General features: G+C 61.9%; 108 protein-coding genes (1 of these 108 only partly in view). 49 read left to right on the plus strand and 59 right to left on the minus strand.

Annotated elements, in window-relative coordinates; all coding sequences use genetic code 11:
* Positions 1 to 834: 834 nt before the first annotated feature.
* Positions 835 to 2391 carry a nitric oxide reductase transcriptional regulator NorR gene (gene norR / locus QWI18_RS19665; RefSeq protein WP_369319645.1) on the minus strand — a complete coding sequence of 519 codons (1557 nt, stop codon included), beginning with the start codon at positions 2389 to 2391 and terminating at the stop codon, positions 835 to 837.
* Between the two features lie 373 nt (positions 2392 to 2764).
* Here norR and QWI18_RS19670 point away from each other — a divergent pair, with 373 nt between their 5' ends.
* The 7 genes from QWI18_RS19670 to QWI18_RS19700 all read left to right on the plus strand — a co-directional run bounded on the left by QWI18_RS19670 (position 2765) and on the right by QWI18_RS19700 (position 9800).
* Positions 2765 to 4216: a UbiA family prenyltransferase gene (locus QWI18_RS19670; protein ID WP_369319646.1), complete on the plus strand. Its 1452-nt coding sequence runs from the start codon at positions 2765 to 2767 to the stop codon at positions 4214 to 4216.
* Entirely contained in the window at positions 4213 to 5529 is a 1317-nt protein-coding gene (locus tag QWI18_RS19675) for an FAD-dependent oxidoreductase (RefSeq protein ID WP_369319647.1), read from the plus strand. Before QWI18_RS19670 ends, QWI18_RS19675 begins: the two co-directional genes overlap by 4 nt.
* An 8-nt stretch (positions 5530 to 5537) precedes the next feature.
* A complete protein-coding gene (locus QWI18_RS19680) occupies positions 5538 to 6278 on the plus strand; it encodes an SDR family oxidoreductase (protein ID WP_065988738.1) in 741 nt (246 codons plus the stop codon).
* The gene (locus tag QWI18_RS19685; RefSeq protein WP_369319648.1) at positions 6275 to 7261 is read left to right on the plus strand and encodes a YbhN family protein; all 987 of its coding nucleotides are present in this window, start codon (positions 6275 to 6277) and stop codon (positions 7259 to 7261) included. Before QWI18_RS19680 ends, QWI18_RS19685 begins: the two co-directional genes overlap by 4 nt.
* A gap of 38 nt (positions 7262 to 7299) precedes the next feature.
* The gene (locus QWI18_RS19690; protein ID WP_369319649.1) at positions 7300 to 8784 is read left to right on the plus strand and encodes a DUF2723 domain-containing protein; all 1485 of its coding nucleotides are present in this window, start codon (positions 7300 to 7302) and stop codon (positions 8782 to 8784) included.
* Between the two features lie 78 nt (positions 8785 to 8862).
* A complete protein-coding gene (locus tag QWI18_RS19695; protein ID WP_065988487.1) occupies positions 8863 to 9177 on the plus strand; it encodes a hypothetical protein in 315 nt (104 codons plus the stop codon).
* Between the two features lie 356 nt (positions 9178 to 9533).
* On the plus strand, positions 9534 to 9800 hold the full coding sequence (locus tag QWI18_RS19700) for a hypothetical protein (RefSeq protein WP_065988488.1): 267 nt from the start codon (positions 9534 to 9536) through the stop codon (positions 9798 to 9800).
* 91 nt (positions 9801 to 9891) lie between these two features.
* Here QWI18_RS19700 and QWI18_RS19705 read toward each other — a convergent pair whose 3' ends face one another.
* Positions 9892 to 10653, minus strand: coding sequence for a carbon-nitrogen hydrolase family protein (locus tag QWI18_RS19705; protein ID WP_369319650.1), 762 nt, complete (start codon positions 10651 to 10653; stop codon positions 9892 to 9894).
* A 142-nt stretch (positions 10654 to 10795) separates the two neighbouring features.
* The gene (locus QWI18_RS19710; protein ID WP_369319651.1) at positions 10796 to 12340 is read right to left on the minus strand and encodes an EAL domain-containing protein; all 1545 of its coding nucleotides are present in this window, start codon (positions 12338 to 12340) and stop codon (positions 10796 to 10798) included.
* Between the two features lie 222 nt (positions 12341 to 12562).
* Here QWI18_RS19710 and QWI18_RS19715 point away from each other — a divergent pair, with 222 nt between their 5' ends.
* Positions 12563 to 12955, plus strand: coding sequence for a RidA family protein (locus QWI18_RS19715; protein WP_065988491.1), 393 nt, complete (start codon positions 12563 to 12565; stop codon positions 12953 to 12955).
* Positions 12956 to 13056: 101 nt separating this feature from the next.
* Here QWI18_RS19715 and rlmKL read toward each other — a convergent pair whose 3' ends face one another.
* The gene (gene rlmKL, locus QWI18_RS19720) at positions 13057 to 15327 is read right to left on the minus strand and encodes a bifunctional 23S rRNA (guanine(2069)-N(7))-methyltransferase RlmK/23S rRNA (guanine(2445)-N(2))-methyltransferase RlmL (protein WP_369319652.1); all 2271 of its coding nucleotides are present in this window, start codon (positions 15325 to 15327) and stop codon (positions 13057 to 13059) included.
* 571 nt (positions 15328 to 15898) lie between these two features.
* Here rlmKL and QWI18_RS19725 point away from each other — a divergent pair.
* The gene (locus QWI18_RS19725; protein ID WP_074887169.1) at positions 15899 to 16114 is read left to right on the plus strand and encodes a ribosome modulation factor; all 216 of its coding nucleotides are present in this window, start codon (positions 15899 to 15901) and stop codon (positions 16112 to 16114) included.
* A gap of 140 nt (positions 16115 to 16254) precedes the next feature.
* Here the strand turns inward: QWI18_RS19725 and QWI18_RS19730 are convergent, their stop codons facing one another.
* A complete protein-coding gene (locus QWI18_RS19730; protein WP_296307238.1) occupies positions 16255 to 17277 on the minus strand; it encodes a quinone-dependent dihydroorotate dehydrogenase in 1023 nt (340 codons plus the stop codon).
* Between the two features lie 273 nt (positions 17278 to 17550).
* Here QWI18_RS19730 and QWI18_RS19735 point away from each other — a divergent pair, with 273 nt between their 5' ends.
* The 4 genes from QWI18_RS19735 to QWI18_RS19750 all read left to right on the plus strand — a co-directional run bounded on the left by QWI18_RS19735 (position 17551) and on the right by QWI18_RS19750 (position 22557).
* Positions 17551 to 18759: a CmpA/NrtA family ABC transporter substrate-binding protein gene (locus tag QWI18_RS19735; protein ID WP_369319653.1), complete on the plus strand. Its 1209-nt coding sequence runs from the start codon at positions 17551 to 17553 to the stop codon at positions 18757 to 18759.
* Between the two features lie 12 nt (positions 18760 to 18771).
* A complete protein-coding gene (locus tag QWI18_RS19740; RefSeq protein WP_037011032.1) occupies positions 18772 to 19347 on the plus strand; it encodes an ANTAR domain-containing response regulator in 576 nt (191 codons plus the stop codon).
* A gap of 294 nt (positions 19348 to 19641) precedes the next feature.
* Complete coding sequence (locus QWI18_RS19745) at positions 19642 to 20853, plus strand: nitrate/nitrite transporter (protein ID WP_369319654.1); 1212 nt, start codon at positions 19642 to 19644, stop codon at positions 20851 to 20853.
* Positions 20854 to 20904: 51 nt separating this feature from the next.
* Entirely contained in the window at positions 20905 to 22557 is a 1653-nt protein-coding gene (locus QWI18_RS19750; protein WP_369319701.1) for a protein kinase, read from the plus strand.
* A gap of 159 nt (positions 22558 to 22716) precedes the next feature.
* On the opposite strand, the gene QWI18_RS19755 is transcribed toward QWI18_RS19750, so the two are convergent.
* The 8 genes from QWI18_RS19755 to ppsA all read right to left on the minus strand — a co-directional run bounded on the left by QWI18_RS19755 (position 22717) and on the right by ppsA (position 31020).
* On the minus strand, positions 22717 to 23751 hold the full coding sequence (locus QWI18_RS19755; RefSeq protein ID WP_065988496.1) for an OmpA family protein: 1035 nt from the start codon (positions 23749 to 23751) through the stop codon (positions 22717 to 22719).
* Between the two features lie 107 nt (positions 23752 to 23858).
* A complete protein-coding gene (sigX, locus tag QWI18_RS19760) occupies positions 23859 to 24449 on the minus strand; it encodes an RNA polymerase sigma factor SigX (protein WP_065988497.1) in 591 nt (196 codons plus the stop codon).
* An 89-nt stretch (positions 24450 to 24538) separates the two neighbouring features.
* Positions 24539 to 25363: a mechanosensitive ion channel domain-containing protein gene (locus QWI18_RS19765; protein WP_369319655.1), complete on the minus strand. Its 825-nt coding sequence runs from the start codon at positions 25361 to 25363 to the stop codon at positions 24539 to 24541.
* 2 nt (positions 25364 to 25365) lie between these two features.
* Positions 25366 to 25635, minus strand: coding sequence for a CrfX protein (locus QWI18_RS19770; protein ID WP_065988499.1), 270 nt, complete (start codon positions 25633 to 25635; stop codon positions 25366 to 25368).
* A gap of 76 nt (positions 25636 to 25711) precedes the next feature.
* Entirely contained in the window at positions 25712 to 26707 is a 996-nt protein-coding gene (locus tag QWI18_RS19775) for a zinc transporter ZntB (RefSeq protein ID WP_369319656.1), read from the minus strand.
* Between the two features lie 42 nt (positions 26708 to 26749).
* Entirely contained in the window at positions 26750 to 27238 is a 489-nt protein-coding gene (rraA, locus tag QWI18_RS19780; RefSeq protein ID WP_369319657.1) for a ribonuclease E activity regulator RraA, read from the minus strand.
* A gap of 239 nt (positions 27239 to 27477) precedes the next feature.
* The gene (locus QWI18_RS19785; protein ID WP_369319658.1) at positions 27478 to 28473 is read right to left on the minus strand and encodes an alpha/beta fold hydrolase; all 996 of its coding nucleotides are present in this window, start codon (positions 28471 to 28473) and stop codon (positions 27478 to 27480) included.
* A gap of 171 nt (positions 28474 to 28644) precedes the next feature.
* Entirely contained in the window at positions 28645 to 31020 is a 2376-nt protein-coding gene (ppsA, locus tag QWI18_RS19790; RefSeq protein ID WP_192130237.1) for a phosphoenolpyruvate synthase, read from the minus strand.
* A gap of 150 nt (positions 31021 to 31170) precedes the next feature.
* Between ppsA and QWI18_RS19795 the strand changes: the two genes are divergently transcribed.
* Entirely contained in the window at positions 31171 to 31989 is an 819-nt protein-coding gene (locus QWI18_RS19795) for a pyruvate, water dikinase regulatory protein (RefSeq protein ID WP_074887131.1), read from the plus strand.
* 63 nt (positions 31990 to 32052) lie between these two features.
* Here the strand turns inward: QWI18_RS19795 and prpF are convergent, their stop codons facing one another.
* The 5 genes from prpF to QWI18_RS19820 form a co-directional block, all read right to left on the minus strand.
* Entirely contained in the window at positions 32053 to 33243 is a 1191-nt protein-coding gene (gene prpF, locus QWI18_RS19800) for a 2-methylaconitate cis-trans isomerase PrpF (RefSeq protein WP_369319659.1), read from the minus strand.
* A 51-nt stretch (positions 33244 to 33294) separates the two neighbouring features.
* Positions 33295 to 35889, minus strand: coding sequence for a Fe/S-dependent 2-methylisocitrate dehydratase AcnD (acnD, locus tag QWI18_RS19805; protein WP_369319660.1), 2595 nt, complete (start codon positions 35887 to 35889; stop codon positions 33295 to 33297).
* Positions 35890 to 35951: 62 nt separating this feature from the next.
* Entirely contained in the window at positions 35952 to 37079 is a 1128-nt protein-coding gene (prpC, locus tag QWI18_RS19810; protein WP_369319661.1) for a 2-methylcitrate synthase, read from the minus strand.
* A 54-nt stretch (positions 37080 to 37133) separates the two neighbouring features.
* Positions 37134 to 38024 (minus strand): methylisocitrate lyase, encoded by an 891-nt coding sequence (prpB, locus tag QWI18_RS19815; protein WP_369319662.1) that lies wholly within the window; start codon positions 38022 to 38024, stop codon positions 37134 to 37136.
* Positions 38021 to 38728, minus strand: coding sequence for a GntR family transcriptional regulator (locus tag QWI18_RS19820; RefSeq protein ID WP_369319663.1), 708 nt, complete (start codon positions 38726 to 38728; stop codon positions 38021 to 38023). Before QWI18_RS19820 ends, prpB begins: the two co-directional genes overlap by 4 nt.
* A gap of 293 nt (positions 38729 to 39021) precedes the next feature.
* Between QWI18_RS19820 and QWI18_RS19825 the strand changes: the two genes are divergently transcribed.
* The 9 genes from QWI18_RS19825 (at position 39022) to QWI18_RS19865 (ending at position 49898) form a co-directional block, all read left to right on the plus strand.
* Positions 39022 to 39585 carry an ATP-dependent zinc protease gene (locus QWI18_RS19825; RefSeq protein ID WP_192130509.1) on the plus strand — a complete coding sequence of 188 codons (564 nt, stop codon included), beginning with the start codon at positions 39022 to 39024 and terminating at the stop codon, positions 39583 to 39585.
* 4 nt (positions 39586 to 39589) lie between these two features.
* Entirely contained in the window at positions 39590 to 41140 is a 1551-nt protein-coding gene (locus QWI18_RS19830; RefSeq protein WP_065988742.1) for an inactive transglutaminase family protein, read from the plus strand.
* Positions 41140 to 42108: an alpha-L-glutamate ligase-like protein gene (locus tag QWI18_RS19835; RefSeq protein ID WP_167355790.1), complete on the plus strand. Its 969-nt coding sequence runs from the start codon at positions 41140 to 41142 to the stop codon at positions 42106 to 42108. The genes QWI18_RS19830 and QWI18_RS19835 overlap by 1 nt, the downstream gene beginning before the upstream one ends.
* Positions 42109 to 42540: 432 nt before the next feature.
* Entirely contained in the window at positions 42541 to 43560 is a 1020-nt protein-coding gene (locus QWI18_RS19840) for a FecCD family ABC transporter permease (RefSeq protein ID WP_369319664.1), read from the plus strand.
* Entirely contained in the window at positions 43557 to 44321 is a 765-nt protein-coding gene (locus tag QWI18_RS19845; RefSeq protein ID WP_369319665.1) for an ABC transporter ATP-binding protein, read from the plus strand. The genes QWI18_RS19840 and QWI18_RS19845 overlap by 4 nt, the downstream gene beginning before the upstream one ends.
* A gap of 8 nt (positions 44322 to 44329) precedes the next feature.
* Positions 44330 to 46441: a TonB-dependent receptor gene (locus tag QWI18_RS19850; RefSeq protein WP_369319666.1), complete on the plus strand. Its 2112-nt coding sequence runs from the start codon at positions 44330 to 44332 to the stop codon at positions 46439 to 46441.
* 26 nt (positions 46442 to 46467) lie between these two features.
* Positions 46468 to 47538, plus strand: coding sequence for an ABC transporter substrate-binding protein (locus QWI18_RS19855; RefSeq protein WP_369319667.1), 1071 nt, complete (start codon positions 46468 to 46470; stop codon positions 47536 to 47538).
* A 61-nt stretch (positions 47539 to 47599) separates the two neighbouring features.
* Complete coding sequence (gene pabB / locus QWI18_RS19860; RefSeq protein ID WP_369319668.1) at positions 47600 to 48943, plus strand: aminodeoxychorismate synthase component I; 1344 nt, start codon at positions 47600 to 47602, stop codon at positions 48941 to 48943.
* Positions 48944 to 49163: 220 nt separating this feature from the next.
* A complete protein-coding gene (locus QWI18_RS19865) occupies positions 49164 to 49898 on the plus strand; it encodes a phosphoadenylyl-sulfate reductase (protein WP_192130219.1) in 735 nt (244 codons plus the stop codon).
* Between the two features lie 123 nt (positions 49899 to 50021).
* Here the strand turns inward: QWI18_RS19865 and cysB are convergent, their stop codons facing one another.
* The 5 genes from cysB to QWI18_RS19890 form a co-directional block, all read right to left on the minus strand.
* A complete protein-coding gene (gene cysB / locus QWI18_RS19870) occupies positions 50022 to 50996 on the minus strand; it encodes an HTH-type transcriptional regulator CysB (protein WP_065988516.1) in 975 nt (324 codons plus the stop codon).
* 151 nt (positions 50997 to 51147) lie between these two features.
* Positions 51148 to 51642, minus strand: coding sequence for a universal stress protein (locus QWI18_RS19875; RefSeq protein WP_296313394.1), 495 nt, complete (start codon positions 51640 to 51642; stop codon positions 51148 to 51150).
* A gap of 95 nt (positions 51643 to 51737) precedes the next feature.
* A complete protein-coding gene (locus QWI18_RS19880) occupies positions 51738 to 52658 on the minus strand; it encodes a 5'-nucleotidase (protein ID WP_074892511.1) in 921 nt (306 codons plus the stop codon).
* Between the two features lie 46 nt (positions 52659 to 52704).
* Entirely contained in the window at positions 52705 to 53673 is a 969-nt protein-coding gene (locus tag QWI18_RS19885) for a putative 2-dehydropantoate 2-reductase (RefSeq protein ID WP_369319669.1), read from the minus strand.
* Between the two features lie 12 nt (positions 53674 to 53685).
* Positions 53686 to 54021 (minus strand): thioredoxin family protein, encoded by a 336-nt coding sequence (locus QWI18_RS19890; protein ID WP_244160342.1) that lies wholly within the window; start codon positions 54019 to 54021, stop codon positions 53686 to 53688.
* Positions 54022 to 54324: 303 nt separating this feature from the next.
* Here QWI18_RS19890 and QWI18_RS19895 point away from each other — a divergent pair, with 303 nt between their 5' ends.
* The gene (locus tag QWI18_RS19895) at positions 54325 to 55401 is read left to right on the plus strand and encodes a 3-deoxy-7-phosphoheptulonate synthase (RefSeq protein WP_369319670.1); all 1077 of its coding nucleotides are present in this window, start codon (positions 54325 to 54327) and stop codon (positions 55399 to 55401) included.
* A gap of 65 nt (positions 55402 to 55466) precedes the next feature.
* Here QWI18_RS19895 and QWI18_RS19900 read toward each other — a convergent pair whose 3' ends face one another.
* Positions 55467 to 55748 (minus strand): GNAT family N-acetyltransferase, encoded by a 282-nt coding sequence (locus QWI18_RS19900; protein ID WP_065988521.1) that lies wholly within the window; start codon positions 55746 to 55748, stop codon positions 55467 to 55469.
* Between the two features lie 645 nt (positions 55749 to 56393).
* Here QWI18_RS19900 and QWI18_RS19905 point away from each other — a divergent pair.
* Positions 56394 to 56645 carry an Lpp/OprI family alanine-zipper lipoprotein gene (locus QWI18_RS19905; RefSeq protein ID WP_065988522.1) on the plus strand — a complete coding sequence of 84 codons (252 nt, stop codon included), beginning with the start codon at positions 56394 to 56396 and terminating at the stop codon, positions 56643 to 56645.
* Between the two features lie 77 nt (positions 56646 to 56722).
* On the opposite strand, the gene QWI18_RS19910 is transcribed toward QWI18_RS19905, so the two are convergent.
* The 4 genes from QWI18_RS19910 to QWI18_RS19925 form a co-directional block, all read right to left on the minus strand.
* The gene (locus QWI18_RS19910) at positions 56723 to 57691 is read right to left on the minus strand and encodes a L,D-transpeptidase family protein (protein WP_369319671.1); all 969 of its coding nucleotides are present in this window, start codon (positions 57689 to 57691) and stop codon (positions 56723 to 56725) included.
* Between the two features lie 83 nt (positions 57692 to 57774).
* Complete coding sequence (locus QWI18_RS19915; RefSeq protein ID WP_065988524.1) at positions 57775 to 58071, minus strand: hypothetical protein; 297 nt, start codon at positions 58069 to 58071, stop codon at positions 57775 to 57777.
* A 71-nt stretch (positions 58072 to 58142) separates the two neighbouring features.
* Positions 58143 to 58607 (minus strand): thiol-disulfide oxidoreductase DCC family protein, encoded by a 465-nt coding sequence (locus QWI18_RS19920; protein WP_192130215.1) that lies wholly within the window; start codon positions 58605 to 58607, stop codon positions 58143 to 58145.
* Positions 58608 to 58726: 119 nt separating this feature from the next.
* Entirely contained in the window at positions 58727 to 59332 is a 606-nt protein-coding gene (locus QWI18_RS19925; RefSeq protein ID WP_192130214.1) for an arylesterase, read from the minus strand.
* Between the two features lie 10 nt (positions 59333 to 59342).
* Here QWI18_RS19925 and QWI18_RS19930 point away from each other — a divergent pair, with 10 nt between their 5' ends.
* Together QWI18_RS19930 and QWI18_RS19935 are read left to right on the plus strand one after the other, a co-directional pair.
* Positions 59343 to 60026: an ABC transporter ATP-binding protein gene (locus QWI18_RS19930; RefSeq protein WP_065988527.1), complete on the plus strand. Its 684-nt coding sequence runs from the start codon at positions 59343 to 59345 to the stop codon at positions 60024 to 60026.
* Positions 60026 to 62539 carry an ABC transporter permease gene (locus QWI18_RS19935; RefSeq protein ID WP_192130213.1) on the plus strand — a complete coding sequence of 838 codons (2514 nt, stop codon included), beginning with the start codon at positions 60026 to 60028 and terminating at the stop codon, positions 62537 to 62539. Before QWI18_RS19930 ends, QWI18_RS19935 begins: the two co-directional genes overlap by 1 nt.
* 78 nt (positions 62540 to 62617) lie before the next feature.
* On the opposite strand, the gene greB is transcribed toward QWI18_RS19935, so the two are convergent.
* The gene (greB, locus tag QWI18_RS19940; protein ID WP_065988745.1) at positions 62618 to 63091 is read right to left on the minus strand and encodes a transcription elongation factor GreB; all 474 of its coding nucleotides are present in this window, start codon (positions 63089 to 63091) and stop codon (positions 62618 to 62620) included.
* A 126-nt stretch (positions 63092 to 63217) separates the two neighbouring features.
* Positions 63218 to 64201, minus strand: coding sequence for a GlxA family transcriptional regulator (locus QWI18_RS19945; RefSeq protein ID WP_244656883.1), 984 nt, complete (start codon positions 64199 to 64201; stop codon positions 63218 to 63220).
* A 253-nt stretch (positions 64202 to 64454) separates the two neighbouring features.
* On the opposite strand from QWI18_RS19945, the gene QWI18_RS19950 reads away from it, so the two are divergent.
* The 5 genes from QWI18_RS19950 (at position 64455) to QWI18_RS19970 (ending at position 69038) form a co-directional block, all read left to right on the plus strand.
* A complete protein-coding gene (locus QWI18_RS19950; protein ID WP_192130211.1) occupies positions 64455 to 65633 on the plus strand; it encodes a GGDEF domain-containing protein in 1179 nt (392 codons plus the stop codon).
* 24 nt (positions 65634 to 65657) lie between these two features.
* Positions 65658 to 66176: a GNAT family N-acetyltransferase gene (locus QWI18_RS19955; RefSeq protein ID WP_192130210.1), complete on the plus strand. Its 519-nt coding sequence runs from the start codon at positions 65658 to 65660 to the stop codon at positions 66174 to 66176.
* A 498-nt stretch (positions 66177 to 66674) separates the two neighbouring features.
* Positions 66675 to 67028 (plus strand): hypothetical protein, encoded by a 354-nt coding sequence (locus QWI18_RS19960; protein WP_369319672.1) that lies wholly within the window; start codon positions 66675 to 66677, stop codon positions 67026 to 67028.
* 342 nt (positions 67029 to 67370) lie between these two features.
* Positions 67371 to 67853 carry a DUF2938 family protein gene (locus tag QWI18_RS19965; RefSeq protein ID WP_369319673.1) on the plus strand — a complete coding sequence of 161 codons (483 nt, stop codon included), beginning with the start codon at positions 67371 to 67373 and terminating at the stop codon, positions 67851 to 67853.
* Between the two features lie 123 nt (positions 67854 to 67976).
* Positions 67977 to 69038: an SDR family oxidoreductase gene (locus QWI18_RS19970; protein ID WP_065988533.1), complete on the plus strand. Its 1062-nt coding sequence runs from the start codon at positions 67977 to 67979 to the stop codon at positions 69036 to 69038.
* A 94-nt stretch (positions 69039 to 69132) separates the two neighbouring features.
* On the opposite strand, the gene QWI18_RS19975 is transcribed toward QWI18_RS19970, so the two are convergent.
* Genes QWI18_RS19975 through QWI18_RS19985 form a run of 3 tightly spaced genes read right to left on the minus strand, consistent with a single transcriptional unit; the run spans position 69133 to position 72002 of the window.
* Positions 69133 to 69342 carry a DUF2945 domain-containing protein gene (locus tag QWI18_RS19975; protein ID WP_296314297.1) on the minus strand — a complete coding sequence of 70 codons (210 nt, stop codon included), beginning with the start codon at positions 69340 to 69342 and terminating at the stop codon, positions 69133 to 69135.
* A gap of 25 nt (positions 69343 to 69367) precedes the next feature.
* Positions 69368 to 71209: a glycoside hydrolase family 15 protein gene (locus tag QWI18_RS19980; RefSeq protein WP_192130205.1), complete on the minus strand. Its 1842-nt coding sequence runs from the start codon at positions 71207 to 71209 to the stop codon at positions 69368 to 69370.
* Complete coding sequence (locus QWI18_RS19985; protein ID WP_065988535.1) at positions 71202 to 72002, minus strand: glucose 1-dehydrogenase; 801 nt, start codon at positions 72000 to 72002, stop codon at positions 71202 to 71204. The genes QWI18_RS19980 and QWI18_RS19985 overlap by 8 nt, the downstream gene beginning before the upstream one ends.
* 458 nt (positions 72003 to 72460) lie before the next feature.
* Here QWI18_RS19985 and QWI18_RS19990 point away from each other — a divergent pair, with 458 nt between their 5' ends.
* Positions 72461 to 73384, plus strand: a complete 924-nt coding sequence (locus QWI18_RS19990; protein ID WP_065988536.1) for a LysR family transcriptional regulator — start codon at positions 72461 to 72463, stop codon at positions 73382 to 73384.
* 67 nt (positions 73385 to 73451) lie between these two features.
* Here the strand turns inward: QWI18_RS19990 and pstB are convergent, their stop codons facing one another.
* From pstB to cydP, 13 genes are all read right to left on the minus strand, one after another.
* Positions 73452 to 74231, minus strand: coding sequence for a phosphate ABC transporter ATP-binding protein PstB (pstB, locus tag QWI18_RS19995; protein ID WP_065988537.1), 780 nt, complete (start codon positions 74229 to 74231; stop codon positions 73452 to 73454).
* Positions 74231 to 75109 carry a phosphate ABC transporter permease PstA gene (pstA, locus tag QWI18_RS20000; RefSeq protein WP_065988538.1) on the minus strand — a complete coding sequence of 293 codons (879 nt, stop codon included), beginning with the start codon at positions 75107 to 75109 and terminating at the stop codon, positions 74231 to 74233. Before pstA ends, pstB begins: the two co-directional genes overlap by 1 nt.
* Positions 75106 to 76101 (minus strand): phosphate ABC transporter permease subunit PstC, encoded by a 996-nt coding sequence (gene pstC, locus QWI18_RS20005; protein WP_065988539.1) that lies wholly within the window; start codon positions 76099 to 76101, stop codon positions 75106 to 75108. The genes pstA and pstC overlap by 4 nt, the downstream gene beginning before the upstream one ends.
* Before the next feature lie 70 nt (positions 76102 to 76171).
* Entirely contained in the window at positions 76172 to 77191 is a 1020-nt protein-coding gene (gene pstS, locus QWI18_RS20010; RefSeq protein ID WP_192130204.1) for a phosphate ABC transporter substrate-binding protein PstS, read from the minus strand.
* A 412-nt stretch (positions 77192 to 77603) separates the two neighbouring features.
* Positions 77604 to 78494 (minus strand): class A beta-lactamase, encoded by an 891-nt coding sequence (bla, locus tag QWI18_RS20015; RefSeq protein ID WP_369319674.1) that lies wholly within the window; start codon positions 78492 to 78494, stop codon positions 77604 to 77606.
* 177 nt (positions 78495 to 78671) lie between these two features.
* Positions 78672 to 78875, minus strand: coding sequence for a hypothetical protein (locus QWI18_RS20020; RefSeq protein ID WP_192130202.1), 204 nt, complete (start codon positions 78873 to 78875; stop codon positions 78672 to 78674).
* A 29-nt stretch (positions 78876 to 78904) separates the two neighbouring features.
* Positions 78905 to 80962: a pyridoxamine 5'-phosphate oxidase family protein gene (locus tag QWI18_RS20025; RefSeq protein ID WP_192130201.1), complete on the minus strand. Its 2058-nt coding sequence runs from the start codon at positions 80960 to 80962 to the stop codon at positions 78905 to 78907.
* 28 nt (positions 80963 to 80990) lie between these two features.
* On the minus strand, positions 80991 to 81614 hold the full coding sequence (locus tag QWI18_RS20030) for a glutathione S-transferase family protein (protein ID WP_192130200.1): 624 nt from the start codon (positions 81612 to 81614) through the stop codon (positions 80991 to 80993).
* A gap of 304 nt (positions 81615 to 81918) precedes the next feature.
* Entirely contained in the window at positions 81919 to 82221 is a 303-nt protein-coding gene (locus QWI18_RS20035) for a cyd operon YbgE family protein (RefSeq protein ID WP_296308818.1), read from the minus strand.
* Positions 82211 to 82327 (minus strand): cytochrome bd-I oxidase subunit CydX, encoded by a 117-nt coding sequence (gene cydX, locus QWI18_RS20040; RefSeq protein ID WP_296308816.1) that lies wholly within the window; start codon positions 82325 to 82327, stop codon positions 82211 to 82213. The genes QWI18_RS20035 and cydX overlap by 11 nt, the downstream gene beginning before the upstream one ends.
* Positions 82328 to 82352: 25 nt before the next feature.
* Complete coding sequence (gene cydB, locus QWI18_RS20045; protein ID WP_369319675.1) at positions 82353 to 83495, minus strand: cytochrome d ubiquinol oxidase subunit II; 1143 nt, start codon at positions 83493 to 83495, stop codon at positions 82353 to 82355.
* A 10-nt stretch (positions 83496 to 83505) separates the two neighbouring features.
* Positions 83506 to 85098: a cytochrome ubiquinol oxidase subunit I gene (locus QWI18_RS20050; RefSeq protein ID WP_369319676.1), complete on the minus strand. Its 1593-nt coding sequence runs from the start codon at positions 85096 to 85098 to the stop codon at positions 83506 to 83508.
* The gene (gene cydP / locus QWI18_RS20055) at positions 85095 to 85292 is read right to left on the minus strand and encodes a cytochrome oxidase putative small subunit CydP (protein ID WP_065988549.1); all 198 of its coding nucleotides are present in this window, start codon (positions 85290 to 85292) and stop codon (positions 85095 to 85097) included. Before cydP ends, QWI18_RS20050 begins: the two co-directional genes overlap by 4 nt.
* Before the next feature lie 809 nt (positions 85293 to 86101).
* On the opposite strand from cydP, the gene QWI18_RS20060 reads away from it, so the two are divergent.
* From QWI18_RS20060 to QWI18_RS20080, 5 genes are all read left to right on the plus strand, one after another.
* Positions 86102 to 86899 carry a substrate-binding periplasmic protein gene (locus tag QWI18_RS20060; protein ID WP_369319677.1) on the plus strand — a complete coding sequence of 266 codons (798 nt, stop codon included), beginning with the start codon at positions 86102 to 86104 and terminating at the stop codon, positions 86897 to 86899.
* A gap of 2 nt (positions 86900 to 86901) precedes the next feature.
* Positions 86902 to 88260 carry a diguanylate cyclase gene (locus QWI18_RS20065; protein ID WP_369319678.1) on the plus strand — a complete coding sequence of 453 codons (1359 nt, stop codon included), beginning with the start codon at positions 86902 to 86904 and terminating at the stop codon, positions 88258 to 88260.
* A gap of 15 nt (positions 88261 to 88275) precedes the next feature.
* Complete coding sequence (locus QWI18_RS20070) at positions 88276 to 89016, plus strand: substrate-binding periplasmic protein (RefSeq protein WP_369319679.1); 741 nt, start codon at positions 88276 to 88278, stop codon at positions 89014 to 89016.
* Positions 89017 to 89257: 241 nt separating this feature from the next.
* Positions 89258 to 90886, plus strand: a complete 1629-nt coding sequence (locus QWI18_RS20075) for a phosphoethanolamine transferase (protein WP_192130504.1) — start codon at positions 89258 to 89260, stop codon at positions 90884 to 90886.
* Between the two features lie 6 nt (positions 90887 to 90892).
* Positions 90893 to 91726: an AraC family ligand binding domain-containing protein gene (locus tag QWI18_RS20080; RefSeq protein ID WP_369319680.1), complete on the plus strand. Its 834-nt coding sequence runs from the start codon at positions 90893 to 90895 to the stop codon at positions 91724 to 91726.
* A gap of 28 nt (positions 91727 to 91754) precedes the next feature.
* Here QWI18_RS20080 and QWI18_RS20085 read toward each other — a convergent pair whose 3' ends face one another.
* From QWI18_RS20085 to QWI18_RS20095, 3 genes are all read right to left on the minus strand, one after another.
* On the minus strand, positions 91755 to 92342 hold the full coding sequence (locus tag QWI18_RS20085) for a LysE family translocator (RefSeq protein ID WP_192130195.1): 588 nt from the start codon (positions 92340 to 92342) through the stop codon (positions 91755 to 91757).
* Between the two features lie 98 nt (positions 92343 to 92440).
* Positions 92441 to 93910 (minus strand): MFS transporter, encoded by a 1470-nt coding sequence (locus QWI18_RS20090; RefSeq protein ID WP_369319681.1) that lies wholly within the window; start codon positions 93908 to 93910, stop codon positions 92441 to 92443.
* Between the two features lie 469 nt (positions 93911 to 94379).
* Positions 94380 to 94679: a helix-turn-helix transcriptional regulator gene (locus QWI18_RS20095; RefSeq protein ID WP_065988555.1), complete on the minus strand. Its 300-nt coding sequence runs from the start codon at positions 94677 to 94679 to the stop codon at positions 94380 to 94382.
* Positions 94680 to 94895: 216 nt separating this feature from the next.
* Here QWI18_RS20095 and QWI18_RS20100 point away from each other — a divergent pair, with 216 nt between their 5' ends.
* Complete coding sequence (locus QWI18_RS20100) at positions 94896 to 96377, plus strand: nucleobase:cation symporter-2 family protein (protein WP_296306938.1); 1482 nt, start codon at positions 94896 to 94898, stop codon at positions 96375 to 96377.
* A gap of 42 nt (positions 96378 to 96419) precedes the next feature.
* Positions 96420 to 96902 carry an LEA type 2 family protein gene (locus QWI18_RS20105; protein WP_369319682.1) on the plus strand — a complete coding sequence of 161 codons (483 nt, stop codon included), beginning with the start codon at positions 96420 to 96422 and terminating at the stop codon, positions 96900 to 96902.
* Between the two features lie 156 nt (positions 96903 to 97058).
* Here QWI18_RS20105 and QWI18_RS20110 read toward each other — a convergent pair whose 3' ends face one another.
* On the minus strand, positions 97059 to 97316 hold the full coding sequence (locus QWI18_RS20110; protein WP_065988751.1) for a hypothetical protein: 258 nt from the start codon (positions 97314 to 97316) through the stop codon (positions 97059 to 97061).
* A 201-nt stretch (positions 97317 to 97517) separates the two neighbouring features.
* Here QWI18_RS20110 and QWI18_RS20115 point away from each other — a divergent pair, with 201 nt between their 5' ends.
* Positions 97518 to 97838 (plus strand): YqjD family protein, encoded by a 321-nt coding sequence (locus QWI18_RS20115; protein WP_369319683.1) that lies wholly within the window; start codon positions 97518 to 97520, stop codon positions 97836 to 97838.
* 73 nt (positions 97839 to 97911) lie between these two features.
* On the opposite strand, the gene QWI18_RS20120 is transcribed toward QWI18_RS20115, so the two are convergent.
* Positions 97912 to 98265: an SPOR domain-containing protein gene (locus QWI18_RS20120; protein WP_065988558.1), complete on the minus strand. Its 354-nt coding sequence runs from the start codon at positions 98263 to 98265 to the stop codon at positions 97912 to 97914.
* A gap of 404 nt (positions 98266 to 98669) precedes the next feature.
* Between QWI18_RS20120 and QWI18_RS20125 the strand changes: the two genes are divergently transcribed.
* From QWI18_RS20125 to QWI18_RS20145, 5 genes are all read left to right on the plus strand, one after another.
* Positions 98670 to 99296 carry a paraquat-inducible protein A gene (locus tag QWI18_RS20125; RefSeq protein WP_192130503.1) on the plus strand — a complete coding sequence of 209 codons (627 nt, stop codon included), beginning with the start codon at positions 98670 to 98672 and terminating at the stop codon, positions 99294 to 99296.
* Positions 99293 to 99910: a paraquat-inducible protein A gene (locus QWI18_RS20130; RefSeq protein WP_065988559.1), complete on the plus strand. Its 618-nt coding sequence runs from the start codon at positions 99293 to 99295 to the stop codon at positions 99908 to 99910. The genes QWI18_RS20125 and QWI18_RS20130 overlap by 4 nt, the downstream gene beginning before the upstream one ends.
* A complete protein-coding gene (locus QWI18_RS20135) occupies positions 99900 to 101576 on the plus strand; it encodes an intermembrane transport protein PqiB (protein WP_369319684.1) in 1677 nt (558 codons plus the stop codon). Before QWI18_RS20130 ends, QWI18_RS20135 begins: the two co-directional genes overlap by 11 nt.
* Positions 101573 to 102196: a membrane integrity-associated transporter subunit PqiC gene (locus QWI18_RS20140; RefSeq protein WP_369319685.1), complete on the plus strand. Its 624-nt coding sequence runs from the start codon at positions 101573 to 101575 to the stop codon at positions 102194 to 102196. The genes QWI18_RS20135 and QWI18_RS20140 overlap by 4 nt, the downstream gene beginning before the upstream one ends.
* 320 nt (positions 102197 to 102516) lie before the next feature.
* Positions 102517 to 102987 (plus strand): helix-turn-helix domain-containing protein, encoded by a 471-nt coding sequence (locus QWI18_RS20145; protein ID WP_369319686.1) that lies wholly within the window; start codon positions 102517 to 102519, stop codon positions 102985 to 102987.
* 72 nt (positions 102988 to 103059) lie between these two features.
* Here QWI18_RS20145 and araH read toward each other — a convergent pair whose 3' ends face one another.
* From araH to QWI18_RS20170, 5 genes are all read right to left on the minus strand, one after another.
* Positions 103060 to 104025 carry an L-arabinose ABC transporter permease AraH gene (gene araH, locus QWI18_RS20150; RefSeq protein WP_065988753.1) on the minus strand — a complete coding sequence of 322 codons (966 nt, stop codon included), beginning with the start codon at positions 104023 to 104025 and terminating at the stop codon, positions 103060 to 103062.
* 45 nt (positions 104026 to 104070) lie between these two features.
* Positions 104071 to 105600 carry an L-arabinose ABC transporter ATP-binding protein AraG gene (gene araG / locus QWI18_RS20155; RefSeq protein ID WP_369319687.1) on the minus strand — a complete coding sequence of 510 codons (1530 nt, stop codon included), beginning with the start codon at positions 105598 to 105600 and terminating at the stop codon, positions 104071 to 104073.
* 93 nt (positions 105601 to 105693) lie between these two features.
* Positions 105694 to 106704: a substrate-binding domain-containing protein gene (locus QWI18_RS20160; protein ID WP_369319688.1), complete on the minus strand. Its 1011-nt coding sequence runs from the start codon at positions 106702 to 106704 to the stop codon at positions 105694 to 105696.
* A gap of 164 nt (positions 106705 to 106868) precedes the next feature.
* Entirely contained in the window at positions 106869 to 107747 is an 879-nt protein-coding gene (locus QWI18_RS20165; RefSeq protein WP_369319689.1) for an SMP-30/gluconolactonase/LRE family protein, read from the minus strand.
* Between the two features lie 76 nt (positions 107748 to 107823).
* Positions 107824 to 108534 (minus strand): FadR/GntR family transcriptional regulator, encoded by a 711-nt coding sequence (locus QWI18_RS20170; protein ID WP_192130186.1) that lies wholly within the window; start codon positions 108532 to 108534, stop codon positions 107824 to 107826.
* A 359-nt stretch (positions 108535 to 108893) separates the two neighbouring features.
* Between QWI18_RS20170 and QWI18_RS20175 the strand changes: the two genes are divergently transcribed.
* Together QWI18_RS20175 and QWI18_RS20180 are read left to right on the plus strand one after the other, a co-directional pair.
* Entirely contained in the window at positions 108894 to 110036 is a 1143-nt protein-coding gene (locus tag QWI18_RS20175) for an aldose epimerase family protein (RefSeq protein ID WP_369319690.1), read from the plus strand.
* Positions 110037 to 110296: 260 nt separating this feature from the next.
* Positions 110297 to 110521, plus strand: coding sequence for a DUF6555 family protein (locus QWI18_RS20180; protein ID WP_037011182.1), 225 nt, complete (start codon positions 110297 to 110299; stop codon positions 110519 to 110521).
* A 390-nt stretch (positions 110522 to 110911) separates the two neighbouring features.
* On the opposite strand, the gene QWI18_RS20185 is transcribed toward QWI18_RS20180, so the two are convergent.
* The 3 genes from QWI18_RS20185 to QWI18_RS20195 form a co-directional block, all read right to left on the minus strand.
* Positions 110912 to 111652, minus strand: coding sequence for an S-methyl-5'-thioinosine phosphorylase (locus tag QWI18_RS20185; RefSeq protein WP_369319691.1), 741 nt, complete (start codon positions 111650 to 111652; stop codon positions 110912 to 110914).
* A gap of 10 nt (positions 111653 to 111662) precedes the next feature.
* Positions 111663 to 112664: a beta-N-acetylhexosaminidase gene (nagZ, locus tag QWI18_RS20190; protein WP_369319702.1), complete on the minus strand. Its 1002-nt coding sequence runs from the start codon at positions 112662 to 112664 to the stop codon at positions 111663 to 111665.
* Between the two features lie 105 nt (positions 112665 to 112769).
* Positions 112770 to 113480 (minus strand): TetR family transcriptional regulator, encoded by a 711-nt coding sequence (locus QWI18_RS20195; RefSeq protein ID WP_369319692.1) that lies wholly within the window; start codon positions 113478 to 113480, stop codon positions 112770 to 112772.
* A 228-nt stretch (positions 113481 to 113708) separates the two neighbouring features.
* On the opposite strand from QWI18_RS20195, the gene lexA reads away from it, so the two are divergent.
* Positions 113709 to 113847, plus strand: the 5' portion of a protein-coding gene (gene lexA / locus QWI18_RS20200) for a transcriptional repressor LexA (RefSeq protein WP_065988571.1). It continues 470 nt past the right edge of the window; the window shows 139 of its 609 coding nt (coding positions 1–139); its start codon is at positions 113709 to 113711; its stop codon lies off the right edge, out of view.

The raw sequence follows: 113847 nt of genomic DNA on the forward strand, positions 1-113847 counted from the left end.
GGCGGGGGGCAGCTCTCGCCGCATCCATGCGGCTCGGCCCACTCCGCGAGACCTGCGTTCAGCCTGCACCCAAGTCGCGATTGGCGGTGACCGGACTTTTTGCGTATGAAGATCAAAAGCAGATCACAAGCAGATCAAAGGCTTCCCGGCTGAAGCCGGTCCTACTAACAGCGCGCGGTGTGTCAGCCGATCGTTCCCCCGCTCCGCGTGGGAATGCATCCCGTGACGCTCTGCGTCACTTGCCCGGCCTAAATGTGCGTCGTCTGCGGGACGCAGAGCGTCCGGGGCGGCGTTACCACGCGGAGCGTGGGAACGATCAGAAATAGAACGCATTTTTTCTGTAGGAGCCGGCTTGCTGGCGAGCGCGGTGGGTCAGGTATGAAGACATCGACTGACAGAATACATTCGCCAGCAAGCCGGCTCCTACAGTGTGAGCTGGGTACAGTCAGTGGGACCGGCTTTAGCCGGGAAGCTTTTGATCTGCCTCTGCCTCTGCCTTTGATCTTGATCTTGATCTTGATCTTCAAACACAAGAAGTTCAGTCACCGCCAATCGCGACTTGGGTGCAGGCTGAACGCAGGTCTCGTGGAGTGGGCCGAGCCGCATGGATGCGGCGAGAGCGCCGTCAGGACATGGATGTCCGTTCGGCGCGGGCCCACGGAGCGGGACCGGAGTGAGGGAACCCTGACGAAGGAAGGGCCCAACCAGGAGCAAGCACCCTTGGCTGCTCTTTAAAACCGAGAGGGGGGTGCTTTTCCAAGTAACTCGCCGAAGGCGAAACAGTCTGCCCCCAGGCAGACGCTCTTGACCTGAAGTATCTTGATCTGAAAAAACCTACCGAATCCCCAATCGCCTGGCCAGCCGACTCAAATTCGCCCGATCAACGTCCAGCTCCCGCGCCACATCCGCCCATTTGCCCTGATGCCGCTCCAGCGCCTCGCCGATCAACCGCTTCTGAAACCCGTCCACCGCCCCCTTCAACCCCTCCCCCGGCCGAATCACCGCCGTGCCGACGGATACGTCCAACGAAGCAGGCGCAACCACCCGCACCTCCTCAAGCCCCAACACATCCGCCTCGATCGTCAAAATCCGCGGCCGCTCACTCTGCACCGACAGCGCCTTGAGCACCGCGCGGCTGATCAGATGCTCCAGCTCCCGCACGTTCCCCGGCCATGCATACGCCAACAGCGCCGCCTGCGCTTCCGGGCTCATGCGCAGACTGCGCAGCCCCATCCGCGCCCGGTTCTCCTCGAGGAAATACCCCGCCAGCAACAACACATCGCGCCCCCGTTCGCGCAACGGCGGCACCACCAACGGGTAAACGCTCAGGCGGTGATAGAGATCCGCACGGAAGCGCCCGGCGCGCACTTCTTCTGCCAGATCACGGTTGGTCGCGGCGATGATGCGCACGTCCACGCGATGCTCCTGATCGGACCCGACGCGCTGCAACTGGCCGCTCTGCAACACCCGCAGCAACTTCGACTGCACCGGCAGCGGCAGCTCGCCGACCTCGTCGAGGAACAACGAACCGCCATGGGCCAGCTCGAACTTGCCGCTGCGTCCGCTGACCGCTCCGGAGAACGCGCCTTTCACATGGCCGAACAGCTCGCTCTCCACCAACAGTTCGGGCAGCGCGGCGCAGTTAAGGCTGATCAGTGGCCTCGCCGCCCGCGGCGACTGAAGGTGAATGGCCTCCGCGACCAACTCCTTGCCGACGCCGGTTTCGCCCGTGATCAACACCGTCAGCGGGCTGTTGCCCACCAATTGGATTTCCTGCTGCAAACGCTTGTGCACCGGGCTCTGCCCGATCAGCTCCCGAGGCCCGCGTCCGCCTGCGGCACGTTTGTACACCTCGGCCAACCGGCGCTGATCCTCAAAGCCACGGGCCAGTTGGCTGATCCGTTCGCTGGCCATCACCGTTGCCGCCGCCAGGCTGGCAAACGCCTGGAGATTGCCCAGATCGGCCTGGCCAAAGCGTGCAGGATCCAGGGAATCCAGGGTCATCACCCCCCACAGCGTGTTCTGCACGTACAGTGGACAACCGAGGCAATCGTGCACTTCCAGGTCGCCGTGCACGCCTTCAACCAGCCCGTCGTAAGGGTCCGGCAGATCGCAGTCGGTGGAGAAGCGGGTCGGTTCGCGGTTTTGCAGAATGATGTCCAGCCGCGGGTGCTCCCCCAGTCGGAACCGTCGCCCCAGGGTGTCCGGACTCAGTCCCTCGACCGACAAAGGCACCAGCGCCTCATCCTCCAGCTTGAGCAACGCCACGGCGTCACACGGGAACAGCTGGCGCAGTGACCGCAGCAGGCGTCGGTAGCGCTCATCGTCCGGCAGGTCCCGGGACAGGTCGGCGACCAGCGGAGTGAGCGCCAGCAGCAAAGGATGGGTCATGAGAACTCCCGGCAACGGCATGGGAAGGGGGCAGTGGCGAGTCATTATGACTGCGATGCCAGTCGAAACGACAGCGCCGTCGCCAACGCAGCTCCCGCCGGTCTGCAGGAAGCACGCTACACACACATAGCCGTGAATCGCCGTATTAAACACGGCACTAAACCGTCATTGCCGAGAAGTCATTAGTTGGTCGCCAATTCTCCGGCAGCGCTTGTGTAATAAATGAAAAACTGCCGCGCTCACTTTTATCAAAAACTCGCTACTTAATTCTGACGCCACCTCGCCGACGTCACGCGCGGGCCCCTTTAATTTAAATGAAGTTGTGAACATCCGATTTTGTTTATAGTCAGCCGACCCCACAGGAGCACTCACTATGGCCAGAATTCAGGGACGAGTTCTTGAAACTTACCCTCCCTTGGTAGTTGATCTCGACGGCACGTTATTGCGCTCGGATTTGCTCATGGAGACGGCCATGGCGTTCATTCGCGGCCAGCCGCTGAAAACCCTGAAAATGCTGGGCTGGCTGTTCAAAGGCAAAGCCGCGCTGAAAGAAGGCCTGGCGCTGAGCACCGAAATAGACGTCTCCGTGCTGCCTTACGATCCGCAGATCATCGAAATGATCCAGCGCGAACGAGACACCGGCCGCATGGTGGTACTGGCCACGGCGAGTCATGTAAGCCTCGCCGAGCGAATCGCCGAACACTTGCAGTTATTCGATCTGGTGCTGGCGTCCAATACCCACCGCAACTTGTCCGGCCACAACAAACGTGACCTGTTAGTTGCGCACTTCGGCGAGGGCGGATTCGATTACATCGGCAACTCGAAAGATGACTTGCCCATATGGGATGTGTCCCGTCAGGCCTATGTTGTCAATCCCGACAGAGGCGTGGAAGCCCAAGTAAAAGCACAAGTCAGCGTCGAGCCGACTATCCGCAGCAACTCGCCGGGCCTGCGGGACTGGCGCAAGGCCCTGCGCTTGCACCAGTGGTTGAAAAACGCGCTGATCTTCGTGCCGCTATTGGCGTCCCATCGCCTGGCGCAGTTCGAGTTGATGCGCGACGGCGTCATCGCGTTCCTTTGTTTCGGCCTGTGCGCTTCCAGCGTCTACATCCTCAATGACCTGCTGGACCTGTGCGACGACCGCCATCACAAAAGCAAATGCAACCGACCGTTCGCCAGTGGCCGCCTGTCGATCAAGACCGGGCTGGTGATGGTGCCGGCGCTGCTGGCGATGGCCTTCGGCGCCGCGATGCTGCTGTTGCCGTGGCAGTTTTCAGCGGTGATGGCCGCCTACTACTGCCTGACCCTGACCTACTCGCTGAGACTCAAACGCCTGATGGCCTGGGACGTGATCGCCCTGGCGATGCTCTACACCGCGCGAATTATCGCCGGCGTCGCGGCGTTCAGCCTCACTCTGACGTTCTGGATCCTCGCGTTCTCGATGTTCATTTTCCTCAGCCTGGCCATGGTCAAGCGTTACGCCGAGCTGCGCGATGCCCGCGCCCGGGAGATCAACACGTTGGCGAGGGGTCGCGGTTACCACCCCGGCGACCTGGACATGATCGCCTCACTGGGAGCGTCGTCGGGTTACCTCGCGGTGATGGTCCTGGCGCTGTACATCCAGGACGCGAAAACCACTGAGCTGTACGTCACCCCGCACATCATCTGGCTGGCCTGCCCGCTGCTGCTGTTCTGGGTGACGCGGGTGTGGATGCTGACCCATCGCGGGCAGATGAACGAAGACCCGGTGGTGTTCGCCATCCGCGACCGCACCAGTCAGCTGATCGGCGCGGCGTTTCTGATGATGTTCTGGATCGCCGCATGAGCACGCCGTTGTATTCCTGGGGACGTTTCCCCCGTCGTCCGCAACGCGGTCATGGCTGTGTGTGGCTCGACGAATTGCCTGCGCAGATGGACCGCGTGATCGGCGCCCACCGCAGCAGCCTGCCCTACGGCAACGGCCGCAGTTACGGCGACAGTTGCCTGGCGGCCAGCGATGAGGTGCTGCACATGCGCTCGCTGGACCGGCTGATCGAAGCCGATTGGAGCACCGGCGTGATCAAGGCCGAGGCTGGCATCACCCTGGCCGAAGTGCTGGCCGTGGCCATCCCCCAAGGCTGGTTTTTGCCAGTGACGCCCGGGACTCAGTTCGCCACCCTCGGCGGCGCCATCGCCAATGACGTTCACGGCAAAAACCATCATGTGCGCGGCACCTTTGGCCGCCACCTGCTGAGCTTCGGCCTGTTGCGCCACGGCGAGCCGGAGGTGATCTGCTCGCCTGAAGATCATCCAGCCCTGTTCGCCGCGAGCATCGGCGGGCTCGGCCTGACCGGGGTCATTCACTGGGCGCAGATCCAGTTGATGCCGATCCGCGCCAGCCAGATCGACACCACCACGGTGCGCTTCGCCAATCTGGCCGAGTTTTTTGCGCTGTCGGCCGAGCTGGACGCGCGTCATGAGTACAGCGTTGCCTGGGTCGACTGCCTGGCCAAGGGCGCCGAGACCGGACGCGGGGTGTTCATCGTCGGCGATCACGCGCAGTACGGCTCCCTCGACGTCGGTCAGCGCAAAAAGCTCAGCGTGCCGCTGACGCCGCCGGTGTCGCTGATCAACAAAGTGTCCCTAAGCGCCTTCAACACCCTGTACTGGCGTCTGCACCCCAGCCAGCGCAAGCAGGGTCGCAGCGCCTACGAACCGTTCTTCTACCCCCTCGACCGGATCCTGCACTGGAACCGGATTTATGGCCGCCGGGGGTTTCAGCAATACCAGTGCGTCGTGCCTGCGGCGAATGCCGAAGCGGCCATGGGCGAACTGCTGCGCACCATTGCCGACGCCGGCCAGGGGTCGTTCCTTGCCGTGCTCAAGCGCTGTGGCGATATAGCCTCGCCGGGGCTGCTGTCGTTCCCCCTGGAAGGCACCTCCCTGGCGCTGGATTTTGCCCAGAGCGAGGCGCTGGAGAACGTGTTGTTCCCGCGTCTGGACGACATTGTTCGCGCCGCTGGCGGGCGCTTGTACCCGGCCAAGGACGCCCACATGAGCGGTGCCGATTTCCGGCGGGCCTACCCCGCCTGGGAGCAGTTGGAAGCGCTGCGCGATCCCTCTTTGATGTCCCGTTTCTGGAGCCGTGTGATCCTATGAAAACTGCAGTGAAGAAAGTCCTGATCATCGGCGCCACCTCCGCCATCGCCAGCGCGTGCGCACGGTTGTGGGCCACGGAAGGCAGCGATTTTTTCCTGGTGGCGCGCAACGTCGAGAAGCTGCAGCAGACCGCCGCCGACCTCAAGGCGCGCGGAGCGACCCACGTCACGCTGCACGAGATGGACGCCAACGACATCGAGGCGCATCCGCTGATGATGGGCCGCTGTCTGACTGCGCTGGGACAGATCGACATCGCCCTGATCGCCCACGGCACGCTGCCCGATCAGAAGGCCTGTGAGCGCGACGTGCACCTGGCGCTAAAGGAATTCGCCAACAACTGCACCTCGGTGATCGCCCTGCTCACGGTGCTGGCGATGCAGTTCGAAACCCAGCGCTGCGGCAGTCTGGCGATCATTTCTTCGGTAGCGGCTGACCGGGGTCGCCCTTCCAATTACCTCTACGGCAGCGCCAAGGCGGCGGTGTCGACCTACTGCGAAGGCTTGCAGGCGCGGCTGTTCAAAGTCGGCGTGCACGTCACCACCATCAAACCGGGCTTTGTCGACACGCCGATGACCCAGGGGCTGTCGTTGCCGGCGGCCCTGCTGGCACAACCGGCGCAGGTCGCCCAGCGCATCGTCAAAGGCATCGCCAACAAGGTGCCGACGCTCTACGCACCGGGTTTCTGGGCGCTGATCATGCTGGTCATTCGTTCGATCCCGCAGCCGGTGTTCAAGAGGCTGAACCTGTGAGCGAAGCGGTGCCCGAGACTTCGCACCTGTCCGGCTGGCGCTACCGCGCGGTGGTGCTGTCGGTGGTCGGCTCGGCGTTGGGCTATCTCGGTTTTTCGCTGTGGGGCGGCTGGCAGGCAGTGGGCGCTGCGGTGAGCGAGGTCGGGCTGGTGGGCATTGTCATCGCGCTGCTCATGTCATCGGTCAACTACGGCCTGCGCTTTGTGCGTTGGCAGACCTACCTGAAAGTGCTCGGCCATCCCATGCCGTGGCGGCCGAGCCTGAACATTTATCTGGCCGGCTTTGCCCTGACCACCACGCCGGGCAAGGCCGGAGAAGCGTTGCGCGGCGTGCTGCTGAAACGCTGGGGCGTGCCCTACCCGCAGAGTTTCGCGGCGTTTTTCAGCGAGCGGCTGTCGGACCTGTTCGCGGTGGTCTTGCTGACCCTGTTCGGCCTGTCGCTGTACCCCCAGGCGTGGCCGATGATCGTGGTCGGCGTGGCGCTGGTGGCGGTCGGGCTGGTGGTGCTGTCGCAACGTCGCCTGCTTGAGCGGATCACCGACATGGTGCCTGTGGGTGGCGGCAAGGTGCTCGGGCTGCTGCGTCATCTGCTGCAAGTGCTGGTGCATGCGCAGCAATGCCATCGCCTGCGCCTGATGCTCGGGCTGACCGCATTGAGCGTGGTCGCCTGGAGCGCCGAAGCCCTGGCGTTCGACTGGATTCTGAAATGGATGGGCGCGGATATCCCGGTGACGTTCGCGGTGTTTGTCTACGCCCTGGCAATGCTGGCCGGCGCAGTGAGTTTCATGCCTGGTGGACTGGGCGGCGCGGAGGCGGTGATGGTTGGCCTGCTGGTCTGGAAAGGCATGGACAGCGCCGACGCCGTGGCCGCCACCGTGCTGATTCGTCTGGCCACGCTGTGGTTCGCCGTGGCCATCGGCGCGGTGATGCTGATCAGGCTCAAAAGCGAGGCTGCAACGCCTCAGGCTCAACCGGTTCAATAACGCTTTTCGACGGGATTAAAGGGACAGGAGTGCAAGTCATGGTGGCAGCAGTACGTTATCGAGCGTTATTCGGCATTCCCCTGTTGCTGGCGGTGGCCGCCGTGGTCTGGAGCTTTCTGGCCTCCAGCGGCCCGATTCAATGGATGGACAACGGCATCTTCATCGCCGACGCCTCGGAGGGTCGCTATTTCAGCGACACCCTCGGCCCGCTGGATCACCCGTTGTACCTGTTCGTGACCACGGCGCTGTTCGCTCACTTCGGCCCGCTGGTGCTGAGTTTCATGAACTCGATGCTGTTGATCCCGCTGGGCTGGGCGATCTTTCGTCTGGCCAGAGGCGTCGGCGCGACGTCGCAGCAGGCCTTGCTGGCGATTGCCGCGGCGGTGTTGTGCCATTGCGTGTTCTGGGTCTCGACCAAAGCCGAGGTTTATCTGCTGCACACGCTGCTGGTAACCCTGGCCTACATGGTGCATTTTCGCGATAAATCGCGCTTGGGCCTGCTCACCGCGCTGTTCGTCATCGGCATCCTCACCGGCCTCGCCGCCGCCATTCACCAACTGACGTTCATCGTGCTGTTCCCGCTCTACGTGCAGCTGGTCTGGCAGCACAGGGCGCGGGTGCTGTTGACGATCCCGGGGTTTGTGCTGGGCTTTGCGGTGGCGATCCCCGGTATTTTGCAGGAGCTGCAAAACGGCTTGAGCCTGATCGACATCGGCCACCGTTACCTGATTGGGATCCCCGACAAAACCACGGAACAGAGCTGGCAGGGTTCGCTGTTTCGCTTCGACGACATGTGGCACGAGAAGAATTCGGTGGTGCTGCTGATGCTGTCCCTGTTCGGCCCGCAACTGGTGGCGCTGGTGCTGTTCCCGAAAAGCCGGCGGCTGCGGCTGCTGTGGTGCGCGGCGGTGCTGAACTTCCTCTTCGCAGTGTCATACAACGTCACCGACCGCTTCACGTTTTTTCTGCCGGGCGCGGTGCTGTTGAGCATCATCGGCGTGATCCATGTGCAGGCGTGGCTGGCGCGGCACAATGCCGCCGTTGTCGCCTATGCCCTGCCCCTCAGCGGCCCGGTGACCCTGCTGGCGGTGTACGCGATTTACGCCAGCGGTGTCGTTGCGCTGCCCACCCACAAGGAAGCGCTGCCCTTCCGTGACGATATCCATTACTTCATGGCGCCATACCTGCGCGATCGTTCGGCGGAGGCGTTCGTGCACAGTTACGAACAATCAGCTCCCCTAGGCGCGCTGATTGTTGCGGACTGGACGCCCAACGGCGCATTGCGTTCGGCGCAAGCCAGCGGCCTGCTCAAAGGACGAACCGTGGCGCTATGCGAAGGCGCACAAAACATCGAGTCGTACTTGAATGGCCCGGGTGCCTTCCTGGCGCGGACCAGTTACTGCTCGAGCATCTCGGATCGCTTTGATCTGCAGACGTTGGCGGTGGGGTACGAATTGCGCGCGAAAAAAGCGGACGGGCAAAGCAGCCCAAACGTGCTCGTGAATCCACTGAGAGGCGGATGACCGTCCGTCGGATCGAATGCACCTCTTGCGTTGGCGGGTTGACCAATAGGTATCCATGACAACAAAGGGATTCACATCATGATCAAGACTAAATTGACTGCCCTGACACTCGCTGGCCTGATGGCTGTTGCTACTGGCTCCGCGTTCGCTGGTTCCACCGGCCCAACCGATCCGATCGACAAGAACGGTCCGAAGCCAAGCACTTCTACCAGCGGTCAAAACAACGACGGCAGCTCCCCGGGCACGTCGACCCCTGGCACCAAAGGCATGGGCAGCACCAACGGCACCAACCGTGGTGACGCTGACGGCGGCGGCATGACCAATGGCAGCGGCATGGGCGGCAGCGGCGGCGGTACCGGTGGTGGCGCGAGCGGTTCCAGCGGCAGCAAGTAAATCGCTGTGCTGACCGTGTGCCTCTGAGCGAGCTTAGCGCCGAGGCAGCACTGAATACGATGAAGGGCCGAATAAGATTCGGCCCTTTTTTCGTTTCTCGTTCCCGGAAAAGGCCGACCTCCTCACGCCACTGCCCAAATGTCATCAAGGGTGGACCACCCGGCCTCTTCCCGGCTGAAGCCGGTCCTACGATGGAATTGCGGCATTGCGCAGGACTGCTTTAGCCGGGAAAGCGTCTGACTTTTCATTGCAAAACCCGGGGAGAAACACGGGCCTAAATTTTCCGCCGTCGCTGTCGATACGCTATTTGTAGAGCCCCAATAGCGGGTTGGACCCGATCAGTGAAAGGCAAAAGCATGTACACAAACATTTTTCTGCTGGTAGAGCATGGCCGCGATCAAGGTGAAGTATCTGTTTTGGGCTGGTTCGATGACGAACGCGCCGCGCAGGACACCGCCGAGGCCATGGAGTGGAAAGCGTATCGCGACGAAGCCAAACGTCATCATCAATGGTCGAGCCAGCCGTTGCTGCCGCCGGACCAGACGGCCCATCGACGGTTCTGGGTCAAAGGCATCTCCAAATTCAGCCACACCCCGGCGCCCCGTTCGTGGGCGGTGCATTGATCCCTGTTGAGCAGAAACTCAGCGCAGCGGGCACCGCCGAGGTGCCCTGCTACTTGTAATTGCCCGACGCTGGCTCGTCAGCAGAACTGATTCAAGACAGAGTCGGTCGCTCGACAACCTCGCCCTCCCACACGCCTTCATGCCGACGGGCAATCACCAGGCAGTCGCCCGTACCCGTCGCGCTTACCACCCGCTCACCTCCGGGTGACCAAAATGCGCTGCGTCCCGCGCAGGCCCAGCCTCCCGACGGCCCGCCATGGTTGGCCATCAACACGCCCATCGAATGCGCACAGGCATAGCTCTGCAGCAATTCAGCGTCTCGCGCATAGCCTTCTTCGCTGATCAAGACGCTGCTGGCGTACAGACTGGCGCCAACTTGCGCCGCTGCCTGGGCGTGGCCGGCGTGGGTAAAATCCGCACAGACCGACAGCGCAATGCGCTCGGCGCCGATATCCACCAGCGCACCGCCCTCCCCGCCACTGAAAACCGCCTCTTCTCCCGGATGAAGATGCTGCTTGGTGTAGACCGACTGCGATCCATCGGCGGCCATCACCAGTGCGCCAATCAGGATGATTTCGCTGCCGGGTTGACGCAGTGGCAGCCCCACCACGGTGGTCATCCCTGACTGCGACGCGAGCTCACGCAGCGGTTGCAAACACTCGGCGTCAGGTGTCTGAGCGAGTTCGCGCGCGAGGAACGGCTCGTAGCCGGTCAAGGACAACTCGGGGAACAGCAGAAACTGAACGCCATGTTCGACCGCGCGGCGCATGGTGTGAAGATGCCGGTCGATGTTGATGTTGATGTCACCGGCGACCGAGCAGTATTGAGCAGCACATATCACGAGGTTTGTCATAGGAACTCGTTTTTTTCAGACAGCGAGGCAGTGACGAATGCTTCGATCAACTGACGTTGCGGCGGCGGCAAGTGGTCAGGCACGCGCAGTGTATTCTTCACGCTGCCCAGCTCCTCGACCCGTCTGACATCGCGGAGACTCCCTAGCGGTTTTTCTGGGTATTAACAAAGTTTAGAAAATCCTGAGAGGGCAATGCTTTCGAATATAACCAGCCCTGGGCGTAATCCACCTTATACAGTCGCAGGTAATCTGCCTGATGGGGGCTCTCGATGCCCTCGGCAACAATTTCCAGACCCAGCGTTTTAGCCATGGCAATAATATGCGTCACCACCGAACTGGACGCTGAAGATTTATCGATGGCGTCCACGAAGGATTTATCAATCTTGAGCACATTGACAGGAAGGCGCTCAAGATATTGCAAACTGGAGTAGCCCGTACCAAAGTCATCGATTGCAATCTTGAAGCCCAGCGCCCGCGCTTTTTTTAGTGTCGTAACGGCCGATTCAACATCGATGAAGCCTCGCTCAGTGGCCTCTATCCATATTTGACTGTTGTTAATCATCGAGCCTTTCAACGCTTGATGAAGCGTGTCAAGAAAACGCCCGGATTTTAGATCATCTGCACAGATGTTGATGGCCACATGAAGACGGCGGTTATCTCGTAGAAGGTGCGCCATGTCTCTGACGACGCCCTGGATGACCTGGTCAGTGATGGGCAAAATCAGCCCTGTTTCTTCAGCCAGCGGAATGAACTGATCAGGGGCCACAACCGTGCCGTCTGGTCTCAGCCACCGAACCAACGCCTCGGCCCCAGTACATTCCTCAGTTTCAAGATCAATGATCGGTTGATAGTGAACAGTGAACTCCCGCTGGGCGATTGCGATCTGCATCTCGGCCATCGGCGAGAGTCTGACTCGCATGATCCGGATGACTGACAATACGACAATCAAGCCGATCCCCAGGCCTATGGGCAGCATCCAGGCCAACTCGCTATAAAAGCTGGTGTCGACGCTTTTTATCGGCTCAGCCACGAGGGAGGACCAGTCGGCTTGAGTGGAAACAGCATAGAGATAGTCTTTACTCTTGCGATCTCGGTTTGATAAGAGTTGGGAAATCGTCTTCTCATCCGCTCCCTGGGAAATATTCACCAATTGGCCTTGGTAGAAAACACCGAGTTGCATTCGATCATCCAGAATGATGTCGCTGAGCCTTCCTGCATTTATAAGGACGCGGTAGGCGCCACGATGCATGATCGTGATCGGCTGGATCCCCTGGTCACTCGGGATCAGGCGAACATTGATTTTATAGCCTCTCGCATCGGTATAAGTCGACGTCGTCGATTCAGACAGTATCGACGTGCCCCCCCATGATGTGCAGGCAAGCGACCCTCGCTCGAGATAATCAATTTCTTCGACCGCACGGGTGTTCACGGTCGCTTTTCGCATTAACGAAATATGCTCTGGAGAACACGGCACCCCAGCCCAGTTCTCCATCTGCGCTATAACATTGAGCCCTTGTTGCAATGACAAGCTAATGTTTTTAAGCGCTCGCTCGGAGTAAGTCGCCAAATGAGTCCTTTCTTTGGCCAGCGCCCTTTCCCAGGAAATGTAAGCCATCGTGATCATAGGAAGAACTGCCCCTATCAGCCCTGACAGGGTGGCTATGATGATGACTCTGGATTTACGCATTCCCTTGCCTCAAAAAATGGACTCATCCTGTACTGATGCTCATTACCTCTCGTTCAGAGTGTGATTTATCCGGAACGACCGAGCAAGAAGGCGCGGAACGTTTTCACCCCTAAGACATTCTGTACACCCCATCGCCGCTCGAAAACCCAAAGGCCACTCACTGGACGGACGTCCGGCACCTGAGATAGCGTGCGGCTCCGACCGACTTCCAGGCAGCCTCCCATGACCGACCGTCAACTCATCGTCCCGGATGAAATGCGCCTGCTCGCCGAACGCGCAGGCTATGCCCCTGCCGTCAAGGTCGGCAAAACCCTCTACTGTGCCGGCCAGGTCGGTCGAACCCATGAGCTGGCCGTGATCGAAGACCCGGAGCAGCAATTCCTGGCAGCGTGGGAAAACCTGCGGCGTGTATTGGCCGCTGGGGGATGCACCTTCGAGGACGTCGTCGATCTGACCACCTACCACATCGATCTGCACCGCCATATGCCCGTATTCAGGGCGGTCAAGGACAGCGTCTTCCCTCGGGGCACCTGTGCATGGACATGCCTGGGCGTCAGCGACCTCGCAAAGCCTGGCCTGCTGGTGGAAATCAAATGCGTCGCGGTGCAGCGCTGATCATGAAGGGGGTGCCTTGCGCGGGACACGCAAGGCGAAAGGACTCGTATAACGCAGGCTGACCCGCCGGGTATTCCGACACGTCAGCCTGGCGATTTGCCTCAACGCGCGGTGATTTTCCAGGCGCGGTGGATTTTGCCGTTGCGTGCAAAGTCCGGGTCGACCGTGTGCTGGGTGATTTCTTCCACCGCATAACGCTCCACCAGCGTCTCTTCGAGCTGGAATTTGCGGAAGTTGTTGGAGAAATACAGCACGCCGCCCGGCGCCAGGCGCGCCATCGCCAGGTCGATCAGTTGCACCTGATCGCGCTGCACGTCGAACACGCCTTCCATGCGCTTGGAGTTGGAGAAGGTCGGCGGGTCGATGAAGATCAGGTCGTACTCATCGCGACTGGCCTCCAGCCACCCCATCACGTCGCCCTGCTCCAGACGGTTCTTGTCCGAGAAACCGTTCAGCGACAGGTTGCGACGCGCCCAGTCCAGATAGGTTTTCGACAGGTCGACGCTGGTGGTGCTGCGCGCCCCGCCCTTGGCCGCGTGCACGCTGGCGGTCGCGGTGTAGCAGTACAGGTTGAGGAAACGCTTGCCCGCCGCTTCGCGCTGAATGCGCATGCGCATCGGCCGGTGATCGAGGAACAGGCCGGTGTCCAGGTAATCGGTGAGGTTGACCAGGAGCTTCACGCCGCCTTCGTTGACCTCATTGAATTTGCCCTGGGCGCTCTGGCGTTCGTACTGCTTGGTGCCACTCTGCCGTTCGCGGCGCTTGACTACCACGCGGCTCTTGTCGATGCCGAGCGCCTGGGGAATGGCCGCCAGGGCGTCGAACATGCGGATCGAAGCCTTTTCCGGGTCGATGGACTTCGGCGCGACGTATTCCTGAACGTGGACCCAGTCGTGGTACAGGTCGATGGCCATGGCGTACTCGGGCATGTCTGCATCGTAGACGCGGTAGCAATCGACGCCTTCGCGCTTGACCCACTTGCTCAGCGCCTTGACGTTCTTCTGCAAGCGATTGGCGAACATCTGCCCGCCCTCGCTCAGGCGCGGTTGCTCGATGACCGGCGCAGGGGCCGGCGTCGGCTTGATCGGGTTGCCATTCTTGTTGTACTGGCGCTCTTGGGGTTCGTCCGGCGCCTGATCGTAAGCGGCTTGCTCACGCTCGGCCTGACGCTGCTCCGGGGTGCGACGCTCGCCGGTGACGAACTGATCCGGCAGCACTTTGATCAACAACAGCTTGCACGGCAGTGCGCCGTTCCAGAACGCGTATTGCTTGTGGCTGCGAATGCCCATGCGCTTGCCCAGATCGGGCGCGCCGGTGAACACCGCCGCTTCCCAGTTCAGGCAGGCCTGACGCAGACGCTCGCCGAGGTTCTGATAGAGGTACAACAGGCTCGCCTCGTCGCCAAGACGCTCGCCGTACGGCGGGTTGCAGATCACCAGACCGGTCTGGTTCTGGTCGGGACGCGGCTCAAACGTCGCCACTTCGCCCTGGTAGATCTTGATCCACTCGCTCAGGCCGGCGCGCTCGACGTTGTTGCGGCCTGGCTGAATCAGGCGCGGATCGGCTTCGTAGCCACGGATCCACAGCGGCGGCTTGGCCAGGCCCGCTTGCGCACGTGCCTGCGCTTCGTCATGCAGCTTGCGCCAGATCGCCGGCACGTGACCCAGCCACGCCGAGAAACCCCAGCGCTCGCGCTTGAGGTTGGGCGCGATGTCGGCGGCAATCATCGCCGCTTCGACCAGGAACGTACCCACGCCGCACATCGGGTCAGCCAGTGCGCCGCCTTCAGCGGCAATGCGCGGCCAGCCCGAACGGATCAGGATCGCGGCGGCGAGGTTTTCCTTGAGCGGCGCGGCGCCCTGCTGCAGACGATAGCCGCGCTGGTGCAGGCTGTGGCCGGACAGATCCAGGGACAGAATCGCTTCGCCCCGGTCCAGACGCAGGTGCACGCGCAGATCCGGGTTGAGCTTGTCGACCGACGGGCGTACGCCGTCTGCCGTGCGCAGGCGGTCTACGATGCCGTCCTTGACCTTCAAAGCACCAAAATGGGTGTTGTCGATGCCCGAACCGTGACCGCTGAACTCCACGGCCAGCGTGCCTTCCGCTTCCAGATGGTCAGCCCACTCGATGTCGTGCACGCCGTGGTAGAGGTCCTCGGCGTCCTTCATCGGGAAACGCTTGAGCACCAGCAGCACCCGGTTGGCAAGCCGCGACCACAGGCACAGCCGGTAGGCAGTTTCCATGTCGGCGGTGCCGCGGATGGCGGAAGTGTGTTCGCGGGTTTCCTCGAGACCGAGGGCGGTGGCTTCCTCGGCCAGCAAGCCTTCGAGGCCTTTTGGGCAGGTGAGGAAAAGTTCGTAACGGTCCGACATGAGTATTCCAGAGCCTAAGGCTATAGCGGCCGGACAACGCATTGTCCGGCCCGATTCCAACAGACGCCTTTCAAGGAGGACGCCTGCGCGGCACACAGTTTGTGCCTGTCCCTCGCACCGATACATTTCGAGTGCGACGGTCCGCCAGCACTTGAGCGCCGACGTTTTGATCCTAAAAAAACACTATTCAGCACGACGGCGGCTGCAATAAAAAGTCACATCGCTGACCCTTCGTCGTTTTTCCTCTGACCGTAAACCGCCAGTACTCTCAATTGCGAAACACTTGCACTGCGCCGTGAAAGCCCCGTTTAAAAGGGGCCCCCGCAAAAACCACTGGTCAAACGAGTGATTGCTTATGGTCGTAATGCCTGAATGGTTACGTTCTTATGACAAAACGATCATTCACAGCGCATCTTTCATTGGTTAGAAATCACTCAAGGTCATCGCCGCAACGGCGGTGGCATCAAGCCCGCGACGCCGGCAGCGGGCCGCTAACGGCAGAAGATTTTCTGCCGGACCTCAACCTGAGGTCTCCAGGGACATTACAGTCAACAAACGAGGGCAATACCCTATGAGAAGACTTAAGCGTGATCCGATGGAAAGAGCATTTTCGCGCGGATATCAATATGGCGTATCCGGTAAATCCCGTGAGCTTTGCCCATTTACTCTACCGTCAGTGCGTCAAGCCTGGATCAATGGCTGGCGAGAAGGACGCGGCGACAACTGGGACGGTATGACCGGCACTGCGGGCATTCACAGACTCAACGAACTTCACGCGGTCGGCTGACGCAACCCTCACGTTACAGCCTGACCTAGAGCTTTTTCGACATTCTTGATCGCTTCACCATTACCACGCACGCCCCACCCGGGCGGCGGGCCAAGGCCCAAGAGGGGTTCCAGTCGGAACCCCTCTTTTCGTCTGGATGATCAGCGGGACATCGACGCGATCGCGTCCACCGACTGGCGAATCAACGCCGGTCCCTTGTAGATAAAGCCTGAATAAATCTGCACCAGACTCGCCCCTGCCGCGATCTTATCGGCCGCGTGCCTGCCTTCGGTAATGCCGCCGGCGGCAATGATCGGCAAGCGCCCGCCCAGCTCACCGGCCAGCACCTTGACGATGTGCGTGCTCTGCTCGCGCACCGGCGCGCCCGACAGGCCGCCTGCCTCGTCGCCGTGGGGCAACCCTTCGACGCCCTGACGGCTGAGGGTGGTGTTGGTCGCGATCACCGCGTCCATGCCCGACTCCAGCAGCGCGCCGGCAACCAGCACGGTCTCTTCGTCGCTCATGTCCGGGGCAATCTTGATGGCGAGCGGCACGCGTTTGCCGTGGATCAGCGTCAGCGCTTCCTGACGCACCCGCAGGGCTTCGAGCAGTTGCTTGAGCGAATCGCCGAACTGCAGGCTGCGCAGGCCCGGCGTGTTGGGCGAGCTGACGTTGACGGTGACGTAACTGGCGTGGGCGTACACTTTGTCCAGGCAGATGAGGTAATCATCCACGGCGCGCTCCACCGGCGTATCGGCGTTCTTGCCGATGTTGATGCCCAGTACGCCGTTGTACTGCGCGGCCTGCACCCGGCTGACCAGATTGTCGACGCCCAGGTTGTTGAAGCCCATGCGGTTGATGATGGCTTCGGCGTGGGGCAGACGGAAAATGCGCGGCTTCGGGTTGCCCGGTTGCGGGCGCGGCGTGACAGTGCCTACCTCGACGAAACCGAAGCCCAGCTGCGAGAAGCCGTCGATGGCCGCGCCGTTCTTGTCCAGCCCCGCCGCCAATCCGACCGGGTTGGGGAAGCGCAGGCCCATGACGGTCACCGGCAGCTGCATCGGCGCCTTGTTGAACAGGCCGTTGAGCCCCAGACGCCCGCCCGCTCCGATCAGGTCGATGGACAGATCGTGGGAAGCTTCGGGGGAGAGTTTGAACAGTAACTGGCGGGCCAGGTTATACATGGGCGGGGGCGGCTCGATTGCGGCTGGGATCAGCGGCGGATTATAAACGCCGGTGCAGGCGAAGCGCGAGGCATGTCGCGAACTTTGCTGACTGACCTGTTCGCCGCTGGCATATCGCTTGCTTTAAGTCCTGCATCGACTCGATCCAATGGCGGAGCGAGACACAGGACAATGACGTCGCTGTCGCCCCGGTTTCAAGGGGGCGAGGCGGCGTTTTTTTTGGACGACCGGCAGCGTTGAAAGGCGCGTCGGCCTCCACGCGGAATGGCACTCATGAATGACACGCTCACCCCCTCGCTGGCCTGGGTAAACGGCAGCGATGCACCGGAGCTGGCCAGCGTCGACCTCGGCTTCATGGCGCTCACCGACAGCGCCTCGCTCATCGTCGCCGCGACCCAGGGCTTCGCCCAGCCCTATGGCCTGCACATCAATTTGCACCGGCAGTCATCGTGGGCCAACCTGCGCGACAAACTGGTCAGCGGCGAACTGCACGCGGCCCACAGCCTTTACGGCCTGGTCTACGCCGTGCAACTCGGACTGGCCGGGCCGGCAAAGAACATGGCGGTGCTGATGGGGCTGAACCAGAACGGTCAGAGCATCAACCTGTCGAGGGCGCTGCAGGACGCAGGCGTGACCACTCCTGATGCACTCGATCGACGCACGCACCAAAGCGACCCAAAACTCACGTTCGCCCAAACCTTCCCCACCGGCAACCACGCCCTGTGGCTGTATTACTGGCTCGCGAGCCAAGGCATTCACCCACTGCGCGACGTCGACAGCGTGGTGGTGCCGCCGCCGCAGATGGTCGAGCACCTGCAGGCCGGTCGCATCGACGGCTTTTGTGTCGGCGAGCCGTGGGGTGCCAGCGCCGTTCAGCAGAACCTGGGCTTCACCCTGGCGACGTCCCAGGCCATCTGGCCGGATCACCCGGAAAAGGTGCTGGGGTGCAGCCTGGAATTCGTCGAGCAATACCCGAACACGGCGCGCGCGCTGGTGATGGCCGTGCTTGAAGCCAGTCGCTTCATTGAAGAAAGCGCTGACAACCGCCGAAGCACCGCGCAGTTGCTCGGCGCCCCCGAGTACGTCAATGCACCCGTCGGCGCTATCGAATCGCGGCTACTGGGCGAGTACGACGACGGGCTCGGCAACCGGTGGCACGACCACCATGCCATCCGCTTCCATGATGAAGGCCGGGTCAACATGCCGTGGCTGTCTGACGGCATGTGGTTCATGACCCAGTTTCGCCGCTGGGGCTTGCTGCGCGAAGACCCGGATTACCTCGGCGTCGCCCGCAGCGTCCAACAGCTCGGCCTGTACCGCGAGGCCGCCGAGGCACTGGGCATCGCCGTACCGTCCTCGCCCATGCGCAGCAGCCAGCTGATCGACGGCAAGATGTGGGACGGCAGCGACCCGGCGCGTTATGCCCGCAGCTTCAAGCTGCACGCGCTGGCCGATGCCGCCCTCGTTCATGCCGATCGCTGAGGAGACGCCACCATGCTGCGAATCCTGCTGATCAACGACACCCCCAAAAAAGTCGGTCGCCTGAAAGCGGCGCTGACTGAAGCCGGTTTCGAGGTCATCGATGAATCCGGGCTGATCATCGACCTCCCCGCACGGGTTCAGGCCGTGCGACCGGACGTGATCCTCATCGACACCGAATCACCGGGGCGTGATGTGCTGGAGCAAGTGGTGCTGGTGACCCGGGATCTGCCGCGCCCGATCGTGATGTTCACCGACGAGCACGACCCCGGCGTGATGCGCCAGGCGATCAAGTCCGGGGTCAGCGCCTACATCGTCGAAGGCATTCACGCGCAACGCCTGCAGCCGATTCTGGACGTCGCCATGGCCCGCTTTGAAAGCGATCAGGACCTGCGCGCGCAACTGCACGCCCGCGATCAGCAATTGGCCGAACGCAAGCGCATCGAGACGGCGAAAGGCCTGTTGATGAAGATGAAGCAGTGCAACGAGGAAGAGGCCTACACCCTGATGCGACGCCAGGCCATGAGCCGGCAGCAGAAACTGATTCAGGTGGCGGAGCAGATCATTGCCATGAGCGAACTGTTGGGCTGAGCCCTCCCATGTCCGAACCGCGCGCGCTGATTTCATTCAGCCTGCATACCGGCGCACCTTTGGCCCATGTATTGCTAGTCACACCTCACAGGTAGCCAACGGCGGTTGCCCACTCACGACAAAGACGTCGCACCCCTTCGCGCAAGCGCACAGGGCTGCGGCGTTTTTTCGTTTTTGCCTTGAACACGTCGAGGCGGGTGGAGTGCCGGTCTGGTGCTTCGCCTGCATGACCTGACCCGTAGCGGTGCGAGCAACACCTCCACCGAACACGAATCCCTGCAGATGAGGTGTTAGATGAACACGAGTTTCTGGAAAGCCGGCCACAAACCGACATTGTTCGCAGCGTTTTTGTATTTCGACCTGAGCTTCATGGTCTGGTACCTGCTTGGCCCGATGGCCGTGCAGATTGCCGCCGATCTGCACCTGACCACCCAGCAACGCGGCCTGATGGTTGCCACGCCGATTCTCGCGGGTGCCGTGCTGCGCTTCATCATGGGCATGCTGGCCGATCAGTTGTCGCCGAAAACCGCCGGAATCATCGGCCAGGTGATCGTCATCGCCGCGCTGCTCTGCGCCTGGCAACTGGGCATTCACAGCTATGAGCAGGCGCTGCTGCTCGGTGTGTTCCTCGGGATGGCGGGCGCATCGTTCGCCGTGGCGCTGCCGCTGGCCTCGCAGTGGTATCCGCCGCAGCATCAGGGCAAAGCGATGGGCATTGCCGGCGCCGGCAACTCCGGTACCGTGTTCGCGGCACTGATCGCACCGGTGCTCGCCGCCAGCTTCGGCTGGAACAACGTGTTCGGCTTTGCCGTGGCGCCGCTGCTGCTGACCCTGATCGCGTTCTCGCTGATGGCAAAAAACGCTCCGGAACGTCCGAAAGCCAAATCCATGGCGGAATATTTCAAAGCCCTGGGCGACCGCGACAGCTGGTGGTTCATGTTCTTCTACAGCGTGACTTTTGGCGGCTTCATCGGCCTGGCCAGTGCCCTGCCCGGCTATTTCAACGATCAATACGGCCTGAGCCCGGTGACCGCGGGTTACTACACCGCCGCCTGCGTCTTCGGCGGCAGCATGATGCGCCCACTGGGCGGCGCACTCGCCGATCGCTTTGGCGGCATTCGAACGCTGTCCGGCATGTACGCCGTCGCGGCGATCTGCATCGCCGCCGTCGGTTTCAACCTGCCCAGCTCGTGGGCAGCGCTGGCACTCTTCGTCGCGGCCATGCTCGGCCTTGGTGCCGGCAACGGCGCGGTGTTCCAGCTCGTGCCGCAACGCTTTCGCAAAGAGATCGGCGTCATGACCGGCCTGATCGGCATGGCCGGCGGCATCGGTGGCTTCCTGCTCGCCGCCGGGCTCGGCGCCATCAAGCAGAACACCGGCGAGTACCAACTGGGCCTGTGGCTGTTTGCATTCCTGGGTGTGCTCGCCTGGTTCGGCCTGATGAACGTCAAGCGTCGCTGGAGAACCACCTGGGGTTCGGCCGCTGTCACCGCTGCCCGCGTTTAGACCGTGAGCGTCAATCAGCCGCTGACGCCGGTCGCGCCCACCACGAGCGGCTTGCAGCTGCGCGTTGCCGAATTCAGCGCGACCGGGCCGCGGGCGGAGAATCAGGACGCCATTCGCGTGGTGACTCCTGCTCCGACGCTGGCGGCCAGCAAGGGTTACCTGTTCGCCCTCGCCGACGGCGTCAGTCAATGTGCCGACGGCGGACTGGCGTCCCGGGCCACGCTGCAGGCGCTGGCCATGGATTACTACGCAACCCCGGAAACCTGGAGCATCGCCCAGGCCCTCGACCGCCTGCTGCTGGCGCACAATCGCTGGCTGCTGGCCAACGGCTTATTGACCACGCTGAGTGCGCTGGTCCTGCGCGGGCGTCGCTTCACCCTCGCCCATGTCGGCGACTGTCGCGTGTACCGCTGGCACACAGGGCAGCTCCAGCGCATCAGCCAGGACCACGTCTGGGAACAGCCGGACATGCAACACGTGCTGAAACGCGCGCTGGGTCTGGATCAATACGTGGTCATGGATTACCTCGACGGCGAACTGCGCCAGGGCGAGCGCTTGCTGCTGGTGAGCGACGGCGTGTGGGCAACGTTGGGCGATGGACGAATCGCCTCGATTCTCAACGAACAGGCCGATCTGGATACGACAGTCCGAACGCTGATCAACGCCGCTCATCTGTCTGGCAGCGCCGATAACGCGAGCGCGTTGCTGATTCAGGTCGATCAGTTGGGCTCCGACAGCCTGGGCGAAACGCTGCTGCAACTTCAGCAATGGCCTGTCCCGCCCCTTCTCAAGGCAGGCCAGACGTTTGAAGGTTGGCAAGTCGAGACACGTTTGACCGACTCGCGACAGTCCCTTGTGTATCGCGTACGCGACAGCCAGCAGCAACATTGGTTATTGAAGACGCTGCCGCCTTCTCGCTTTGACGAGGCCGGCGCGGCGGAGGCTTTGCTGCTGGAGGAGTGGTTCTTGCGTCGCGTCGCGGGTCGCTTCTTTCCAGCCCTGCACCCCCTCGGCCAGCGCCAGCATCTGTACTACGTGATGCGTGAGTACTCCGGCCAGACCCTGGCTGAAATCTTCGATCAGGAAGGGCCAATGGCGCTGTCGCCGTGGCTGAGTCTGGCCCGGGAACTGATCGCTGCCGTGGGTCTGCTGCACCGGCGCAACATCATCCATCGAGACATCAAGCCTGAGAATCTGCTGCGCGAGCTGGCGGGAGGTTTACGCATTCTGGATTTCGGGCTCGCCCACAGCCCGGGCCTGTCAGTGGATCAAAGCGGCGATGTACCCGGCACCCCCAGCTTTATGGCCCCTGAAGCCTTCGACGGCGCAGAGCCAAGCCCAGACTTTGATCTGTATGCCGCCAGCGTCACGCTGTACTTCCTGCTGACCGGCCACTACCCCTACGGCGAGATCGAACCCTTTCAGCGCCGCCGCTTCGGTAATCCGCTGCCCGTCAGCCGTTACCGACCGGATGTCCCGGAGTGGCTGGATCAGCATCTGCAGCGCGCCCTGCAAGCTGATCCGCAGAAGCGCTTCGAGACCGCAGAGCACTGGCTCGTGCACTTTCAACAGGGAGAGCTTTCGCCGCTGAATACACGTACGACACCACTGCTGGAGCGTGAGCCCCTCAAGGTCTGGCGCGCAGTGGCCTTGTTGTCGCTGCTGATCAATCTGGTTTTGTGGGTGTTGCTGATCAAACGCTAGTGCGGACTTAGTCGTTTAAGTGGATCCGCTTAGAGGGATCCATTGTGACCCTGGTCTCTTTGCTTAGACGGCCGGACAGCGAATCAGGGGGACTGCGGGGTTAAATCGCAGGCAAAGAAAAACCCGGCCTGAGCCGGGTTTTTCGTGAAGCGAGGCTAATTACTTAGCTTGGGCTTCTACTTGTGCTTCTACGCGACGGTTTACAGCGCGGCCAGCGTCAGTTGCGTTGTCAGCAACTGGGCGGGATTCGCCGTAGCCAACCGAGTTTACGCGGTTAGCGCCAACACCGTACTGGTTAACCAGAACTTGCTTAACGGCGTTTGCACGACGCTCGGACAGCTTCTGGTTGTAAGCGTCAGGACCGACGGAGTCAGTGTGACCTTCAACAGTGGTGGTGGTCTGTGGGTACTGCTTCATGAAGTCAGCCAGGTTCTTGATGTCGCCGTAGCTGTTTGGCTTCACAACCGACTTGTTGAAGTCGAATTTAACGTCCAGCTCAACACGTACGACTTCAGCAACAGCTGGGCAGCCGTTAGCGTCAACAGTCACGTTTGCCGGGGTGTCCGGGCACTTGTCAACGTTGTCGCAGACGCCGTCGTTGTCGCTGTCGGAGCACACTTCAGCTACTGGAGCTGGTGCTGCTTCAACTTTCTTCGAACCGCCGCCGAAGTTCACACCGATACCGACGCTTGGCGCCCACTCGGTGTCGCCTTGGTCGATGTTGTACTGAGCTTCAACGCCAGCACGGGCATAGAAATTGTCAGTGAAGTAAAGCTTGGCACCGCCGCCGATGTTGGCGAAGGTGGAGCGGTTACGACCGTTGCTGCCGTTCTGATCGATGCTCTGATCGGAGAAACCAGCCGAAACGTATGGACGCAGCATGTCGCCCGGGTTGTTGAAGTGGTACAGAGCGTCCAGAGCGGTGTTCGCGCCCTTGATGTTCTGGCCATTGTCGCTACGGACGTTGTGCACTTCGTCATAGCCCAGACGCAATTCAACGTCGTCGGTCAGGAAGTAGCCAACAGAACCGCCGAACAGGTTGCCGTCGTTTTTGAAGTTACGAGCGCTGTCGAACTGTTCTTTCTTGGCGAAGCCTTCGATTTCGACTGCGCCTTGGCCTTGAGCCAGAGCGCCGAACGAAGTTGCGGCAACAATAGTACCAATGGCCAAGCCCAAGGTGTTTTTCAGTTTCATCCGTTAAATCCCCATCTGGTGATTGTAAAGCAGTCCCCCTTAGCGAGAGACAACTCGTCGGCAAGTCTATCAGAACTTGCCTGCTCGTTAGAGATATTTGCACCGAGTTAAGTTTCGGTAACGCCTGCAAATTTCTCACGTAATTTATCAAGTGCCCGTTTGTAACGCATTTTCGTGGCACTCAGGCCCATGTGCATGATGTCTGCGATCTCCTGAAATTCCAGTTCTGCGACAAATCGTAGCACCAGAATTTCCCTGTCGATCGGGTTCACATGCACAAGCCAACGATCAAGCCCGCCCTTTTCTTCTGGTTTCGGCGTCTTTTCTTCCGACGCTTCCTCGAGGGGGTCAAGACTCAAAGCGTCCAGTAACCGACGCTTTCGCCGCTCCTTCCTGTACTGCGTGATGCATTCGTTGTACGTGATGCTGTAGAGCCAGGTTTTGAACTTCGATTTACCCTCGAAGTTCTTCAAGCCATACAACACCTTAAGCATCACTTCCTGACAGACATCATCAGCATCGCGATCGTTCCCCAGATACCGTGCGCAGACGTTAAAAAGTGTCCGCTGGTAACGACGCATCAGCTCTTCGTAGGCACGCGTCACATGAAACAGCTCGGCGTGCGAACGCGCAACCAGCTCCTCATCGGAGAGCTCGCGTGGGTCGTAGCGCAGAGAGGGCGTTTGAACGTTATTCAAAACAAGTCGTGCCGACAGTCGGGTAGATGTCCGCCGCGCCCGGGAATCGCCCGGGTTTTGCGGCGGCATACATTAGCAGATTCGCCGGCTCAACGGCTGCTCACTCGCTGCTCGAGGAGGATCCGGTTGGACATCGATACCAACTCGCCTTCCTCGGTCAGCAGGGTGGTCTTCACCGTGCCAATTTCTTCGATCTGCCCTTCGACCTCTCCAACACGCACTTGTTGCCCCACCTGGTACAACTCACGTACATAAATTCCTGCCAGGATCTGGCTCGCGATCTCGCGACTTCCCAGCCCCATGGCCAGCGCAACGGCCAGACCAACGGTAATCAATCCGATAACGATCACATGGTTCAGCAGGTCGGTCTTGACCTCCAGCTGACTGATCGCCACCGAAATACTGATGATGATCACCAGCCACTGGGCGATTCGCCCCAGGCCAGCCGAGTAATCCAGGCCTACGCCTTCCGCAGCGCCGCGAACAATACCGTTGACTAACTGCGCGAGCAAGACCCCGACCAGCAGCACCAGCGCAGCGCCGAACACCTTCGGCAGGTACAGCGCCAGCATGTCCAGCGTCGCGGAAACCCGCTCCAGCCCCAGCGATTCTGCCGCCGACACCAGAAAAATCAAGAGTACGAACCAGTAAACGATCTTGCCGATCAGCGTCGATATCGGGACCTGAATACCCGCGCGGCTGATCAGCTTGGTCAACCCGGTGCCGCCCATCAGGCGATCCAGACCGAGCTTGGCCAACAACTTGGAAAGCAGGGTATCGAGCAGCTTTGCCACCACGAAACCCAGAAGCACCACGACCAGCGCGCCGAACAGATTCGGGATGAAGTTCGCGACTTTGGTCCACAACGCAGTCATTGCAGTAACCAGGCTCTGCGTCCAGAGATCCAATTCCATATTCAATCAGCCTTGTCTTGTACACCGGTCCCGGCAAACGCAGTACCGGTACCTTTCGCCTTGCGGCGGGAAACGGGTGAAACGTGGGCGGAGCCGTTATTCACGGCAATCATCAAAGCCTGCGTGCAACGACCCAGAAGACTGAACAGATCACCGGCGCCGACCTGACGGTTGGCGGTCTTCAACACTCGGCCCAGAACGGCATCATCGTCCCGGCTGCTGGACGAAGCGTTGAGCATGTCGCGCAGTGATTCTTCAAACGGGTCGTGCATAGGCACCTCACGCAATATCACTGAAAGACGCAGCCAATTCTGCTGGAGTCACACGACACCTTCCGTTTTTTTACACTCACACCCACCGCAATCGCTTGAACAACCACATTTGCCCCACCGCGACGGCCAGCATCAACAGGCAGGCGTACATGAATCCGTAGGGGTTTTCCGATCCCGGGATGCCTCCCACGTTGATACCCAACAAACCAGTCAGGAAGCTCATCGGCAGGAAGATGCCGGTGATGACTCCAAACCGATAGACGGTCCTGTTCATGCGCTCGTTGCGGCGTCTGTCTTCGGCCTCAAGCACAAGCCCTACGCGCTCTTTGGTCAGTTCCAGCTCTTCGAGATAGCGTGTCAGGCTGTTGTTCAATTCGTTCCAGTAATCGGCGTCATCCTCCACAAACCACGGCATCTTGCTGCGCGTCATCTGGGCGTAGATCTCCCGCTGCGGCGCCAGGAACCGTCGCAGCCCCGCCGCTCGCCGACGGATGTGCACCATGTTGCCGTGCTCGGGCAGATACCGTTCGTCGGCATCTATGCGCTCTTCCATGTCATCGACGAGTTCTGTGAGCTCGCCCACCACCGCTTGAACCTTGTCGGTGAGGAACTGAGCCAGATACAACAGCAATTCCGAGGCTGTTTTCGGGCCCTTGCCCTCATCCAATGACGCGATCAGTTCGTCGGTTGCCCGCAGCGAACGCAGGCGCAACGAGATAACGCGCTGGGCGGCGGCAAAAATACGCACCGACACCATGTCTTCGGGCTCGGCGCCAGGGTTCAGGTTGATCCCGCGCAGAAACAACAGCAATTCGTCGTCCGGCAAGGCCAGCAGCCGTGGCCGGGTGTTCTCTTCCAGCATCAGGTCACAGACAAACTCGCTGAGACCGCTGGTCTTGCGCAACCACGTCTGGGTCTGCGGATGGCTGCGGTCCCAGTGGAGCCACACACTTTCGTGGGGCTCCAATTGAAGGCCATCCAGTGCAGTGCGGGGCATTGAACGCGCCCCGCCCTTCCCGTCCAACACGAGGGCATGAACCAGCCCCCACTGCGCGTTTGTTTCGTCGAACATTCGTGTCCTTGCTGAGTGAATCGCTAACCGCGTAAAGAATAATCAGTCCGGCATTTTCAGTGCGCTGGGCGAGACGATGATGCCGTTGTTGTCGGCATAGATGAATTCGCCCGGCTTGAAGGTCACACCGCCGAAGCTCACCACCGTGTTCAGATCACCCAGGCCGCGCTTTTCAGTCTTGAGCGGGTGACTGGCCAATGCCTGCACACCCAGATCGGTCTGCGCGAGGACGTCGACGTCACGCACGCAGCCGAAAATCACCATGCCCTCCCAGCCGTTTTTCGCCGCCTTCTCCGCGATCATGTCGCCGAGCAGTGCGCAGCTCAGAGAGCCACCACCGTCCACGACCAGGACTTTGCCGTGCCCAGGCTGGTCAGCCTGCTCACGCACCTTCGAATTGTCTTCGAAACACTTGAGCGTGACGATCTCGCCACCAAATGAATCACGGCCACCAAAATTGCTGAACATCGGCTCTACCACCTGAATCAGCTCAGCGTAGGCGTCGCACAAGTCCGGGGTGATGTAGTGCATGGGTAACTCCTGTCAGTAAAGCTCTGTGATGAGGGTAGACAGCCACTAGGATAGACGGCTACGAGAATAGACGGTCTGTTTGAACCACCGACGCTCCCCGCGCATTGCATCCTTATATAGCACCTCATGGGGCACAGAAAAATCTGACCAACGAGTCGCCACCTGCCGTTCGGCCCCGGTGTCGAGAATGGGTGCAGCTTAGCGCCAAGTCAGCGCCCAAGGAATGGCTGAAACCGCGACTATGACGGAGTTGCCATCATGTTCAGCGTTGATTCAGCCTTTGCCACCGGAACATGGCGATTCAGCCAGTCGGCCACGCGCGGCCACACCTGGGTTTGCGCGGCTTTGCTGACCAACATCGGCACGTGGCCGAAGTCTTCGCTGAAGCCCTGTTCGCGGCCCAGGACGAGAAACGTCTTGTCGTCGCTGCCGAAGCGATCGAAGAGCTCGCGGCAGGCCCATTCCGGGTCCTGATGATCGCCAGCGCCAGCCACGCACAGCAGCGGGACCGTGACCTGTTGCAGCCCGGCCCACCAGTCATCCTTCTTGTGGCCGAAGCTGCCGAACAGGCCGCGCCAGCGCATGTTCTCCAGAAGGACGCCCATGGGTTCGTCTTCCGGGCCACGCTTGAAACGCGGGCCCGAAACGTGCTCGAAGCGCTTGAGCAGCAGCCGTGCGACCCATTGCAGCGGCGGCACTTTGAGCGGCCAGTGGCTGCGGGTGACCTGACTGCCGAACAACGCCACCGACGCGGCGTCGTCCGTCGTCAGGTAGTGCCCGCCCAAAGCCGCAGCGAGGGTCGTGCCGCCCAGGGAATGGCCGATCCAGTGGGGCGCCTCGCCAGTCTGCTCGCGCACGAACCCGGCGATGGCCGGCAAGTCAAAGCGCGCATAGTCAGCGACGCCGTTGGATTTATACGCGCTGTTACGCGCCGACAGGCCATGCCCGCGCATTTCCGGAATCCACACATCGAACCCGGCACGGGCCAGATAAGCGCCCAGTCCGATGCCTTTGGGGGAGTACCAGAAGCGTCGATTGGAAAAGCTGCCGTGCAGCAGGACCACCGGCACGCCTCGGGCATCCGGGGCGGACACAAGACCCAGCCGGGTGACGGCGATTTCGACGGTGAAATCCGGGCTGTTGCCGGGCTTCAAACGGTAGACGTCCTCGGTCAGGTCGCCACGACGCTCGGCACTGATCAAGGCCACGGGAAAGAGATGACTGCTGCTTTGCATGGTGCTTTTGCTGGATGCTCTTGGTGGAGGGGGAACGGCGGTTGGGCGAGACAGCAGGTTGACGCTACCAGCGCGCTGAAAATCACCCACAAAAAAGGGCGGATTCGTTAGAGAACCGCCCTCTCGGGAAACCGGCCCATGGAAACGGGCCGGCATCTTACTCGATCTGCATCAGGTTGGAGCGTCCTCTTCGGACAGGAAGAACCAGGTCTCCAGTACCGAATCAGGATTGAGGGACACGCTTTCGATGCCCTGCTCCATCAACCAGCGCGCGAGATCCGGGTGATCTGACGGGCCCTGGCCGCAAATGCCGATGTACTTGCCGGCCTTGTTACAAGCCTGAATGGCGTAGGACAGCAGCTTCTTGACCGCAGGATTACGCTCGTCAAACAGGTGGGCGATGATCCCGGAGTCACGGTCCAGCCCCAGGGTCAGCTGGGTCAGGTCGTTGGAGCCGATGGAGAAGCCGTCGAAGAATTCGAGGAATTCATCTGCCATCAGGGCGTTGGACGGCAGCTCGCACATCATGATCACGCGCAGACCGTTCTCGCCACGGGCCAGACCGTTTTCGGCGAGCAGATCGATGACCTGACTCGCTTCGCCCAGGGTGCGCACGAACGGCACCATGATTTCGACGTTGGTCAGGCCCATCTCGTTGCGCACACGCTTGAGGGCACGGCACTCCAGCTCGAAACAGTCGCGGAAGTTTTCGCTGATGTAACGGGACGCGCCACGGAAGCCCAGCATCGGGTTTTCTTCTTCCGGCTCGTAAAGCTTGCCGCCGATGAGGTTCGCGTATTCGTTGGACTTGAAGTCCGAGAGGCGCACGATGACTTTCTTCGGCGAGAACGCCGCCGCCAGGGTGCTGATGCCTTCCACCAGCTTCTCGACGTAGAAACCGACCGGATCGTCGTAACCGGCGATGCGTTTGTCGACGCTTTCCTTGATGTCCTGAGGTAGGTTGGCGTAGTTCAGCAGCGCCTTGGGGTGCACGCCGATCATGCGATTGATGATGAATTCCAGACGCGCCAAGCCGATGCCGGCGTTGGGCAACTGGGCGAAATCAAACGCGCGGTCGGGGTTGCCGACGTTCATCATGATTTTGAACGGCAGGTCAGGCATGGCGTCGACGGAGTTCTGCTTGATGTCGAAGCCCAGCTCGCCTTCGAAGATGTAACCGGTGTCGCCCTCGGCGCAAGACACGGTAACGCCCTGACCTTCCTGCAACAACTCCGTGGCGTTGCCGCAACCCACTACCGCCGGAATGCCCAGCTCGCGAGCGATGATCGCCGCGTGGCAGGTGCGCCCGCCGCGATTGGTGACGATGGCGCTGGCGCGCTTCATCACCGGTTCCCAGTCCGGGTCGGTCATGTCGGAGACCAGTACGTCGCCGGGCTGGACCTTGTCCATCTCGGACACGTCCTTGATGATCCGCACCTTGCCGGCGCCGATGCGCTGGCCGATGGCGCGGCCTTCCACCAGAACGGTGCCCTTCTCTTTCAGCAGATAGCGTTCCATGACATTGGACGAGCTGCGGCTTTTCACGGTCTCGGGACGCGCCTGCACGATGTACAGCTTGCCGTCGTCGCCGTCTTTGGCCCACTCAATGTCCATCGGGCACTGATAGTGTTTTTCGATGATCATCGCCTGGCGTGCCAGGTTGCTGACTTCCTCGTCGCTGAGGCAGAAACGCGCGCGATCGGCGAGGTCAACGTCGATGGTCTTGACCGATTTACCGGCCTTGGCTTCTTCGCCGTAGATCATCTTGATCGCCTTGCTGCCCAGGTTGCGGCGCAGGATCGCCGGGCGACCGGCTTCAAGGGTGTTTTTGTGAACGTAGAATTCGTCCGGGTTGACCGCGCCCTGAACGACGGTCTCGCCCAGGCCGTAGGCACCGGTGATGAAGACGACATCGCGGAAACCGGATTCGGTGTCCAGGGTGAACATGACGCCTGCGGTGCCGGTTTCAGAACGCACCATGCGCTGCACGCCAGCGGATAACGCCACCAGCTTGTGGTCGAAACCCTGATGCACGCGGTAGGAAATGGCGCGGTCGTTGAACAGCGACGCGAAGACTTCTTTCGCCGCGCGGATCACGTTTTCCACGCCACGGATGTTCAGGAAGGTTTCCTGCTGACCGGCGAAGGAGGCGTCCGGCAAATCTTCTGCAGTGGCGGAGGAGCGCACGGCCACGGCGATGTCCGGGTTGCCCGCCGAAAGCGCGGCGAAAGCGGTACGTATTTCGGCGTTGAGCTTCTCGGGGAATTCAGCCTCCATGATCCACTGACGGATCTTCGCGCCAGTTCTGGCCAGCTCGTTGACGTCGTCGACATCCAGCGCATCGAGGGCCTGATGGATCTGATCGTTCAGGCCACTCTGCTCGAGGAAATCACGGTAGGCCTGAGCGGTAGTGGCAAAGCCACCGGGAACGGACACGCCTGCGCCCGCCAGGTTGCTGATCATCTCGCCGAGGGATGCGTTCTTGCCCCCCACGTGCTCAACATCATGTTTGCCGAGCTTATCGAGGGAAACTACGTACTCTACCAAGGTGATCTCTCCACTAACCGGTTATTGTTGGGAACGCTTTTGGTGCGGGAATCGCGGCGATTGAAAACAGGTAGAATGCGGCCAGTCATGGCCCGCAAGCCGGCCTATCATATCCACAAATTGTCTTCAGCTTAAGGCCCCGGGGCGCAAATGAAACGATCCGCTTTTTTCATCTCCGATGGCACCGGCATCACCGCCGAAACCCTTGGCCAGAGTCTGCTAGCGCAATTTGAAAACATTACATTCAACAAGTTCACGCGGCCCTATATCGACAGCGTCGAGAAGGCGCGGGCCATGGTGCAGCAAATCAACAAGGCCGCCGAGAAGGACGAAGCCCGTCCGATCATTTTCGACACCATCGTCAACCAGGACATCCGCGAGATTCTCGCGACCTCAGACGGCTTCATGATCGACATCTTCTCGACCTTCCTCGCCCCGCTGGAGCTGGAGCTTAGTTCACACTCTTCGTACTCGGTGGGGAAATCCCACTCGATCGGGCACAACTCCAACTACATGGAGCGGATCGAGGCGGTGAACTTTGCGCTGGACAACGACGACGGCGCCAGAACCCATTACTACGACAAGGCCGACATCATCCTGGTGGGGGTGTCGCGCTGCGGCAAAACCCCGACCTGCCTGTACATGGCCATGCAGTTCGGCATCCGCGCGGCCAATTACCCGCTGACCGAAGATGACATGGAGCGCCTGCAGTTGCCTGCCGCGCTGAAGCTGCACCGGGACAAGCTGTTCGGCCTGACCATCGATCCCGACCGCCTCACCGCGATCCGCCACGAACGCAAGCCCAACAGCCGCTATGCCAGCTACGCCCAGTGCGAGTTCGAAGTGCGCGAAGTCGAGGGCCTGTTCCGCCGCGAAAACATCCCGCACATCAATTCCACGCATTTTTCGGTGGAGGAAATCTCGGCCAAGGTGCTGGTGGAGAAAGGCGTGGAGCGGCGGTTTAAGTAGCTGCGCAGCTGCAAGTTTGAAGCTGCAAGCTGCAAGTTGGCCGGAGCAGGCCATGCGCTCCGGTCAGAAGCTGTTGCCCGGCACTCGCACCCATCCCTCCATCAATACCCGGGCGCTGCGGCTCATGATGGCTTTTTTGACTTGCCATTCGCCGTCGACCAATACCGCTTCAGCGCCGACACGCAGGGTTCCGGAAGGATGGCCGAAGCGCACTGCACTGCGCTCGCCGCCGCCCGCTGCCAGATTGACCAGCGTTCCGGGAATCGCGGCCGCCGTGCCGATGGCCACTGCTGCGGTGCCCATCATCGCGTGGTGCAGCTTGCCCATGGACATGGCGCGCACCAACAGATCGGTGTCTTCGGTGGTGACGCGCTTGCCGCTGGAAGACAGGTAGTCCGCAGGCGCGGCCACGAACGCTACTTTGGGCGTGTGCTGACGCGTCGCTGCCTCCTCGACCGTGCCGATCAGCCCCATGCGCACGGCGCCATAGGCCCGAATCGTTTCGAACATGCTCAGGGCCTTCGGATCGCTGTTGATTGCGTCCTGCAATTCGCTGCCGGTGTAGCCGATGTCCCGGGCGTTGACGAAAATCGTCGGGATGCCGGCATTGATCATCGTCGCCTTGAAGGTTCCCACACCCGGCACTTCAAGCTCGTCCACCAGATGGCCGGTGGAGAACATCGAGCCGCCTGCGCCCTCCTCGTCTGCGGCAGGGTCCATGAATTCCAGCTGCACTTCCGCCGCCGGAAAGGTCACGCCGTCGAGCTCGAAATCGCCGGTTTCCTGCACCGCGCCGTCGGTCATCGGCACGTGGGCGATGATGGTTTTGCCGATGTTGGCCTGCCAGATGCGCACCACCGCCACGCCGTTCCGGGGAATGCGCGCCGGGTCAACCAGACCGTTGCTGATCGCGAACGGGCCGACTGCCGCTGACAGATTGCCGCAATTGCCGCTCCAGTCGACGAAGGGCTTATCGATGGCCACTTGACCAAACAGGTAATCGACGTCGTGATCGGCTTTCTCGCTCTTTGACAGGATCACCGTTTTGCTGGTGCTCGACGTCGCGCCGCCCATGCCATCGATCTGCTTGGCGTAGGGGTCGGGGCTGCCGATCACCCGCAACAGCAAGGCATCACGGGCCGCACCGGGGGTTTGCGCGGCTTCAGGCAGGTCGTCCCGGAGGAAAAACACGCCCTTGCTGGTGCCGCCGCGCATATAGGTCGCGGGAATCTTGATCTGTGCGGTGGAAGCCATCAACTGCTCCTTCTTTATATAGAGCGCGCGTCATAAAGAGCGCGCGTCGGCTCAGGCGACGGCGGAGGATTCGAGGAAGTCCTGGGCGAAGCGTTGCAGCACGCCGCCGGCCTCGTAGATCAACACCTCTTCCCCCGTGTCGAGACGGCAGGTCACCGGCACCTCCACACGCTCGCCATTCTTGCGCTGGATGATCAGCGTCAGCGTTGCGCCCGGCGTACGCGCGCCGATCACGTCGAAGGTTTCAGTACCGTCGATACCCAGGGTCAGGCGATTGGTGCCCGGTTTGAACTCCAACGGCAGCACGCCCATGCCCACCAGATTGGTGCGATGGATACGCTCGAAGCCCTCGGCGACGATGACTTCAACGCCCGCCAGACGCACGCCCTTGGCGGCCCAGTCCCGGGACGAACCCTGACCGTAATCGGCGCCGGCAATGATGATCAGGGGCTGCTTGCGCGCCATGTAGGTTTCGATGGCCTCCCACATCCGCGTGACCTGGCCTTCCGGTTCGATCCGCGCGTAGGAACCCTGCTTGACCTTGCCGTTCTCCACCACCATTTCATTGAACAGCTTGGGGTTGGCGAACGTGGCGCGCTGGGCCGTCAGGTGATCGCCGCGATGGGTGGCGTAGGAGTTGAAGTCCTCTTCCGGCAGGCCCATTTTCTCCAGGTATTCGCCGGCGGCGCTGTCGAGCATGATCGCGTTGGACGGCGACAGGTGATCGGTGGTGATGTTGTCCGGCAACACCGCCAGCGGACGCATGCCCCTGAGGGTTCGTTCGCCGGCGAGCGCGCCTTCCCAGTACGGCGGGCGACGAATGTAGGTGCTCATCGGGCGCCAGTCGTACAGCGGCGCGACTTTCGGGCCGGTGTCTTCGTGGATGGCGAACATCGGGATGTACACCTGACGGAACTGCTCCGGCTTGACCGAGGCCTTCACCACCTGGTCGATCTCGGCGTCGCTCGGCCAGAGGTCTTTCAGGCGGATTTCTTCGCCGTTGGGGCCGAGGCCCAGCACGTCTTTCTCGATATCGAAGCGGATTGTTCCGGCGATGGCGTAGGCCACCACCAGCGGCGGCGAGGCGAGAAACGCCTGCTTGGCGTAAGGGTGAATGCGCCCGTCGAAGTTGCGGTTGCCCGACAACACCGCCGTGGCGTACAGGTCGCGGTCGATGATTTCCTGCTGGATCACGGGATCCAGCGCGCCGGACATGCCGTTGCAGGTGGTGCAGGCGAACGCGACGATGCCGAAACCCAGTTGCTCCAGCTCGCCGGTCAGCCCTGCTTCATCCAGGTACAGCGCGACGGTTTTCGAGCCCGGCGCCAGGGACGACTTCACCCAGGGTTTGCGCGTCAGCCCCAAACGATTAGCGTTGCGCGCCAGCAAACCTGCGGCGATGACGTTGCGCGGGTTGCTGGTGTTGGTGCAGCTGGTGATGGCAGCGATGATCACCGCGCCATCCGGCATTTGGCCCGGGGTCTCCTGCCACGGCGCCGCGATGCCTTTGGCGGCCAGATCGGCCGTGGCTACACGTGCATGGGGGTTGGACGGCCCGGCCATGTTGCGCACCACGCTGGACAGGTCGAAACGCAGCACCCGCTCATATTCGGCGCTGACCAGGCTGTCGGCCCAGAGCCCGGTATGGCGGGCGAAGGTCTCGACCAGCTGCACTTGCTGGTCTTCGCGGCCGGTCAGCCTGAGGTAGTCGATGGTCTGTTGATCGATGCTGAACATGGCGGCGGTGGCGCCGTATTCGGGGGCCATGTTCGAGATGGTCGCGCGGTCGCCGAGGGTCAGCGCGCGGGCGCCCTCGCCGTAGAACTCCAGGTACGCGCCGACGACCTTTTGCTGACGCAGGTATTCGGTGAGCGCCAGCACCACGTCGGTGGCGGTAATGCCTGGCTGCGGACGGCCCGACAGTTCGACGCCGATGATGTCCGGCAGGCGCATCCACGAGGCGCGGCCGAGCATGACGTTCTCGGCTTCCAGGCCGCCGACGCCGATGGCGATGACGCCCAGCGCATCAACGTGAGGGGTGTGGCTGTCGGTGCCGACCAGCGTGTCCGGGAAGGCGACGCCGTTCAGCGTCTGGATCACCGGTGACATCCGCTCCAGATTGATCTGATGCATGATGCCGTTGCCCGGCGGGATCACTTCGACGTTCTTGAAGGCCTGCTTGGTCCAGTTGATGAAGTGGAAACGGTCTTCGTTGCGACGGTCTTCAATCGCCCGGTTCTTGCTGAAGGCATCCGGGTCGTAGCCCCCGCATTCGACCGCCAGCGAGTGGTCGACGATCAACTGCACGGGCACCACCGGATTGACCTGCGCGGGGTCGCCGCCCATGTCGGCGATGGCGTCGCGCAAGCCGGCCAGGTCGACCAGTGCGGTCTGGCCAAGGATGTCGTGGCAGACCACGCGCGCGGGAAACCATGGGAAATCGAGGTCGCGCTTGCGTTCGATCAGTTGTGTGAGCGAGGCCGTCAGCGTCGTCGGATGGCAACGGCGCACCAGGTTTTCGGCGAGCACGCGGGAGGTGTACGGCAGCGTGGCGTAGGCACCGGGCTTGATCCCATCGACCGCCGCGCGGGCGTCGAAGTAATCCAGCGCCGTGCCGGGCAGCGATTTGCGGTATTCAGTGTTCATCGTCAGGACTCGATCACGGAAAAGTTACGGGTGGAGAGCCCCGTGGAACTCTCCTTTGCCCATCAGCGCTGTTCGATAGGCACGAATTTGCGCTGTTCGACGCCGATGTATTCGGCGCTCGGTCGGATGATGCGGTTGTTGGCGCGCTGTTCGAACACGTGAGAGGCCCATCCGGTCAGGCGCGAGCAAACGAAGATCGGGGTGAACAGCTGGGTCGGGATGCCCATGAAGTGGTACGCCGAGGCGTGGTAGAAGTCAGCGTTGGGGAACAGCTTCTTTTGCTCCCACATGGTCTTGTCGATGGCTTCGGAAACCGGAAAGAGCACCGTGTCGCCCACCTCCTCTGCGAGCTTTTTCGACCAACCCTTGATCACCTCGTTACGCGGGTCGTTGTCCTTATAGATCGCGTGGCCGAAGCCCATGATCTTGTCCTTGCGTTCGAGCATCGCCAAAGTGCCCTTCGTCGCTTCTTCGGCGGAGGCGAATTTCTGGATCATCTCCATCGCCGCTTCATTGGCGCCGCCGTGCAAAGGCCCGCGCAGGGTGCCGATGGCCGCTGTGATGCAGGAAAACAGGTCGGACAGGGTCGATGCGCAAACTCGCGCGGTAAAGGTCGAGGCGTTGAATTCGTGCTCGGCGTAGAGAATCAGCGACACGTCCATGACCTTGCGGTGCAGTTCGCTCGGCGCCTTGTCCAGCAGCAGCTTCAGGAAGTGCCCGGCGATGGACACCTCGTCGGTGACGCAGTCGATGCGCTTGCCTTCGTGGCTGAAGCGGTACCAGTAGCACATGATCGCCGGGAACGCGGCCAGCAGCCGGTCGGTGGAATCGAGCTGCTGGGTGAAGCTGGCTTCGGGCTCGAGATTGCCGAGCATCGAGCAGCCGGTGCGCATCACGTCCATGGGGTGGGTGTCGGCGGGAATGCGCTCCAGCACTTCTTTCAGCGCCTGGGGCAGGTCGCGCAGGCCCTGGAGTTTCTTCAGGTAGCCGTCGAGTTGCGCCTGGGTCGGCAGATCGCCGTACAGCAGCAGGTACGCGACTTCTTCGAATCGGGCGTCGGCGGCGAGTTCACGCACGTCGTAGCCGCGGTAGGTCAATCCGGCGCCGGCCTGGCCGACGGTGGACAACGCTGTCTGCCCGGCCACCTGGCCTCGCAGGCCTGCGCCGCTCAATACTTTTGCTTCAGCCATTGCTGTCTCCAGTCTTGTAGTTGTGTGGGAATCGGCAATTCGTTTGCGGCTTTTCTACGATTTCTTCTGCGCAAACAGCGCATCAAGCTTCTGCTCGAACGCGTGGTAGTCAATGCGCTCGTACAACTCCATCCGCGTTTGCATGGTGTCGATGACGTTCTTCTGGGTGCCGTCGCGACGAATCGCCGTGTAGACGTTTTCCGCCGCTTTGTTCATTGCCCGGAACGCCGACAGTGGATACAGCACCAACGCCACTTCAGCGGACCTCAGCTCGTCGGTGGTAAACAGCGGCGTCGAGCCGAATTCGGTGATGTTGGCGAGGATCGGCGCCTTTACCCGCGAGGCAAACAGCTTGTACATCTCAAGCTCGGTGATCGCTTCCGGGAAGACCATGTCCGCACCCGCTTCGATGCACGCTGCGGCGCGGTCCAGTGCCGATTCCAGCCCTTCCACCGCCAGCGCATCGGTGCGCGCCATGATCACGAAACTGTCGTCGGTTCGCGCATCCACCGCCGCCTTGATGCGATCGACCATCTCCTGCTGCGAGACGATTTCCTTGCCGGGCCGGTGACCGCAGCGCTTGGCGCCGACCTGGTCTTCGATGTGCATCGCCGCCGCGCCGAACTTGATCATCGACTTGACCGTGCGCGCCACGTTGAACGCCGAGGCACCGAAACCGGTGTCGACGTCCACCAGCAGCGGCAGGTCGCAGACGTCGGTGATGCGGCGCACGTCGGTGAGGACGTCGTCCAGGCCGGTAATGCCGAGGTCCGGCACCCCCAGCGAACCCGCCGCCACACCGCCGCCGGACAGGTAAATCGCCTTGAAGCCGGCCCGTTGCGCCAGCAGCGCATGGTTGGCGTTGATCGTGCCGACCACTTGCAGCGGATGTTCACTGGCGACAGCGTCACGGAAGCGTTGGCCGGGAGTGGTGCTTGTGGTCATTGTTCACCTCGGGCAGTGGCAGCGTGAAAGCGCTGCTCAATATTGCGTTTGGACGCGGCAATGTGTCGGCGCATCAACAGCTCGGCCAGCTCGCCGTCACGTTCGGCGATGGCGTCGAGAATACGGTGGTGCTCGGCGAACGCCTGGCGCGGGCGATTGGGTGTCGTCGAGAACTGGATGCGGTACATGCGCACCAGTTGGTACAGGTCATCGCAGAGCATCTGGGTCAGCGTGCTGTTACGCGCGCCCTGGATGATCCGGTAATGAAAGTCGAAGTCGCCTTCCTGCTGGTAATAGCCGACGCCGGCCTGAAACGCGCTGTCACGCTCATGGGTTTCCAGCACCCGGCGCAGCTCGTCGACTTCTTCAACCGTCATGCGCTCGGCGGCCAAACGACAGGCCATGCCTTCGAGGGATTCGCGGATTTCATAGAGCTCGACCAGCTCGGCATGGCTCAGGGAAACCACCCGCGCACCAACGTGGGGGACGCGCACCAACAGGCGCTGACCTTCAAGCCGGTGAATGGCCTCGCGCAACGGCCCGCGGCTGATGCCGTAGGTCCGCGCCAGCTCGGGCTCGGAGATCTTGCTGCCGGGGGCGATGTCGCCTTTGACGATGGCCGCCTGAATACGCCGAAAGACGTTCTCGGACAGCGTCTCGGCGTCCATCGACGTCGGAGGGAGGGTTTCTGCGGCATTCAACATTGTTGACACCTTAAGAGTTAATGCCAGTAAATCTAGCGAAACACGGCTATTACGTCAAAGCTAAATGGTTGATTGTCGACAATCGTCTAATGGCGACAGGTTTTGGCGAAGTGTCTGACGGCACCTATCCGCGAAGCCCCTCGGTCGCGCCACAAAAGCTTCATGCTAGAATGCCGGCCGCTCCAGCCCCCAAGGGGCAGCAAGCGGCCTTCGCAGGATCGGCACCCTTGGTCAAACCAAAAGCCGATTTCGGCGTCAAAGCAGCTCTTTCACTTTTCATCGCGCCTGGACTTATGAGCCGCCACCCTCTTCTCTTCCTCTTATCCCTGTACCTGCCGGGCCTTTTTCTGCCCGGGTTTTTTCTCCCCAGTCTGGCCTCTGCCGCTGAAAAGACCGTCTATGGCCTGAACGAATACGCCGAGCTTGCCGACATCGACCTGCAGGTTGCCGCCAAACTGGACACCGGCGCCAAAACCGCCTCCCTGAGCGCCCGCGACATCAAACGCTTCAAGCGCAATGGCGAATCCTGGGTGCGTTTTTACCTGGCCATCGACGATGCCCACGAACACCCCATCGAACGTCCCCTGGCCCGGGTCAGCAAGATCAAGCGCCGCGCCGGCGACATCGACGCCGATGACGACAAGAAGTACACCGCCCGCCCGGTCATCAGCCTGGATGTCTGCATGGGCGGGGCGCTGCGCACCATAGAAGTGAACTTGACCGACCGCAGCGCATTCCAATACCCGCTTTTGATTGGCTCCGAAGCCCTCAAGCACTTCGATGCGCTGGTTGATCCAAGTCTGAAATACGCAGCCGGCAAGCCTGCCTGCGTCACCGATGCTCAAACCGCAGAGTAACGACATGCGCTCTCTTACCCTCCATCTGAAAATCCTGATCGCGACCCTCGTCACGCTGGGCATCGCGATCACGGCTTACCAGATATTGGTGCTCGGCATTCCGGTGACCGAAGACGAAACCGACGACCTGTGGAACATCGACGCCAAGGTCGAGTTCGTCGCCAACCCCAAGGACACGGTCAAGGTGCAGATGTACGTGCCACCACTGTCCCGGGATTACATCAGCCTCAATGAAAGCTTCATCTCCAACAACTACGGCGTGAACGTCAATCGCGCCGACGGCAACCGCAAGGTCACCTGGTCCGCGCGCCGGGCCAACGGCAATCAGACGTTGTACTACCGGCTGGTGTTGACCAAGCGCTACAGCGGCGAGAAAGCCAAGATCAAAGGGCCGATCTTCCGCGACAGCATCGTTGTGGAAGGCCCGGAAAAAATCGCCGCCGACGCGCTGCTTGCGCCGATCCGGCAACATTCCGCCGACGTCGAGACCTTCGTCAGCGAAGCCATCAAGCGTGTCAACAATCTGAGCGACGACAACGTCAAGCTGTTGCTGGCCGGCGACACGTCGGTGCAGAACAAGGCGCGGATCACTGAAACCCTGCTGTCCATCGCCCACGTGCCGGTGGAGAAAGCCCATACCATTCGCCTGGTCGCCGATCAGCCGCAGTCACCCGAACTGTGGCTGCGCAGCTTCAATGGCAAGGACTGGCTGTATTTCAATCCGGAAACCGGCGAAGCGGGCCTGCCCCAGGACCGCCTGCTGTGGTGGATCGGCAACGACAACCTGATCTCCGTGGAGGGTGGCAAAAAGGCCACCGTGAGTTTCAGCCTGAACAACAGCGAGATGAACGCGATTCGTCTGGCCAAGCTGACCGATGAAAGCACCGACGCCGACTTCCTCGAATACTCGCTGTACAGCCTGCCGCTGCAAACCCAGCAGACCTTCATGATCATGGTGATGATCCCGATCGGCGTGCTGGTGATCCTGATCCTGCGCAACCTGGTTGGGCTGCAAACCCTGGGTACGTTCACCCCGGTACTGATCGCGCTGGCGTTCCGCGAGACCCAGCTGGGCTTTGGCATCGTGCTGTTCACCATCATCACGGCGCTGGGCCTGTCCCTGCGCTCGTACCTCGAACACCTCAAGCTGCAAATGCTGCCGAGGCTGTCGGTGGTGCTGACCTTCGTGGTGGTGCTGATTGCCGCCATCAGCCTGTTCAGTCACAAGCTGGGCCTTGAGCGCGGGTTGTCGGTGGCGCTGTTCCCGATGGTGATTCTGACCATGACCATCGAACGCCTGTCGATCACCTGGGAAGAACGTGGCGGCGGCCATGCGATGAAAGTCGCCATCGGCACGCTGTTTGCGGCCTCCCTGGCACACATCATCATGAGCATCCCGGAGTTCATTTACTTCGTGTTCACCTTCCCGGCCATCCTGCTGATCCTGGTGGGTTTCATGCTGGCGATGGGGCGTTATCGCGGTTATCGGCTGACCGAACTGGTCCGCTTCAAGGCCTTCCTCAAGGAAGACGCCGAGCGGGAAACCCATAAATGATCGGCTGGTGGAAAACCTGGAAGGCGCTGGAAGCCAAGGGGATCATGGGCATCAACCGGCGTAACGCCGACTACGTGCTCAAGTACAACAAGCGCAGCCTCTACCCCATCGTCGATGACAAGATCATCACCAAGGAGCGGGCGATCGCGGCGGGCATTCACGTGCCCGAGATGTACGGGATCATTTCCACCGAGAAGGAAATCGACAAGCTCGACACGATCATCGGCGGGCGCAGCGATTTCGTCATCAAGCCGGCCAAGGGTGCAGGCGGCGACGGCATTCTGGTCATCGCCGACCGATTCGAAGAGCGTTTCCGCACGATTTCCGGGCGCATCATCAGCCACGACGAAATCGAGCATCAGATTTCCAGCATTCTCACCGGGCTGTACTCCCTGGGCGGCCATCGCGATCGCGCGCTGATCGAATACCGGGTTACGCCAGATCAGATTTTCAAGAGCATCAGTTACGAGGGCGTCCCGGACATCCGCGTGATTGTGCTGATGGGTTACCCGGTGATGGCGATGCTGCGCCTGCCCACCCGGCAGTCCGGCGGCAAGGCCAACCTGCACCAGGGCGCCATCGGTGTCGGCGTCGATCTGGCGACCGGCCTGACGCTGCGCGGCACCTGGCTGAACAACATCATCAGCAAGCACCCCGACACCACCAATGCGGTGGATGGCGTGCAACTGCCGAACTGGGACGGTTTCATGAAGCTCGCGGCCGAGTGCTACGAGCTGTGCGGCCTGGGTTATATCGGCGTCGACATGGTGCTGGACCAGGACCGCGGGCCGCTGATTCTGGAGCTGAATGCCCGGCCGGGGCTGAACATCCAGATCGCCAATGACTGCGGGCTGACTCACCGGACCGTGGCGGTGGAGAAGCGGCTGGAAGAGCTGGCGGCGGACGGTGTTCAGGAGAGCCCGGAAGAGCGGGTCAAGTTTGCCCAGGGGTTGTTTGGGCATGTTTGAGTTGTGTCGATTGATCAGGCTGATCGGTGTTCGCCGATAAACTGATGGCGATCACACCGGCCCCTTCCCGGCTGAAGCCGGTCCCACTAAATACCGCGTGCCGTCCGTGGGACCGGCTGAAACGCCGACTGTTGGCTGGACCTCGACTGTGGGACCGGCTTTAGCCGGGAAAACGTCACGCGCCACACCGCAAATCTGATAGCGCCCCCACCGCCCCCTTCCCGGCTGAAGCCGGTCCTACCAAGCACCGCACACATTCGTAGGACCGGCTTTAGCCGGGAAGGCGTCAGGCGGCGCACCGCAAAATTCAGCCCAATATTCCCGCACACAACCTCCTGCCAAATGAAGATTCACCCCATGCGGCATTCCGTCGCTGGAGAACCCTCTCCCATCGCTGTATAGTTTTTTACATACCGAAACAATGAGTAACAGATGTCTTCTGCCAGGCTGTATTCCCCTCTGTTGCTCAGCCTGTTGGCATTGATCGTGACGGCCGCCTGCGCGCTGTTATTGGGTCGCTATCACATCTCAATCCACGAATTCAGCACGTTCATCGCAACGATGCTCGGCCTCAGCGACATGCCCGCCCAGCGCTATGACCTGCTCCACAGCCTGATCATCGAGGCGCGCCTGCCTCGGGTTATCGCAGCGGTTCTAGTGGGCGCCGGGCTTTCCGTCTCGGGCGCGGCGTATCAGGGCGTGTTCCGCAATCCGCTGGTGTCGCCGGGCTTGCTGGGGGTGTTGAGCGGTTGTGCCTTCGGCGCTGCGCTGGGGATCATCTGGCACCTGCCGCCTTTGGCCATTGCGCTGGTCGCCTGCATGACCGGGCTGATCGCCGTGGCGGTCGGTCTGGGCATCGCGCACCTGTTCCACACCCCGTCGATCTTGCTGCTGGTGCTCGGCGGCATCGTTGCGAACGCCCTCTTCACCTCCTTGCTGTCCATCGCCCAATACATGGCCGATCCGGTGGATCAGTTGCCGAGCATCGTCTATTGGCTGCTCGGCAGCCTCAGTGCCGTGGATGTTCAAGCACTGTGGATCATCGGCCCGATTCTGGCCGTGGCGATTGTGCTGCTGTGCCTGACCGGCCGCGCCATCGACGCGCTGTCCCTGAGTGATGACGAGGCCCTGAGCCTGGGCGTGCCGGTCGAGCAGATCCGTGGCGGCCTGATCGTGCTGACCACGCTGATCTGCGCACTCACTGTGAGTCTGGCGGGGATGGTCGGCTGGATCGGCTTGTTGATTCCGCATCTGGCGCGGCTGCTGGTCGGCCCCGGCAATTCGCGCTTGCTGCCCCTCAGCGCCTGCCTGGGCGGGATCTTCCTGCTGGCGGCCGACGGCGTCGCTCGCAGCGTGTCGGCGGGAGAGATCCCCCTCGGCATCATCACCGAGCTGTTCGGCGCGATCGCCTTTGTGCTGGTGCTGCATCGCGTGCGCAAGGGTTGGCTATGAAGCGCTTGCAGGCCCGTCAACTGAGCTATCGAATCGGCGACCGCGTGATCCTCGATAACGTCTCGCTGGACATCGCCGCCGGCGACAACATCGCCCTCCTGGGGGCCAACGGCGCCGGAAAAAGCACCTTAATGAAACTGCTGCTGGGGTTGATGACACCCCACGCCGGCGAGGTGCTGATCGACGGCCAACCGATGCGCTCGATGAAGCGCCGTGCCATTGCCAGGCAGATTGCCTATGTGCCCCAGAGCCATGTGCCGAGCTTTCCGTTTAGCGTCGCCCACATCGTTGGGCAGGGGCGATTGCCCAGCGTGGGCCTGGGCCATGCACCGAGCCGCGACGACAAGACCTCTGTGCAGCAGGCCCTGACCGACCTGGGCATCCTTCATTTAAGTGAACGGCCGTACACCGAGCTGTCCGGCGGCGAGCGTCAGTTGGTGCTGATCGCCCGGGCCATGGTCCAGCGCGCCAATACCATCATTCTTGATGAGCCGGTCACCGGCCTCGACTACGGCCATCAGCTGCGCCTGCTGGCCTTGCTCAAGCGCCTCGCCGCCCAAGGCATCAGCATTTTGTCCAGCACCCATCGCCCTGAACACGCTCTTGCCTCGGCCAATCGCGTGCTGGTCCTGCACGACGGCCGACTCATCGCCGACGGCGCGCCCCACGACGTCATCGACAGCGCCCTCATGGCGCGTCTTTACCAGGTCGCCGTCGAGCAGATCGACAGCAGCGGCCACCGCTTTTTCATTCCTTGCTGAGTGTTTGCATGACCCGATCCCTTTCCACGCGCCTGGCCTTCGCGCCACTCTTGTTCGGCGGCTTCGCCCAGGTCACCCTGGCCCAAGAAATGACCCTGGCGCCGCTGGACATCAGTGCCGAACAGTCGATTGCCGATGAGGCGCGGGAGAAGTCGGCGACCCTCGGCCCGATGGGTGAGCGCAGGCTGCTGGACACGCCCTATTCCATTAGCGTGCTGTCCTCGGACCTGATCGACAGCCAGCAGCTCAAGAGCTTCAAGGACATCATCCGCTACATGCCTTCCGTGCAGGCCGACGGCGCCCGGCCGCAAACCCGGGGTCTGCAGGGGAGCGTGGTGCAGAACAGCCGGCTGGACGGCCTCAATGTGGTGTCGACCACCGATTACCCGGCCGAGCAACTGGGCGGTGTCGAGGTGCTGAGCGGGCTGTCGGGGTCGCTGTATGGCCCGGCGAACCCGGCCGGCACCTTCAACCTGCTGTCGAAACGCCCGACCGATTTCACCCGCAATCGGGTGACCGTCGGCGTGGGCACCGGGCTGACCTGGCTCAAGGCCGCTGACCTGAGCGGCCCGTTCGACCCGGACGGCAAGATCAAATACCGCCTGAACGTGGCCGACGAGCAAGGCCACAGTTATGCCCCCGGCAGCACGTTGCGCCGGCAGCTGGTGAGCCTCGCCACGGACTTTCAGATCAGTGACGACAGCGTCATCGAAACCAACGTCAGCCACTACAACTACCTATCCAAGGGCCTGCCCGGCAAGTTCGCCGTCGCCTCGGGCGTGACGCTGCCCCACGCGCCGGACCCGACCCGCAGCAACCTCGGGCAAAATTACTCCGGCGACAACAACACCACGGACACCGCCAGCGCGCATTTCAAGCATGACTTCGACGGCAACTGGAAACTCGACATCGGCGCGCTGCGGCAGATCGCCGACCGCGAGTCCACTGCCGTCACCAATACGCTGATCAACAACGCCGGCACCTATCGCAGCTCGGTGGCGAGCGCCACCGCCAGCCGCTTCACCATCAACAGCTACCTGGCCAACCTCAACGGTAGCGTCTACACCGCCGGCATTCGCCACGACCTGACCGTCGGTGTCACCGGTTTCGACTGGGACAACTACAACCCCGTGAACGGCGGCACGAAGACCTTGGGTAGCGCCTCATTAAGCAATCCGGTCGGCTTCGACGAGCCTGACTTCCCCGACTTCACCGATCGCTATCACTCGGCCAACGCCCGCCAGCGCTCGTTCGTGCTGGGCGACACCCTGACCTTCACGCCGAAATGGAGCCTGATGCTCAGCGGCAGCCAGAGTCGCCTGACCGCCGACAATTATTCTCAAGCGGGCGTCCATACGTCATCCCAAGACTCGGGCATCAGCACGGCGACCAGCGTGATGTACAAGCCGGTGGACGACCTGACGCTGTACCTGACTTACGCCGACAGCCTGCAACAGGGTGACAGTGCGGCGGCCGGCAGCAGCAACGCCGGGGCGATCCTGTCGCCGTACCGCAGCCGCATGTGGGAGCTGGGCGGCAAATGGGTCGCGCGCGGGGTCAACCTGTCGCTGGCAGCGTTCCAGATCAAGCGGCCCTTCGCCTACACCCAGGCGGATAACGTCTATGCCGTGGCGGGTGATCAGCGCAATCGCGGGGTGGAATTCCTCGCCGACGGCGACCTGAGCCAGAATCTCAAGCTGTTCGGCGGCATCACCTGGCTGGACCCCAAGCTGCTGTCCACCGGCAACGACAGCACGGAAGACACGCGCATCGTCGGGCTGTCGCGGATGACGGCCAGTCTGCTGACCGAATACCGCATCGATCAGGTGCCGGGCCTCACCGTCAACCTCAACGCCCGTTATGCCAGCGCCCGCCCCACCGATGACAGCAACGATCACTGGGTGGGCAGCTACAAGACTTTCGACGCCGGCGCCAGCTACAGCACCCGGTTGATGAAGCGCGACACGGTCTATCGCCTCGAGGTCACCAACCTGGCCAACGAACGCTACTGGACCAACATCGTCCCCGGCGGGCTGAACGGCTACACCGGTGCCGGGCAAGCCAGCGCCACACCGGCCGCGCCGCGCATGGTGCAGGCGTCGATTCAAGTGGACCTGTGAGGCGGCGGCAGGGCGGCAGGCGCCATTTGCTAAAAGGCTTGCTGAGCGGTGTGCTGCTCGCCGGCCTGAGTGCCTGCGCCTTCGCTGATCCGGGTGACGCTGGGCAGAACATTCAGGCCAGTCTGCTGAAACCCGGACAGGTGCAGGACGATAGCGGCCAACGTATCAGCCTTCCCTGCGAACCCGCGCGTATCGCTGACGCCTGGTACGCCCATCACGTGCTGCTGATGACGCTCGGGGCCGGCTCGCGCATCGTTGCGACGGTCAACCACCCTGAAAGCCAACCGTGGATGTTCAAGATCCTGCCGGCGCTGAACCAGGCCACGGCCATCGAAGGCACGGCGTTCAATGCCGAAACTTTGCTCGCCGAGCACGTCGATCTGGTGTTCACCGCCCTCGGCGACCGTCAGGCCATCGCCTATCGACAGCTGGGCCTGCCGGTCATGCAGATGGGCTACACCGACCTGGCCCGGTTGAAACGCTCGATGCTCAACACCGCTCAAGCCCTGGGCGGCACAGAGCCCGGCGTGCGGGCCCGTGCCTACAACGGGTTTCTGGATCAGCAATTGGCAGCAGTCAATCGCGTGGTCGCGGGTATCCCGGCGGAGCAACGGCCCAAAGTGCTGCACATCGCCTCGGTCAATCCGCTGAAAGTGGACGGCGCCGACACGCTGATCGACGACTGGATCAAGCTCGCCGGAGGCCGCAATGCCGCGACGGGACTCAAGGGCAACCTGCAAATCGTGTCGGCAGAGCAGTTGCTGGCCTGGCAGCCGGATGTCGTCATTCTCGCGGCGAACGCAGGCCGGCTGGACCAAGCAGCGCAACCGCAACTGCTGAACCAGCTTGAGGCCGTGCGCAACGGGCGCGTCCTGCGCAACCCGGCAGGGGTGTTCCCGTGGGATCGGTACGGCACCGAAGTCGCGCTTCAGGTGGCGTGGGCGGCGCAGCAGTTGCATCCCGCTTTGTTCCCGGACGTGGACATGGCGGCACAGACGACGGACTTCTACCGGCGCTTTTTCGATTACCCGCTGACGCCAGAGGATGCCCAACGAATTTTGCACGGTGAGCCGCCCGCGACTGCGCCTTCCCCCTAGGACTCGCTCTTGGGGAAGACTACAATCGCCGTCCTCGTGCACTGACTGATCCACGCCTCGCATGCCAACTTGCTCTGTACACCCACTGCCCTATCACGCCGACCCCAGCAGTTACTTCGCCCACGTGCGCGGTGCCCCGGGCGCGGTGCTGCTGGACAGCGGTCGCCCGACGGCGGACCGTGGCCGCTTCGATCTGATCAGCGCCTGGCCGCTGGAAACCCTGCAGCCGGTGGCGGACGAATCCGGTCCGGGCTTTCTCCAGCGCCTGCGTGAATCACTGGCCCGCCTCGGTGAAGCTGATCTGCCCGAGCACTGCGCGCTGCCATTCGCCGGTGGGTTGATCGGTTACCTGGCGTATGACTTCGGCCGTCTGTTCGAGCCCCTGCCCGATCAGGCTACCGATGACCTGCACCTGCCCGCCGCGCGGTTGGGCCTCTACGCCTGGGCGCTGATCAGCGATCACCACGACCACACCAGCCAGCTGGTCTTTCACCCCGCCCTTGATCACGCAGAACGCCAGCGTCTGATCGCGCTGTTCGAGCAACCCGTGGCGCAACCGGCCCCATCGTTCACGCTGACAGCGCCCTTCGCGCCGGACATCGATGCCGAGCAGTACCGGCAGGCCATCGAGCGGATTCACGCCTACATCCAGGCCGGCGACTGCTATCAGGTCAATTTCGCCCAGCGCTTTCGTGCGCAGTACCTCGGTGATCCGTGGGCAGCGTATCAAGCCCTGCGGGTGGCCTGCCCCACGCCGTTCGCCGGGTATCTGGCCCTGCCAGAGGGGGATGCGGTGTTGAGCCTGTCGCCGGAGCGGTTCGTCAAAGTCAGCCAGCGTCAGGTCGAGACCCGGCCGATCAAGGGCACGCGGCCGCGCGGGCGGGATGCCGATGAGGACACCGCATTGGCGCAGGAGCTGCTCGCCAGCGACAAAGACCGCGCCGAGAACCTGATGATCGTCGATCTGCTGCGCAACGATCTGGGGCGAACCTGCCGGATCGGTTCGGTGAGCGTGCCGGAGTTGTTCAGCCTGGAAAGCTATCCCAACGTGCATCATCTGGTCAGCGCCGTCACCGGCGAACTGGCCGACGGCAAGGACGCGCTGGACCTGATTGGCGGCAGCTTTCCCGGCGGCTCGATCACCGGCGCGCCGAAGATCCGCGCGATGCAGATCATCGACGAACTGGAGCCCAACCGTCGGGCCTTGTATTGCGGCTCGTTGATGTACCTGGACGTGCGCGGCAGCATGGACAGCTCCATCGCCATCCGCAGTCTGCTGGCAAAAGACGGCCAGATGGCGTGTTGGGGCGGCGGTGGGATCGTCGCCGATTCGCAGTGGGAAGCCGAATACCAGGAAACCTTCACCAAAGTGCGGGTGTTGATGGAGACGCTGGAGGGGATGTGATCGGGACGGTGAACCTGTCCGTTTCGGGTGGCAGCCTTTAGGTGATGTATGGCGGGGAATGCAACCCTGTGGGAGTGACCGGGGTGGCGACCCGACAGGTTTGCCGCCCGCCAAAGCACCCGTGCTCTCCTCGCTTTCAGCCAAACGCCCCGACGTTTTTTGTTACCATCTGCGCCATTACGAGCGCTTAAGCGCCAGCCCTGATCAGGAACCCGCCCAGATGAACCACCCTTTTGACGTTGACGACATCGCCGCCACTTTTGCCAACAAATCCCCGTCCGACATCCTCAAATTCGCCTTTCAGCACTTCGGCGACGACTTGTGGATTTCCTTCAGTGGCGCGGAAGACGTGGTGCTGGTGGACATGGCCTGGAAAATCAACAAGAACGTCAAAGTGTTCAGCCTGGACACCGGCCGGCTGCACCCGGAGACCTATCGCTTCATCGATCAGGTGCGCGAGCAGTACAAAATCGACATCGACATCGTCAGCCCGGACCGCGAAAAACTGGAGCCGATGGTCAAGGAGAAGGGCTTGTTCAGCTTCTACCGCGACGGCCATGGCGAGTGCTGCGGGATCCGCAAGATCGAGCCGTTGCGCCGCAAGCTGTCCGGCGTTACCTCTTGGGCCACCGGCCAGCGTCGGGATCAGAGCCCGAGCACGCGCAACAACGTCGCCGTAGTGGAAATCGACAGCGCCTTCTCGACCCCGGAACGCACGCTGTACAAATTCAACCCGCTCGCCCAGATGAGCAGCGCCGACGTGTGGAACTACATCCGCATGCTCGAACTGCCGTTCAACAGCCTGCATGAGCGCGGCTTCATCAGCATCGGCTGCGAACCCTGCACGCGCCCGGTCCTGCCGAATCAGCACGAACGCGAAGGCCGCTGGTGGTGGGAAGAAGCGACACAGAAGGAATGCGGGCTGCATGCCGGGAATATGATCGCAAAGTCCTGAGGGCAGATCGCAACCTTGTAGGAGTGAGCTTGCTCGCGATGACGGTCTGGCACGCGCCATTCAGCGTCTGACCCGACGCATCGCGAGCAAGCTCACTCCTACAGGTTTTGCGCACGCCGCCTATCAATGCTCCGGCAGTTGAACCCCGGCAAACAGCTCTTCCAGCTCCTGCTTGTTGTGGCACTGAATGGCTCTGGCCATAACCTCGCGGGTCAGGTGCGGGGCGAACTTCTCGATGAAATCGCACATGAAACCGCGCAGAAAGGTGCCGCGGCGGAAACCGATCTTGGTTACGCTGGCTTCGAACAATTCGCTGGCGTCGAGCACCACCAGATCGCTGTCCAGCTTGGGGTCGACGGCCATTTTCGCGACGATGCCGACGCCTAATCCCAATCTTACGTACGTCTTGATCACGTCAGCGTCGGCGGCGGTGAACACCACTTTCGGCGTCAGCCCACGGTGGCTGAATGCTTCGTCCAGCTTGGAGCGGCCGGTGAACCCGAACACGTATGTCACGATGGGGTATTCGGCGAGAATCTCCAGGGTCAGCTTCGGCACTTTGGTCAGCGGGTGGCCCTGGGGCACGACCACGCAGCGGTTCCAGGTGTAGCACGGCATCATCACCAGATCGCCGAACAGCTCCAGCGCTTCCGTGGCGATAGCGAAATCAACGGTGCCGTCGGCGGCCATTTCGGCGATCTGCATCGGTGAGCCCTGATGCATGTGCAGCGCGACGTCTGGGTACTGCTTGATGAAATTGCTGATCACCGGCGGCAACGCGTAACGCGCCTGGGTGTGGGTGGTGGCGATGGACAGCGTGCCCTTTTTCTCGTTGGAGAATTCCTGGGCAATCTGCTTGATGCTTTCGACTTTGCGCAGGATCTCGCCGGCGGTGGTGATGATGCGCTCGCCTGCCGGGGTGACGCGGGTCAGGTGCTTGCCGCTGCGGGCGAAGACCTCGACGCCCAACTCGTCTTCCAGCAGGCGGATCTGCTTGCTGATGCCTGGCTGAGAGGTGTAGAGGCTTTGCGCGGTCGCTGAAACGTTGAGGTCGTGGTGCGCCACTTCCCAGATGTAGCGCAGTTGTTGAAGCTTCATATGTATCCCTCAAAGCCGGAAGACGCCACGGGCATCAGCGACGGTATATAACTGGATTATTGGTCAGGAAGGCAAAGCTAGAACTTTTTATCACTTTTATCCGGTAATGGCACGCAGCTTTTGACGCCCTTGGCGCATTCCCGGAATGCGATCACCTCGGTGTGCGCCTGTGCAGCATCGGCACCATGTACACCGGCACGTCGGACAGTTGCAGGACTCGCGCCGCCGTCCGGCCAATCGGCGTATCCCCCTCCCCGCCGTGGCTGCGACTGCCCACCACAAGCAGGTCGACGCTGAGCAGGCGCGCCTGATCGAGTATCACATTGGATGGATCGCCTTGGACCACGCGAACGCTGCGAATCAGGGCAAGGTCCTCATGCCCCTCCCCCAGTTCTTCACGAAAGCTGTCCATTACCCGCGCCTCAATGCCATCGATCACCGTGTTGACGCCCTCACTGTGCAGCTCTTTGAGCACGTCGGCGGCCAGATAACTCTGCAACACGGACTCGGCAAACAGGCCCATTGGCTCCACCACATGCACAACGTGCAGCTCGGCATCGAAGGTCCGTGCCAGCACCAGCGCGTGCTGCAGGGTATACGGCGCATAAGCACCGAGGTCCGTGGCGTAGAGCATCGAGCGGATCATGGGACCCCCGGACAGCCTTTGAAGTGAAGACTTAATCAGCGTAGCAGCGCGCCGCGCACTCAGGCGGCCCGACTGCTGCTTTTCGGTCTAACGCCTCAAGGTTTTAGCTCGTTGCTGATGCCGTGGGGCACATGCCCGGTCGCCACCACTTCCCGCGCGCGCTCACAGTGGCCCGGCTGATCGTCGAAGAACACGTCCGCCGCGAAAGCTTCCAGAAACGCCGATTTGTCCAGGCCGCCGAGGAACAGCGACTCATCCAGACGAATGTCCCACTCGCGCAGTGTGCGGATGACCCGCTCGTGAGCCGGCGCCGAGCGCGCGGTGACCAGCGCCGTGCGAATCGGGCAGGACTCTTCGGGGAATTCGCGCTGCAGGGCGTTCAATGCCGCGAGAAAGGGTTTGAACGGCCCGCCGGGCAAGGGCCGTCGCGCCGCTTCGCGCTCATTGGCCTGAAACGCCTCAAGCCCTCCGGACTGATACACGCGCTCGGACTCATCGGAAAACAGCACGGCGTCACCGTCGAAGGCGATGCGCAGCTCGGCACTGGCCGCGCGACGGGCGCCACCAGAGAGAATGGTTGCCGCGGCGAAGCCCGCGTCCAGCGCGCTGCGCACGTCTTCGGCGTGGGTGGACAGGAACAGATGACTGCCGAAAGCGGCCAGATACGGAAACGGACTGCGGCCGCCGACGAACGCCGCGCGGGAAATGTCGAGGCCGTAATGCTGAATCGAATTGAATACGCGCAAGCCGGTGTCGGCACTGTTGCGCGAGACCAGCACCACTTCCACCCGGGACTGGTTCAGGCTGGCGTTCAGGCTGAGCAGTTTTTCCACCAGCCGGAACGCATCACCGGGCTCAAGGATTTCGTCCTCGTGGTCGATCTGGTACTGGCGATAGGCAGCAACGCCGCTGGCCATATAAACGTCATGGCTTTCCCGCAAATCAAACAGCGCCCGCGAGGAAATCGCCAGCACCAGCTTGCTCCCCGGGGTTTTTACGTTCAGCTGAGTGCTCATCAGTTTTCCTTAAAGCGGGAGGTGGGCAAGCGCACGGCATTGGCCGTCAACGATTGCCGCGATCAATAAACGCCAGCGCGTGATACAGGGCGCGCACCTTTGGCATGTCGCAGCCGGCGGCCAGCGCAGCCGCAAGGGGCCGGGCGTAGATGGCGTCAAGTTCCAGCGGGCGTTTTTCGGTGAAGTCGTGGTACATGCTCGGCCGGTAATCCGGCATCTGGCCAGTGACCTTGAGCAATTGCTCGGCGTAGCCCTCCGGCAGCACGTGCCCGCACGCTTCGGCGCCCTGCACCACTTCCGCCATCAGGCCCTGGATCAGCGCGCGACTGTCGGCGTCAGCCATCAGCGGCGTGGTGCTCGCGTTGAGCAGCACGGAAAGCCCGTTGTAAGGCACGTTCCACACCAGTTTCTGCCAGCGTGCTTTGTCGAGGTTGTCCATCGCCACGGAGTCAATGCCCGCCTGGTGAAACAGCGAAGCGCCCTGCTCGACCCAGTGCCCGCGCGTTGCCAAATCGGCCGGCCCGCTGTGGTAGCCGATGTTCACGGCACCAAAGGCCTGATGGGTGATCTGCCCCGGCCCTGTGCGATGCACGCAGACAAAACACAGGCCGCCCAATAGATGAAGGGAATCCGGTAGTTCGGCGCGCAGCTCTTCCTCAACGCCCAACCCGTTTTGCAGCAGCAACACCTTGGCGTCTGGCGCCGAGGCTTGGACGATAGCGTTGGCCACCCCGCCGTTGCCGGTGGTCTTGGCGCCGACCAGCAGCCAGTCACAGGGCGGCATATCAGCCGCTGAGGCGTAGGCCTGGACATTCTCCAGCACCAACGGGCCGTGCACCTGGCTGTCCACGTGCAGGCCATTGCGGGCGACGGCCTCGAATTCGCTGCGCAGCAGAAAGTGCACATCGAAGCCGGCCCGGGCCAGCATCACGCCATAGAAGCCGCCGATCGCACCGGTGCCGATGATGCCGATCCGGGGTTTGACTGCGCTTTCGCTCGCTGCACTTTCGCTCATGGAAACTCCGCTTCAGGGTAATTCGTCTGGCGGCGTCGCCAGCGCGTGTGCCAGGCCCGTGACAATAGCGTCGGCTGACATCTGCGTGCGAAGGGCCCCGAAGAAGGCGCCGTCGCGTATCACAAACATCGTCGGCAGATGAAACACGCCATAGCGCTCCACCGCGCCGCCGTTTTCTTCGGCATCGATCCAGCACAGGCGATCCAGCGGCAACGATTGCTCCGGCAAATGGTGCCGTGCCCAGCGGCAACTGGAGCAGCCCAGGCTGGTGAAAATCAGCAGTGAGACGCCGGGCAGATTGAGAAGTTGCTGGTCGAGGTCGAAGTCCGTCAGTTGCAGTTGATCCACGCGCTTCTCCTCTGAATGATGTTCGGGTGACTGAAGGCCTTCGCCGCCTTTCGCAGGACGGGCTTAAGCCGGGAATAGCGGGGTATCAGTCGAGTCGGCTTTCGTCGGGAATATCCATCGTGCCATTCCTCAGTCCGAAACAGGTCAGACAATGCCGCAACCGTTGGACGAAAGCCACGTTTACCCATTGTCGAACCACCGGCTAACGCGCTAAGGTTCGGCTCCCCCGTTGCGCTCAATCATGCTCGGCTCCGCCGCACGGGGACGCTGGCGGCCAGCATCCGTGACCTGATGAGTAACACGATGGCTGATTTACCGATTGACGACCTCAACGTTGCCTCCAACGAGACACTGATCACCCCGGATCAGCTGAAACGCGAAATCCCGCTGACCGCCGCCGCCCAGGCCACTGTCAGCCAGGGCCGCGAAGTCATCCGCAACATCCTCGATGGCAAGGATCACCGCCTATTCATCGTGATCGGGCCCTGCTCGATCCACGACCTCAAGGCCGCCCACGAATACGCCGATCGTCTGAAAGCGCTGGCGGCCGAGGTGTCCGACACTCTGTATCTGGTCATGCGCGTCTATTTCGAGAAGCCACGCACCACCGTCGGCTGGAAAGGCCTGATCAACGACCCGTATCTGGACGACTCCTTCAAGATTCAGGATGGCTTGCACATCGGCCGTCAACTGCTGCGCGACCTGGCCGAAAAAGGCCTGCCGACCGCGACCGAAGCCCTCGACCCGATTTCGCCTCAGTACCTGCAGGACCTGATCAGCTGGTCGGCCATCGGCGCGCGGACTACTGAGTCCCAGACTCACCGGGAAATGGCCTCGGGCCTGTCCTCGGCAGTTGGCTTCAAGAACGGCACCGACGGCGGTCTGACCGTGGCCATCAACGCCCTGCAATCGGTGTCCAGCCCCCATCGCTTCCTCGGTATCAACCAGGAAGGCGGCGTGTCCATCGTCACCACCAAAGGCAACGCCTACGGTCACGTGGTATTGCGCGGCGGCAACGGCAAGCCCAACTACGATTCGGTCAGCGTTGCCCTGTGCGAACAGGCGCTGAACAAGGCGAAGATCAAGCCGAACATCATGGTTGATTGCAGCCACGCCAACTCCAACAAGGACCCGGCGTTGCAACCGCTGGTGATGGAAAACGTTGCCAACCAGATTCTCGAAGGCAACCAGTCGATCATCGGCCTTATGGTCGAGAGCCACCTGAACTGGGGCTGCCAGGCCATTCCCAAAGACCTCGCCGACCTGCAATACGGCGTGTCCATCACCGATGCCTGCATCGATTGGGAAAGCACCGAGAAAACCCTGCGCAGCATGCACGCCAAGCTCAAGGACGTACTGCCAACGCGCAAACGCGACTGACCGTACTGCAGAAACGACAACGCCGAGCACATGCTCGGCGTTTAACTGTGTGAAGCGCGGTTCGGTCAGATCTTGGCAGCCTGCCGCTGGTTGCGCTCCATGTAACGCTCCACATAGGAGCACGAAGGAATCACGGTGTAGCCGATCCGGTCGGCATAGTCGAGGGCCACCTTGGTCAAGGCTGCCGCTATCCCACGTCCGCGCAATTCGTTGGGAACGAACGTACGGTAGATATCCAGGGTCTCTTTACCCAGGTCCATGTACGTCAGATAGGCACGGTAGCCGTCGATATTGACTTCGAACTGGTGACCGGTCTCGTCATGGTGGATGGACAACGCCTCGCTCATCACTACTCCTCGCGGGTCTTGGAATTGGACCCTTACCTTATCGACATTTTCCCGGCGAAGGAACCTCTACAGGCAGTACGACCACTATTGGCTTCTGCAATAGGGCCTTCTGCAATAGAGCTGACTGCGCCACCCTGTGCCGTTTGGACACCGCGAAGAGCATCGCTGTTCTCAAACAATTTGAGCACAGGCGAATATAGGCGCCCCGAGCGAATGCGCTCAAGTGAATCAACTGTTAATTGCGTTGCCGCGCATCTGACTGCATGCCCCATGGAACCTGTTATCGCCGACGAATGTCCATTGAGACGCCATGCCCGGACTCAAGTCACTTGAGGGCCATTTAAACGGCTCTCAAGGGTGCGCCTGTCACGATAATCGACTATATAAAAATGGTCGCCGATACGTGGATGGTAGTGGGAAATCGCCTGGGCCGGAGTCACCTGACAGACACCTGCGCCCTGGGGCTTTCTGCGTGCGAAGAAAAAGCGTGAGGAGTTCGACGGAACCCGTTCAAACCCAAGAATTTTCTGCAGATGTTGCGCGCGGTCCGTTTACTTACTACAAACAATGAGTAAGATGTACGCCGGTCGTTTTCTCACTCTCGAGAGATGACTAATTTGATAGAAGTCCTTTAAGGGGAACACGATGAACAACGTTCTGAAATTCTCTGCTCTGGCCCTGGCCGCAGTTCTGGCTACCGGTTGCAGCAGCGCATCCAAAGAAACCGAAGCTCGTCTGACTGCAACTGAAGACGCAGCCGCTCGTTCGCAAGCCCGTGCCGATGAAGCCTACCGCAAGGCTGATGAAGCTATGGCTGCTGCTCAAAAAGCTCAGCAAACTGCTGACGAAGCCAACGAGCGCGCTCTGCGTATGTTGGACAAGGCTAGCCGCAAGTAATAATCCCTCGGGATTATTGATAAGCCGACCCCTTAACGGGTCGGCTTTTTTATTGCCCGGCGTTTGGCGTCGCAGCGTTACTGCAGCGTCACTGGCGCGTCGCCCACCACGGGGGCCGGCGTGGTCGGCACGGCAATTTCGACCGGCATGCCGTCTTCGGCAGCCACCACGTCCCGCACTTCATCCCAGTTGATCCGCAGGCTGTTGGCCAGGTCTTCGCGCTTGAGCAGTGCGTTGATCACGGCGGTGTGCTTGTCGACCACCGACGGCTTGCCGCTTTCGTCCAGCGGCGTGTGCGCTTCGAGGTAGACCTTGCCGCCGCTGACGCCGAACTTGTACGGCTCGCTCATGATGCGCACGGTGGTGCCCACCGGGACCATGTCCGCCATTTCCAGCACGTTGTTGTTGTACATGCGGAAGCAGCCGTGACTGGTGCGCATGCCGATGCCGAACTTCTTGTTCGAGCCATGGATCAGGTAGCCCGGCAGCCCGAGGCCGAATTTGAACGGGCCCAGGGGGTTGTCCGGCCCGGCCGGGACCACGTTGGGCAGGATATCGCCGTCGGCGGCGTGCTCGGCCTTGACCGACGCAGGCGGCGTCCAGGTCGGATTGGGTGTTTTGGCGGTGACCTTGGTGGTGGAGACCGGCGAACCCCAGCCTTCGCGACCGATACCCAGCGGGAAGGTGTACACCACGTTCCGGCCTTTCGGGTAGTAGTACAAACGGTACTCGGCGAGGTTGATGACGATGCCTTCCCGCGGACCCGGCGGCAGGATGAAACGCGTCGGCAGCACCACCTGGGTGCCTGCGCCCGGCAGCCAGGCATCGACGCCCGGGTTGGCGGCGATCATTTCCAGGTAACCCAGGTCGTAGCGCGTGGCCAGGTCAGCGAAAGTGTCTTCGTACTTGGCGGTCACGGTCTGCACCTGGCCGATGATGTCCTCACCGGGCGGCGGCAACGGAAACTCCAGGGCGGAGACGGGGCCGGCCGCGCACAGCGCAGCGAGCGACAGACAGCGGGCGAAAGCTGGAATGCGCGACAACATCCGGAGAATCCTTGGTAAACGGAAGGCTTGATTGTGCGCGATTGTACACGCACCCCTGCGCGTCCGGGAGTGTTCGCGTGGCCTTAAACGCCGGCTTCCAGTTCCGGCCAGATCGGGTGCCAGCCGCGCCGTTGCGCGTCGATGATCGCCCGGCACAGCGGGCACAGGCGCTCGTCCTGATAAACCGTCTGCTGCACTTCCGACCAGCGCGGCTGCGCCGGCAACAAGGTGCCGCACAACGTGCGGTCGGCGGAGCCTGCCAGTTCGAGCTGGCGAGCGACCAGATGCACAAGGATTTCCTGGCACGCGAACAGGTCGAGCTGTTCGTCAGGCTCGATCAGTTGATAGGCATAAAGGGACCAGGCAGGACGGCGCGGCATTGGGGGCTCCAGAGCGGGGGCGCCACATTAGCCGAAAGCCCCCGTCCGGAAAAGGCCTGCAGGCCTTTAAATCAGCGGTTTTGGTCTGAGGGCCTGGAAACCGTACAACTGCCGTCGCGGCATAGGCGGCTGCCATCCGGATGAGGTAACCACGCCAGCCGGGGACGAAAGCGGCAGAACAACCGATAACCGAGGTTCAACAGCGGTCTCAACGGCCGCCATGACAGTGGCGCAGCCCAGGCGCCAAGCCCGGCTGCGCGCCAGCTCCAGAGCGTCGCATCCAGGCCCGTGACCCAGGTGCCATCGTCGAAACGGGCATGCAAAACAGACTGCATCTGCTCATGGGTGAATCCAAGAGCCGGTGCATCAAAGCCCTCTTCGCTCATGTCGACGAACAGCAGTCGCGCGGTTGTTGCGTCTGCGCCTGCCTCTGCGTTCGCGCAAGCGTGGGAACGCAGGAGTTTGATCTCCCGCGCGCAAAGCGGGCAGTCACCGTCGTAGTACAGCGTGAGTGGCCACTGCTCTTTCTTGTACATCTTTTGGGTCCTGTATAGGTTTGGGCCACCATAGGCGCAAACCTTCGTGCTGGCAATGAGCGGTCCCTCGCACCCGATGTTTGACCCCATCGCCGAATGCCTGATGTCTGCAGCCGCGACTAAAGCAAGGGTTTAAGGACCGGCCAGACGTTATCCAGCAAGTACGGCTGAGCCGGAACATTGGGGTGAATGCCGTCTTGCTGGGTCATGTCAGGCCGGCCGCCAACCCCTTCCAGCATGAACGGCACCAGAGGCACATTGGTCTCCTCAGCGACTTTCGGGTACACCGCCGCGAAGGCCGTGGTGTAGCGCTCACCATAGTTCGGTGGGATTTTCATCCCCAGCAAGAGCACCTTGGCCCCCGCCGCTTTGGACTGCTCAACCATGTCGGTAAGGTTTTGTTGCAATTGCGCCGGCGGTTGCCCGCGCAGGCCGTCATTACCGCCCAGTTCGAGGATCACCAGATCCGGTTTGTGCTCGGCAAGCAGCGACGGCAGCCGCGCCTGGCCTCCTGCGCTGGTGTCGCCGCTGACCGACGCATTGACCACTTTTTCCTTGAAGCCTTCCTTCGCCAGACGCTGTTCCAGCAGACTGACCCAACCCAACCGGGTATCCAGGCCGAAAGCCGCGCTGATACTATCGCCAACGATCAGCACCGTGCCTGCCATCGCGCCTTGTGATACCAGCAGCAAACCCAGGCCAGCACTTAAAAACCACGCACGCATCGGATTCTCCATGAGCGAAAGTATTCTCAGTGCTCGGAACCTCAGCAAAGTGGTCCCAAGCACCGAAGGTGACTTGACCATCCTGCACGAACTCTCCCTGGAACTAAACAAGGGCGACACGCTGGCCATCGTCGGCGCGTCGGGCTCGGGCAAATCCACCCTCCTCGGCCTGCTGGCCGGTCTCGACCTGCCCAGCGCCGGTTCCGTCGTCCTCTCCGGTCGCAACCTCAGCGAGCTGGATGAAGATCAGCGCGCCCGGGTTCGCGCCGAACACGTGGGCTTTGTCTTCCAGTCCTTCCAGTTGCTCGACAGCCTGAACGCGCTGGAAAACGTCATGCTGCCCATGGAGCTTGAGGGCCGCAAAGACGCCCGCGATCAGGCCCGGCATCTGCTGGAGCGGGTCGGCCTGGGTCAGCGCCTGACCCACACACCACGGCAACTGTCGGGCGGCGAGCAGCAACGGGTCGCCATCGCCCGTGCGTTTGCCGCCGACCCCGACGTGCTGTTCGCCGATGAGCCCACCGGCAACCTGGACAGCCACACCGGCGAGCGCATCAGCGATCTGCTGTTCGAGCTGAACCAGGAGCGCAACACGACGCTGGTGCTGGTCACCCACGATGAGCGCCTGGCCCACCGTTGCCGGCGCCTGATCCGTCTGGAGGGTGGCCGACTGGTCGCCCCAATGGAGCCTTGATGGCACGCCTGCCTTTCTCACGCCTGCTCAGCCTCGCGGCGCGCCAGCTCATGCGCGATGCCCGCGCCGGCGAGCTGCGCGTGCTGTTCTTCGCACTGGTGGTGGCAGTTGCCGCCAGCACCGCCATCGGCTATTTCGGCGCACGCCTCAACAGCGCCATGCTGCTGCGCGCGACGGAGTTTCTCGGTGCTGACCTGATCCTCGGCGGCTCCACGCCGGCGACACCTGCGCAGATCGATGCCGGCAACGCGCTGAAGCTGGATCACTCGCAGATCGTGATTTTCTCCAGCGTGGTGGCCACCGATAACGGCATCCAGCTGGCCAGCGTCAAGGCCGTCGATGGGGCGTACCCGTTGCGCGGCGAGCTGAAAAGCGCGCCTGCCCCCTACGAAGCGGAAACCGTTGGTGGTGAGCCCCAAGCCGGCGAAGCCTGGGCGGAAGCGCGGATCCTGGTGGCGCTCAACTTGAAAGTGGGCGACAGCATCGACGTCGGTTCCAAGACCTTGAAGCTGACCCGGGTGCTGACCTACGAGCCCGACCGCGCCGGCAACTTCTACAGCCTGACGCCCCGGGTGATGATCAACATGGCCGACCTTGAGGCCACCAAGGTCGTGCAGCCCGGCAGCCGCGTCAGTTATCGAGATCTGTGGCGCGGCACGCCCCAGGAACTCGCGGCTTACCGCAAGGCCGTCGAACCCGGGTTGGCGCCGAATCAGAAAATCGACGACGCCCGTGATGGCAATCAACAGATCGGCGGCGCGCTGGGCAAGGCCGAGCGTTACCTGAACATGGCCAGTCTGGTCGCGGTGCTGCTGGCCGGCGTGGCGGTTGCCTTGTCGGCGGCGCGTTTCGCGGCGCGGCGTTTCGATGCCAGTGCGCTGCTGCGTTGCCTGGGCCTGTCGCGCAATGAAGCACTGGTGCTGTTCGGTTTGCAGCTGGCGATGCTCGGCGTTGCGGCCAGTGCGGCAGGCGCCCTGCTCGGCTGGTTTGCCCAACTGGGCCTGTTTCATCTGCTCGAGAGCCTGCTGCCCGCCGCCGTGCCGCCGGGTGGCTGGCTGCCGGCAGTCGCCGGTATCGGCACCGGGCTCGTCGCCCTGGCCGGCTTTGCACTGCCGCCGCTCGCAGCGTTGGGTCGCGTGCCACCGCTGCGGGTATTGCGTCGGGACATGCTGCCGATCCCGGCCAGCACGTGGCTGGTCTATGGCGCGGCGCTGTTCGCGCTGGGCCTGATCATGTGGCGCTTGAGTCTGGACCTGGTGCTGACGTTCGCCCTGCTCGGCGGCGGTCTGATCGCGGCGCTGGTGCTCGGCGGTGTATTGCTGCTGGCCCTGAAAAGCCTGCGCCGCTTGCTGGCCGGGGCCTCGCTGCCGTGGCGTCTGGGCTTGGGTCAGCTGTTGCGCCATCCCATGGCCGCCGCCGGCCAGTCCCTGGCGTTCGGGCTGATTCTGCTGTCGATGGGACTGATTGCGCTGCTGCGCGGCGAGCTGCTCGACACCTGGCAGAACCAGCTGCCCAAGGATGCGCCGAACTACTTCGCGCTGAATATCCTGCCCAACGACAAGGATAATTTCGCTGAACGCATGGGCCGCCTGTCGACCCACAGCGCGCCGCTGTACCCGATGATTCCAGGGCGCCTGATGACCATCAATGGCGAGCCGGTGAGCAAGTTCGTCACCAAGGACTCCCGTGGCGAAAACGCCACCCAGCGCGACCTCAACCTGACGTGGGCGGCCACGATGCCGGAAGGCAACAGCATCACCGCCGGCCAGTGGTGGGCTAGCGATCAGCCGCCTGCGGAGGGCGTGGTCCCCGGCGTGTCGGTGGAAACCAAACTGGCCAACAGCCTGAACATGAAACTGGGCGACACCCTCGGTTTCGTGATCGGCGGTCTGACCCGCGAGGTCAAGGTCACCAGCCTGCGCGACATCAACTGGGACACCTTTCAGCCCAACTTCTTCATGATCTTCCAGCCCGGCACCCTCAAGGACGTGCCGGCCACGTACCTGACCAGTTTCTATCTGGCGCCGGGCAATGATCAGCAGATCGTCGAGCTGTCCCGGGCCTTCCCGGCCGTGACGATCCTGCAGGTGGAAGCGTTGCTGGAGCAGCTGCGCAGCATTCTCGATCAGGTGACGATGGCGGTGCAGTACGTGCTGCTGTTCGTGCTGGCGGCGGGGATGGCGGTGTTGTTCTCCGGCTTGCAGGCGACGCTCGATGAGCGGATTCGACAGGGCGCTCTGCTGCGGGCGCTGGGCGCCAACCGGGCGTTGCTGATCAAGGCCCGGCGCATCGAGTTCGGTCTGCTCGGGGCGGTCAGCGGTGTGCTGGCGGCGATTGGCTGTGAACTGGTGAGCTTTGCCCTCTACCGCTATGCCTTCAACCTGCAGTGGCACCCCCACGTCTGGCTGCTGGTGCTGCCACTGATCGGCGCCTTGCTGGTCGGCGGCGCAGGCGTGTTCGGCACGCGGCGAGCGCTGAACGCCAGTCCCCTGCAAGTGCTGCGCGAGGGTTAGTGGCGGAATCTGACGGTGGGCGGCAATCCCCCGCCACCGTCTGCTCGAGAAGCCAGACCGGCCAGCGCAACGCTGCGGCTAGTTCAGGTATTCGATTTTAGTGATCCACCATTGCTTGCTGCCGGACGGAACCGGCACCGAGACTTCGTCGTCGACTTGTTTCTTCAGCAGCGCCCGGGCCATGGGCGAATCGATGGAGATGTAGTCCATACGGCCGTAGATCTCGTCATAACCGACGATGCGGAAACGCTTGCTCTCGCCCTCCTCGTCCTCGACCTCGACCCACGCGCCGAAGAACACCCGGCCTTCCTGCTCCGGCGAATAGGCAACCACGCGCATGTCTTCCAGACGTTTGCGCAGGTAGCGCACCCGCCGGTCGATCTCGCGCAGCAGCTTCTTGTTGTACTGATAATCGGCGTTCTCGCTGCGATCCCCCAGGGAAGCGGCCCACGCCACTTTTTGCGTGATGTCAGGGCGGTGCTCGCGCCAGAGGTAGTCGAGCTCTTTCTTGAGGGCGGCATGGCCCTCGACGGTGATTATTTTGGTGCTGATTTCACTCATTGACGCTGTCTCTGTGCGGCCAGGCCTGGGTCCGGCAGTGCTGGTCTGTGCCTGCCTGTCCTTGTCAGAACGAAGCCTACAGGGTTGGGCTGGCGGGCGGGTAAATCAAGGCGGCGCTCATTTGACCAGACGCTTTTCTTTGGAGGGCCGATAGCCGAAGTAGGCGCTGTAGCATTTGCTGAAATGGCTCGGCGAGACAAACCCGCAGGCCACCAGCACCTCCACCTGGGTCAACTCGGTGTGCTGCAGCAGGCGCCGGGCCTCGGTGATGCGCAATTCCAGGTAATAGCGTTGCGGGGTGGTGCCCAACTGCTCCTGAAAGAGCCGCTCGATCTGTCGCCGCGAACGCCCGGCGTACACCGCCAGTTGCTCAAGCTCCAAGGGTTCTTCCAGGTTGGCGTCCATCAACTTGACCACTTCCTTGAGCGGTGCGCTGACTGTCATGTGCCGGCTTGGCTTGATCCGCCGATAGCGCGACTCCTCGAAAGACAGAATGTCCTCGATGCCTTCGATCAGGGCCTTGTCGTGCAGGGTCTTGATCCATTCCAGCGCCATGTGAAACGCCCCAGCAGGGCTGGCGGCGGTGAGGCGATCGCGGTCGATGACGAAGGCTTCGCTGGTCACCTCACTGACTTTGCAGATCTCCGCCAGGGCGGCGCGGTGCTCGGGGTGAATCGCGCACCGGTAGCCGTCGAGCAGGCCCGCTGCGCCAAGGAACCAGGCGCCATTCCACAGCCCGGCGAGGGTAATGCCATGCTCGGCAGCCGTGGTCAGCAGGTGAGACAGTCGCTCATCGGCCTTTAGCCCGGTGCGATAACCGCCACAGACCACCAGCAGGTCGAGGTCCTTCAGCGCCGAGACGTCGAGCCGCGCGTCGGGCCGAATGACGAGCCCCAGATCACTGATCACTTCGCCCTCGTGCAAGCCGAATGTCTGCGAGGTGAACAGTTCGGGGCGCAGAAGGTTGGCCGTGACGAATGTGTCCAGAGCCTGGGTGAAAGCCGGCAACGAGAAGTGTTCGAGCAGCAGGAAGCCGGTTCGGGTCTGGGCCGAGGGGGCAGGCTTGTTCTCATCCACGTAGCGAAGATTCTTGCCCTTCATGCCCCCGCTGAATTCTCGCCGCTCGATCAATGCCGCCTCGCTTTTGCGTCCTGCCCGGGGTGCCGATGGTTGCACCCGTTCGCTCCCCAAGGAGACTTCCTTGATCAACGACGGCCGGGTCTGCGCCATTCTAGCGGAACGGCGCCGGCGTTAAAGTTTTGTCGAGGTGGCCGATACACATCGGCCTGCGAAAAAAAGCCTGCCAGGGCTGACATTCGCCCAACCACCACCCTCCTTACCGACCAGGCTGCTTATGGCGCTCGACCCGACCACCCTGCTGACGATCACCATCGCCCTCGCTGCGGCGGCAGCGCTGTACCTGGCCGTGGAATGGCAGACGGTGCGGGGGCCTTCGTTGCTGTTCTGGAGCGCAGGATTCGCCACCATTTCGGTGGGCTCCACCCTGGCATTGCTGCGCAGCAGCGGCATTCTGGTGATTGGCATCTGGTTCGCCAACGGCTTGCTGGTCACCGCCCACTGGCTCTTCCTGCTGGGCGTTGCGCGGTTTACCGAAGCCCGGCTGTCCAAGGCCTGGTACCTGATCTTCGTCCTGTGGCTCGGGCTGTTGCTGCTGCCGGACCAGCCGTGGTGGTCAAAGGTGATGCTGGCCGCCAACTCGCTGTTGATCTCGCTGCTCATGGTCAAGGCCAGCGGGCTGCTGCGCCCTCACGGCAAGTCCCTGAGCGTCGGCGCGGTGCAGTTGCGCTATGTGCTGCTGGTCCACGGCCTGTTCTATTTTTCCAAGGCAGTCACAGCGGTGGTGCCTGGCACGCTGATCGATCTGGCGGCCTTTCGTGGCGAGATCATCCAGATTTCGCTGGTCGAAGGGACGATGGCGGTGATGCTGATCGCCCTGTCGATGACCGGCTCGGAGCGTCATCGCCGGGAAAAACGCATGGCCCGGCTGGCGGCGCGGGATCCGCTGACGGCGCTGTACAACCGCCGCGCGCTGGAAATGCGCGGGCAGCGTCTGCTGGAAAGTGTCTCGCAGGCTCGGCCGGCAGCGTTGCTGCTGATGGACGTCGACAATTTCAAACTTGTCAACGACCTCTACGGCCACAGCGCCGGCGACCGGCTGCTGGTCGCGCTCAGCGACATCATCCGTGCGGCCTTGCCCCAGGGGTCGCTGGCAGCGCGCTTGGGCGGTGACGAATTCGTGGTGTTGCTCAGTGACACGTCCAGCGAGCACTTGCTGGCCGTAGGGAGCACGCTGCGTGAGGCCTTTCACGCGACGGCCTCGGCAACCTTTTCCACGCCCCAGCCCGTGACGTTGAGCATCGGCGCCAGCCTGTTCAGCCAACCGCCGCCCAACCTGGCGGCGTTGATCGAGCGCAGCGATGCGGCCTTGTATGAATCGAAACGGGGTGGACGCAACCGCATTCAGCTGGTAGATCAGAGTGTCAACGGCAGCGATCCGCTGCCCACACAGTGAAGGCTCACCGAAGGAACACCGGCCATGCCCATGAGCAGCCCTCATCTGATCTACCGCGCCCCTGACCCTGAAGATCTTGCCCGCCTGTTCGCCATCTACACCGATCCGCGGACCCAGTTGTTCAACCCTTCGGGGCCCATGACTGATGAGGCCCAGGCAGCCGCCATGCTGGGACGCTGGATCGAGCACTGGCAGGCGCACGGCTTCGGCTGGTGGGCGATTGCGCGCAAGGATGCGCCCGAACACATCATCGGCTTCGGCGGCATCGGGCTACATGATTTTATGGGCGAGCAGCGGGTCAATCTGGGCTATCGATTTGCCGTTGAGGCGTGGGGACGGGGGTTTGCCACGGAGATGGGCCTGGCCGCGCTGGAACACGGATTCTCGACGCTGAGGCTGGATGAGGTGCTGGGTTACGTGCGGCCGACCCACGCTGCATCGATCCGCGTGCTGGAGAAAATCGGCATGCAACGCTGCGGCGAGCTCGATGACGTACCCGGCCAGGCCCCAAGCCTGATGTTCAGAACAGTTGCGGCGCGGTGAGGGGCGGCGAGGTTCAGTGCGAGGTCTGGAGTCCGCAACTGGCGTCGAGCTCATCCCAGGGGTGCGCGGATTCGCGGGCATAGCCACACGTCGGCAAATGCACAAACGTCGCTTCCCGTTCTGCTTCGCTCTGCCGGGCCTTGCAGGTCCTGCACAACACAGTGTGGTCATTTAGCCGCCAGTGGCTGTTCCACCGGACGAGATCGTCGGTCACCATCTTACTTCCCCTCACCCTCACATACGTAACCAGTTGATTCAACTTGTCGCCGGAGGTTTCGCCCGCAAGGCCGCTGGCTGATCGGCGGTCGTTGTTTTTGCGGGTTCCGCGCAGGGATGGTATGCGTCGGGAGGCAAAACCAGAGGCCCAGGCCTGCGCCACGGGTCGTTTCGAGCTCGACGCGGGTTTACGCAACCTTTACCGATCCTAGACGTGGGTTTACACGGATCCGGTGTTTCATACGTCCATGGCGAACCCACTCTTTCGCCAAAGGAGACACCATGATGTCCAAGATGACCCAAGCCCTGATCCTGTCCGGTCTGCTCGCCAGCGCCGGTGCGGCGTGCGCCAGCGAACGCAACGTGATTGTGCCCGTCATCGCCGGGGCCGCCGTGGGTGCCGTACTGGCCGCGGTGATCAGTCAGTCCAGCCACGACCGACACGATCGCTATCAGGATTACCGCCCGCAACCGCGCTACGCGCCGCGTTATCAGCCGCAGTACCAGCAGGTTGTCTATGTGCCAGTGCGTGAGCGGGTCGAATATCGTCGCTTCGCGCCACCGCCGCCCCGTGGCTACTACGACGGCGGATACCGCAGAGGTTTTGACCACGGTCCGCGCAATGACCGCTGGTAAGCGCTTGAGCGGCCGTTAATGTGGAACGGGCATTAGCCGGCAAGGCCTCGGATGTCACACTGCAGATCGCACGGTGTTCATGCGGGCCTCTTCCCGGCTGAAGCCGGTCCCACTAAGGGATTTGCGTGCAGTCAATGGGACTGGCTGCGAACCTGAATGTGGGACCGGCTTTAGCCGGGAAGGCGGCCGCTGTCACACCGCAAACCCAGCGGTGTTCATGCAGGCCTCTTCCCGGTTGAAGCCGGTCCCACCAAAGCGTCGCGTGCAGTCAACCGGCGCGCTTTCTCTGTCAAAACTGCTAACGTGTCCGCCCATCACTCGCCCATCGACGCAGGGACGGACATGTTCGAATTCATTTACCTGGCAATTCTCATCGGCATGGGCGGCACTGCGCTGCTGGATCTCTGGGCGTTGTTGCTGAAAGCGGTGCTGGGTTTGCCGACCCCGCCCTGGCACCTCGTCGGGCGCTGGTTTGCCGGGATGCCCAAGGGACAGTTCGCGCACCGCAATGGCATCGGTACTTCCCCTCCCGTCCCCAATGAACTGGCGATTGGCTGGTTCATGCATTACACCGTCGGTGTGCTGTTCGCCGCCGCGCTGTTATTCATCTGGGGCGTGCAATGGGCGCATGGGCCGACCTTCCTCCCGGCCCTGATCGTCGGGCTGGTCACCGTCGGCGCCGGCTGGTTCATCCTGCAGCCCGGCATGGGTGTCGGGGTCGCCTGCAACAAGGCACCGCAGCCGACCGTGGCGCGGCTGCAAAACGTGGTCGGGCACATAATCTTTGCCATTGGCATGTATGGCGCGGCGCGACTGGTCGGGTGATCAAGCGCGGTGTGAGGTCGCACCCGGCCAATCGCGGTGAACCTATCGACGCCGCTGCCGTTCTGAAACCTGAGGGCTGCATGATTATGAAGCCCGTTCCACTCGATCAATCAGGAGACCCCCATGACTCAAACGGCCTTGGTCGTCGGCGCCAGCGGCATCGTCGGCAGCGCAACCACTCAACTGTTGCTCGATAACGGTTGGCAGGTGGCCGCCCTTTCCCGCCGTCCCTCGCAAACGCCGGGCGTGATCCCCGTCGCAGCGGATCTGCAAGACCCGGCATCGGTCAAGCAGGCCCTCGCGGACCTCAAACCGAGCCACGTCTTCCTTACCACTTGGTCGCGTCAGGCGACCGAAGCCGAAAACATTCGCGTCAACGCGGCCATGGTGCGCAACGTGCTGGACGCCCTGAGCCCGGCGAAGAGCGTCAAACATGTCGCGCTGGTCACCGGTTTGAAGCATTACCTCGGCCCGTTCGAAGCTTACGGCAAAGGCACCCTGCCGCAGACGCCGTTCCGCGAATCCCAGGGCCGGCTGGACATCGAGAATTTCTATTACGCCCAGGAAGATGAAGTCTTCGCCGCCGCCAAGCGCGACGGTTTCACCTGGAGCGTGCACCGTCCGCACACCGTCACCGGCGTCGCGGTGGGCAATGCGATGAACATGGCGACCACCCTCGCGGTGTATGCGTCGATCTGCAAAGCGACCGGGCGCCCGTTCGTGTTCCCCGGCTCCCGCATGCAGTGGGACAGCCTCACCGACATGACCGACGCCCGGCAACTGGCCAAGCAGCAACTGTGGGCGGCGACCACGCCCGCTGCGGCGGACCAGGCGTTCAACATCACCAACGGCGACGTGTTTCGCTGGAAGTGGATGTGGGGGCAGATCGCCGAATACTTCGGCGTGCACCCTGCCGAATTCCCGGAGAAGGTTTCCCCACTGGAAGAGCAGATGGCAAACGATCAGGCCGCATGGGACGAACTGGTCCGCACTCACGGTCTGAAAGAAGCCGACATCACGCGCCTCATTTCGCCATGGCACACCGATGCCGACCTCGGCCGCCCGATCGAAGTGGTGACCGACATGTCGAAAAGCCGAGCCCTGGGCTTTAACGCGTTTCAAGCCAGCGACCAGGCGTTCTTTGACGTGTTCGATACGTTGCGGGCACAGCGCCTGATTCCGTAACGGCACCGATCACCGCCACAAAAAAACGCAGCGATGATGACCATCATCGCTGCGTTTTCGTATCCGGATCCCCTCGACAGCGAAGAAGCGAAGCTCACGCCTTTTCCAGCGCGTCCTCCTTGTGCATCGCCAGGTGGCCGGTCTTGTCACTCTTGACCTCGTACTGCGGCGCATCGGGTGAGGCATGGCGATGACGGCCCATGAACTCCACCTCCTTGGTATGCACCTTGGTCACTTTGCCGACGACGTGCCCGACTTCGGAATTCCAGCGCACGTGGTCACCGACCTTGAATGCATGAGCCATCGATTTTCTCCTTTAGTTCCAGAAGTCAGGGCTGCCAGAGGGTCTGGCTGCCTTCGAGTTTGCGGTCCAGAAAACTCGCCGCACTGATCAGCGCGAGGTGGCTGAGGGCTTGCGGCGTGTTGCCAAGATGGTGGCCGTGGGCGTCGAACTCCTCGGCATACAGACCCAGCGGGTTGGCGTAGCGCAGCAGTTGTTCAAACTCAAGATGCGCCTGCTCCACCCGCCCGGCGCGGGCCAGGCACTCGACGTACCAGAACGAACAGGCCACGAACGCGCCTTCCTCACCTTCAAGGCCATCCTGGTGGTCATCGTCATTGCGATAGCGGAACACCATGCCGTCGCGCACCAGCGTCCGTTCGATAGCCTCCAGGGTTTTCAGCCACTTGGGATCGCTGGCACCGACGAAGCGCACCAGCGGCATCAGCAGCATCGACGCGTCGAGGTTTTTGCTGCCCTTGTGCTGGACGAAATGGCCCAGGTCGGCGTCCCAGAAGTTGTCCCAGATGTCGTCATGGATGGCCTGGCGCGCCTTGTCCCAGCGATCGAAGGGTGCCGGCAGGGAACGTTTCAGCGACAGGCGAAGCGCGCGGTCCAGGGCGACCCAGCACATCAGCCGCGAATGCAGGAAATGCTGGTCGTCGCCACGCATCTCCCAGATCCCGACGTCCTTGCTGTTCCAGGTTTCGCACAACTCGTTCACCAGCCGGGTAACGTGCTTCCAGCCCTCGTGGGAAATGGCCTCACCGTATTTGTTGGCCAGGTACACCGCGTCAAGCAGCTCGCCGTAGATGTCCAGTTGCGTTTGCTTGTAGGCCTCGTTGCCGATGCGTACCGGAGATGCACCGCCGTAGCCGCTGAGGTGATCCAGTTCCTCTTCGGGCAATTCTTCGCGGCCGTCCAGTGCGTAGAGAATGCCGAGCTTGTTGGCGTCCTCGCAGCAATCGCCCATGCGGTCGCGGACCCAGTGCATGAAAGCGTTGGCCTCCTCGGTATACCCCAGGCGCATGAAGGCGTAGACGGTGAACGACGCGTCGCGGATCCAGGTGTAGCGGTAATCCCAGTTGCGCTCGCCGCCCTCTTCTTCCGGCAGGCCGAAGGTCGCCGCAGCGACGATACCGCCATGCTTGCGCGAGGTCAGCAGCTTGAGCGCCAGGGCCGAGCGGTTGACCATTTCACGCCAGCGACCGCGGTAGTTGGAGTGCCGGCTCCAGTGCTGCCAGTAGTTGACGGTGTTTTTCAGATCGCAATCGCAATTGGTCGCTTTGACCAGCGGATCGTCGGCACCGCCGAGCATGAACTCGACCACATCGCCCTGCTTCATCTCGAACTCTGCCACTGCGGCCTGGCCTTCGAGCATCAATCCGGTGGTCGCCGCCAGACGCATGGCAGGCTGGCCTTCGGCCTCAAAACGAATGTCCTCACCGTCCATCTGCGCGGTGGTGTCAGCCCGGCTGTAGTCATGGCGCACCCGGCAGAGCATGCGTACCGCGGCCTGGCCATGACGAACATGAATGCGGCGGATCAGGCGCGGCAGGCTGTCGACTTCGGACGCAATGGGCATCAGGTCAGTGACCTCGACGACCGCGTCCTTGGCGATCCAGCGTGTCATCAGCACGTTGGTTTGCGGCAGATACAGCTGCTGGCGACGGGCATCCGGCAAGATCGGCGCCAGCTGGAAAATCCCTGCGTCAGGGGTGTCCAGCAGCGCGGTGAAAATACTCGGGCTGTCGAAATCGGGCCAGCAGCAGAAGTCGATGCTGCCGGTGTCGGCCACCAGCGCGGCGCTGCGCATGTCGCCGATGATGCCGTGGTTTTCGATGGCGTTCTGGGGCTCTTGTTCATCGGGGATCGGAGAGTGTTCAGCCATTGTTGCGGAACTCCGGATAGAGGCTCATGCCACCGTCGATGAACAGCGTCGTGCCATGCACATAGTCGGACGCATCCGACGCCAGCCAGACAACGGCATTGGCGACATCATCGGCCTCGCCCACGCGACCGTAGGGGATCAGCTCCAGCAGTTTCTTCTCGGCGTCGCCACTGGTGGCCTTGGTGTTGATGGCCGTGCGAATCGCCCCAGGCGCAACGCTGTTGACGCGGATGCGCTGCTCGCCGACCTCTTGCGCAATGCTGCGCATCAACAGATCGACGCCGCCCTTAGAGGCGGCGTAGTTGACGTGGCCGGCCCAGGGGATGACCTGATGCACCGAACTCATGTGGATGATCTTGCCCCGGGCGCGGGACACCTCGGGGCGGATGTCCTGTTTGGCGAACTGCCGCACCGCAGCGCGGGCGCAGAGGAACTGGCCCGTGAGGTTAACGTTGATGACGGTGTTCCAGTCTTCGAGGGTCAGGTCGGCGAAGGCGGCATCCTTCTGCAGCCCGGAATTGGCGACGAGGATGTCCAGGCGGCCGAACGCCTTGAGGGTCTCGGCGAACAGTTTCTCCACGTCCTGCTCGTTGGACACGTCGGCGCCTATGGCGATGGCCTGGCCGCCGGCGTCGATGATTTCTTGCGCAAGCTTCTGCGCGGGTTCGGGCTGCGAGTGGTAGTTGACGACCACTGCCGCGCCTGACGCTGCGAGCCCTCTGGCCGCGCCAGCACCCAGTCCGGAACTGGCGCCAGTGACAAGGGCGACCTGGCCTTTCAAGGAAATCTGCATGGAATGTGGAGCCTCATGGTGAGCGTTTTAATGCTGACTCATGGGGTTCTGCTGAAGTTCATCGGGATGAGTACGCCCGTGGCGAAAACCCAGGAGCGGCCGGTATTGGCAGACAGGGCCTCGACGGTCACGCCGCAAAATCGAGGATGCGCACGCTGGCCTCTTCCCGGCTGAAGCCAGTCCTACAGGTGTATGTGTGCTTTCAGTAGGAACGGCTTCAGCCGGGAAGGCATCAGCAGCCATGCCGCAAAATCCAGTGCGCACACACTGGCCTCTTCCCGGCTGAAGCCGGTCCTACAATTCGCGGTCCAGCTGGTCCTACTGGGCGTACGCATACACCTGTAGGACTGGCTTCAGCCAAGAAGGCTGGACGCCGAACGACCGCGCTCCATAAACTGCGTCCATCTGTCGCAGACCTCTACAGCAGGGTGAAGAATGTCGGGTAACGGGGACGATGTATGAATCGCAATGAGCTGCGCAAGGCCGACATCAACCTGATGGTGGTGTTCGAAACCTTGATGCAAGAGCGTAACGTGACCCGCGCCGCCGAGAAGCTGTTCCTCGGCCAACCCACCATCAGCGCTGCCCTCAACCGCCTGCGTGCGCTGTTCAACGATCCCTTGTTCATTCGCGTCGGGCACCGCATGGAACCCACGGCGCGGGCCAACGAGATCATCAGTCACCTGTCGCCGGCGCTGGACGCGATGTCCGTGGCCCTGAGCCTCACGCGGGAATTCGATCCGGCCAGCAGCGACATGACCTTCCGCATCGGGCTGTCCGATGACGTCGAATACAGCCTGCTGCCGCCGATGCTGCGCGCGATCCGTGAAGAAGCGCCGGGCATCGTGCTGGTGATCAAGCAGGTCAATTTCTGGAATGTTTCGGAGCTGCTCATGTCCGGCGACATCACCGTTGGCGTCTGCCTGACCCGTGAACTGCCGGCCAATGCCAAGCGAAAAATGCTGCGCATCATGCGGCCGATGGTGGTGCGGGCCGATTCTTCGCCCGAGCCGATCACCCTGGATGAATACTGCACCCGGCCCCACGTCGTGGTTTCCCACGTGGCGAACATTTCAAGCTTTGCGGATGAGTGGCTGGCGGCGATCGGGCGCAAGCGCACCGCCGTGTTGTCGGTGCCGCAATACAGCACGTTGCCGGCGTTGATGGAGGGGACGGATCTGCTGTGCAACTTGCCGGATCACCTGACCCGTGCCATGGCCCGGACCGGTCTGCGCGGTGAGCCGCTGCCGTTCGTGACGCCGAATCTAGAGCTGTCGATGGTCTGGCTCAGCGTCATGGACACCGACCCCGCCGAACGATGGCTGCGCAAGCGGCTGGAGGCGTTCATGGGGGATTCAAGCGCTACCAGCTCTGCGCGGTAGCCCCTGACCCCTTCCCGGCTAAAGCCGGTCCCACTAAAACCTTTTACAGCGCCAGCAATACCCTCAATCAGCCAAAACGACCGGTGATGTAATCCTCGGTCTGGGTCTTGGATGGCTTGGTGAAGATGGTGTCAGTGTCGCCGTGTTCGATCAGTTCGCCCATGAACATGAACGCGGTGTAGTCCGAGCAGCGCGCGGCCTGTTGCATGTTGTGGGTGACGATGATCACGGTGAACTGCTCTTTGAGCTCGGTGATCAGTTGCTCGATGCGACCCGTAGAGATCGGGTCGAGGGCTGAAGTCGGTTCGTCCAGCAGCAGCACTTGCGGGCGCAGCGCGATGGTGCGGGCGATGCACAGGCGCTGTTGCTGACCACCGGATAGGCTCTGGGCGCTCTGCTTGAGCTTGTCTTTCACTTCATCCCACAACGCCGCGCCGCGCAGGGCCTGCTCGACGCGCTCTTCCATCTCGCGACGAGACAATTTCTCGTGGTGGCGCACCGCGTAGGCGATGTTGTCGTAGATCGACATCGGGAACGGCACCGGCTTCTGGAACACCATCCCGACATTGCTGCGCAGGCGGTTCATCGAGTAGCCCGGGGCGAGAATATTCTCCCCGTTGAGCATCACTTCGCCCTTGGCTTCCTGCTTCGGGTACATCGAGTAAATGCGGTTGAACACGCGCAGCAGCGTGGACTTGCCGCAGCCGGACGGGCCGATGATCGCGGTGATGCGCTTCTCCGGGATGATCATGTCGACCGACTTCAGCGAACGCTGAGTGCCGTAGTAGAAATCGAGACCGCGTACCTGGATTTTGGTTTTTTCGTCGGCGAGGGAAAGGTTGTTCATCAGGACGCCCTATTGCGCAAAAGGAGAAGACGGGAACTGAGGCTCAGTACCAGCACAAACATGGTCATAATCAAGGCGCCGGCCCAGGCCAGGGAGTGCCAGTCATCGAACGGACTCATCGCGTACTGGAAGATCACCACAGGCACGCTTGCGATCGGTTTGAGCAGGTCACTGCTCCAGAACTGGTTGCCGAAGGCGGTGAACAGCAACGGCGCGGTTTCGCCGGTGATGCGCGCCAGCGCCAGCAGGATGCCGGTCACCACGCCGGCCTTGGCCGCACGCAGGACGATCTGCAGCGTCAGCTTCCATTGCGGCACACCGAGCGCCAGTGCGGCTTCGCGCATGGTCGACGGTTGCAGCTGGAGCATTTCGTCGGTGGTCCGCACCACCACCGGGATCACCAGCAAGGCCAGGGCCAGAGCGCCGGCGATGGCGGAGAAACCCACCTGGTGGTTGGTCACGGCGCTGAGGGGCAGGATCACCGCGGTGTACACGAACAGGCCGAGCACGATCGACGGCGCCGACAGCAGAATGTCGTTAATGAAGCGCACCGCGTTGCCCAGCTTGGTATTGCGCGCAAACTCCGCCAGCCAGATACCCGCCATCAAACCAATCGGCGTGCCGATCAGCAGGCCGATGCCGGACATCAGAATGCTGCCGTAAAAGGCGTTGGCCAGACCGCCGGACGAGCCCGGTGGCGGGGTCATTTCAGTGAACAGCCGCAGGTTCAGCGCTTCGAATCCGTTGACGATCGTGGTCAGCAGAATCCACACCAGCCACAACAGGCCGAAAGCCGTCGCGGCGCAACTCAGGACCATCGCGATCCTGTTCTTGATGGCGCGTGAGCGGTACAGGTTTTCGTTATCGGCCTTACTCATAGACCCTCCTTGCGCGACAGACGAGAGAGCATCAGACGGGCGATCGCCAGCACGATGAAGGTAACCACGAACAGCAGGAAGCCCAAGGCGATCAGTGCAGAACGGTGCAGGTCGGTGTAGGCCTCGCTGAACTCGTTGGCAATCACCGAAGCAATCGAGCTGCTCGGCATCATCAGCGATGCGGAGAACTGGTGCGCGTTACCCAATACGAAGGTCACCGCCATGGTTTCACCGAGCGCACGGCCCAGACCCAGGAACACACCGCCGACCACCGCCGAGCGGGTGTAAGGCAGGACGATGTCCCAGACCACTTCCCACGTCGTGCCGCCCAGGGCGTAAGCCGACTCTTTAAGGGCGATGGGCACGCTGCGGAACACTTCGGTCATGACCGAGGTGATGAACGGGATAATCATGATCGCCAGCACGATGCCGGCGGTGAGCATGCCGATGCCCAGGGGCGGGCCTTGAAACACCGGGCCGATCAGCGGCAGCGCGCCAAGGTTGTCGTTGATCCACGGGGCCATGTACTGGGCCATGAACGGGCCGAACACGAACAGGCCCCACATGCCGTAGATGATCGAAGGAATGCCCGCCAGCAGCTCCACCGCCGAAGCGATGGGCATGCGCAACCAGGGCGGTGCGACTTCAGTCAGAAAAACCGCGATGCCGAAGCTCACCGGAACGGCGATCAGCAGGGCGAGAAAGGAGGTGACCAGCGTGCCGTAGATCGGTACCAACGCGCCGAACTTGCCGTTGACCACGTCCCATTCGGTACTGGTAAGAAATTCGAAGCCAAACGTCTTGAATGCCAGGGCACCGCCCCAGAGTGTCGAGCCGGCGATACTCGCCAGCAACAGCAGCACCAACAGAGCCGCTCCCAGCATCGTGCGCCGAAACCAGGCGTCGTGTCGGTGATCGCGGGCCGCGCGTTTTTCGCTCTCGGATATTGCATCCGGAATCACAGCGGACATGTATTGGGTGTTATCAGTCATGGTAGGTCCACTCGCAAGGAAACCCTGCCATCGAGCGCTCGGTGGCAGGGGTAAGCCGGATTACGTCGAGTTACTTGGTGAACTCGGTTTTCCAGTAGTCTTCGATCTTGCTGACCAGCGATGCAGGCAGAGGTACGTATTCCAGTTTTTCAGCGGCGCTCTGACCTTTTTCCAGGGACCATTTGAAGAAGTCGAAAGCAGCCGCGCTTTTCTCGGCGTTCTTCGGTTGCTTGTACATGATGATCCAGGTGGTCGCGGTGATCGGCCATGCCGTCTTGCCCGGCGCGTTGGTCATGATCAGGTTGAAGTCTTTGGCGTTGGCCCAGTCGGCGGTGTCGGCCGCTGCGGCAAAGGCTTTGGCGTCAGGCTTGATGAACTCGCCAGCCGAGTTTTGCAGTTGGGTGAAAGCGATATCGCTCTTGGTGGCGTAGGAGTATTCAACGTAACCGATCGAGCCCTTGATCTGTTTTACGTAAGCCGCCACACCTTCGTTGCCCTTGCCGCCCACGCCCACTGGCCATTGAACGGCGGAACCGGTGCCTGGACCGGATTTCCATGCGTCGCTGACTTTGGTCAGGTAGCTGGTGAAGTTGAAGGAAGTGCCCGAGCCGTCCGAACGGTGAACGACGGTGATGTTGGTTTCAGGCAGTTTCACGCCTTCGTTCAGTTTGACGATCGCAGGGTCGTTCCACTTGGTGATTTTGCCCTGGAAGATGTCGGCGAGGACCTGCCCGCTCAATTTCACGTCGTTGGCTTTCACGCCTTCGAGGTTGACGACCGGAACGATACCGCCGATCACGCTTGGGAATTGACCCAGACCGCCGGCCTTGAGGTCCTCCGCGGACATCGGGGCGTCGGACGCGCCGAAGTCAACGGTGGCAGCCTTGATCTGGGCGATACCGCCACCCGAACCGATCGACTGGTAGTTGACGCGATTGTCAGCAGTTTTGCTGTAGTCCTGCGACCACTGGGAGATAACCGGGAATACGAAACTCGAACCAGCGCCAGTCACATCAACGGCGTGTGCCATACCCGACAGGCACATCGAAGCCATCAGAAGCGACAGGCGTTTTTTAGTCAGCAGAATCACGGCAATACCTCAACAAGAGAATTTTGTGTGTGTGGTCACAGTTGAAGACCCGAGGCAGATTTAAAACCGGAAACATTTCTGTTTGATGACAGTCTTGAGACCGCGCGCAAAAACGGAGGCGTCTGTCAGCCATTTCTTACAGCGTGTAAATCTGAAGCGCCCGGTTTTGCTGGCCGAGGCTGCAGTTGTCTAGCGGAGGGAATTTAATATCAATGCGCCATACATCGGCGTGAGAGAAAGGCGTTTTTCGGCCATTGAGCGCAACTCGGCCGCAGCAGGCCCGGCCTAAGACCTGCCCAGCGCCGTCATCGGGCGTGGGAAGAGACGACCGGTAGGCTGCGCACGGCTGATTCATCGAAGCAATGTGTATCGAGATTTTTCGGCCCGTCCCAATCCTTTTGAAAGCCAGCCTTTACATCGCTGCGGCAAGTCGCCCGATGTCTGCCATCAGCGCGTTGATCTGATCACCGCTGGCCTTGGAACAGGTGTAATAGGCCGTGACCAGCATGGGACCCCGCTCGCCGGGCCAGATGACGGCGACGTCGTTGCTGGCATTGTTGGCCCCGGAGCCGGTTTTATCGCCCACACGCCAACTGACAGGGACCCCGGCGCGCAGCTTCTTGTCCCCGGTCTGGTTGTTCACCAGCCACGCCGTCAGCTGATCCCGCGAGGCCGGCGTCAGCTTTTCACCCAGCACCAGCGTGTTCAGTGTCTGCAACATGGCGACGGGGGTGGTGGTGTCGCGCAGGTCGTCCGGCCGGTTTTCATTCAGTTCGGGCTCACGGCGGTCGAGGCGGGTCTGCGTGTCCCCCATTGACCGCAACCAGGCGGTCAACCCTTCGGGACCGCCCACGCTGTCGAGCAGCAGGTTGGCCGCGGTGTTGTCGCTCAGCGTCATCGCCGCCTCGCACAGCGAACCCACGCTCAGCCCCTGCCCGCCCGCATGCAGCTCGGTGGTCGGCGAATACGCCACCAGTTGCTCGGCGGAATAGACGATGCGCCGCGACAGGTCTTCGTGCTTTTGGTCGACCCGCGCCAGCACGCAGGCGGCGGCCAGGCATTTGAAGGTGCTGCACAGGGCAAAGCGTTCATCGCCGCGATGGATGATCAGGCGCTGGCTGGAGGTGTCCAGAATGGCGACACCCAGGCGGCCGCCGTGGCGACGTTCGAGTTCGGCAAGTTGCTGCGCAATGGCCAGGTCGGAAGACGGCCCGGCGCGACGCTCGGCAGCCAGTGAGGAAAGGCTCAACAACGTGGGCACGGCCAGCAACGACGCGCCGATGAGGGTTCTGCGGGTGATCAAGATGAACGTCCTTGTGAAGGGCAACGAGGCCGCACGGATCATGGCACTCACCCCGATGGGATGAGTCGCCGGTGAGCCGCTGCGAACGGTGAGCAAACCGGCGCACATCATCCGACCAGACGCGGCTTCATTTCAACCGTTGGCAGCGCAAACGTCCTGTTTGCCCCACCGTTGCCATTATCGCGGCCGGTCGAATCCCGACACCGACCGCACCCACATGAACAGCCGCAGGGTCGCCGGGTTGTCGATGGGCTCGTGGTTTTCTGCAAGCTCGCCGGCCAGGGACGCCAGCGACTGCGGCAACAACCAGGAAATCTCCTGCTCGGTGGCCTGATAGGGCATCGGGGTTTCATCGTTCTCGATCGCTGGCCATGGGTTCATCGCCGTCTCTCCCGCACACGCATGGGTGGTTACAGATCGAGCACCAACGGCCCTGAAGCCGGGACTGCGCAGCAGATCAGCACGTGGTCCGCCGCCGGCCTTTCAGCGGGCGGAACCGGGTAATGCACCTGGCCACTGACGAGCCGGGTCTTGCAGGTGCCACAGGATCCAACGCGGCAGCTGAATTCCGGGTTCAGACCGCGGCTCTCGGCCAGTTCCAGCAAGCTGCCACCGCCGGGCCGCCAGCGTGCTTCCTTGGCAGAACGTTCGAACACCACCGGCACCGCTTCTGTCGCAGCGGGCGGTTGCTCAAAGGCGATCGCCTGGGAATCGCCGCTGCGCTTGAGGCTGGACGGGCCGAAGGTCTCGGCATGAATGCGCTCATCGCGAATGTGCATGCCGCGCAGGCCGTCGTAGATCTCTTGGGTAAATGCCGCCGGCCCGCACACATAGAAATCAAAATCGTCGAACGGCAGCAGTGCCTTGAGCAGACCGAGGTCGATGCGGCCGGTCAGGTGAAAATCTTCACCCACACGCGCCGACGTTTCCGGCTGGCTCAGCACGCGGATCACGGTCAACTGATCGCCGGCCTTCGCAATGAGTGTGTCCACTTCTTCGCGAAACGCCAGGTCGACCAGACGACGGGCACTCTGGATGAACCAGGTCGCCCGCCCTACCCGCACCCGTTTGCCTTCGTAGATGACTTCTCGCAGCATCGACAGCATGGGCGTGACGCCAATGCCCGCACCCAGCAGCACCAGCGGCCGGCGCTCTTGCGGGTCCACCACGAAACGGCCCTGGGGTGCCCGCGCCTCAAGCAGATCGCCGACCTTCACCTGATCATGCAGATACGCCGAGGCGAGCCCGTCGCGCTTGACGCTGATGCGGAAACATCCGTCGGACGGCGCGCTGGACAGGCTGTAGGTGCGAATTACCGGCGGCGTATGGCCTTCAAGCGCCAGGCGCAGCGGCAGGTGCTGACCGGCCTTGAACGCGGGCAAACCGGCGCCGTCGGCAGGCTCGAAATAGAACGAACGAATGCCGTCACTTTCGTCCTCGATCTGCGTCACCCGCAGGGGCCGCCATTGATCGCGCAGGGCATCGGCCTGCAAACGGGCGGCGGTTTGCTGCCAGTCGCCGGTCATCAGGCTGTTCGGCGACCACCCCTGAAAGGCCCAGCGTGAGCGCAACGCCGCCGGCCGACGCACCACCTGCTCCACCCGCACTTGCCAGAGCCGTTCGGCGCCCTGGAACGCCGCGATTTCCGGCCCTTCGAGCACCAGCGTGACAGTGCCTGCCACTTGCAACAGCTCGCCGGTCTGGAAATCAACGAACAGCAGACCGGCCTTGGGATTGAGCTGGAAGTTGCCCAGCGTGTTGAAAAACAGGTTGCCGGCGAAGTCCGGAATGGTCAGCACATCGCCGTCCACCCGCACGAACCCGGTCTGGCCGCCGCGGTGGGACACGTCCACCGATCGATGGGGCTGCGCGCCTTCAAGGTCGACATAGCTGGCGACGAAGAACGTGTCAGCACCACGAATGGTGGCGATGGCGGCGTCATCCAGCGCGGTCAATCGCTGCACAGGGGGACGCTCCGCCACAGCTTTGAGCGGCACCTGCTTCAATGCCCGCAGCTGAATGTACTGCGGACAATTGCCATACGAGTGCTCGACGCTCACGGAAAAACCGTTTTCCCACACGTCGCGGATGTGCCCGTTGAGGCGGTTGCGACGGCGGGAGTGCAGGTCGATACCGAGCATGCCCACCGCCGCCCCCGGCGCGAATCCGTCGCCGGCCGGGTCTTCGGCGTCGGGACGTCGGGCGATGTCCAGACGCCTGGCATCGGGTGATTGGATGAAACCCGACTGGGCGTCCAGCAGGCTCGCCCACGGCCAGCCTTCAGGGTCCACGGCGCCAATGATCAGGTACGGCAAGTGCTCGTAGAACTCACGGTGCTGATCGGGCATGTAGTCACGAATGACGCGCTTGCCCAAGGTTTCCATGCGCTCTGCAACGCCGACCTTGGCCTGCAGAGCGCGCTCGCCGGAATGCCATGGCGATGCCGTTTCAGTGCGAATCTCGTTCATGGCGCGAACTCCCTGGCATCACGGAGGGTTACTTGACCAGGCCTACTGCCGTGCGCGGCATGGGCGTGAAGCCCGGCAGCTTCTCGATGCGCGCGAGCCATGCCTGCACGTTGCCGTAGTCGTCCAGCGAGACGTTGCCCTCCGGCGCGTGGGCGATGTAGCTGTAGGCGGCGACATCGGCGATGGTGGCGTGATCGGTGGCGAGAAAATCGCGGCCACTCAGGTGCTGATCGATGACCAAGAGCGTCTCGCGGGCCCGCTGGATCGTGTCCTGGGGATCGAAACCGGCACCGAACACGGTGATCAGACGCGCCCGCGCCGGGCCCAGATAAATCGCGCCGGAGGCGGCAGACAACCAGCGCTGCACCTGCGCCGCGCCCTCGGGATCATTCGGCAGCCAGCGGCCCGAGGGGTCGTACTTCTTCGCCAGGTACACCAGGATCGCCGTGGAATCGGCGACGATGACCCCGTTGTCGTCAATCACCGGCACTTGGCCGAAGGCGTTGATAGCGAGGAATTCCGGCTTCCGCTGCTCGCCCTTGGCCAGGTCGACGAACTGAATGTTCGGTGCAAGACCCAGCAGCGACAACATCAACTCGGCGCGATGGGAGTGGCCGGACAGCGGGAAGTGATAGAGGGTGATGGCGGTCATGGGTGGGCTCCTGAGCAAGGTTCGACTCAGCGCGGGGCGGCGGTGCCGCCGTGGTTGTGCCGCGCTGGTGAAACCGATAGTGGGCCCGACCGCCGGATTGGGGAATCACCAGAAAAGGCAATCCACTGTTTCACTGGGTGAAATGCTGAGGACGACATCGTGTTGCTGTGCCGGCGCGCGGGGCTGACCACCCTCTATAGGCGCCATTCAGAAATATCCCCGGCCTGCCGAGCGCGGTTGCCCCGTTGATCGCGCACAGCCGGCCGGGGGAAACGGCCGAGGTTACTTCTACCTCACAAAGGGCTCACAGCCACTGCCGTGCCGTCAGCCACATTCCATAACCCACGGCCATCAGCGCCCAGGCCAGCAGCGGGTGAAACATCACCCGCCAGGCCAACGCCCGCGGCTCGAAACCGACGCCGTGGACGAACCCTCCGGCCACGCCCCACATGATCAGCATCAGCAGGCCGTGGGAATAATGGCCGTTGGCGTCAAGCATCGACGCGGGGTGAATCAGCAGCACCAGGCTCAGGGGCACGGCCATCAAGACGGACAATGTCCGGCCGACGGCGTGCCTGAAGGGCGCGTTCAGCGCTTCAGCGGTCACGGCCGCTCTCCAGCGCGTCGGCGTCGGATGACTCCAGCCACAGCGCGTTGATGATGCCGAAGCTGCAGGCCAGCAACACGCCGAGAATCCAGGCGAAATACCACATGATTGTCTCTCCTCTAAAACGCGGGTCAGTACAGGCCGTGGGGGTTGCGATCGATGTGCGCGGTGGTGACCTTGCCCCACATTTTGGCGTAGCACCACAGCGTGTAGCAGAGGATCAACGGCACGAAGATCGCCGCCGCGATCAGCATGATCATCAGGGTTTTATGGCTGGACACGGCGTCCCACACGGTCAGGCTCGACGCCGGGTCCAGGCTCGACGGCATGACGAACGGGAACAGCGCAAAGCCTGCCGTGCACAACGCGCCGACGATCGCCAGGCTGCTGCCGAGGAACGCCGTTCTGCCCTGCCCCGCACTGGCGCCGAGCAAGGCCAGCAAGCCACCGAAAATGCCCAGCAGCGGCGCGATCACCGTCAGCGGGTGCTGCTGATAATTCGCCATCCAGCCGTGGTTGCTGGCCGTCACGGTTTTCGCCAGCGGGTTGAGCGCAGCGCCCGCATCGAACGCCGAGGTGATCGCCAGGCCCTGAATGCCGCCCAGCAACAGCCACGCGCCGGCGCCGATGAACGACAGCAAAAACAACAGCGACAGCCACTGGGCCGCACGCCGGGAGCGTCGGGCAATGGCGCCTTCGGTGCGCATCATCAGCCAGCTGCCGCCGTGCAGGCCGAGCATGCTCAGGCTGACCACCCCGGCCAGCAAGCCGAACGGGCTCAGCAGCTGCCAGAAGTTGCCGTGATAACTGGAGCGCAAGGTCTCGTCGAACTGGAACGGCACTCCCAGCAACAGGTTGCCGAACGCCACGCCGAAGACCAGCGACGGCACCACGCCACCGACGAACAGGCCCCAGTCCCAGCTCTGCCGCCAGCGGGTGTTTTCCAGTTTGCTGCGGTAGTCGAAACCCACCGGGCGCACGAACAGCGCAAACAGCACCAGCAGCAGCGCCCAGTACAAGCCCGAGAACGCAGCCGCGTACACCAGTGGCCAGGCCGCGAACAGCGCGCCGCCGGCGGTGATCAGCCAGACCTGATTGCCATCCCAGTGCGGGGCGATGGTGTTGATGACCACGCGCCGCTCGGTGTCGCTGCGCCCGACGTAAGGCATCAGCATCGCTGCGCCCAGGTCGAAGCCATCGGTGAGGGCGAAGCCGATCAGCAGCACGCCGACCAGCACCCACCAGATCATTTTCAGTGTCTCGTAATCGAACATCGGGGATTCCTCAGGCCAGGGCCGGTTGTCTGGCGTCAGCAGCGTTGCCCTGCGCGCCTTGCTCGAAATGGTAGCGACCGGTGTGCAGGCTGCTCGGGCCGAGTCGGGCGAACTTGATCATCAGGTACATCTCGATGATCAGCAGGACGGTGTAGAAGCCGACCAGCGCCACAATCGAGCCGATTACATCCGCCGCCGACAGAGTCGAGGCCGAGAGGTGCACGGGCAGCACTTCACCGATGGACCAGGGCTGACGGCCGTGCTCGGCGACCCACCAGCCGGTCTGGGTGGCAATCCACGGCAGCGGCAGGCTGAACACCGCCCACTTGAGCAGCCAGCGCTTGCGGGTCTCGTTCTTGCGCGCCGAGGCCCAGAAGGCACAGGCGAACAGCAGCAGCATGAGCATCCCGCTGAGCACCATCACGCGGAAGGTCCAGAAGATCGACGCCACCTGGGGGATCGAATCCAGCGCGGCCTGCTTGATCTGCTGCTCGTTGGCGTCGACGACCTTGTCGGTGTACTTCTTCAGCAACAGGGCGTAGCCGAGGTCTTTCTTCACCCCATTGAAGGCGTCGAGGGTCTGCTCACTCTTGTCGCCGCCGCGCAGCTGGCCGAGCAGGTCGTAGGCAGTCATGCCGTTACGGATGCGGCCTTCGTGTTCGCGGACCAGGTCCTTGATGCCGGTGACCTGTTTATCCACCGAGCGGGTGGCGATGATGCCCATCACGTAGGGAATCTTGACGGCGTAATCGGTGCGCTGCTCGGCCTGGTTGGGCAGGCCGAACAAGGTGAACGCCGCCGGAGCCGGTTCGGTGTCCCATTCGGCTTCGATGGCGGCCAGCTTGGTCTTCTGTACGTCGCCGATTTCGTAGCCGGATTCGTCACCCAGCACGATCACCGACAGGATCGAAGCCAGGCCGAATGCCGAGGCGATGGCGAACGAACGCCGGGCGAAGGCGATGTCGCGGCCCTTGAGCAAATACCAGCTGGAAATCGCCAGGACGAAGATCGCGCCGGTGACGTATCCGGAGGCCACGGTGTGGACGAATTTGACCTGGGCGACGGGGTTGAACAGCAGGTCGCTGAAGCTGGTGAGTTCCATGCGCATGGTGGTGAAGTTGAACTCGGCGCCGACCGGGTTCTGCATCCAGCCGTTGGCGATGAGGATCCACAGCGCCGACAGGTTGGAGCCGATCGCCACCAGCCAGGTGACGCTCAGGTGCTGGACGCGGGTCAGGCGGTCCCAGCCGAAGAAGAACAGGCCGATGAAGGTCGATTCGAGGAAGAACGCCATCATGCCTTCGATGGCCAGTGGCGCGCCGAAGATGTCGCCGACGTAGTGGCTGTAGTAGGCCCAGTTGGTGCCGAACTGGAATTCCATGGTCAGGCCGGTGGTGACGCCGAGGGCGAAGTTGATGCCGAACAGTTTGCCCCAGAACTGGGTCATGTCTTTGTAGATCGGCTTGCCGGTCATGACGTAGACCGATTCCATGATGGCGAGCAGGAAGGTCATGCCGAGGGTCAGCGGGACGAACAGGAAGTGGTACAGCGCGGTCATCGCGAACTGCAGCCGGGAGAGGTCGACGACTGATTCCGATATCATTTTGGGTTTTTCTCAGAGGGTGCGGGTGGGGTGCTCAGCAGGTGCAGGCCGGCTTGCACGCCGTCGTCCTTGACTTCGACCGGGGCGTCGAACCAGACGCTGCGGATGCCCATGAGCAGGACGAGTTTGATCAGGAGGATCAGACTGATGTCTTTGGCCAGGGGGTGTTTGAGGAAGTCGAAGGGGCCGGGCATGTTGAGGACTCGTCGGGGTGCGGGGTATTTTTCCTACAGGGCCTTGGTGCACCTTTGATCCAGGTCAAGGAAGCGCGTTTACTCCGGTGTGGCAGAACGCCACAGTCATTTAAAAGCATCTGCCTGGGGGCAGATTGTTTCGCCTTCGGCGAGTTACTTGGAAAAGCACCCCAAGTAACCAAGGGTGCTTGCTCCTGGTTGGGCCCTTCGTTCCTCAGGGTTCCCTCACTCCGGTCTCGCTCCGTGGACCCGCTGCCATCCGCCATCCATGGCGGGGGGCAGAGCTCTCGCCGCATCCCTGCCGCTCGGCCCACTCCGCGTCGTCTGCGTTCGGCCTGCACCCAAGTCGCGTTTGGCGGTGACTCGACCTTTTGTGTACGAAGATCAAAAGCAGATCAAAGGCAGATCAAAAGCTTCCCGGCTGAAGCCGGTCCTACGCACGCGACGCCCTGGTAGGACCGGCTTCAGCCGGGAAGAGGCCGTTCAGGGCAATGGGAATCGGGGGTTGGCGCGGGACTGCCAAGGGGACGGGACTGCCAAGGGGACTGATTTATTTACAGCGCTTCACCGTAAATTAATCTGTCCCCGACTCCCCGTGGCCAAAACCGGCCTGGGCCGACCACCGCCGGTAGGGCGAAGCAACTAAACCGACCGCCACCGCCTCCCCTGTTAGGATGAACGGCAGGATGCCGTCTCAAGTGGCGGATTATTCAGCCGATATTCCGGTGTGCAAGGCAGTCGGTGACGGTTGCGCCGGTGTGTTCACGGCCCGGAATCTGTCGCTTTTGCACCCCATGAGGTAGTTATCGATGACACTCCATTCGCTCATTCACACACTGGGCAGCGCACTCTGTGTGGCGCTGTTGCTGTGCGTGGGGTCTGGCGCGTCGGGGGCTGAATCGATTAACTCGAATGCGCCTGGGGTCGAGATCCATGTCGTGACCGAAGAGCTTGCGCCCTACAACATGACCCGCGACGGGGTGCTCACCGGTATGAGCACCGAGGTGGTTCAGGCGGTGCTGAAGGAGGTCAATGTGCAGGCCCCCATTCAGTCCATGCCCTGGGCGCGGGCTTACGATCTGGCGCTGCACACCCCCAATGTGCTGATCTACTCCATCACCCGCACCGCCGAGCGCGAGCGGCTGTTCAAGTGGGTCGGGACCATTGCCGCGTCGCGCTGGTTTCTGTATTCGTCCGCCCGCCATCCCGTCACGCTGTTGAGCCTGGACGACGCCCGGGGCTGGCAGACCGCAACCGTCAATGAAGACGTTGGCGAGCAGTACCTGATGGCGCGCAGATTCGAGATCGGTCATCAGCTGCAATCGAGCAACCGCTACGAATTCAATTACCAGAAACTGCAGACCGGCCACGTCGACCTGTGGATTTCCGACGAGCTCAACGCTTACTACCTGGCCCGGCAGGTCGGCGATGACCCCGCGCGGACCCTGGTGCAATCCCTGCGCATTAAAGAGCTGGAGGAAGCCGGCGGGTTCAACATGGCGTTCAGCGCCGGAACGCCCGACGCCACGGTGCAGCTGTTTCAGAAAGGCCTGAACACCCTTCGCGCCAATGGCACCTACGACGCCATCGTGCGCAAGTGGCAGTGAGCATGCAGAGCGAAACGCCTTCCGATCCACCCGGCGCACCACACCCGCCCCCGCGCAGCGGACAGCGCACCGGTTCGCTGGCGCGGCGTCTGGTGCTGGCGACGCTGGCGTTCTGCGTGCTGTTCACGGCGGCGACGGTGCTGGTGCGCACCTGGTTCGCCTGGAACACCAACCTGACGAACATGAACGCCGAGCTGACCCTGATCGATCAGGTGTTCCAGGGCACGCTGTCCAAGGCCGTATGGGAGATGGATGATCAGGCGCTGCAGACCCAGATCGACAGCGTGGCCACGGCGGCGCCGGTGGGCCGGGTCCAGCTGAAGATCCTGCGGCCCGGCCGCGCCCCGGAAATTCTGGAGCGCCAGCACCCAGGCCACACCGGCTCGATCCGCGCCCCGACGCTGCATCGGCAGTTGACCATCGCCCCCTACCCCGGCGCCCGCGAAGTGGTCGGCGAGCTGACCATCGAAGGCGACGAAAGCCTGCTGTGGAAACGCCTGTGGAAAGAAGTCGCGGTCATCATGGTCACCCAGATCATCCAGTCCCTGGCGCTCGCCGGGCTGATCATGGGCATGTTCAACCGCTCGGTGACCCTGCACGTGCGGCGCATTGCCCGGCACCTCGAACACCTGACGCCGCTCAACCTGAAGACGCATCTGACCCTGGACCGTTGCGGCAAGGGGGGTGACGAACTCGACCTCCTCGAAGCGGGCGTCAATGACCTGCAGGACAAACTGGCCGCGCACCTGGAGCGTCAGGCCCATGACGAAATCGCCCTGGCCGCCAGCCGCGACCAACTCGCCGAACTGGTCGAGCAGCGCACCGCACAGCTCAAGGCCGCGAACACGCGACTGGAAGCCCTGACCCGCTTCGACCCGCTCACGGGCCTTGCCAACCGCCGCCATTTCGACGAGCTCAAGGAGCTGGAATTCAACCGCGCGTTGCGTCATCGCCACCCGCTGTCGGTGCTGATGTGCGACATCGATTTCTTCAAGCGTTACAACGACACCTACGGCCATGCCAGGGGCGATCAGTGCCTGCGCGATGTGGCGCTGGCCATGAGCGCGCTGTTCTCGCGTTCCGGCGAACTGGTGGCGCGGCTCGGCGGTGAAGAATTCGCCGTGCTGCTGCCGGGCCAGGATGATCAACAGGCGCTGGCCTCGGCCGATCGCCTGCGCGGCCTGCTGGCCCGGCAACAACTGGTGCACAGCGCTTCACCGGTCTCGCCTTTCGTGACCCTGAGCATCGGCGTGGCCGAGCTCGATCCGGCGAACATGGAGCACTTCGATCAACTGCTGCAGAGTGCCGACCGGGCGCTGTACCGGGCGAAAAGCCAGGGCCGGGACCGCTGTGTGATCTGAACCGAGAGGAATGACATGGGAAATAATCAATGCCAGCGCAGCGTTCTGGCCGCTTTCCTGATGCTGTTCGTGGGTCTGAACGCCAGCGCCACGACGCTGCAAGTGGTCACCGAAGACTCCTCGTACAGCGCACTTGAGGGCGACAAGGTGGTCGGGGTCGCCAGTGAAGTGGTCGAGATGACCCTCGCCAAGGCGGGCATCAGCGACTACCACATGGCGCTCTATCCCTGGGCGCGGGCCTATGACATCGCCCGGCTCGAAGCGAACGTGCTGATCTACCCGATGATTCGCAACAGCGCACGTGAGGCGCTGTTCAAGTGGGTCGGCGAGCTGGAACACGTCACACCGTCGTTTTACAAACTCCGCGAGCGCCGGGATGTGGTCGTCAACGCCCTGGAGGACGCCAGCCACTACACCGTCGGGGTCGTGCGTGACGATTCGCGGCAGCAGTACCTGGAGGGCAAGGGTTTCAACAGGATGGTGGTCTCGCCCAATAATCTGGACAACCTGCGCAAACTGATCAGCGGCCAGGTCGAGCTGATTCCCATGCCCGAGCGCGAAGCGCGGGAGCAGTGTGCCGATCTGCAGATCGCGTTCGAGGACCTTGAAAGCGTCTACACACTCGACGAACTGTCCAAAGGTCTGTACGTGGCCCTCAGCGCCAGCACGCCGGACGAAACGGTCCAGCGAATCGCCGCTGCATTTGCCCGGCTCAAGCAGGAAGGCACGGTCGACAAGGTGATCGCGGGGCAGTAGTTGCAGGCCACCGCGAGCGCATTACCGCCTGGGCAACCTGTATTCAGGCCCCGAAAGCCGCTGCCTCGGACATTTCACAAAGCCTTCACAATCGTTTTGGAAAACTCCGCGCGATCTGTCCCCGCCTCCCCCTTCCAGCAGCCATCGACTCGCGCTGCGGACGTCTCGGCACCCCGGATGGAGCGGCCTGGTGAACCCGCACACCCGGCACTGCGCGGCCCCTTATACGGAACTGAATTCGATGGTCAAACCGGTCACGTCCACCCGTCTGGTGATGCTGTTTTCCCTGTGTCTGGTGGTGTTTTACAACCTGGCGACTTGGCGCGCACTGGTTGATCTGGCGCAGCTGCAAGGCGTCAAAGCCATCGCGTTCTATGCCTCGTTTGCCTTCCTGTTGTGGGCCGCGATCACCCTGCTGCTGACGCCCTTCTCCTTCCGCCCGACGCTCAAACCGGTGCTCAGCCTGGTCGCGCTGTGCTCGGCCGCCGCCGCCTATTTCATGAACACCTACGGCATCAGCATCGACACGACGATGATGCAGAACGTGCTCGAAACCAATCCTGGCGAGGCCGAGGCCCTGTTGAGCGGCACGCTGCTTTTCTACCTGGGCCTGCTGGGCGTGCTGCCGATTGCACTGATCTGGTGGCTGCCGGTGACCTATCGCCCCGTGCTGCCCGGGCTGGTCAACAAGGTGCTGGTGTGCGTTGGCTGTGTGCTGGTGATCGCTGCCGCCGTCGGGCCCTTCTACTCGACCTACGCGCCGATCTTTCGCGATGAAGACAAGCTCACCCACTTCATCAATCCGACCAACTACCTCTACGCCATCGGCAAGCTGACCAAGCAGACCGTGGCCATCAAAGAGACCCTGAACATCCAGACCGTCGGCGCCGACGCCGCCCTCAGCCCGCAAGCGCAACAGCGGCCGAAAAAAAGCCTGATGATCTTCGTCGTCGGCGAAACGGCCCGGGCCGACCACTTCTCCCTCAACGGTTACGGGCGGGAAACCAACCCGGAACTGAAGCAGCAGGACATTCTCAATTTCACCCACGTGGCCTCGTGCGGCACCTCCACTGCCGTGTCAGTGCCGTGCCTGTTTTCGAAGTTTCCGCGCACCGATTACAGCGACAAGAAGGGCAAGACCTACGAGGGTCTGCTGGACATGCTTCAGCGCGCCGGCCTGAAGGTGCTGTGGCTGGACAACAACAGCGATTGCAAGGGCACCTGCCTGCGGGTGCCCCACAGTGACATTCCGAAAAACCAGCCGAGCCCGTTCTGCGACGGCCAGAACTGCCTCGACGAATCGCTGCTGGTGGGTTTGCAGGACTACATCGACTCGCTTCAGGGCAACGCCATCATCGTCCTCCACTCCGATGGCAGCCACGGTCCGGAATACTACGACCGCTACCCCAAAAGCCTTGAGCGCTTCACCCCCGTTTGCCACACCAATCAGCTGGGCAGTTGCACGTCCGACGAGCTGAAAAACGTCTACGACAACACCATTCTTTACACCGACCATTTCCTGTCGCAGACCATCGAGTTGCTCAAGCGCAATCAGGACAAGGTCGATGCGTCGATGATCTATGTCTCGGACCACGGTGAGTCACTCGGTGAAAACGGCATCTACCTGCACGCCGCGCCCTACGCCATCGCTCCGACGGCCCAGACCCACGTGCCGATGGTGATGTGGTTCGGCCACTCGACCCTGGAAGACGCCAGCGTCGATCGCAGCTGCCTGGCCGCCAAGCAAGACCAGCCGGACTTGAGCCATGACTACCTGTTTCATTCGGTGCTAGGCTTGCTCGGCGTCACCACCACCGAATACCAGCCGGCGCTGGACCTCTTTCACAGCTGCAAACGCGACAAGGGATGAGTTGAAATGACCTGCCAGAACCCGTTGAAACGTCTTGATCAACCGGTGTTCTGGCGGGACGCTCAGTTGCCTTTCATCGAGGCGCGGTCCATTGATGACGGCCGCAAGGTCTGCTATTCCCGTCACGCCCACGACGTGTTTTCCATCGGCGCAATCACCGCCGGGCAAAGCACCTATCTGCACGAGAAAACCACCCAGACCATCACCACCGGCACCGTTGTGGTGATGAACCCCGGCGAGGTCCATGCCTGCAACCCTATCGACGATCAGCCGTGGTCCTACCTGATGCTGTACGTCAACGCCCAGTGGCTGGGGGCGCTTCAGCGCGATTGCGGGGTCAGCAACGGCGGCGTGTTTCGAGGATATCCGGCCACCCATTGTCGTGACCCGCTGTTGTTCAACGGGCTGCTGGAGCTGCACCGGCGGCTGGTGGATGCGCAGCTGGACACGCTGGCAAAAGAGGAGGCCGCTGTGAGGTTTTTCACCCTGGTCGAACAGCGCCTGGGCGGCTCGACATTGACGCCCAAACGGGCCAATCCCAAGGTCGAACGTGCGGCGCGTTACATTGATGCGCATTATCTGCAGCCGATCCGGCTGGAGGACCTGTGCGCGGTGGCGAATCTGTCCGAGGCCTACCTGATTCGTGCGTTCGAGCAGCATTACCACATGACCCCGCACGCCTGGCTGGTCAACCGGCGCATCCAGCACGGCCAGGCGCAATTGCGCAGCGGCGAGCCCATCGCCGACATCGCGCAGCAGAGCGGTTTTGCTGATCAGGCGCACTTTCAGCGGGCGTTCAAAAAGCATCTGGCGGCAACGCCGGGTCAGTACAAGCCCTGATCAGCGGTTGCTGCTCGCAAGGGAGGGCTCAGACGTAAAACAGCGACACCGCGCAGCCTGCCAACAGCGCCGCCATGCTGCGGTTGAACACGCGAATGCGCCCAGGGCTGCGCAAGTAAGGGCCGAGAAAAGCGCCAGCGTAGGCCCAGCAGCCCACTGACAGGTAGCACACGACGAAGTAAATCAGCGCAAACAGACCGATCAGTCGCGCTTCGCCATCGGCCACGAATGCGCCCATTCCCGCCACCGCCGCCAGCCACGCTTTCGGGTTCAGCCACTGCATCGCCGCGCCATGGAAAAACGACGGCTCGCGGGTCGGTCTGGTGACGTCGAGGCGGCCGTCGTCCATCGCCAGCTTCCACGCCAGATAGAGCAGAAACGCCACCCCGGCCCAGCGAATGATGTCGGTCAGCATCGGGTAGCGCTGCAGCACTTCATGCAGGCCGAACCCGGTGAACATCAGCAGCACGACGAACCCCACCGTCGCGCCGAGCACGTGGCGCAAGCTGGGGATCAAGCCGAACTGCGCGCCCGAACTGAGCGCCACGACATTCACAGGGCCCGGCGATATCGACGCCGCCAGCGCGAACGCCGCCATGGACATCATCAGGTTCATTGCACGTCTCCCACCTTATTGACTGTGGGTTGAGTGTACGAAGGGTGCACGAGCGGGCGATTGAACAAAACTGACCAATCGCCGACAGCCTGCCGGGGTCAGTCGTGGGCCTGGGACAACGGCCGCGCCACTTCTTCGAGGGATTTACCCTCGGAGGCCACGCCCCAGATCGCCTGCACCACGGCGGCCAGCACCATCAGCGCGGCGCCAATCAGGTAGCCGAAAAACACCGGGCCCCGCTCATGGGTGTCGATCAGCTGGCCGAACAGCGTCGGGCCGACAATGCCGCCCAGCGCCGTGCCGAACGCATAGAACACGGCGATGGCCAGCGCGCGGATCTCCAGCGGAAAGGTTTCGGCGACGGTGAGATACGCCGAACTAGCCGCTGCCGAGGCGAAGAAGAAAATGATCATCCAGGCGATGGCCTGCTGCGTGACATCCAGAACGCCCTGCTGGAACAGATAGCCGCTAATGGTCAGCAGGACCCCGGACACGGCGTAGGTCAGGCTGATCATCACCCGCCGACCGACCACATCGAACAGCCGGCCCAGCAGCAAGGGCCCGCAGAAATTGCCCAACGCCAGCGGCAGCACGTACCAGCCGATCGAGGCGGACGGCACTTGGTAGAACTCGGTGAGCACCAGCGCGTAGGTGAAGAAAATCGCGTTGTAAAAGAACGCCTGGGCGGTCAGCAACGTCAGGCCCACCAAGGCGCGACGGCGGTAGGTGTTGAACAGCGTATGGAAAATCTCTTTCAGCGGCGTGTGGTCCCTCGCGTGCAGACGCAAGGGCGGGCCCGTTGGCGCTGACAGGTCATGGCCCTGGCGACGCAGGCGTTCTTCGATGCCTTCCACGATCACCCTCGCCTCCTCGCCCTGACCATGGATCAGCAACCAGCGCGGGCTTTCCGGCAGCCACAGGCGCATCAGCAGAATGATCAGGCCGAGCACCGCGCCGATGCCGAAACACAGGCGCCAGCCCATGTCCGCGCCGACCCACGGGGCGTCCAGCAGCACGATGGAGCCGACCGCGCCCAGGGCCGCGCCGATCCAGAAGGTGCCGTTGATGGTCAGGTCGACCCAGCCGCGAAACCGTGCCGGCGTGAACTCCTGGATGGTCGAGTTGATCGCCGTGTACTCGCCGCCGATGCCCATCCCGGTGAGAAAGCGGAACAGCAGGAAACTCCAGAGGCTGAAGGAAAACGCCGTGGCGGCGGTGGCGGTGATGTACAGCGCGAGGGTGATGAAGAACAGCTTGCGCCGGCCCAGACGGTCGGTCAGCCAGCCAAAGAACAACGCCCCCAGCACCGCGCCGCAGATGTAGGCGCCGCCGGCCAGACCGATGTCGGCGTTGGTCAGGTGCAGGACGGGGCTGTCTTTCAACGCCCCGGACACCGAGCCCGCCAGCGTCACTTCGAGCCCGTCGAGCAGCCAGGTGATGCCCAGCGCGAAGACCAGCAACGTGTGAAAGCGCCCCCACGGCAGACGATCGAGCCGGGCCGGGAGATCCGTTTCGAACACCTCCCCTTTGCTGTCTGCCGCTCCTGCCTGCACGCCGCTGATCGCCATGACTCGTCCCCGTGGATCGGAAGTGATCTGTGGGTTCAGAGTTCGCGGGGGACGTGGGAGTTCAGCGGGGTGTTGCCCGGTATCTTCGGCACGCCACCGAACCTGTGGGACCGAGCCTGCTCAGGAAGGGGCCGGAGCAGTCAGCTACTTTCTTCGGTGAGTGAGAGCAGCCTTCGCGAGCAAGCTCGCTCCCACAGGATCGCGGCCGGCTCGGTGGAGAGTGTGGCAGAGCGAGTGGCAAAGAGAGTGGCAGAGGGGACTGATTTATTTACAGCGCTTCATCGTAGATGAATCTGTCCCCGGCTGGACTCAACATTGAGGCCGCCGGTACTGGCGCCTTCCCGGCTGAAGCCGGTCCTACAGTCAATGCCAATCCTGCTGGATGCATGCGATGCCATCGCAGGACCGGCTTTAGCCGGGAAGGGGCCAGTGCGGGCGCTGACATTCGATCGGTACCAAGCGGCACACGCTAGATCTGCATCAACTGCTGGGCGTAGGCGTGGAGGACCTCTCGCTGAATCATGAAGCTGGCGTATTTGCCCTCGCGCAGGGTGGCGATGAGGCCGGCGCGCTCGAGCTCTTTGGTGTGGTGGGAAACGGTAGCGGCGCTGACCGGATTGACCTTCAGCACCTCGGCGCAGGGCAGCGCCTGTTCGCTGTTGCCAATCTGAACCAGTATCCGGAAGCGGCGGCTGTCAGCCAGCGCCCGGGCTATCAATGCGATTTGCGACTCACTCAACGGAAACTGCTGTGCCGTGCTCTCGATCATCGTGACGCCTCAGTAAAAACCTCCTTGTCCAGAGATACTGCGGAATAAACCGACAGGCTAATGACGGTGGGCACTGGCGGTCAATACTATGGAGGCTCACGGCAAAAGATGGTTCAGCGCCGTGAGGATTTGCCGGCGAACAACTCGACGCTGCCCGCAGACCTGCGTAGCGTTTTCTGGCATCCTGCGCGCCCTTTTCCCCTGCGATCGACCGCCATGCCTGCACCCTCCGACCTCATCTACGGGCTTGAAGACCGGCCGCATTTCACCGCCGCGATCTTCGCGGCGTTGCAGCACGTGCTGGCCAGTTTCGTCGGCATCATCACCCCCACCCTCATCGTTGGCGGCGTGCTCGGGCTCGACAGCGAAGTGCCCTACCTGATCAGCATGGCGCTGTTCGTCTCCGGGCTGGGCACCTTCGTTCAGGCCAAACGCTTCGGCCCGATCGGCTCAGGGCTGCTGTGCCTGCAGGGCACCAGCTTTTCCTTCCTCAGCGTGATTCTCAGCGCCGGGTTTATGGTCAAGAGCCGCGGCGGCGGCACCGACGAAATCCTTTCGACGATCTTCGGCGTGTGCTTTTGCGCCGCGTTCGTCGAGGTGGTCCTCAGCCAGTTCATCGGGAAGTTGCGCAAGCTGATCACCCCGGTGGTCACCGGCACGATCATTACCTTGATGGGCCTGTCGTTATTGAAGGTGGCGATGACCGACATGGCCGGCGGCTTCGGCGCCAGCGATTTGGGCTCGGCGGCGAACATGGGCCTGGCCGGTCTGGTGCTGATCACCATCGTGGTGCTCAACCGGTTCAATATTCCGTTACTGCGCCTGAGCGCGATCATCATCGCCCTGACCCTTGGCTTCGCGGTCGCCTGGCTTATGGGTCGGGTGGATTTCGCGCAGATGCCTCAGGTGCCGGTGATGAGCCTTCCGGTGCCGTTCAAATACGGGTTTTCCTTCGACCTGCTGGCGTTCATCCCGATCGCGGTGATCTTTCTCGTGTCGCCGCTGGAGGCCGCCGGAGACCTCACCGCCAATTCGATGATTTCCCGGCAGCCGGTGAGCGGACCGGTGTACATCCGCCGGATCAAATCAGGGCTGCTGGCGGACGGCCTGAATTCGGCGCTGGCCGCGACCTTCAACAGCCTGCCCATGGTGACCTTCGCGCAGAACAACGGGGTTATTCAGCTGACCGGTGTGGCAAGCCGCTACGTGGCGTTTTTCATTGCCGGGATTCTGGTGCTGCTGGGCCTGTTTCCGATCATCGGCGCCGTGCTGCAACTGATGCCGAAGCCGGTGCTGGGTGGTGCGACCCTGATCATGTTCGGCACGGTCGCGGTGGCGGGGATCAAGATCCTGTCGGAGGCCGGCCTGCATCGGCGCAATATGCTGATCGTGGCGATTTCCCTGGGCATGGGCCTGGGCGTCGCTGCCGTGCCGGAAGTCTTGCGCGAGCTGCCCAAGGCGCTGCACAACATTTTCGAATCGCCCATCACCGTCGGCGCGTTCTGCGCGATCATCCTCAATATCTTTCTGCCGGAGGAGTACCAGGAGCCGGAGCTGACTGAGTTCGACCCGGAAGCCGCGACCTTGAAGGTGCTGCAGGACCCGCCCCCCGGCTCTCGCGCAGACCTTGGCGCAGAACCTGCCGGAGAACCTCTTGGGGCCCGCGAGGTCGCACAGTTGAATCGTCAGGACGTTTGAAGGGGCGTGTTGCGCCCCAGCTGCCTGCCACGGGAGTCACCGATGCCGCTACGCCCGATCCGCACCCTCCTCGCCGGCCTGGCCATGGTTCTGGCACTGAGTGCCTGCGCGCTGTTTCCCAACCGCGACCCGCTGAACATCAACGTGGTGGGCATCGATCCCCTGCCCGGCCAGGATCTGGAAATTCGCTTCGCCGTGAAGCTGCGCCTGCAGAACCCCAATGACACCGACATCCTGTACGACGGCGTGGCGCTGAATCTGGACGTCAACGGTCGCTTGCTGGCGTCTGGCGTCAGCGATCAGAAAGGTACGATCGGGCGGTTCTCCGAAGGCGTGCTGACGGTCCCGGTCACCGTTTCAGCCTTTGCCGCCTTGCGCCAGGCGGTGGGCCTCGCCGATCAGCAGCGCCTCGACAACCTGCCCTACGAACTGCACGGCAAGCTGGCTGGCGGGCTGTTCGGCACGATGCGCTTTGAGGACAGCGGCACGCTGAGCCTGCCGAAACCGGCCAGCGGCAGTTGGTGATGGCGGACTGCGTGACCGGCTTTACGCTTTTAGTGGGACCTGCTTTAGCCGGGAAGGCGTGAGGCACCACACCGGAAAAACGCGCAAAAATCGACGTCGCCAGGACTGGCCTCTTCCCGGCTGAAGCCGGTCCCACAATGGGCGGGATCGAATGCCTCAGCCCCGCGCCGCTGCCACCTGACGATTGACCTCGGCGCGCACCATGTTGGCGTACTCCGGCGGCGACATGGCGTCGAGTTCGCCGCGCACCCACTCCGACCATTTGCCCTTGCGCTTGGCCCGCTCGCCCATCAGCCGGGCGGCGTCAGCCTTGGCCTTGCCCAGATTGCTCTGCCACAGATCGAACAGGCGAGACTTTTCGTCCTCGATGGCGGCGCGTTCCGGAAGGGTTTTGTTGGCCAGGTTGTAGCTCATGGTATGTACCTCGATGTGCAAAACGAAACGCATAAACGGAGCCGGTGGCCGGCTCGAAAAACGTCAGCATCTTACACCCGCGGACGGTGAATCCCGACCCCATTCGTTGTACTTTTTGGTCGCTGGCAGAATTGGGCTGCAACTTTTGGGGCGCTCAAAACTCCATTGCACACTGCTATAACCACTGAAAGGAAATTTGCCATGGCTCGTAAAACTGCTGCTCAGAACGCCGCTGTCGAACAGATCAAGGATCAAGCGTTCAGCGAACTGGCCGCCCTCATTGAAGAGTCCGATAAACTGCTCAAGGACAGCGCCTCGCTGGTTGGCGAAGAAGCCGACACCGTGCGCGCCCAATTGAGCCAGAAGCTCAAGCAGGCCATCGAATCGGTGGGCAGCGTGCGCGAACGCGCCAAGCCAGCCGTTGATGCCACCGAAAACTACATCGGCGGTCACCCATGGCAGACCGTGGCGATCTCGGCAGGCTTCGGTCTGGTGGTGGGTCTGCTGCTGGGCCGTCGTTGATGAGCGACGTCTGATTCTGTAGCCAGATTCGCTTTGGCCGGTGGCATCGCCTGATGCCACCGGCTTTACATCCTCAAGATCGAGGCGAGATCACTTCCAGCTGTGACAGGCGGTGGCCTTTGACCATCGCGGCATCGATCTCTGTCTTGGCCTTCTCGGCGTCTGCCTGAGACTCGAACGGCCCGATCATCACCACTTCCCTGCCATCGACCTTCACCACATAAGACGGGTAATGGTGCTCGACCAGCCAATAGGTCATGTCGCTCAGCGCTTCTTTCAAATGGACACGAATGGTCCATTGCGGCGAAGCCGGCGTCGGCGCTTCCGCGGTCGAATCAGTGCTCGGAACCTGGGCGGGCGTTGCGGGCTTGCCGCCATCACAACCCGCCAGCATCAACACCGCCACCATCATTGCCATCTTGCGCACGTCTGTCGCTCCTCGTTTGAAGTGGCGGGAGTCTACCACCGCAGGCGAGTGCGAGTTTAACGTCCAGCCGGTACACTGCTCGGCGACCGCCCTGAACGGGTCTTCAACCCTCACCGGTGACCGAGCCCCTGGAAGATTGCTGCCGGGCCCACAAATAACCGAACGCGATGATGGCACTGTGGTCAATCTCTCAAGTCTTTTCGCAGGCGCACCTTGATGACGTTCATTTCCGATAATGCCAGCCTGCGCCTCACCGACTGGGTATGGCTGCCCGCCCGCCCCACAGGCGCGCAATCGACAACAGCCGATCTATCGCGAACACGCCCATGAATTCCGCGACGCCCACGCCGATGACTGACATTTCTCACCGCCAGGCTCATGCCCCCCAGCAGCCGACCGCGCCAATGATCGCCGAGCCCCATAGCCACGGTGATCAGTGGATCATTTGCGAGCACTGCGACTCGGTCTATGAGTCCATGCCCCTGAACAAGGGCGAGGCAGCCTATTGCCTGCGCTGCGCCGCGATCCTGCGTCGCAGCCACCGGCTGACCCTCGAACAACTGCTTGCCCTGAGCATTGCGGCCTGCATTCTGTTCATCTTCGCCAACGTATTCCCGGTCATCACCATCAGCATGCAGGGCCTGCACAACGAGGTAACGCTGTGGGGTTCGGTTCAGGCGCTGGCACAGGGGCAGATCACGCTGATCGCGCTGGTCGCCGGGCTGGCCATCATTCTTGCCCCGGCACTGCAGATCGCCTTGTTGTTCTGGGTGCTGGCCCATGCCCATCGCGGCGAAATCGCCCCCGGCTTCAAAATGTGCATGCGCACCCTCGAACACCTGCGGCCCTGGAGCATGTTGGAGGTGTGCCTGCTGGGGATTCTGGTGGCCATCGTCAAACTGGCGGGCATGCTCGATGTGCACGCAGGCGTCGGCCTGTGGGCCATGGCGATGCTGATGGTGCTGATCCTGCTGATCGCCGGCAAGGACATCCGCCGCCTGTGGGATGAACTGGGAGTCGAACCTGAATGAACGGCATTCCCTACGCTCGGGAGTACAAGATCACCCTGTGCCACGTGTGCAGTTACGTCTGTGCGGAAGAGGCCCATGAATGCCCGCGCTGCAACTCGCCCGTGCATCGGCGCAAGCCCAACAGCCTGACGCGCACCTGGGCCTTTCTGATCGCCGGTCTGATCTTCTATATCCCGGCCAATCTGTTGCCGGTGATGTACACGACGATGCTGGGCAGCAGCAGCGAGAACACCATCATGAGCGGGGTGATCGAGTTCGCCGAAAGCGGCTCGTGGGACATCGCCATTCTGATTTTCATCGCCAGCGTGGTCGTGCCCTGTATCAAGTTTCTGGTACTGGGGCTGATGCTGGTGACCTGCCAGCGCCGCAGCACCTGGGCGATGCGCGAACGTTCGCGGCTGTTTCGTTTCATTGAGTTGATCGGCTACTGGTCCATGCTTGATGTGCTGGTGGTCGCGCTGGTGGCAGCCCTGGTTCAGTTTCGCGGGCTCAGCACCATCGAGCCGCGCCTTGGCATTCTGTTTTTTGGTTTGGTGGTGGTGATGACCATGCTTGCCGCCATGACGTTCGATCCCCGGCTAATCTGGGACGCAGAGGTTGAAGATGTCCGATAACACCCTACCCCCCTCCCCGCCGACTCGACCGCAAGTCAAAGCGCGCAAGATGCGCGTTTCGCTGGTCTGGCTGGTGCCGATCGTCGCGGCCCTGATCGGCCTGTCGATGGTGGTTCATGACTTCCTCAACGTCGGCCCCAAAGTGGTGGTGAGCTTTCTCACGGCAGAGGGCCTGGAAGCCAAGAAGACTCAGGTCAAGTACAAGAACGTAGTCATCGGCGTCGTCACCGACATCGAACTCAGCGATGACCGCACCCACGTGCTGGCGAGCATCGACCTGAACCAGTCGGCCGCGCCGTTCACCCGCGCCGATACGCAGTACTGGGTGGTGCGTCCGCGCATTGGTGCCCACGGCGTCACCGGTGTCGACACGCTGTTGTCGGGGGCTTTCATCGGCGCCGACGCCGGCAGCTCGGAAGAAACCAAAAAAGACTTCACCGGTCTGGAAACCCCGCCCGCCGTGACCTTCGGTGAGAAAGGCAAACGCTTCATTCTGCACACCGACGACCTCGGCTCGCTGGACATCGGCTCGCCGGTGTACTTCCGCCGCATCCAGGTGGGCCAGGTCGTGGCCTACGAACTGGCGAAGGACGGCAAGGGCGTCGACGTCGAAATCTTCGTCGGCGCGCCCAATGATCAATTCGTGCTCACCGACTCGCGCTTCTGGAACGCCAGCGGCGTGGACGTGACCCTCGGCGCCTCGGGCCTTAAAGTATCGACCCAGTCCATGGCGTCGATCCTCTCCGGCGGTATCGCCTTCCGCGAACCCAAATACAGCCCCGATGCCAAGCCAGCCGACGGCAACGCCGAATTCAAACTGTTCGAAGATCAGACCACGGCACTGGCGCCGCCCGATGGCGAACCCAAATACATCCGCATGCGCTTCAACCAGTCGCTGCGCGGCCTGGTGGTCAATGCGCCGGTGGATTTCCTTGGCGTCAATATCGGCCGTGTGGTGTCGGTGGACCTCGACTATGACGCTGCCACGGGCACATTCCCCGGCATCGTCGGTGCAGTCATTTATCCCCAGCGCCTCGGTGCGGCCAATGACAAGCTCAAAGAGCAGGCAGGCGCTGGCGATGACGAAGAGCAGACCTCAAGGATTCTCGGGAAGTTCGTCGAACGCGGGCTGCGGGCGCAAGTGCGTACCGGCAACCTGTTGACCGGCCAGCTGTACGTCGCGATGGATTTCGATCCCAAGGCGGCGAAGATTTCCTACAACGCCAAGGCGCGGCCGCTGGAGATCCCGACGGTGCCCGGCAGCTTCGACAAACTGCAGGAGCAGTTGCAGGCGTTCGTCGACAAACTGGGCAAGATCCCCCTCGACGACCTGGCGAAGAACCTCAACGGCAGCCTGATCGAACTTCAGAAAACCATGAAGCAGGTCAACAGCGATGTGTTGCCGCAGATGCGCGGCGCGTTGCAGCAAGCGCAGAAAACCCTGGGCACGGCCAACGAAGCGTTGTCGGACGACTCGCCTGCCCGTCAGCAACTGGGTCAGGCCATGGACGAAGTCCAGCGCACGGCCCGCTCGGTCCGTGTGTTGACCGATTTCCTCAGCCGTCACCCTGAATCGCTGATTCGCGGTCGTACCGGCGATGCGGCGCCCGGCTCGTACAAAGGATCATCCTCTTCCCGTGAAATTGCTCCGGAGCCTGCTCAATGACCTTGCGTAACTCGTTCCTCGCCTTGGCCTGCGTGCTGGGTGTGACGGCCTGCTCCTCCATGCCGACCCACTATTACACGCTGATCGCGCCGGCCACTCCGACGCCTGCAAATGTGGGTCAGACGCCGTTCCAGTTTGAAATGCAGGCGGTGCTCATGGCGGTTCAGGTCGATCAGCCGCCGCTGGTCATCCGCCAGGGCAACGGCAGCCTGGCGATTTTGGAGAATGAGCGTTGGGGCGCCCCATTGGGCGATGAGTTCCATGACGCCCTGACCGGGCAACTGGAGCGCCGCTTCGGCTCACGGGACTTGGCGGGCTTGCCCAAACAACGTGATCAGCCGGTGCTGTCGGTCCGGACCGACGTACGTCGCTTTGAATCGGTGCTGGATCAATATGCGCTGATCGATGTCGTCTGGAACCTGAGCCTGCGAGGCATCGGGGCCGAGCCCGGTACCCAGCGGCAAACCCTCACCTGCAGCAGCGTCATCAGGCAACCGGCGGGCATCGGCATGGAAAATCTGGTCATCGCGCACCAGAAAGCCGTGTCAACGCTGGCCGACACCATCGCCCGCACCGCCACGCAATGGGCGCGTCAACCCGACGCCCACTGCCCTTCCTGAGAGCATCGACGCCGGGGCTGCAGAGGCCCCGGCTGTTTACCGCCCTTCGCTCCCTCGCACCCCCGCTCAGAACGCTGAACAGTCCAAATAAAAGCACTTCATTCGGGCAGTTATCGTACAACTGTTTGAGAAAACTCCTACAAACCGGTATGTTTGGATCCACATTCCAACCAGATGGTTGTATTGTCTGCCCGGCATGAGTTGGTTAAACCTCTTCAACCGCACCCGTTTGCGTTGATCTGCTCACTCTCGCGCCGAGTCGATTCATGAATTCGCAATCAGCTGCTTAACGTCAGGGATCGTCAAATGGAGTTGATCACATGAATGGCATAGGCCTGAGACTCAGGCAGGAACGCACCAGACTGAAGCTGTCACAGAGCGCATTGGGAGCGATCGGTGGCGTCGAGACGAACGCTCAGGGCAATTACGAGAACGGCACTCGATCACCCAAGGCCGATTATCTGCTTCGCATTGCGCAAGCCGGTGTCGACCTCAACTACGTCCTGAGCGGCAACCGATCTTCTGCGGACGCCATGAATATGGCGGCTGTGATTGATCCTGAGGGGAAGCCGGACGTCTACCCGCATCTGACCAAAGTCACCCACCAGCTGCACCGTAACCTCTATGGCCTCATCGACGCCTCGTTGCAACTGACGCAACTCATCGAGGTGCGCAATCACGACGCCCGGTTCAACGAGGCCAAAGTGCAGCTGGAGACGATACGGGTTGAAGCGCAGTCGCTGGCCCAGGCGACGATGAAGTTGATCTTCGAGACTTCGAAGCTGGTGTAAGGCGGCTTGGTAGCAGGCTTGCGCTGTGTGGGAGGGCCTCTCCCCACACAGCGCACGCCTGAAAACTCCGAATCAGCGACGCTTCAACCGGTCGATGATCACCGCCAGGAGCAGGATCGTGCCGCGAATCACGTACTGGTAAAAGGTGTCGATGTTCTTCAGGTTCATGGCGTTCTCGATAATCGCCAGAATCAGCACCCCGGCGATGACATGACGAATCATGCCGATGCCGCCACTGAGGGAAACCCCGCCCAGTACGCACGCGGAAATCACCGTCAGCTCGAAACCCTGGCCGATCATTGGCTGACCTGAGGTCATGCGCGAGGCCAGCACCACACCGGCCAGCGCACCAATCAAACCGTGCACGGCGAAGATGATGATCTTGGTCCGGTCGACGTGAACGCCTGCGAGCAACGCCGCTTCCTGGTTGCCGCCGATGGCCAGGGTATTGCGGCCGTAGGTGGTGTAGTTCAGCAGCCAGCCGAAGAATATAAAGCAGACGATGGTGATCAGAATCGGCACCGGCACACCGAACAGCTGACCGTTACCGAACACGAAGAAGGCCTCGTCGCCCACGCCCACGGCTTTACCGTTGGAGAAGATATAGGCCAGCCCTCGCACAATCTGCATGGTCGCCAGGGTGGTGATCAGCGCGTTGATGCGCAGCTTGGCGATGACGATGCCGTTGATCAGCCCGACCAGCAAGCCCATGGCCAGCGCCGCCGATACGCCGAGAAACACGCTGTCGGTGTCGCGAATGACGATCCCGGCAATGACCCCGGAGCATGCCAGCACCGAACCGACCGACAGGTCGAAATGCCCGGACGCCAGGCAGTAGAGCATGGTGCAGGCGGCGATGCCGACCGTGGAGATCGCCAGGCCCAGGCCGCGCATGTTCAGCGGCGACATGAAGTTGTCGATCAGCAGCGCACAGAGCACAAAGATGCCCAGGGCGGCCATGAGCATGGCCCAGTCGTCGACGAATCGACGCAAGTTCATGCCTTGGCGGGGAGCCGTCAGGCTGGATTCGGTAGACATACGCACCTCGTTCTTATTTTTCATAGCCAGTTTTCATAGCCAGGTTCAACCGCGCGTACGCGGCAATGCCAGTTGCAGAAGACGCTGTTCATTAGCCTCTTCCCGGGACAATTCGCCGGTGATGGCGCCTTCACTCATGACCAGAATGCGATCGGAAATGCCCATCACCTCCATCAGGTCGCTGGAGACCACGATGACCGCGATGCCATCGGCAGCCAGGTTATGGATGATCTGATAGATCTCGGATTTCGCGCCGATGTCGATGCCGCGGGTGGGCTCGTCCAGCAGCAGCACCTTCATTGGCATCGACAGCCAGCGGCCCAGAATGGCCTTCTGCTGATTGCCACCCGACAGGAACAGCATCTGCTGCTCGGGGAAAGGCGTCTTGACGTTCATTGATTTGATCTGGTGCCGGGCGTTGTCCCGCTCCCAGCGCCCCTGGATCAGGCAACCCAGGCTGAGGTGCCGAGGCCGCGCGCCGATGTTGATGTTCTCGGCGACACTGGAGAGCGGCACGATGCCTTCTTTCTTGCGGTCTTCCGGACACAGCAGAATGCCGGCGTCGATGGCGTCACGGGGTGAACGCAGGTTCAGCGGCTTGCCTTCCAGCTGCAAGGTCCCGGCCTGACTGCGCGTCAGCCCCGACAACATGCGAAACATCTCGGTCCGACCGGCACCGACCAGCCCAAAGAAGCCGAGGATCTCGCCCTTCTCCACGGCAAAACTGGCGGGCTCCTGCAAGCCCGGGCCCATCAGGCCGGTCACCCGCAGGCTCGGCCCCTGGTGCTGACGCGGCCGATAGTTATAGATGTCCTGAATATCGCGCCCGACCATGCAGGTCACCAGGCGGTCATGGTCCAGATCGGCCATGTCCTCGAAGGTGCGCACGAAGCGGCCGTCTTTGAACACGGTGACGGCGTCGCAGACGCGGAAGATTTCTTCCATCCGGTGGGAAACGTAAAGAATGACCCGGCCTTCATCACGCAGCCGGGTGATGATCGCCATCAGACGATCGATCTCCCGCGCCGACAGGCTGCTGGTGGGTTCGTCGAACGCGATGACGTGGGCATTGCGCGACATGGCCTTGGCGATTTCCACCAGTTGCCGTTGACCCAGGGACAGATCACCCAGGCGCGTGTTCGGGTCGATCTCGTCGGCCAGGCCTTTGAGCAGTTCCCGCGCGCGGCGGACCATCGCCCGACGGTTGATCATGCCCCAGCGATTGGGCATGTGACCAAGCAGCAGGTTTTCCGCCACCGACATTTCCGGGACCAGATGCAGTTCCTGATGAATCACCGCCACGCCGGCCGCGATGCTGTCGGCAGTGGATTTAAACGCCAGGTGCTGATCGCCGATCTGCAGATCGCCGCTGTTGGGCTGGTACGAGCCGCCGAGAATCTTCAGCAGCGTCGATTTACCCGCGCCGTTCTCGCCCATCAGCGCGTGAACGCTGCCTGGCCGAGCTTCGAAATTGATGTCCGACAGCGCCTTCACGCCGGGGAAGGTTTTACCGATCCCGTTGAAGCGCAGGCTGCCGCCGTGCTGGATCTGTTGCTGAACCGATGCCTGTTGCATGAACCACCTCCACCCCGCCCCACCCTTGTCGGGTGGAGCGAGGCCTCGCAGATATCCGCCTGATTGCCAGGCGTCCCGACTCGACTGCCGCGCTTACTTGTACAAACCGAGCGGGGTCAGCACGTCCTTGAAGTTGCCGCGATGAATCAGGGTCACGTCATCCATGGCGGTGTATTTAGGCGGTTCTTTGCCGGTGGTGACCCACTCGTACACCATCAGCGCAGTGTTATAGCCCTCTTTGTCAGGGCTTGGCAGCATCGACCCGAAGAAGCCGCTTTCCTTCTTCTTCAGTTCATCGATGGCGTCAGTGCCATTGATACCGATGCCGATCACGTTGGCCGGTGCGAAACCTGCCCCCGCCGTGGCGCGCACGCCACCCAGAACGGTGTTGTCGTTCATGCCGCCGACAATGAGGTTTTTCGCCCCGCTTGGAAGCTTGGGCAGGGCAGCGCCGGTGGAATCCATGCTGCCCGGCACGTCGAGGGTCTTCTGTGGTGCGAAGAGGATGTGATCCTCAGGCAGACCGGCTTTCTTCAACGCATCCACCGAACCGTCGGTGCGTTTCTTGCCGGTGTCCAGCTCGTTGTAGGTGTTGATGATCGCGTAGGTTTCTTTCAAGTCCCACTTGCGATTCTTCGCTTCGTCGGCCATGGCCGCGCCCTGTTTCTGGCCGACTTCGAACGCGGCCATGCCCAGGTACGGCACGTCTTCCATGAACTTGCCTTTGGCATCGACGAAACGGTCATCGACGGCCATGACTTTCAAGCCGTTGGCCTTGGCTTTGGCGACGATGGACGGGCCGAGGGAAACATCAGGCGGGCAGATGACAAACCCTTTGGCGCCGTTGGCGGCGAGGCTGTCGATGGCAGAGAGGGTTTTTTCACCGTCGGGAACGGCGATTTTGATAACTTCGAAACCGTGTTCTTTACCGGCCTTTTCGGCGAATTGCCATTCGGTCTGGAACCAGGGCTCTTCAGCCTGCTTGACCAGAAAACCGATCTTGACCTTTTCGGCGTCAGCGGCGGATACACCGGCGCTCATGCCCAGAATGGCGGTGGCAACAGCAGCACAGCACAGGGAACGAATCCCGTGGCGACTCAACATAGCTAACTCCTTATTTTTATTGACTAGCTACAGCGTTCAGCAGTGAGTGTCGGGGCGGCATACAGCTGGAAACAGTGCAGGCCGCTCGACTGAAAACAGTCATATCATATTATCAATGAAGCCTATGTAACCGAGTGTCACACCCCTTGAGCACAGGGTTTGGATCATCCCGCGAAGCGGTGTGAGGCCATGCCCTTGACGCCGATTTCCATCTGAATCACAGACCCGTCCAGCTCCAGTGCGCCCTCCGCAGGCCGCGCGCTGGTCACAAATAAAGTGGTCATGTCGGGCCCGCCGAACACGCAGCTGGTCGGGTGACTGACCGGCAGTTCGACGATCCGGTCAACGCTGCCATCGGGGGCAAAGCGGATCAGGCAACCACCATCCCAGCGGGCGTTCCAGACAAACCCGTCTTCGTCCATCGCCGAGCCATCGGGTGCGCCGCGAGCATGCTCATGGGCCCAGACTTCCCGCTCACCGAGGGAATGATCATCGTTGATCGGGTAGCGATAGATCACGCCGTCCAGGGTGTCGGCGGTCAGCACCGCTGAACCGTTTTCCGGCCAGACCAGGGTGTTGACGATGCCCTGACCCTGGACCAAAGGAGCGACCGAGCCATCGCCGTCGACGCGGTAAAGCCCGCCCGAGCGACGCTCGATAGGCAAGTTGCCGCCCTGCTCGTCCAGGTTGTTCTGCATCGTCCCCAGCCACAGTCTGCCGTGCCGGTCGCAACGGGCTTCATTGGCACGGTTGCCCGGCACAGGGTCGGCTGCGCACAGCAGAGAAACAACGGGCTGATGGAACGGGGAATCAAGGTCGAGACGATGAACGCCGCTGGCGAGGGTGACCAGTGCATCACCTTGCGTGGTGGGGATGAAGGCCGAAACCGGCTCGCTGAATTGCCAGTGGGACAGCGTGCCTGCATGCAGGCGCAACGCACGGAAGCCGGCGATATCGACCCAGTACAACGCCTGCTGGGCATGATCCCAGAACGGCCCTTCGGCCAATTTGAAAAGCTGGTCACAGACCGGCAGCCACTTCATGAACAATTTCCTGCTTATTATTGTAGGTCCGTGAGCCACTCAAAAAGCTCACCTGTAGAACGTCAAACTGGCCTGTTCAGGACTCGCGCGCCAGCGGTTGTTCCCGTGAACGCGCAATCACTTCACCCGCGTTTTCAATCAGGCTCATGCAAGCCCAGACACCCCGCGCCGAATCCCGGTTGGCGATGGCATCCGCCAGATCCTTATGCAGCGGCAAGGTCCTGCCGAGCTCTCCGGGCACCCCCGACGACACTTCGAACGAGATCGCCAGCAAGGCGCCCAGTGCCGGCAACATCTGCTCGATGAACTGGTTATGACTCGCCGCCAGCACCGCTTCATGGAAACGTTGGTCCGCAGCGTTGTAATCACTCGGGTCCGCAACGCTGGCCGCAAGCCGCGCATAGGCCGCGTGAATCCCGGCAATCTGCTCCGGTGTCGCCCTTTCGCACGCCCAACGCACCGCCATCGGTTCTATGGCGCGCCTCAAATCCAGCAGGTCCAGCACAAAACTCTGGGGCAGGCCTTTGGCCGCCAACCAGCCCACCACTTGTGGGTCGAACAGATTCCAGCTGCGTACCGGCATGACCCGCGTACCCACTTTGGGCCCGACCTCCAGCAACCCTTTGGCCACCAGTGTTTTGATGGCTTCGCGAATCACCGTACGGCTGACCCCGAATTCTTCACCCAATGCCGCTTCAACCTTCAGCGACTGGCCCGGCGTTACATTGCCTTGAGCAATCCAGGCTCCCAGACGGTCTACCGTCGACGCGTGAAAACTGCTGCTCATTGATCCGCCCCTGTCTGCGTTGTGTTCCGCAAATCGAGGCTAATGATCATACGATTAGGAGTCAAACGCCTGTACAGACGGGCAATCCTGGGCTAGACCTTCCCGGGTCGTAACCGACACGGCCTTTCGCCAAATAGTATTACAATTTATTTTTAAAGCGAGTGCTTTTGATCTATAACTCGAAATATCAGGGCCGACCGGCTCAAATAGTATGACCAATCAGCCGTCGCTGCGCCTTCTTCGGTGGCGACGGGCTGCAGCATCCCGCGCAACAAGGGTGCTGCCCTGAGCGGTACCTGCGACAACGTCCACAGCAACATGCTCATAACTACCTCCCATAAGAAGAAAGGATCAACGCAATGAGAAAGACGCTCATACCTGCCCTAGGCCTGTCGCTGATGGCCGCCGCCCTGCAAGTGCACGCCGCCGGACTGACCACCGAACACGGTGCGTTCGGCAAACTCGCCGATGGCACCCCGGTCGAGAAATACACCCTGCGCAACAGCCAGGGCATGCAGGCGACCGTGATCACTTACGGCGGCACGCTGCAGTCGCTGCTGGTACCGGACAAGCACGGCAAGGCTGAAGACGTGGTCCTGGGCTTCGATGACGTGGACGGCTACGTCAAAGGCACCGCGTTTTTCGGCGCCACCATCGGCCGCTTCGGCAATCGCCTGGCCGGCGGCAAGTTCTCCCTGGATGGCAAGAGCTATCAGGTGCCGCTGAACGACAAGACCAATTCCCTGCATGGCGGCCCGAAAGGCTTCGACAAGCAGATCTGGAAGGCAGAAGAGGTCAAGGACAAAGGCTCGGTCGGGGTGAAGCTGACCTATGTCTCCGTCGATGGCGAGATGGGTTTCCCCGGGACGTTGAAAACCGAAGTCACCTACAGCCTGAACGACAAGAACGAGTTGCGCATTCAGTACCACGCCACAACTGACAAGCCGACCGTGCTCAACCTTACCAACCACAGCTACTTCAACCTGGCCGGCGCTGGCAACGGTGACATCCTCGACCAGGTGGCCGTGGTGCACGCAGCACGCTATACGCCGGTGAACGAGACGCTGATCCCGACGGGTGAGCTGGCGCCTGTGGCGGGCACACCGCTGGACTTCCTCAAGCCTGTCGCCTTCGGCAAGCGCATCCGTGAAGACAACGTGCAGCTCAAGTTCGCCGAAGCCACGCAGGGCGGCTACGACCACAACTGGGTGCTCGACACCAAGGGCAAGCTGTCGAATATGGCAGCGGACGTGGTCGATCCGAAGTCCGGTCGCCGTTTGCAGCTATTCACCACCGAGCCCGGCGTTCAGCTATACACGGGCAACTTCCTCGACGGCACCGTCAAAGGCAAAGGCGGCAAGATCTACCCGCACTGGGGCGCATTCACCCTGGAAACCCAGCACTACCCGGACTCGCCCAATCAGCCAGCCTTCCCTTCCACTCGCCTGGACCCGGGCAAGTCTTACACTCAGACCACTGTGTTCAAATTCCTGAACAAGTAACCATTTGAGTGTAAAAACGGTGCGGCAGGACGGCTTTCATCGTCGTCCCCGCCGCATCGCGTCCTGCTTCATGCCGCCATGGCGCCGCTGAAACCGCTCAACACCGGGGGTTTGCCATCCATTTGTGAGGGTGGCCGACGGTTCGCTCACCGTTCTGTACTAAAGCTAACCGTTTGGCTTAGAACGGTAATTTCGAGTGAATTTTCCCGGCGGTGACGACTCAGTTACAAAGAGAGTGACTGATAGGGAGGTTTGCAAGCGTGGCACAGTACAAGCATTTCAGAATCGATTATCTGCTGCACGGCAGTTACAAAAGCTTTTACATCAGCGCCGAAGCCATGGACAACGCATCGGCCTGGCACTGGGCCTCGGTGGATGCCGGGTTCGGTCAGATTCCAAAATACCGCTCGGACCGAGTCCCTAAAGTGACCAAGCCAAAAGCCGAGCAACTGGGTTTGACCGATGTTGAGTGGGCCGAGTCCTGATCAGCTGATCAGGACTTCTTACCCGCTAACCTGTTCGCTGAACCACCTGATTGCCCCCTACGGGAATCTGCCTTGGCAGGGCGTCATTGTCGTCGTCCTGCCGGGCATAACGTCGCCCCATCCCTCCCCCGCGTTAACCCGCTGAGTCCAGGCCTGATCCGAAGAGAATTCTGACGATTAACTCGCCCCATCGACGCCATTAGCAAACCTGATCATTAAACGACCATTGCAGCTAAAGCCTTGCAACTACAGGCTTACAGAAACTTATCCACAGAGATATTCACGCTTTCCGTGGACAACTTTTTCAACGAAATGGCGTTGACTTTATTGCCCTCTCCGGCCTAGCCAGCTTTCTAAAAAAAATCCTGTCCATCCCGACGACAGCCTGCTTCAGGCGGCGCTGAGCACCCTTGCCAGTGTGGCCTTGACCTTGCCAATCCCGTCGTGCAGCGCCTGCTCGATTTCCGCCATCGTAATGACCGCTGCCGACTTGCCGGCGGCCGGATTCACCACCAGCGCCAGGCAGGCGTATTCCAGTTCGAGCTCACGGGCCAGGGCCGCTTCCGGCATGCCGGTCATGCCGACGATGTCACAGCCGTCGCGCTCCAGACGCGCGATCTCGGCCACGGATTCCAGGCGCGGGCCCTGGGTGCAGGCGTACACGCCGAAGTCGCTATGGGCGCACCCTTCAGCGGCCAGTGCTGCAATCAGTCGAGCCCGCAGTGGCGCGCTGTAGGGGAAACTGAAATCGATGTGGGTCACGTGCTCCAGGTCATCGGCAAAGAACGTATGTTCGCGACCGCTGGTGTAGTCCACCAGATCATGGGGCACGCAGAAATGGCCGGTGCCCATGTCAGGGTGAATCCCGCCCACGGCGTTGACCGCCAGAATCGCCTCGGCCCCGGCCTGCTTCAGGGCCCAGATGTTGGCGCGGTAGTTGACCTTGTGCGGCGGAAAGCGGTGCGGGTGCCCGTGACGCGCCAGAAACATCACCTCGCGGCCGGCGTATTCGCCCAGATGGATATCGCCCGACGGCGCGCCGTACGGGGTATTCACTGACAGGGACTGACGAATCGTCAGCCCTTCGAGCTGGGTCAGGCCGGTGCCGCCGATAATCGCATAAACAGTCATGGGTTATTCCTTATTCGATCAATTGAGCTGCGCGCAGGGCGGTCAGCGCCGCCAGCCAGCGGGGGTGCTGCCGGTATTCGGTGGACGCCATGCCCTGGCCGCGCATCCGGTCAAGTCGCGCCGCAGGAGCCGAAACCTTCAAGCGCTGCGCCGCGCTCAACGCGAGCTCAGCCGCCGCCCGGTCGTTGCAGACCAATCCCATGTCACAGCCTGCAGTAAGCGCCGCCTCGATGCGGCTGGCAGCATCACCGACAACATGGGCGCCGGCCATCGACAGGTCATCGCTGAAGATCACGCCATCGAAGCCCAGCTCGCCACGCAGGATGTCCTGCAGCCAGCGGCGGGAAAAGCCCGCCGGTTGCGAATCGACCTGGGGATAGATCACGTGGGCAGGCATGACTGCGGCCAGGTGTTTGCTCAAGCGCTGAAAGGGCACCAGGTCATTGGCGCGGATGGTTTCCAGACTGCGCTCGTCATGGGGGATGGCCACGTGAGAGTCAGCCTCGGCCCAGCCATGCCCGGGAAAATGCTTGCCCGTGGCGGCCATGCCCGCCGCGTTCATGCCACGGATAAAAGCGCCCGCCAGCATGGCAGCCCGCTCGGGGTCGCCTTCGAACGACCGGGTGCCGACCACCGCACTGCGTTGATAGTCCAGATCCAGCACCGGCGCAAAGCTGAGGTCCAGCCCCACCGCCAGCACTTCGGTTGCCATCAGCCAGCCGCAATGCTCGGCGAGGCTGTCGGCATCCGGATGAGCGGCAATGGCGCGCATCGGCGGCAGTCGCACAAACCCCTGGCGCAGGCGCTGTACCCGTCCGCCCTCTTGATCGACAGCGAGCAGCAATTCGGGACGAATGGCACGAATGGACGCGCAGAGTTCACGGACCTGCCGTGGACTTTCGATGTTGCGCGCGAAAATGATCAGGCCGCCCACTTCGGGCTGACGCAGAAACTGACGGTCTTCGGAGGTCAGCCAGGTACCGGCGACATCCACCATCAGGGAGCCTTGCAGGCCAGAACTCATAGGAAGATCCTTCAACTACCAATGCTCAGGCCGGCATGGTGAGGGATCGAAGGATGTGATGCAAATTCCGCCACCGCCAGCCGGTAACGGGCCTCAGACCTTGGCAGACACCGGTGTAGGGGTTTTGGTCCGGGGGCGCAGTTGCGCGTTAAGCATGGCGTTGTCGGTGACGCCCGATTCGGCACGCATGCCGGCCGCCAGGAACGGCACCATGAGGCGCATGACCTGCTCGATGGACGTGTTGACGCCGAAATCGGTCTCGGCGATGGCCCGCAGTGCCTTGATACCGGACATGCTGAACGCGGCAGCGCCCAGCATGAAGTGGACCCGCCAGAACAGCTCGATGGGGGGAATGCGCGGTGCGGCCTCATTGACCAGTAGCATGTAACGACGGAACACCTTGCCGTACATGTCTTCGAGGTAACGACGCAAGTGGCCTTGGCTCTGACTGAACGCGAGGCCCAGCAGGCGCATGAAGATGGACAGGTCGTTGTTGCTGCGCGGCTGAACCACCAGCGCTTGTTCGACGAGGATTTCCAGCAACTCTTCAAGGGTGGGTTTGTGTTCAGGCTTGGCCTGACGGCGTTCCAGCTCGCGGTCGAGACTGACGCAGAACGGCCCGAGGAAGCGGGAGAATACCGCCTGGATGAGGGCCTTCTTTGAACCGAAGTGGTAGTTCACCGCTGCCAGATTGACTGACGCCTTGCTGGTGATGAGCCGCAACGAGGTTTCGGCAAAACCCTTCTCGGCAAACAGCTGCTCCGCTGCATCGAGAATTCGTTCAACTGTTTCCGACTGAGCCATGGTTCAACGCCTGACAAACACGTGTTTGAAACATACGTTTCATACACGGCACTGTCAACCCTGAGCGTCGCTTTCCGTCCGGTCAGTCACGGGCATTTAACCATACAAACCGGGGCCTGTAGCCATTCATGGCACGGGGTGATTACAGACGTCGCAAAAAGGATCATTGCCAAGACCCAAGCACTGTATATAATCCCAGTCACTGTATAAAAAGCCAGAGCGATGCACATGATCAAACTGACGTCACGCCAAGCCGAGATTCTGGACTTCATCAAGCGCTGCCTGGAAGACAACGGCTACCCGCCGACCCGCGCCGAGATCGCTCAGGAGCTGGGCTTCAAATCGCCCAACGCTGCCGAAGAGCACT

Source organism: Pseudomonas sp. W2Oct36, from assembly GCF_041060465.1.
Classification (GTDB): Bacteria; Pseudomonadota; Gammaproteobacteria; order Pseudomonadales; family Pseudomonadaceae; genus Aquipseudomonas; species Aquipseudomonas graminis_B.

Excerpts from the sequence above, each read along its gene's own strand:
- norR (WP_369319645.1), bottom strand. The coding sequence starts at position 2,391 with ATGACCCATCCTTTGCTGCTGGCGCTCACTCCGCTGGTCGCCGACCTG.
- QWI18_RS19670 (WP_369319646.1), top strand. The coding sequence starts at position 2,765 with ATGGCCAGAATTCAGGGACGAGTTCTTGAAACTTACCCTCCCTTGGTA.
- QWI18_RS19675 (WP_369319647.1), top strand. The coding sequence starts at position 4,213 with ATGAGCACGCCGTTGTATTCCTGGGGACGTTTCCCCCGTCGTCCGCAA.
- QWI18_RS19690 (WP_369319649.1), top strand. The coding sequence starts at position 7,300 with ATGGTGGCAGCAGTACGTTATCGAGCGTTATTCGGCATTCCCCTGTTG.
- QWI18_RS19695 (WP_065988487.1), top strand. The coding sequence starts at position 8,863 with ATGATCAAGACTAAATTGACTGCCCTGACACTCGCTGGCCTGATGGCT.
- QWI18_RS19700 (WP_065988488.1), top strand. The coding sequence starts at position 9,534 with ATGTACACAAACATTTTTCTGCTGGTAGAGCATGGCCGCGATCAAGGT.
- QWI18_RS19705 (WP_369319650.1), bottom strand. The coding sequence starts at position 10,653 with ATGACAAACCTCGTGATATGTGCTGCTCAATACTGCTCGGTCGCCGGT.
- QWI18_RS19710 (WP_369319651.1), bottom strand. The coding sequence starts at position 12,340 with ATGCGTAAATCCAGAGTCATCATCATAGCCACCCTGTCAGGGCTGATA.
- QWI18_RS19715 (WP_065988491.1), top strand. The coding sequence starts at position 12,563 with ATGACCGACCGTCAACTCATCGTCCCGGATGAAATGCGCCTGCTCGCC.
- rlmKL (WP_369319652.1), bottom strand. The coding sequence starts at position 15,327 with ATGTCGGACCGTTACGAACTTTTCCTCACCTGCCCAAAAGGCCTCGAA.
- QWI18_RS19725 (WP_074887169.1), top strand. The coding sequence starts at position 15,899 with ATGAGAAGACTTAAGCGTGATCCGATGGAAAGAGCATTTTCGCGCGGA.
- QWI18_RS19730 (WP_296307238.1), bottom strand. The coding sequence starts at position 17,277 with ATGTATAACCTGGCCCGCCAGTTACTGTTCAAACTCTCCCCCGAAGCT.
- QWI18_RS19735 (WP_369319653.1), top strand. The coding sequence starts at position 17,551 with ATGAATGACACGCTCACCCCCTCGCTGGCCTGGGTAAACGGCAGCGAT.
- QWI18_RS19740 (WP_037011032.1), top strand. The coding sequence starts at position 18,772 with ATGCTGCGAATCCTGCTGATCAACGACACCCCCAAAAAAGTCGGTCGC.
- QWI18_RS19745 (WP_369319654.1), top strand. The coding sequence starts at position 19,642 with ATGAACACGAGTTTCTGGAAAGCCGGCCACAAACCGACATTGTTCGCA.
- QWI18_RS19755 (WP_065988496.1), bottom strand. The coding sequence starts at position 23,751 with ATGAAACTGAAAAACACCTTGGGCTTGGCCATTGGTACTATTGTTGCC.
- QWI18_RS19765 (WP_369319655.1), bottom strand. The coding sequence starts at position 25,363 with ATGGAATTGGATCTCTGGACGCAGAGCCTGGTTACTGCAATGACTGCG.
- QWI18_RS19770 (WP_065988499.1), bottom strand. The coding sequence starts at position 25,635 with ATGCACGACCCGTTTGAAGAATCACTGCGCGACATGCTCAACGCTTCG.
- QWI18_RS19775 (WP_369319656.1), bottom strand. The coding sequence starts at position 26,707 with ATGTTCGACGAAACAAACGCGCAGTGGGGGCTGGTTCATGCCCTCGTG.
- rraA (WP_369319657.1), bottom strand. The coding sequence starts at position 27,238 with ATGCACTACATCACCCCGGACTTGTGCGACGCCTACGCTGAGCTGATT.
- QWI18_RS19785 (WP_369319658.1), bottom strand. The coding sequence starts at position 28,473 with ATGCAAAGCAGCAGTCATCTCTTTCCCGTGGCCTTGATCAGTGCCGAG.
- QWI18_RS19795 (WP_074887131.1), top strand. The coding sequence starts at position 31,171 with ATGAAACGATCCGCTTTTTTCATCTCCGATGGCACCGGCATCACCGCC.
- prpF (WP_369319659.1), bottom strand. The coding sequence starts at position 33,243 with ATGGCTTCCACCGCACAGATCAAGATTCCCGCGACCTATATGCGCGGC.
- acnD (WP_369319660.1), bottom strand. The coding sequence starts at position 35,889 with ATGAACACTGAATACCGCAAATCGCTGCCCGGCACGGCGCTGGATTAC.
- prpC (WP_369319661.1), bottom strand. The coding sequence starts at position 37,079 with ATGGCTGAAGCAAAAGTATTGAGCGGCGCAGGCCTGCGAGGCCAGGTG.
- prpB (WP_369319662.1), bottom strand. The coding sequence starts at position 38,024 with ATGACCACAAGCACCACTCCCGGCCAACGCTTCCGTGACGCTGTCGCC.
- QWI18_RS19820 (WP_369319663.1), bottom strand. The coding sequence starts at position 38,728 with ATGTTGAATGCCGCAGAAACCCTCCCTCCGACGTCGATGGACGCCGAG.
- QWI18_RS19825 (WP_192130509.1), top strand. The coding sequence starts at position 39,022 with ATGAGCCGCCACCCTCTTCTCTTCCTCTTATCCCTGTACCTGCCGGGC.
- QWI18_RS19830 (WP_065988742.1), top strand. The coding sequence starts at position 39,590 with ATGCGCTCTCTTACCCTCCATCTGAAAATCCTGATCGCGACCCTCGTC.
- QWI18_RS19840 (WP_369319664.1), top strand. The coding sequence starts at position 42,541 with ATGTCTTCTGCCAGGCTGTATTCCCCTCTGTTGCTCAGCCTGTTGGCA.
- QWI18_RS19845 (WP_369319665.1), top strand. The coding sequence starts at position 43,557 with ATGAAGCGCTTGCAGGCCCGTCAACTGAGCTATCGAATCGGCGACCGC.
- QWI18_RS19850 (WP_369319666.1), top strand. The coding sequence starts at position 44,330 with ATGACCCGATCCCTTTCCACGCGCCTGGCCTTCGCGCCACTCTTGTTC.
- pabB (WP_369319668.1), top strand. The coding sequence starts at position 47,600 with ATGCCAACTTGCTCTGTACACCCACTGCCCTATCACGCCGACCCCAGC.
- QWI18_RS19865 (WP_192130219.1), top strand. The coding sequence starts at position 49,164 with ATGAACCACCCTTTTGACGTTGACGACATCGCCGCCACTTTTGCCAAC.
- cysB (WP_065988516.1), bottom strand. The coding sequence starts at position 50,996 with ATGAAGCTTCAACAACTGCGCTACATCTGGGAAGTGGCGCACCACGAC.
- QWI18_RS19875 (WP_296313394.1), bottom strand. The coding sequence starts at position 51,642 with ATGATCCGCTCGATGCTCTACGCCACGGACCTCGGTGCTTATGCGCCG.
- QWI18_RS19880 (WP_074892511.1), bottom strand. The coding sequence starts at position 52,658 with ATGAGCACTCAGCTGAACGTAAAAACCCCGGGGAGCAAGCTGGTGCTG.
- QWI18_RS19885 (WP_369319669.1), bottom strand. The coding sequence starts at position 53,673 with ATGAGCGAAAGTGCAGCGAGCGAAAGCGCAGTCAAACCCCGGATCGGC.
- QWI18_RS19895 (WP_369319670.1), top strand. The coding sequence starts at position 54,325 with ATGGCTGATTTACCGATTGACGACCTCAACGTTGCCTCCAACGAGACA.
- QWI18_RS19900 (WP_065988521.1), bottom strand. The coding sequence starts at position 55,748 with ATGAGCGAGGCGTTGTCCATCCACCATGACGAGACCGGTCACCAGTTC.
- QWI18_RS19905 (WP_065988522.1), top strand. The coding sequence starts at position 56,394 with ATGAACAACGTTCTGAAATTCTCTGCTCTGGCCCTGGCCGCAGTTCTG.
- QWI18_RS19910 (WP_369319671.1), bottom strand. The coding sequence starts at position 57,691 with ATGTTGTCGCGCATTCCAGCTTTCGCCCGCTGTCTGTCGCTCGCTGCG.
- QWI18_RS19915 (WP_065988524.1), bottom strand. The coding sequence starts at position 58,071 with ATGCCGCGCCGTCCTGCCTGGTCCCTTTATGCCTATCAACTGATCGAG.
- QWI18_RS19920 (WP_192130215.1), bottom strand. The coding sequence starts at position 58,607 with ATGTACAAGAAAGAGCAGTGGCCACTCACGCTGTACTACGACGGTGAC.
- QWI18_RS19925 (WP_192130214.1), bottom strand. The coding sequence starts at position 59,332 with ATGCGTGCGTGGTTTTTAAGTGCTGGCCTGGGTTTGCTGCTGGTATCA.
- QWI18_RS19930 (WP_065988527.1), top strand. The coding sequence starts at position 59,343 with ATGAGCGAAAGTATTCTCAGTGCTCGGAACCTCAGCAAAGTGGTCCCA.
- QWI18_RS19935 (WP_192130213.1), top strand. The coding sequence starts at position 60,026 with ATGGCACGCCTGCCTTTCTCACGCCTGCTCAGCCTCGCGGCGCGCCAG.
- QWI18_RS19945 (WP_244656883.1), bottom strand. The coding sequence starts at position 64,201 with ATGAAGGGCAAGAATCTTCGCTACGTGGATGAGAACAAGCCTGCCCCC.
- QWI18_RS19950 (WP_192130211.1), top strand. The coding sequence starts at position 64,455 with ATGGCGCTCGACCCGACCACCCTGCTGACGATCACCATCGCCCTCGCT.
- QWI18_RS19955 (WP_192130210.1), top strand. The coding sequence starts at position 65,658 with ATGCCCATGAGCAGCCCTCATCTGATCTACCGCGCCCCTGACCCTGAA.
- QWI18_RS19960 (WP_369319672.1), top strand. The coding sequence starts at position 66,675 with ATGATGTCCAAGATGACCCAAGCCCTGATCCTGTCCGGTCTGCTCGCC.
- QWI18_RS19965 (WP_369319673.1), top strand. The coding sequence starts at position 67,371 with ATGTTCGAATTCATTTACCTGGCAATTCTCATCGGCATGGGCGGCACT.
- QWI18_RS19970 (WP_065988533.1), top strand. The coding sequence starts at position 67,977 with ATGACTCAAACGGCCTTGGTCGTCGGCGCCAGCGGCATCGTCGGCAGC.
- QWI18_RS19975 (WP_296314297.1), bottom strand. The coding sequence starts at position 69,342 with ATGGCTCATGCATTCAAGGTCGGTGACCACGTGCGCTGGAATTCCGAA.
- QWI18_RS19980 (WP_192130205.1), bottom strand. The coding sequence starts at position 71,209 with ATGGCTGAACACTCTCCGATCCCCGATGAACAAGAGCCCCAGAACGCC.
- QWI18_RS19985 (WP_065988535.1), bottom strand. The coding sequence starts at position 72,002 with ATGCAGATTTCCTTGAAAGGCCAGGTCGCCCTTGTCACTGGCGCCAGT.
- QWI18_RS19990 (WP_065988536.1), top strand. The coding sequence starts at position 72,461 with ATGAATCGCAATGAGCTGCGCAAGGCCGACATCAACCTGATGGTGGTG.
- pstB (WP_065988537.1), bottom strand. The coding sequence starts at position 74,231 with ATGAACAACCTTTCCCTCGCCGACGAAAAAACCAAAATCCAGGTACGC.
- pstA (WP_065988538.1), bottom strand. The coding sequence starts at position 75,109 with ATGAGTAAGGCCGATAACGAAAACCTGTACCGCTCACGCGCCATCAAG.
- pstC (WP_065988539.1), bottom strand. The coding sequence starts at position 76,101 with ATGACTGATAACACCCAATACATGTCCGCTGTGATTCCGGATGCAATA.
- QWI18_RS20020 (WP_192130202.1), bottom strand. The coding sequence starts at position 78,875 with ATGAACCCATGGCCAGCGATCGAGAACGATGAAACCCCGATGCCCTAT.
- QWI18_RS20025 (WP_192130201.1), bottom strand. The coding sequence starts at position 80,962 with ATGAACGAGATTCGCACTGAAACGGCATCGCCATGGCATTCCGGCGAG.
- QWI18_RS20030 (WP_192130200.1), bottom strand. The coding sequence starts at position 81,614 with ATGACCGCCATCACCCTCTATCACTTCCCGCTGTCCGGCCACTCCCAT.
- cydX (WP_296308816.1), bottom strand. The coding sequence starts at position 82,327 with ATGTGGTATTTCGCCTGGATTCTCGGCGTGTTGCTGGCCTGCAGCTTC.
- cydB (WP_369319675.1), bottom strand. The coding sequence starts at position 83,495 with ATGTTCGATTACGAGACACTGAAAATGATCTGGTGGGTGCTGGTCGGC.
- QWI18_RS20050 (WP_369319676.1), bottom strand. The coding sequence starts at position 85,098 with ATGATATCGGAATCAGTCGTCGACCTCTCCCGGCTGCAGTTCGCGATG.
- cydP (WP_065988549.1), bottom strand. The coding sequence starts at position 85,292 with ATGCCCGGCCCCTTCGACTTCCTCAAACACCCCCTGGCCAAAGACATC.
- QWI18_RS20060 (WP_369319677.1), top strand. The coding sequence starts at position 86,102 with ATGACACTCCATTCGCTCATTCACACACTGGGCAGCGCACTCTGTGTG.
- QWI18_RS20065 (WP_369319678.1), top strand. The coding sequence starts at position 86,902 with ATGCAGAGCGAAACGCCTTCCGATCCACCCGGCGCACCACACCCGCCC.
- QWI18_RS20070 (WP_369319679.1), top strand. The coding sequence starts at position 88,276 with ATGGGAAATAATCAATGCCAGCGCAGCGTTCTGGCCGCTTTCCTGATG.
- QWI18_RS20075 (WP_192130504.1), top strand. The coding sequence starts at position 89,258 with ATGGTCAAACCGGTCACGTCCACCCGTCTGGTGATGCTGTTTTCCCTG.
- QWI18_RS20080 (WP_369319680.1), top strand. The coding sequence starts at position 90,893 with ATGACCTGCCAGAACCCGTTGAAACGTCTTGATCAACCGGTGTTCTGG.
- QWI18_RS20085 (WP_192130195.1), bottom strand. The coding sequence starts at position 92,342 with ATGAACCTGATGATGTCCATGGCGGCGTTCGCGCTGGCGGCGTCGATA.
- QWI18_RS20090 (WP_369319681.1), bottom strand. The coding sequence starts at position 93,910 with ATGGCGATCAGCGGCGTGCAGGCAGGAGCGGCAGACAGCAAAGGGGAG.
- QWI18_RS20095 (WP_065988555.1), bottom strand. The coding sequence starts at position 94,679 with ATGATCGAGAGCACGGCACAGCAGTTTCCGTTGAGTGAGTCGCAAATC.
- QWI18_RS20100 (WP_296306938.1), top strand. The coding sequence starts at position 94,896 with ATGCCTGCACCCTCCGACCTCATCTACGGGCTTGAAGACCGGCCGCAT.
- QWI18_RS20105 (WP_369319682.1), top strand. The coding sequence starts at position 96,420 with ATGCCGCTACGCCCGATCCGCACCCTCCTCGCCGGCCTGGCCATGGTT.
- QWI18_RS20110 (WP_065988751.1), bottom strand. The coding sequence starts at position 97,316 with ATGAGCTACAACCTGGCCAACAAAACCCTTCCGGAACGCGCCGCCATC.
- QWI18_RS20115 (WP_369319683.1), top strand. The coding sequence starts at position 97,518 with ATGGCTCGTAAAACTGCTGCTCAGAACGCCGCTGTCGAACAGATCAAG.
- QWI18_RS20125 (WP_192130503.1), top strand. The coding sequence starts at position 98,670 with ATGATCGCCGAGCCCCATAGCCACGGTGATCAGTGGATCATTTGCGAG.
- QWI18_RS20130 (WP_065988559.1), top strand. The coding sequence starts at position 99,293 with ATGAACGGCATTCCCTACGCTCGGGAGTACAAGATCACCCTGTGCCAC.
- QWI18_RS20135 (WP_369319684.1), top strand. The coding sequence starts at position 99,900 with ATGTCCGATAACACCCTACCCCCCTCCCCGCCGACTCGACCGCAAGTC.
- QWI18_RS20140 (WP_369319685.1), top strand. The coding sequence starts at position 101,573 with ATGACCTTGCGTAACTCGTTCCTCGCCTTGGCCTGCGTGCTGGGTGTG.
- QWI18_RS20145 (WP_369319686.1), top strand. The coding sequence starts at position 102,517 with ATGAATGGCATAGGCCTGAGACTCAGGCAGGAACGCACCAGACTGAAG.
- araH (WP_065988753.1), bottom strand. The coding sequence starts at position 104,025 with ATGTCTACCGAATCCAGCCTGACGGCTCCCCGCCAAGGCATGAACTTG.
- araG (WP_369319687.1), bottom strand. The coding sequence starts at position 105,600 with ATGCAACAGGCATCGGTTCAGCAACAGATCCAGCACGGCGGCAGCCTG.
- QWI18_RS20160 (WP_369319688.1), bottom strand. The coding sequence starts at position 106,704 with ATGTTGAGTCGCCACGGGATTCGTTCCCTGTGCTGTGCTGCTGTTGCC.
- QWI18_RS20165 (WP_369319689.1), bottom strand. The coding sequence starts at position 107,747 with ATGAAGTGGCTGCCGGTCTGTGACCAGCTTTTCAAATTGGCCGAAGGG.
- QWI18_RS20170 (WP_192130186.1), bottom strand. The coding sequence starts at position 108,534 with ATGAGCAGCAGTTTTCACGCGTCGACGGTAGACCGTCTGGGAGCCTGG.
- QWI18_RS20175 (WP_369319690.1), top strand. The coding sequence starts at position 108,894 with ATGAGAAAGACGCTCATACCTGCCCTAGGCCTGTCGCTGATGGCCGCC.
- QWI18_RS20185 (WP_369319691.1), bottom strand. The coding sequence starts at position 111,652 with ATGACTGTTTATGCGATTATCGGCGGCACCGGCCTGACCCAGCTCGAA.
- QWI18_RS20195 (WP_369319692.1), bottom strand. The coding sequence starts at position 113,480 with ATGGCTCAGTCGGAAACAGTTGAACGAATTCTCGATGCAGCGGAGCAG.